A 110,708-nucleotide genomic window follows, 5' to 3' on the forward strand; every position below is an offset into this window, starting at 1 on the left:
TCAGGTGGTAGGCCGGCATCTGGAAGCGATGCCACTCGACGCTGGCGACAATGGCGTTGGCCTCGCCGGCATCGAGGCCGCGCTCGATGATCACGTTGCCCGGCAGCACCATGCGCACGAAGCGCGGGTCATCGCGCAGGCGCTCCAGGCCCAGGTGGATGAACTGGTCGACGTAGCGGTGGTAGTTGGTCAGCAGGATCCACGGCTGCACATGGCGCCAGTCGCTGCCGGTGTAGTGCACCATGCGACGCAGGGAAAAGTCGGTGCGCGCGGCGTCGAACAGCGCCAGCGGCATCGGGTCGGCGTTCTCCCATTCGTAGAGACCATCCGCAACGCCGTCGGACGTCGCCGACAGATCAGTGCTGGGGAACACCCGCGCCAGCTCGGCGGCGGTCACCCCGGAGCCACCCAGCTCGTCACCGCTTTCCACCACGTAGGGGTAAGGAATGTTCTGCTGGCTGACACCGACTTCCACGCGCACGGTGAAGTCTTCCATCAACGGGCGCAGTTGCTCGAGCAGGTATTTGCGGAAGGCCTTGGGTTGGGTGATGGTCACCGCGTAGGTGCCAGGCACCTGGACCTTGGCGTAGGCGCGGGTGGTGGAGGGCACTTCGCCCTGGCACAGGTAGGTCACCCGCAGCAGCGGGTAGCGGAATTGTTCGCGCTGCTGCGCGTCGGGGACTTCGCGGTCCTTCAGGTACCGCTTGAGCGCCTGGTTCAGGGCGCCGGTGGCGCGCTCGTGGAGCACGGCCAGTCGATCGACGGCCTCTTCGGCGGTCTGCGCGACGAAGAACTCGTCGCCAGTCGTAAGACTCATGGTGGGCATCCTGTCTGAACGATCAGCTCCATCTTGCCTGCTTCCGTCACAGAAAGGGATGACAGATTCCGAACCGGCAGGACGAGCGGAAGGGTTGAAGAAAGCCTATGACAGAATCCGCGACCGCGAGTGCGGATGACAGCCGAAAGGAATCGACGGCATTCCATTTTCGTATATCGCTTGTCAGGTCGTCCCAAGCTGCTGGAAGCGTCTTGTTTATCAAGGTGCCGCCGCTAGATTGGCCGCGCTGCGGTCAATCCCGCAGCCGGGTTTGACGGCCTGATGGTTTGGGCACTTATGCGTCTAGCAATGCACGTGAAGATGATGCCCATCTTTGCAAGCCGTTCTGCGTCTGCAACTCAAGCAGTCACGCTCAATGGCAGATCGCGCAGGGAGATTCATTCATTGAATGGGTCTGCCGGTTCGTCCAAACGCCGGTCCGTCAACCCCGCGCGGTCTGCCACCCTTCGATTGACGGCGGAGGGCAGCAGGTACCTTCACTTTGTTTGGGCTGCTACCTCTATGAATCAAGAAGCTCGCAATGCAACTGTATTTATCCGCCACCAGCGCCCGCTCCGGGCCCTGATGCTGGAAAACCAACCCTGGTTCGCCGCCAGCGATCTGGGCGGCCTGATGGGCTGCCCGGCGGAGCACTTCACCGTACATCGCCTCGACGCCGACCTGAAGCGCCGGGAGCGGCTGCAGACCCACAATGGCGAGCAGGACACCTGGCTGGTCTGCGAAGCCGGCTTCTTCAATCTCCTGTCCCGCTACCGCCACCCGGAAAACCGCAGCCTGCGGCAGTGGATCACCGGCGAAGTCATCCCCGCCCTGCGCGGCCCCACCCTCCCCGTCCAGCACCCACGCCGCTCCCTGCTGCGCTGGGAAAGCCGCGACATCGCGCTGCTGGAATGGAACGACCAGCTCTGGGTGCGCTACAGCGACGTGCCGCAGCTCCTGCAGCCCAAAACCGCTACCGCACCACGCTCCGGCTGGTGGCGCTCCTTGCGCTGGCGCCTGACGCCCCCGTAGGGCGCATAACCTGGAACAGGTTATCCGCCGGAATCTCCACGGCGGATAACGCTGGCGCGTTATTCGCCCTACAAAACTCCTTGCGCTGGCGCCTGACGCCCCCGTAGGGCGCATAACCTGGAACAGGTTATCCGCCGGAGTCTCCACGGCGGATAACGCTGGCGCGTTATTCGCCCTACAAAACTCCTGCGCTGGCGCCTGACGCCCCCGTAGGGCGCATAACCTGGAACAGGTTATCCGCCGGAGTCTCCGCGGCGGATAACGCTGGCGCGCTATTCGCCCTACAAAACTCCTTGCGCTGGCGCCTGGCGCCCCCGTAGGGCACATAACCTGGAACAGGTTATCCGCCGGAATCTCCGCGGCGGATAACGCTGGCGCGTTATTCGCCCTACAAAACTCCTTGCGCTGGCGCCTGACGCCCCGTAGGGCGCATAACCTGGAACAGGTTATCCGCCGGAATCTCCACGGCGGATAACGCTGGCGCGTTATTCGCCCTACAAAACTCCTTGCGCTGGCGCCTGACGCCCCCGTAGGGCGCATAACCTGGAACAGGTTATCCGCCGGAATCTCCGCGGCGGATAACGCTGGCGCGTTATTCGCCCTACGAAGCTTCTGACACAAAAGGCAGACAGACTTCGCCCTTGATCTTCCGTCTGACCAGCGACATCATGGACAATCCAGACCTTATAAAGTCTTTATTCAGACCTATCTACAGGTACACACCGTGCGCTACTCCAGCCAGGTCAAACCTATCAGCTACTTGAAAGCCAACGCCGCCGAAGTGCTCAAGCAACTCGGCGAGCAGCAGGAACCCATGATCATCACGCAGAACGGCGAGGCCAAAGCGGTGATCCAGGACGTGCACTCCTATGAGCAAACCCAGGAAACGCTGGCCCTGTTGAAGGTGCTCGCACTGGGCAACCAGGAAATCGCAGCCGGGGAAACCCGTTCGATCGACGAAGTGGCCGCGCGTCTGCGCAAACGTCGCCAGCAGTCGTGAGCCGAGACATCTATCAGGTCCTGATCACTCGCGGCGCAGAGCGGGATCTGGAAGGCATCCACGACTACATCGCCGATTTCGACTGCCCAGAGAACGCCGATTACGTGCTCGACCAGTTGCTGCAGGCCATCGCCGAACTACGTCAGCAGCCCCAGCGCGGCAGCCATCCCAAGGAGCTGATGAGCCTGGGCATTCAGGAATACCGCCAGATTTTCTTCAAGCCATACCGCGTCATCTATCGCATCGCTGGCAACACGGTGCATGTCTATCTGGTGATCGACGGGCGCCGCGACTTCCAGCAATTACTGAGCAAGCGCCTGCTGGGCTGAAAATGTGGGGCGCACCGGCCCCACCCTTTCCACAAATCACGCCAGGTGCGGCGTCGCCCGCGCCACCAGCGCTTCCACATCCACCCCGCGCGGCAGGGTGCCGTAGACGCGGCCGCCGTCGTCCAGGCGGCTGGCGATGAAGGCGTCGGAGACCACCGAGTTGCCCGCTTCCAGCAGCAGCTTGGCCTGCAGGGCAACGGCGACGTTCTCGGTGAGCTGGCGGGCGCGGTACTGGATGTCCTGGGTGTCGGCGAAGGACGCCTTGAGGTTGCCGATGAACGAGGCCAGGCGCGCATCGCCATGGCCGTCGCCGAGTTCGGCGAACAGGGCGTCGAGCACGCCCGGCTCCTTGGACAGGGCGCGCAGCACGTCCAGGCACTGCACGTTGCCCGAGCCTTCCCAAGTGGAGTTGACCGGCGCCTCGCGGTACAGGCGCGGGAGGATGGTGTCCTCGACGTAGCCGGCGCCGCCCAGGCATTCGGCGGCTTCGTTGATCATCGCGGGGGCACGCTTGCAGATCCAGTACTTGCCCACGGCGGTGACCAGGCGGGCGAACTTGTCTTCCTGTTCGTCGTGCAGGTGGTCCAGGGCGCGGCCCATGCGCATGGTCAGGGCCAGCGCGGCTTCGCTTTCCAGGGCGAGGTCGGCCAGCACGTTCTGCATCAGTGGCTGCTCGGCCAGCACGCGGCCGCCGACCTGGCGGTAGGCGCAATGGTGCGCGGCCTGGGTCAGCGCCTGGCGCATCAGCGAGCTGGAACCGATCATGCAGTCGAAGCGGGTCATGGCGACCATCTCGATGATGGTCGGTACGCCGCGGCCTTCCTCGCCGACCATCCAGGCCAGCGCGCCACGGTATTCCACTTCGCTGGAGGCGTTGGACCAGTTGCCCAGCTTGTTCTTCAGGCGCTGGATGTAGAACTCGTTGCGGCTGCCGTCCGGGCGGTGGCGCGGCAGCAGGAAGCAGGTCAGGCCCTTGTCGGTGTAGGCCAGGGTGAGGAAGGCATCGCACATCGGCGCCGAGCAGAACCACTTGTGGCCGACCAGCTCGTAAGCCTGGCCCGGGCCGGGCATGCCCACCGGATAGGCGCGGGTGGTGTTGGCGCGCACGTCGGTGCCGCCCTGCTTCTCGGTCATGGCCATGCCGATGGTGGCGCCAGCCTTCTGCTCGATGGGCAGGTTGCGCGGGTCGTACTCGGTGGAAAGAATCTTCGGCAGCCACTTCTCGGCGATATCCGCTTGCAGGCGGATGGCCGGCACGCTGGCGAAGGTCATGGTCAGCGGGCAGCCGGTGCCAGCTTCGGCCTGGCTGTGCAGGTAGCTGAGGCCGGCGCGGGCCACCTGGGCACCGGCGCGCGGGTCGGTCCAGGGCATGGACGGGATGCCGGCCTCGATGGAGGCGCGCATCAGCTCGTGGTAGGCCGGGTGGAATTCGATCAGGTCGACGCGATGGCCGTAGCGGTCATGGGACTTGAACACCGGTTTGTTCTCGTTGGCCAGGAAGCCCGCTGCCATCAGCGGCCCGCCCGCCAGCGCGCCGTAGGCGTCGAGTTTCTGCTCGGCGAAGCCACCGCCGTAGCGGCGCACCCACTCCTGCAGCGGTACGTCGACGCGATAGAGGTTGGCGCCATCCAGCGGCGGCACCTGGTTGGTCACTTCGTGGGTTTCGGCGTACTGGTGCGGGATCATGGCTGGTCCTCCATCACAGGCGTGGGCCTGGCAGGTTTTGGCAAAGCAGCAGGGAACGCACCGACGGCGCGCAGGCAGAAGTTCACGAGGGCGTCGCTGACGTCCTCCAGGGAAACCTTGGATTCGCCGGCATCCCGCGCGGCGCGGGCTGGCGGCGAGAGCGGGCCGATCAGCGCCTCGGCAATCGCGCCGACCAGGCAGGCGGCGGTCAGTTGCACCGGCTGGGGCTGGAATTCGCCGGCGGCGATGCCCTGCTCCAGCAGGGTGACGAACAGGGCGGCGTAGGCTTCGCGGTAGACCAGGCGCTGCTCGTCCACCTCAGGGTCGACCGGTTCGGCGATCAGCGCAAAGGCCAGCTGACGACTGCCCCAGGCACGGGCGGCGAACTGGTGCAGGCCGCGGCTCAGGCGCTCGGCGGCGCTGCCCGAGTCGTTCAGCAGCGCGCCCAGCGCATCGACCTCGCGCTGGCTGGCGCGGGCGAAGACTTCGGCGGCCAGTTCGCCCTTGCCGCTGAAATGCCGATAGAGGCTGCCAGTGGCGATACCGGCGGCGTCCGCCAGGCTCTGCATGGTCAGCGCGGCGAAGCCGCCGTCGACGACCCGCGCCAACGCCAGCTCGAGAATGCGCTCGCGCAGTTCGCCGTCCTTTTGCAGCCGGGCCTGGGTTTGCCGGTATGCCATGGTCTGAATCCTGATTCACTGCATTGAAAGCAGTGAATCATGGTTCAGACTTTGTCTGAAAGGGACATTCCCGCCACGGGCGGGGCGATTCTGGCCAAACCGCCACCGCCCGTAACGACTATTACCAGAGCGGCATCTGGTAGCTGACGATGACCCGCGTTTCGTCGATGTCGTTGCCGAAATCGCTGCGGAAGGCGCCGTTGCGCACCTTGAAGCCGAGGTTCTTCAGCGGGCCGTTCTGCACCACGTAGCCGATGTCGGTGTCGCGCTCCCACTCCTTGCCGCGCCCCTGGCCGTTCAGCAGGTCGATGTGGTCGCCTTGCAGGTAACGGGTCATGAAGGTCAGGCCGGGCAGGCCGAGGCCGGCGAAGTCGTAGTCGTAGCGCGCCTGCCAGGAGCGCTCGTCCTTGTTGGCGAAGTCGCCGATCTGCACGAAGTTGGTCAGGTACGGGTCGGTGCCGGACAGGTAGGCGAAACCGGTGTCGCCGGACATGCGCTGGTAGCCCACGCCAAAGCCGCTGCCGCCGATGCGGTAGGTGAACAGGGCGTTGAGCGCGCGGTTGTCGACATTGCTGCCGCCGTCGTCGGTGGAGCGCGCCCAGCGGATGTCGGACTTGAGCGACTGGCCCTCGGCGATGGGCAGCGTGTGGACCACGCTCAGGTAGTGCTGGCGGTAGAAGTTTTCCAGGCCGCCGTAGTGGTAGCTGGTGCTGAGATTGTCGGTCCAGCGGTAGGTGCCGCCGGCGAGGTTGAAGCGGTCGCTGCTGGTATGGCTGCCGAGCACGATGTTGCGCTTGTTGCCGCGGGTCATCGACAGGTCTTCGTCGTTGCTCGAGTCGCGCTGCTTCACCTGGCGCAGCTGGCCGAGTTGCGCGGTGAGGCCGTCGATCTCGTTGATCTCCGCGAGGCCACCCTGGAAGGTCTGCGGGTGCAGGCGGGTATCGTTGTATTGCACCACCGGCAGCTTCGGCAGCAGCGTGCCGACCTTCAGGGTGCTTTTCGAGGCGCGCAGCTTGGCGGTCACGCCCAGGTCGCTGTAATCGTCGGCGGCGCGCTTGTCGCGGGCTGAATACGGCAGCAGGCCGGAGCCGGTGCGATCCGGGCTGGAGTCCAGCTTGATGCCCAGCAGGCCGAGCGCATCGACGCCCACGCCGACCGTGCCTTCGGTGTAGCCGGACTCGAAGCGCAGCAGGAAGCCCTGCGCCCACTCCTCGGATTTCGACTGCGCGGCACCGCTCTGGCGATAGTCGCGGTTGAAGTAGAAATTGCGCAGTTCCAGGTTGGCCTTGCTGTCCGCGATGAAGTCCGCGTGGGCGAACAGGGGCAGGCAGGCGAAGCTCGATACGAGCGCCCGTACGGGAAGATTTTTCATTGTTGTTGTCTCTTCGTCAGGTGAGGTGAAGGCGGCGCCGCTCCTGAAGGCGCCGCACTCGGGATCAATCGGCGAGCAAGCCCTCCAGTCGCTTTCGGATCAACTCGCGCGCCTGCTCGACAATGCCGCGCAGCAGTTCCTCGCAGCTTGGTTCGTCATCGATCAGGCCCTGGACCATGCCGGCGGACCAGATGCCCAGGTCGGTGTCGCCCTGCTCGTAGACCGTGCGCCCGCGCAGGCCGCTGACCAGCGTGGCGATGTCGGCGTAGGTGGCATTGCCACGCGCCTCGATGGCCAGCACTTCCTGGCTGATGGCGTTGCGCGCAACCCGCGCGCTGTTGCGCAGCGAACGCATGATCACGTCGGTGGAGCGCTCGTCGGCGGCGCGGATGGCCGCCTTGACCTGCGGGTGGATCGGGCATTCGCGGGTGCTGAGGAAGCGCGTGCCCATGTTGATCGCATCGGCCCCCAGCGCCAGCGCCGCCACCAGCCCTCGGCCGTCGGCGAAACCACCGGAGGCGATGATCGGCACCCGCAGCCGGTTGGCTGCGACGGGCAGCAATACCAGGCCGGGAATGTCGTCCTCGCCCGGATGCCCGGCGCACTCGAAGCCGTCGACGGACACCGCATCGACTCCCAGTTGCTCGGCCTTCAGCGCATGGCGCACGGCCGTGCACTTGTGGATGACCTTGACCCCATGTTGGCGGAACTCGGCGATGTGCTCGCCGGGATTGTTCCCGGCGGTTTCGACCACGCCGATTCCACTCTCGATGATCACCGCGCGGTACTCGGCGTAGGGAATCGGCTTCTGCGTCGGCAGCAGCGTCAGGTTGACGCCGAAGGGCTGGTCGGTGAGCTCGCGGCAGCGCGCGATCTCGTCGGCCAGCGCCTGCGGCGTCGGCTGGGTCAGCGCCGACAGCGTTGCCAGGCCACCGGCGTTGGCCACTGCCGCCGCCATCTCGGCGCGCCCCACCCACTGCATGCCGCCCTGCATGATCGGGTGTTCGACGCCGAAGGTTTCGGTGAATCGGGTCTTGAACATGGGCCTGCCTCCGAAGGGTCAGATCGGGTCCCAGGAGAACACGTCCGGGCTGCGCGCCAGGTCCATGAAGCTGCCGCGCAGCGCCGGCATGCCGTGCTCGGCGATGCTCTGCGGGGTCCAGCCGTTGTCGCTGTGCACGCTGCGCAGCGGGCGGCTCTGGCTCATCAGGAAGATCTCGTGATTACGCGCGGCGAACACCTGGCCGTTGACCGCGCTGGCGGCATCGGAGGCCAGGTACACGGCCAGCGGCGCATTCTTGTCCGGGGTCATGCGCTGCAGGTTTTCCACCCGCGCTTTCTGCTCCGGCGTCTCGGCCGGGATGGAGTCGGTCATGCGGCTCCAGGCGAATGGCGCGATGCAGTTGGAGCGCACGTTGTAGCGCTGCATGTCGAGGGCGATGGATTTGCTCAGGGCGACGATGCCCAGCTTGGCCGCCGAGTAGTTGGCCTGGCCGAAGTTGCCGATCAGCCCCGAAGTGCTGGTCATGTGCACGAAGGCGCCGCTGTTCTGCGCGCGGAAGTGCTCGGCAGCGGCGCGGCTGACGAAGAAGCTGCCGTTGAGGTGCACGTTGATCACCGATAGCCAGTCCTCGGCGCTCATCTTGTGGAAGATGGTGTCGCGCAGGATGCCGGCGTTGTTGACCACGATGTCCACGCGGCCGAAGGCGTCGATGGCGCTGGAGACGATGCGCCGGGCGCTGTCCCAGTCCGACACGCTGTCGGTGCTGATAGCGCCGTCGCCGCCGCGCTGGCGGATCAGCCCGAGGGTTTCCTCGGCCGGGGAAGCCGAGCCGCCCTCGCCCTGCAGGGACACGCCGATATCGTTGATCAGTACCCGCGCGCCGCTGTCGGCCAGGGCCAGGGCGATCTCGCGGCCAATGCCGCCACCGGCGCCGGTGACGATCGCTACCTTGCCTTCGTTGAGTCGTTGGGTCATTGCTCGTTCCTTACTTCAATTCGTGTTTGAGGTTCGTCGTGCGCACGATCAGCTCGGCAGGCCGAGCACGGCCTTGGCCAGGATGTTGCGCTGGATTTCGTTGGTGCCGCCGTAGATGGTGGTCGGCCGCGACTGGATGAAGATGCCCGCCGGGTGCAGCTCGGGATCGTCGCTGAAGGGGTTGAGCAGCGCCGAATCGAGACCGGCGATCTCCAGCCCCAGCTCGCTGATGCGCTGGTACAGCTCGGACTGGTGGATCTTCAGCAGGGAAACGTCCGGGCCCAGTTCCTCGCCGCGCCGCAGGCGTTCGGCGAAGCGCTCGTAGAGCGCCTTGTGGCAGTCCAGGTCCATGCTCAGCGCAGCAAAACGCTGGGCGAACACCGGGTCGTCCCACAGGCCCTGGTGACGTGCCAGGCGGACCAGGCGCTCGAGGGCGAAGGTGGCCTGCTTGGGCGAGCCGAGGAAGATGCGCTCGAAACCCAGCAGCGCCTTGGCCATGCCCCAGCCGTGGTTGACCGCGCCGACGAGGTTTTCCTCCGGCACGCGCACGTCGTTGAAGAACACCTCGCAGAACTCGCCCTGCAGTTCCAGGTTGAGGATCGGCCGCACCTCGACGCCAGGGCTGTCCATCGGCACCAGCAGGAAGCTGATGCCCTGCTGTGCCTTGGCGCTGCGCTCGGTGCGCGCCAGCACGAAGATCCAGTTGGCCTCGGTGCCCATGGTGGTCCAGGTCTTCTGGCCGTTGATCACCCATTCGCCGTCGCGCAACACCGCTTCGGTACGCAGGCTGGCAAGGTCGGAGCCGGCATTGGGCTCGCTGTAGCCCTGGCACCAGATGTCCTCGCCGCTCAAGATGCGCGGCAGGAAGCGCTCGCGCTGGGCGTCGCTGCCGTAGCGGATCAGCAGCGGGCCGAGCATGGTGATGCCGCTGTCGGGCAGGCGCGCGCAGCCGTAGTTTTCCATCTCCTCGATCATGATCAGCTGCTTGCCGGCGGAGAGGCCCATGCCGCCGTGTTGCACCGGCCAGCCGGGGCACAGCCAGCCTTGCTGCGACAGCGCCTGGTACCACTCCCAGGTGTCGTCGCGGCCCAGACGGTGGGCCGGGTTGCGGATGCGCTGCGGGTAATTGGCGGCGACCCACTCGCGCACCAGCCGACGGAATTCGCCATCTTCGAGGGCGTTGTAATCGGTCATGTCACGGTTCTCTTGATTACTGGCCCCGGAAATCCGGGGAACGTTTTTCGAGGAAGGCCGCTTTGCCTTCGGCGTGGTCGGCACTGAGGAACAGCTGGCTCTGGAAATCGCCTTCGCGTTCGAGCAGCAGTTCCAGGCCATCGGCCAGCAGCGCCTTGGTCAGCGACAGCGCCAGCGGCGCCTGCTGCTCGACCTTCGCGGCCAGTGCCAGCGCCGCATCCAGCGCGGCACCCGGTGCACAGAGCTGGTCCACCAGGCCGATGCGCAATGCTTCCTCGGCTTCGATCACCTGGCCGAACATCAGCACCTGCCGCGCCCGCCCGTTGCCGACGCGCGCCGGCAGGGTGTGCAGTTGGCCGAGATCGGCAATCAAACCAACCTTGCCGAAGCCGGCGGCGAAGCGCGCCGTGCCGCCGCATACCAGGCTGTCGCAGGCCAGCGCCACCGACAGCCCGGCGCCCACCGCCCAGCCTTCGATGGCGGCGATGATGGGCTTGCCCATGCGCAGCATCTGGCGGATCAGGTCAGCGTTCTTCTGCATGCGCACGCGGCCGGCGTTGAGGTCGGTGACGTGCATGTCGCTGAGGTCGCCGCCGGCGCTGAAGACTTCCGCCGAACCGGTCAGCACCACGCTGCGCACGGCGGGATCGGCGTCCGCTTCACGCAGCGCGTCGAGCAGCTCGGCCCGCAGTGCGGGGGACAGCGCGTTGCGCCGCGCCGGATTGTTGAAGCGCAGCAGGCGCACAGAACCGTGAGTTTCCTGCAGCAGCATCTCGCTCATCACGCCACCTCCGCATGCAGCAGGGCGATGTAGCGCGCCCGGTGGAAGGCCAGCGAGCCCTGACTGTTGAGCAGCACCATCGCGCGGCGCAGGAACAGGCCGATGTCGGCCTCGTCGGTGTAGCCGATGCCGCCGTGCAGCTGGATCGCCTGGCGGGTGACCAGCATGGCAGCCTCGGCGGCGCGCACCTTGGCGGTGGACACCAGGCGCTGTACCTGGGCAGTCGGCGCACCGTCGTCCAGCGCGGTGGCCGCTTCGCCGACGATGGCGCGGGCCAGTTCGATCTGCAGTTTCAGATCGACCATGCGGTGCTGCAGCGACTGGAAGCTGCCGATCTCGCGGCCGAACTGGCGGCGCACGCCGAGGTAGTCGCGGGTCTGCTGGAAGGCCGCATCCATCAGCCCGACCAGATAGGCCGAGCAGGCCAGTGCCGACTCATCGAGCGCCGCTGGCGCAGCTTCGACAAGCTGTGCCGGCGTGCCATCGAAGCGCAGGCGCGCCAGGTGGCCACCGTCCTGGGTCGGTTCCTGGTGAACGCTCAGTCCTTCGGCGTTGCCTTGCACCAGAGCGAGACCGGCGTCGCAGGCGACCAGCCAGGCATCGGCGGCAGCACCGAGCGCCACATGGGCAATCTCGCCGCGCAACTGGCCATCGTGCAGCACCGGCACGGCGGCGCCGGCTTCGTAACCGATACCGGCGGGCAGGATCAGCCGCTCGCCGGCCAGCAGCGCTTCGCGCTCATCCGCCGGCAGTAGCGGAGCGATCAGGCTCACCTCGATCAGCGGTTCGGGCAGCAGGCCGCGGCCTAGTTCTTCCAGCAGCGCCGCGTACTCGGCCATGCCCAGCCCGCTGCCGCCCAGTTCTTCCGCCAGGCGCAGGCCCGGCCAGCCCATGGCGCAGACTTCGCCCCAGGCGTCGCGGTCGACGCCCGCCTGCTGGAAGCGCAGACGGCGCACCCGGCCCAGGTCGCCGCCGCGCGGGACCAGGGAGGCGGCGCTGTCACGGATCAGCCGCAGGCGCTCTTCGCGCTCCTCGGCCATCGCGGTGTGGTCGGTCATTTCATCATTCCCGTGTCGGTTGAACAGCTCCGGCCGCCGCGGGCCGGTACTTGAAACTGCCGGTGGCGCTGGCGATCAGCTCGCCGGCTGCATCGAAGATTTCCGCCGCGCAGAAGCACAGCGTGCGAGTGCGCTTGAGCACCCGGCCGACGGCGTTGATCTCACCGCGGGTGCTGCCCATGAAGTGGGTGGCCATGTCGATGGTGACCATGGAGCAACCCGGCATCTGCGCGCGGATCGCCCCGGCCATGGCGGCGTCGAGCACGCTCATCAGCACGCCGCCGTGGAAGCTGTCGATGTAGTTCATCAGCTCCGGGCGATGGCGCAGGCGCACCCGCACCACCTCGCCATCGATCCAGCGCTCCAGGCCGAGGAACTCCTGGAAGGTGTATCGATCGCGGGGGAACATGTCCGGGCCGGGCGGATTGGCAGCGCAAGTGAGATCGGTCATCGCAGGCTTTCCTCGGTAACGGGTTGGCCCAGCGGGCGGGCAGCGCTGTGCGTCGACGCACGTGCGGGTGTGCCGGGCTGCGCTGTGCGCGCTTCGCGGTTCGGGTCATACAGGCGGTTGGGGATCAGCAGTGCCGGGATCAGGCCGGTGATCACGTAGGTGATGCCCATCACCAGGAAGCCGGCGCCGATGGACACGTGCGAGGCCAGCAGGCCGATGGCCGCCGGGGCCACCGCCGCGCCGATGCGGCCGAGGTTGTAGGAGGTGCCCACGGCGGCGCCGCGCACCTGGGTGGAGAAGCTCTCGGTCATGTAGGTGGCGAGTACGCCAACCGGTACGCCGTAGATGAAGCCGAACAGCGCGAGGATCCAGACGATGTTGTCCGGGGTGTGCCAGAACACGATCACCGGCATGAAGATGGCGGTGCCGATGGCCCCGGCGGCGAAGGTGGCGCGGCGGCCGAAGCGGTCCGAAGCGATGCCGGCGAGCACCTTGCCGAGGATCATCGCGGTGTAGGTACCGACCATGTAGCCGGTCATGGATTTGAAGTTCATGCCCAGCTCGCTTTCCAGGTACGAGGGCATCCAGTTGTTGGTGCCGTAGTAGCCGAACAGCAGGAAGCACGAAGTGATGCTCCATAGCAGGAACATGCGCCGGGTGGACGGATCGACCAGCAGTTGGCGCATGCCGCCGCTGGGCGCGCTCTGCTGGCGGTTGCTGCCGGCCTGCTGCAGCCGTTGTGCACGGGCTGCCAGCCAGGACGGCGATTCCGGTACCCAGGGCCGCAGCGCCAGGCAGATCAGCGCCGCGCCGATGGCGGTGAAGAACAGCGCGCGCCAGCCGTAGTCGGGGATGATCTGCCCGGCGAGCACGGTCGCCACCAGGTAGCCGACGGTCCAGCCGGCCTGCATGGTCGCCAGGATGGTGGTGCGGTACCTGGCGGTGACGAACTCGGACATCAGGATGTTGCAGGCGACGAACAGCGAGCCCAGGCCCAGCGAGGAAACGAAGCGGATCAGCGCGAAGGCCCAGAAGTTGTGCGCCAGCCCGAGCAGCGCGGTGCCCAGGGAGAACACCAGGATGGTCCAGGTGACCACCCGCACCCGGCCGAAGCGGTCGCACGCCCAGCCACCGTAGATGCCGCCGATGGCCATGCCGGCCAGGGTGATGCTGCCCAGCGAGCCGGCCTCGAAGTTGGAGAGGCCGAACTCCGCCTTGAGGCTGTTCAGGCTGTAGGCGAGGAACATCAGGTCGGCGCCATCGGCAAGCAGACCCAGGAAGCAGAAGAGGAAGGCGATCACCAGGGTCCGCCGCGGGATCGCGGCACGCTGGGCCAAGCTGTCGGGTGCGTTCATTGTTGTTGTTCTCGCAGGTTGGTTGAGGTCGTCGTCGCGCTAGGCCCGCCCGGCGTGTTCTCCCATCTCCGGGGTCAGGCGCACGCGGCCGTTGTCCAGCACCACCACGTCGCGCTCGACGACGCGGGTGCGGAAGGAGCCGTCATTCCAGATTTCGGTACGCAGGGTTTCGCCGGGGAATACCGGTGCGGAGAAGCGCACCTGCAGGTGGGCAAAACGCTCCGCGCGGTAATCGGCGTAACCGCGCAGCAATGCGTGGAAGGCCACGCCGAGGGTGCACAGGCCATGCAGGATCGGCCGTGGGAAACCACCGCGCGCCGCCGCCGCGGGGCTGGCGTGGATCGGGTTGTCGTCGCCGTTCAGGCGGTAGTGCAGCGCCTGCTCGGGGCGGGTCGGCAGGTCGATGACCAGGTCCGGCGCCTGCTCGGGCAGACGGTGCGGTTGGCTCAGCGACTGGCTGTCGCCGCCGAAGCCGCCATCGCCGCGGAGGAAGGTGGTGCCGCGGGCAATCGCCAGCACCTCGCCGCTTTCGGCATCGCTGACGACCTTCTCGCTGTAGAGCAGCGCGCCCTTGCCGGCGCCCTTGTCGACCAGCCCGGTGACGCGGGTGCGGCCGATCACTTCGCCCTCCACCGGCAGCGGCTTGAGCCATTCGATGCTCTGCTCGCCGTGGACCAGGCGCAGGGCATCGACGCCGGTGTCCGGGTTGCCCAGCCAGAAGCCGGGATGGCCGAGCACCACCGCCATGCAAGGCAGCGCCTGGAGGTCGCGGTTGGCGTCGACGAAGGTCAGCTGGTGCTCGTCCATCGGGTCTGCGCCGAGGCCGACCGACAGTGCGTAGAAGGCGCTGTCGTGACGGCTGAAGCGCTGGCGTACTTCCGGGATCGGGTAGTTCAGCAGGTGCTCAGGATTCAGCGCCATGGGCCACCTCCTCCACTTCCAGCACCGCGTCGGCGGCCCAGGCGCCCTGCCCTTCAGGCATGGCGAAGACCGGGTTGAGGTCCACCGAGCGCAGGCGCGGGCCGGCTTCTGCGGCGAATTGCGAGAGCTGCGCAAGCACCCGCGACAGGGCCTTGATATCGGTCACCGGGCGACCACGGGCGCCCAGCAGCAGCGGCGCGCCCTTGATGCTGCGGATCATCTGCTCGGCCTCGTCGACGCCGAACGGGCAGCGACGGAACACCACGTCCTTGAGCACCTCGACGAAGATGCCGCCGAGGCCGAACACCGCCACCGGACCGAACTGCGGGTCGCGCTGGATGCCCATGAAGCACTCGACGCCGCCCTGCAGCTGGCGCGCCACCAGCACGCCGTCGAGGCGAGCGTTCGGCGCGTGTTCGGCAGCGCGTTGCAGCAGCAGGTCATAGCCCTCGCGCACGGCCTGGGCGCTGCCGACGTTGAGCAGCACACCGCCGATTTCCGACTTGTGCAGGATGTCCGCCGAGGCGATTTTCAGTACCACCGGGAAGCCGATCTGTTCGGCGAACGCAGCGGCTTCCGCAGCGTTCTTCAACACACGCTCGGGCGCCGATTCGATGCCGGCGCGCGCCAGCAATTGCTTGGCTTCCGCCTCACCGGGCGTGCTGGCCGGCAGCTCGACCCCGCCGGGCAGCGGAATCCTGCGCAGCGGCCGGGCGAATGCTTCGCCCAACTGGCCCATGGCCTGGATGGCGCGCACGGCACGGGTCGGGTCCTCGAACAGGGCGAAGCCGGCGTTCTGGTACGGCACCAGCTCCTCGCCCTCGCCCATTACCGAGACCACGAACAGGCGGTCCGGGTGATCGGCCTTGATCCGCGCGAACTGCTCGGCCAGGCGCGGGCCGATGGAGGCGGCGGTACCGGCCTGGGTGAAGAAGGCGATCAGCGAGCGATAGCCGCCGTCCACCACCATCGACTCGGTGAAGTCGTGCACCAGGCTCAGGTCGTTGAGCGCCTGGGCGGTGCAGTCCACCGGGTTCAGCGGCGAGGCATAGTGCAGGCGCTGCTTCAGGCGCGCCTGGGCAGCTTCCGGCATCGGCGGCATGGGCAGGCCGAAATCCTCGGCGGCGTCGCTGACGATGATCCCGGCGCCACCGCTGACGGTGATCATCCCCAGGCTGTTGTTCACCGGGTAGATGCGTTGGGTGGCCAGGTAGGCGATGTCCACCAGCTCCTCGGTGGTGCGCGCGCGGACCACGGCGTAGTCGGCCAGCACCGCGTCGAGCACCTTGTCGTCACCGGCCAGGGAGGCGGTGTGCGACATGGCCGCACGACCGCCCAGCTCGCTGCGCCCGACCTTGTGCAGGATCACCGGCTTGCCGGCACGATGGGCCGCTTCGAGGGCGGCGAGGAAGCTGTCGACGTTGCGGATGGATTCGGCGTAGGCCATCACCACATCAATGTCCGGCGACTCCACCAGCCAGCCGATGGCATCGCCCAGGGTGACGTCGGCCTCGTTGCCGGTGGCGACGCAGATCGGCGTACCCAGCCCGCGCTGCCGCGACAGGCCCAGCAGGTGTGCGCCGTAGGCGCCGGACTGGGTGGCGATGCCGACCCGCCCGGCCAGCGGGATGCCGCGCTCCAGGCTGGTGGAGAAGAAGGCGTAGTAGCCCAGGTTGGCGTTGAACACGCCCAGGGCGTTCGGCCCCAGCAGGCGCATGTTGGCCGCGCGGGCAGCTTCGACGATGGCGTCCTGCATGGCCACGCCTTCCTCGCCGACTTCGCTGAAGCCGGAGGAGAACACGATGGCGCTGCGCGCGCCCTTGCGGCCCAGCGCCCGGACGGTCTCCAGCACCTGCGGCGCCGGCACCGCGATGATCGCCACGTCCGGCGCCTCGGGCAGCGCATCGACGCTGGCGTAGGCCGGCAGGCCCTGGATTTCGCTGCGGTTGGGGTTCACCGGCAGGATGCGACCGCTGAAACCGTTACGCAGCATGTAGGCGATGGGGCGACCGCCGATGCGATGCGGGTCGCTGGAGGCGCCGACCACGGCGACCGAGCGCGGCTGCACCAGGGGGGTAAGACTGGAGAAGCCGGTGTGTTGCAAGTGACTCACTGACATGACGTTCCACCTGAAACATTGACGGATGCCGGACGCTGGCGTGCCGGCGCGAGGGCGAACGCGTCCACGGCGGGCCGCCCGCTTGTCGCAGGTGGCCACCGGGAGGGCGTCTTGCCCGGATTTCAGAGCACGTTCTGGGTGCCGAGCAGCGCGGTGACCTGGCTGGACAAGGTGCCGCCGTTGCCGTGCAGCAGGGCGATATCGGCCTTTTTCAACTGGCGCTCTCCGGCCTGTCGGCGTAACTGGGTGACCGCCTCGATGATCAGGAACATGCCGTACATGCCCGGATGCACACAGGACAGCCCGCCGCCGTTGGTGTTCACCGCCAGCTCGCCGCCAGGGGCAATGCGCCCGCCCTGGACGAAGCGACCGCCCTCGCCCTTCGGGCAGAAGCCGAGGTCTTCGAGGAACAGGATCGTATTGATGGTGAAGGCGTCGTAGACCATCACCAGGTCGATGTCCGCGTGCTGCACGCCGGCCATCTGCATGGCGCGCGGGCCACTCTCGGAAGCGGCAGTGACGGTGAGGTCGGGCATCGCCACGATGGAGCGGTGCCACTGCGCGCCGGCGGCGCCGAGGAAGTAGATCGGCGCCTTGGGCAGGTCCCGCGCGCGGTCGGCGCGCACCATCACGCAGGCGCCGCCGCCATCGGTGACCAGGCAGCAGTCGGCCTTGCTCAGCGGGTCGCTGACCATCCGTGCGGCAAGCACCTCATCGATGCTCAGCGGGCCACGGGCGAAGGCCTCGGGATTGAGGTTGGCCCAGCCCCGCGCGGCCACGGCCACTTCGGCCAGGTGCTCGCGGGTGGTGCCGTATTGATGCATGTGGCGGCTGGCCGCCAGCGCGTAGGCGGTGATCGGGTGGCGCGGCTGGTAGGGCGTTTCGTGCCACTGCGGCTCGCTCATCGATACCAGTTTGCCGCCCGCGGTACGCTGGTTGGAGCCGTAACAGATCAGCGCTGCGTCACACAGGCCGGCCTCCAGGGCCAGGGTCGCCTGCAGAAGATGCAGCTCGAAGCTGGAGCCGCCGACGTTGGTGCCATCGACGAACTTCGGCTTGATACCCAGGTACTCGCAGACCGAGAGGGTCGGGAAGGCGTGGGAGCTGGTGGCCGAGAACACCGCGTCGATGTCCGAGAGCGCTAGCCCGGCATCGGCGATGGCTTTCATCGAGGCCTGGCCGAGCAGTTCCATGGCGCTGTAGCCGTGGGCTTCGCCGATACCGGCGCTGCCGATACCGACGATGGCGGTCTTGCCGCGCAGGAGCTGGCTCATGCTGGCACCTCCGCGAGAGGTTCGAAGACCACGACGGCGCCGCTTTCCTGCTGGGCGATGCGCGCCTTGACGCGGGTGCCGATGGGCAGGCTGAGATGCCCTTCGATGCGCGACATCATGCGCACACCTTCATCGAGGTCGATCAGCGCGACGTTGTAGTCACCGCTGCGGGCGCGGTTGACGGTCAGGGCATAAAGAGTGCCGAGGCCACTGGCGGGGACCCATTCCAGGTCGGTTTCGCCGCTGCCGGGCACCTGGGTGCGCGGGTAGAACACGTGCCGGCCGGTGGAGGCGCTGCGCTGCAACATGAAACGACCCTGGGCGAGAAACGCGAGGTACTGCGCCTCGGGCCCTGGCATGCTGTGGTCGGGGAAATCCACCATCGAGGTTTCTCCTTTGTTCTTGTTCTGCCTTTGTTGCAAAGTGCGTTACCGCCCATGCCAAGCCAGCTTCACGGAAGCCGTTGCAGGCGTCGCAGGGTCAGAATACATTCACAATACTGAATGTCAATCAGAATACAGAATATGACCACTGAAAAGACCGTCGAAGAAGCCAGCAGCAAACGCACCGGCAGCGCCAAGGATGTCGGCGCCGTGGTGAACGCCATCCAGATCCTCCGCCACCTGGCCAACGCCGAAGGCCCCGAGGGCGCGACCGCCATCGCCCGCGCCACCGGCATCAGCCCGAGCACGACCTTCAATATCCTGCGCACGCTGAGCAACGAGCAGTTGACCTCGTTCGACAACGAGACCAAGACCTACCGCCTGGGCCTGGGCCTGTCGGAGCTGGCAGTCAGCTTCATCGGCCGCAGCTACGCCGACCTGATCCAGCCGGAACTGGAGCGCCTGAGCACCAACCACCACATCCTGATCGCCCTGTGGCAGGTGACCGACGACGCGCACATCCGCGTGATCGCCGTCTCCGCACCTACCGTGGCGCACGTCAACGTCGCCATCGGCTCGCGCCTGCCCGAACTGGCGGGCGCCGCCGGGCGCTGCATTGCCGGCCTGCGCAACCTTCCCGAGGATGAACTGCGCCGCCGCCTGACCCGTGTGCGCTGGGAGAATCCACCCAGCTTCGAGGAGTACTGCAGCGGCGCCAGCGCCACCCTGGAACGCGGCTGGGCCATCGACCTGGACCACCTCTACCGCGGCGTCAGCATGGTCGCCAGCGCGATCATCGACCACGACCGCCAGCCTCGCTTCATCATTTCCGGCATCGGCATCAGCGCCCAGCACGACCGCGAAAAGCTGGAGCAGATCGGCACCAGCCTGCATGAGACCGCCCGCTTCATCAGCCGCTCGCTGTTCCCACAGAGCGTCGCCACGCCAGCAGACTGAGCAAATGATATTCACCAGGTGAAATGACATTCAGGAAACCTGGTCATTTCACCTGAAACAGTGGAAGCCATGCGATGTCGCCCCGCTCAGCCGATATCGCCTGAACCTCAGCCTTCAAGCGGTCGATGCGACTGATGGCAGCGATATTCGCCAGCAGGGGCCCACAGCCGCGAATATCGCCGGTATCATGGCAAGTCTTGATGGAGTCCTGGCGGTGACCATCCCGCGGAGAACGCCGTTCCCGCCGCACGCCCGAATCCCCGCCGATTCGGGCAGCCCGCCGCCAGAGCCCGCCAAACACTCTGCCCGGATGCTCGCCGGCCTTGCACGGCTCGCGGCAGCCGCAGGTAATCCCATTGAATGAGGCAACCATGGAACAGAAAGACATCGATTGGGGCACGCTCGGATTCGATTACATCAAGACCGACTTCCGCTACATCTCCCACTGGCGCGATGGTCTGTGGGACGACGGCAAGCTGACCGAAGACAACACCCTGCATATCAGTGAAGGCTCCTCGGCCCTGCATTACGGCCAGCAGTGCTTCGAAGGCCTGAAGGCCTACCGCTGCAAGGACGGCTCGATCAACCTGTTCCGCCCGGACCAGAACGCCGCGCGCATGGCGCGCAGCTGCGCTCGCGTGCTGATGCCGCAAGTCTCGGAAGAGCAGTTCATCGACGCCTGCCGCCAGGTCGTCCGCGCCAACGAACGCTTCATTCCTCCGTACGGTTCCGGCGGTGCCCTGTACCTGCGTCCGTTCGTGATCGGCGTGGGCGACAACATCGGCGTGCGCCCGGCTCCGGAGTTCATCTTCTCGGTGTTCTGCATCCCGGTTGGCGCGTACTTCAAGGGCGGCATGAAGCCCCATGACTTCGTGATCTCCACCTACGACCGCGCCGCGCCCAACGGTACCGGCGCCGCCAAGGTCGGTGGCAACTACGCCGCCAGCCTGATGCCGGGCGCGCAGGCCAAGAAAGACGGCTTCGCCGACTGCATCTACCTCGACCCGGCCACCCACAGCCGCATCGAGGAAGTGGGCTCCGCCAACTTCTTCGCCATCACCCACGACAACGAATTCGTCACTCCGCGCTCCAGCTCGGTGCTGCCAGGCATCACCCGCCTGTCGCTGATGCAACTGGCCGAACAGCGCCTGGGCCTGAAAGTGGTCGAAGGCGACGTGCAGATCGACGACCTGGCGCGCTTCAAGGAAGCCGGCGCCTGCGGCACCGCCGCGGTGATCACCCCGATCGGCGGCATCCAGTACAAGGACAACCTGCACGTGTTCTTCAGCCGCGAAGACGTCGGCCCGGTGACCCGTCGCCTCTACGAGGAGCTGACCGGCATCCAGAAGGGTGACGTGGAAGGCCCGGAAGGCTGGGTCGTCAAGGTCTGAACCTGACCGCTCGCTGAAACACAAACGCCGCGATGCCGAAAGGGATCGCGGCGTTTTTCTTTGGCCCGGCAGAGGGATTTGTCATCGCGTAGGAGCGGACTCTGTCCGCGATGCTATCCGGCGCGATGCGAACCTATCGCGGACGAAGTCCGCTCCTACGCATAGTCCAGCCTCAGGCGTGACTGGGCAGCGCCGGCTGGCACAGCAGCCAGTCATGCAGCAGCGCCTGCAGCTCCTCGAACTTCACCGGCTTGGCCATGTAGTCGCTCATCCCGGCCGCCAGGCAACGCTCGCGGTCGCCGCTGTGGCTATGGGCGGTGATGGCCAGCACCGGCAGATCGGCGCAACCCGGCAGCGTGCGGATCGCCCGGCAGGTAGCAAAACCGTCCATCACCGGCATCTGGCAGTCCAGCAGCACGGTGTCGATGGTTTCCCGGCGCAGCAACTCGATGGCTTCGGCGCCGTTATCGGCAGTGCGCACGCGGTAACCGAGCTTGAGCAGCATGCCGCGGATGACCAACTGGTTGATGGCATTGTCTTCCACCACCAGCACCGTGCACTGGTCCGGGCCGCGCAACACCTGGCCGCCCGCGCGGCGCGGCGGCGGGGCAATGTTCTGCACCGGCTGGCCGACCTGCAGTTCCAGGGCAAAGCGACTGCCCTGCCCTGGCACGGATTCGTGGGTCAAGGTGCCGCCCAGCAATGCAACCAGCTTGCGGCACAACGCCAGGCCGATACCCAGGCCGCCGTATTCGCGGGTCAGCGAACCATCGAGCTGGAAGAAGCGCTGGTACAGCGCGCCATCCGGCGGGGTGGAGAAACCGATGCCGCTATCCTGCACCTCGATGCGCAAGGCCAGCCCTTCTTTGCCCGGCACGCCACCCACACGCAGGTTGACACCACCCTGGTGGGTGAACTTGATGGCATTGTCGATCAGGTAACCCAGCGCCTGGGTCAGCTTGCCGGCATCACCCTCGAGGGTATCGGGCAGGCTCTCGTCCAGCTGCAGGACAAAGCGCAGCCCGCGCTCCTCGGCGCGCGGCGCGTACTGCGCACGCAGGCCATCGCACAGGCCGCGCAGGCTGAACGGTTCGCGGCGCGGATAGAGCTTGCCGGCCTGCAGCTCGATCAGCGCGAGGATGTCGTTGACCATGCGCATCATGTCCCGCGCCGAACCGGTGGCAGTCTTGTGGTACTGGCCCAGCTCGACATCCATCGGCACGGTCTGCATCAGCTCCAGCGAGCCGATCACCCCGCTCATGGGAGTGCGCAGCTCGTGGGTGACAGTCGCGAGGAACTCATCCTTCAGGCGGTTGCTGCTGGCCAGTTCCAGGTTCAACTGCTCCAGCTTGCGACTGGTTTCCTGGAGGATCCGCGTGCGCTCTTCCTTCATCGCATTGATACGGTCAGCCAGGGCCAGTGACAGCAGGCCGACTTCCAGCGCCGAACCGATCTGGCTGGCGTACATGGTGAGGAAGACGTTCGGCAGAAAGCCCAGCACCATCAGCGTGTTGATGACCCCACCAAGCAGGAAGGCGCTCCAGGCGAAGATGAAGTAGCGCGCCACGCGCATGCCGCGCAGCCAGGCGAGGATGCCGGCGGCAAAGATCACCACGGTAAAGGCCAGCGCAAGGTAGGTGGCCAGGCGCAGGGCGACGGCGTAGCTGACGGTCAGCGCCAGCACCATCACCAGCGCGCCGACGGCCATCAGCACGCGCAGGATGCGATCGATCCACAGGCTGTGCTCGCGGGTGTGCAGGAAGCTGCGCGCGAACTGGCAACCGAACAGCCCGGCCGAACCGATCAGGAACGGCGTGGAGGCGTTGGCCCACCAGGGGTTGTTCGGCCAGAAGTATTCGATGCCCGCACCGTTGACCGATATCTGGTAGAAACCGAACGAGGCTATATAGAGGATGTAATAGAGGTAGCTGGTGTCACGCACGCTGAGGAAGATGAACAGGTTGTAGATCAGCATCACCAGCAGCACGCCATAGATGATGCCCAGCACATAAATGCGCTGCGGCTGTTCCTCGAGGTAGGCCTTGGGCGACCAGAGCGTCAGCGGCGCCTGGATCGAGCCCTGGCTTTCCAGGCGCAGGTAGACGCGCAGCGGCTTGCCCGGCTCCAGCTTGAGATCGAACAGGTAGTTGTTCTGGCGGATCGGCCGGCTGTCGAACGGCAACGTGTCGCCGGTGCGCTGGGCCAGCTTGAAGCCACCATTGCCATCGGGCAGGTAGAGCTCGAGCTTGTCCAGCGGCGGATAGGCCAGTTCGAGCAGCCAGTTGGCCGGATCTTTCGAGACCTGCGGCTGATAATCCAGGTCCAGGCGCAGCCAGAACACCGAGCGCGAATAACCGGCGTTGAGCACGTCGCGCTCATGCCGGCGGAAACTGGCGGCCAGCGCCGGCGAGCTGATCTCGGCGATATCGGCGGTGCCGCGCACGTCCTCGAAGACGTCCATCGCCCGCCCCAGGGGCAATTGCCCGACGTGCTCATCGAAGCTGATGGCGCTCGCCACTGGCGAGAGGATGAGTAGGATCAGGAAGATCAGCCAGTGCCGCATGGTGCCCCGCAGTGCCACCGACAGCCGCGCCGGAGATCCCCATCTCCCGCTTTGGCGCGCCGTGGAGGCGTTGTGTTGGAATCGGCGAACTCTAGCACAGGCCTTGTGCCCCGTGGCATTCGACCATTCGGCCAGGCAACGGCCGGGCGTTGCGCAATGGACCGTTCGGTCAGCTCAGCGGCGCATTTTGGTGATAAGCTCCCGCGCCATGAAAACACCTGCCTCCCGTCCCGTAGTGCTCTGCCTGTCCGGTCACGATCCCAGTGGCGGCGCCGGCTTGCAGGCCGATATCGAAGCCCTGATCGCCCAAGGCTGCCACGCGGCGCCTACCGTCACCGCACTGACCGTTCAGGATACCGTCAACGTTTCCGACTTCCGCGTGCTCGACCGCGAGTGGGTGCTGGCCCAGGCCAACGCCGTGATCGCCGACCTGCCGGTGGCCGCGGTCAAGCTGGGCATGCTCGGCTCGGTGCAGATGGTCGATACCGTCGTCGAGATCATGCAGTCCCTGCCGGGCATCCCGCTGGTCTGTGACCCGGTGCTGCGCGCCGGTGGCGGCGGTTCGCTGGGCAAGGACGACGTCGGCTACGCCATGCGCGAACGCCTGCTGCCGATCGCCGCCGTGGCCACGCCGAACCTGCCGGAAGCGCGCATCCTCGCCGAACTGCCCGAGGGCACCGCGGACGAGTGCGCCGACAAGCTGCTGCCGTATATCCAGACCCTGCTGATCACCGGCGGCCATGGCGACGAGTCCGAAGTGCACAATCGCCTGTACACCCGTGAAGGCCAGCGCCACACCTTCACCTGCCAGCGCCTGCCCGGCAGCTACCACGGCTCCGGTTGCACCCTGGCGAGTACGCTTGCCGGCCGCCTGGCCCTGGGCGAGGAACTGGTGAGCGCGGTACGCAGCGCCCTGGACTACACCTGGCGCACCCTGCGCGACGCGGAAGCCCCTGGCCACGGCCAGTACGTTCCACGCCGGCTGCCGCTGGACTACTGCCACTGATTCAACCGCACCAATGATCGAGGCACCGATGAAACTGCGCGGACTCTACGCCATCACCGACAGCCAACTGCTCGACGGCGGCCGCCTGCTGCCTTACGTCGAAGCCGCCCTGAAGGGCGGCGCCAAACTGCTGCAGTACCGCGACAAGTCCGACGACGCTTCGCGCCGCCTGCGCGAAGCCGAGGCCCTGCGCGATCTCTGCGCGCGCCATGGCGCCACGCTGCTGATCAACGATGACGCCGAACTGGCCGCGCGCCTGGGCGTCAGCGTGCACCTGGGGCAGACAGACGGCTCGCTGGCCGCGGCTCGCGCCCTGCTTGGCCGCGATGCCGTCATCGGCGGCACCTGCCACGCCAGCCTCGAGCTGGCCGAGAAAGCCATCGCCGAAGGGGCAAGCTACGTCGCCTTCGGCCGCTTCTTCGCCTCCCAGACCAAGCCCGGCGCATCCGCCGCCAGCCTCGAACTGCTGGAGCAGGCCAAGGCCCGCTTCAACGTGCCGCTGGTGGCCATCGGCGGCGTGACCCTGGATAACGCGCCCGAGCTGATCGCCCGCGGCGCCGACATGATCGCCGTGATCCACGCGCTGTTCGCCGCCGACTCCCCGGCCGAAGTCGAACAGCGCGCACGCGCCTTCAGCCAACTCTTCGAAACCCGCTGAGCGCCCACGCGCCCGGCCCTTCACAGCTTCGCGAGGTACACCATGTCCCGTTCCGAAACGCTTTTCGCCAATGCCCAGAAACACATCCCCGGTGGCGTGAACTCGCCGGTGCGCGCGTTCAAGAGCGTCGGCGGCACCCCGCTGTTCTTCAAGCACGCGGAAGGCGCCTACGTGGTGGACGAGGATGACAAGCGCTACGTCGACTACGTCGGTTCCTGGGGCCCGATGATCCTCGGCCACAGCCACCCGGACGTGCTCGATGCCGTGCGCAAGCAGCTCGACCACGGCCTGTCCTACGGCGCGCCGACCGCGCTGGAAGTGGAAATGGCTGATCTGGTCTGCTCGCTGGTGCCGTCCATGGACATGGTGCGCATGGTCAGCTCCGGCACCGAAGCCACCATGAGCGCCATCCGCCTGGCCCGTGGCTACACCGGCCGCGACAGCATCATCAAGTTCGAGGGCTGCTACCACGGCCACTCCGACAGCCTGCTGGTGAAAGCCGGCTCCGGCGCCCTGACCTTCGGCGTGCCGAACTCTCCCGGCGTGCCGGCAGCCTTCGCCAAGCACACCCTGACCCTGCCCTACAACGACATCGCCGCCGTCGAGAAGACCCTGGGCGAAGTCGGCAAGGACGTGGCCTGCATCATCGTCGAACCGGTCGCCGGCAACATGAACTGCGTGCCGCCCGCGCCGGGCTTCCTCGAAGGCCTGCGCAGCCTGTGCGACAAGCACGGCGTGGTGCTGATCTTCGACGAAGTGATGACCGGCTTCCGCGTCGCCCTCGGCGGCGCCCAGGCGCACTACGGCATCACCCCGGACCTGTCGACCTTCGGCAAGATCATCGGCGGCGGCATGCCGGTGGGCGCCTTTGGCGGCAAGCGCGAGATCATGGAGCAGATTTCCCCGCTCGGCCCGGTCTACCAGGCCGGCACCCTGTCGGGCAACCCGCTGGCCATGGCCGCCGGCCTGACCACCCTGCGCCTGATCAGCCGCCCCGGCTTCCACGACGAGCTGACCACCTACACCACCCGCATGCTACAAGGCCTGCAGGAGCGCGCGGACGCTGCCGGCATCCCCTTCGTGACCACCCAGGCGGGCGCCGCGATGTTCGGCCTGTACTTCACCGGCGCCGACGCCATCGTCACCTTCGACGACGTGATGACCAGCGATGCGGAACGCTTCAAGCGCTTCTTCCACCTGATGCTGGATGCCGGCGTCTACCTGGCTCCGAGCGCCTTCGAGGCCGGTTTCACCTCCATCGCCCACGGCGAAACCGAGCTGAAACTGACCCTGGACGCCGCCGAGCGCGCATTCGCCGCCCTCAAGTAAGCCGCTCCACGCAGGGCGCCCATCCGGGCGCCCTGCGCTCTGCCCCGAGGCTTTCGGGGCTTTATCCTGGCGTTACACCGCCCCCGCCGCCGTAGCCGTTTCCAGCAAAAAAACAGAAAAGAAGGTAAAGACTTTGTAAGGAGGCGCCGGCTTATTTCATAATGTGAAGGCTGGCGCATTTCGCTGGCCGGGTTTTACCCGCCCCGATCCTGGAGGCCGTTTCTCCCCATGTACCGTTCTGGTCGCACGCTGCTGGGCTGCCTGTTGCTCGCACTGCCCCTGTTCACTCAGGCGGGCGGCAACTCGCTGCTGATTCCAGCCACCGGGCGCTGCACCCTGAACACCGTGCCCGAACAGCTGCAGCAGGCCCTGGCCAGCTGCCAGCAGGCCGCCAATGCCGGCGACGCACAGGCACAGTTCGAACTGGGGGAATTCTTCTATACCGGCGAACGCGCCCCGCGCGACTTCCAGGCCGCCCTGCACTGGTACGAGAAGGCTTCGCTGCAGGGCCACGCCGATGCACAGCTGCGCCTGGGCACCATGTTCTTCCGTGGTGAAGGTGTGAAAGCCAACAATGTGCAGGCCTACATCGTGCTGAAGATGGCCGCGGTCAACGGCGCCGAAGACGCCATGGACAGTGCCGACCTGGTCGCCGAGCAGATGAACAAGGACGAGCTGGACATCGCCACCAAGGTGCTCGGGCAGATCTTCCGCAACTACCTGATCGAACTGCAGACCGCCGGCAACTCGCCGTTCTCGCCGCTGCCCTGAGCCACACGCCAAACACCACTCCCTGTAGGAGCGAGCTTGCTCGCGAACAGGGCTATTCGGCTGATGTCGGCGTCGGGCGGTTCGCGAGCACGCTCGCTCCTACGAAGTGATGAATCAGCTGTCCTTGCTCGGCATCGGCATGGGGAACGGCATCACGTTGCCGGTGATCTTGGCATCGCTGATCTTCGCGGTACCCAGGCGCTCCACCTCGTCGATGCGGATGATCGAGTGCAACGGCACGAAGCTGCGGATGACGCCATCGAACTGCGCCTTGAGCTTCTCCTCGCTGGGGTCGACCACTACCTGGGTGCGCTCGCCGAAGACGAACTCCTCGATCTCCAGGAAGCCCCACAGATCGCTCTGGTAGATCTGTTTGGCGTACATCTCGTACACCTGGCCCTGGTTGAGGAAGACCACCTTGTAGATCGGGTTCTCGCGCTTGCTCATGAACGAAGGATGACAGCTTTGCAAAAAGGGCACGCAGCATAGCACAGCCGCGCGACCTCCAGGCCGGCCCCTGCCCCAGCCGGTGGCAGACGACTCGCCTCGGGCTTATAATGCGCGGTCATTTTTTAACCAGACCAAGAAAGACTCCATGGCCAAGAAGCTTTTCATCCAGACCCACGGTTGCCAGATGAACGAGTACGACAGCTCGCGCATGGCCGATCTGCTGGGTGAACACCAGGCCCTGGAAATCACCGAAAAGGCTGAAGAAGCCGACGTCATCCTGCTCAATACCTGCTCGATCCGCGAGAAGGCCCAGGAGAAGGTGTTCTCCGAACTGGGCGCCTGGCGCACGCTGAAGCAACAGAACCCGAACCTGGTCATCGGCGTCGGCGGCTGCGTGGCCAGCCAGGAAGGCGCGGCGATTCGCGAGCGAGCGCCCTACGTCGACGTAGTCTTCGGCCCGCAAACGCTGCACCGCCTGCCGGAAATGATCGACGCCGCCCGCACCACACGCAAACCGCAGGTGGACGTGTCCTTCCCGGAGATCGAAAAGTTCGACCGCCTGCCCGAGCCACAGGTGAACGGCCCGACGGCCTTCGTCTCGGTGATGGAAGGCTGCAGCAAGTACTGCACCTTCTGCGTGGTGCCCTACACCCGTGGCGAGGAAGTCAGCCGGCCGTTCGACGACGTGCTGGCCGAAGTGATCCACCTGGCCGAGAACGGCGTGAAGGAAGTGACCCTGCTGGGCCAGAACGTCAACGGCTACCGTGGCCAGACCCACGACGGCCGCATCGCCGATTTTGCCGAACTGATCCGCGTGGTCGCCGAGGTCGATGGCATCGAGCGCATCCGCTACACCACCTCGCACCCGCTGGAGTTCTCCGACTCGCTGATCGCCGCCCACGCCGAGGTGCCGCAGCTGGTGAAGTTCGTCCACCTGCCGGTGCAGGCTGGCTCCGACCGCATCCTCGCGGCAATGAAGCGCAACCACACCGCGCTGGAATACAAGTCGCGCATCCGCAAGCTGAAGGCCGCGGTGCCGGACATCTGCATCAGCTCGGACTTCATCATCGGCTTCCCCGGCGAGACCGAGAAGGATTTCGAGCAGACCATGAAGCTGGTGGAAGACGTCGGTTTCGACTTTTCCTTCTCCTTCATCTACAGCTCGCGCCCGGGCACCCCGGCCGCCGACCTGGTGGACGACACCCCCGACGAAGTGAAGAAGCAGCGCCTGCTAATCCTCAACAGCCGCCTCAACCAGCAGGGTTTCGAGATCAGCCGACGGATGGTCGGCAGCATCCAGCGCATCCTCGTCACCGACTACGCTAAGCGCGACCCCGGCCAGCTCCAGGGCCGTACCGAGAACAACCGCGTGGTCAACTTCCGCTGCGACAATCCGCGCCTGATCGGCCAGTTCGTCGACGTGGAAATCTACGAGGCACTGCCCAATTCCCTGCGCGCGACCCTGGTGGAAGCACGTCACTGAACCTCGACCGTTGAATCCCCCGTTGGCGACTGAACTTTCGTACTCGCTCGCCGGGGGTTATTCTTCGACCATCTCCCTTTGCAGCACGGCGACCTAGACAGCCCTTGAACGCCCCCCTGGATATCCATCGATTCATGCTCGAGCCCTTCGAGGCCCGCAGCTTCGCCAACCTGTGCGGCCAGTTCGACGAACACCTGCACCAGATCGAGAAGCGCCTCGGCATCGAGATCCGCAACCGCGGCAACCAGTTCGAACTGGTCGGCGACCCCGAGCGCACCCAGGCCGCCGAGAACCTCCTGCAGCGCCTCTACCGCGAAGTGCAGAACGGCACCGAGATGACACCCGACCTGGTGCACCTGTTCCTGCAGGAGTCCGGCCTGGAAGAACTCGCCGTCGAGCCCGTCGTCCCGCTGGTGACGCTCAAGACCCGCCAGGCACACATCCGTCCGCGCGGCGCGAACCAGCAGCGCTACGTCAAGGCGATCCTCGACCACGACATCAACTTCGGCATCGGCCCGGCCGGCACCGGCAAGACCTACCTCGCCGTCGCCTGCGCCGTGGACGCCCTGGAGCGTGAGCAGATCCGCCGCATCCTGCTGGTGCGCCCGGCGGTGGAAGCCGGTGAGAAGCTCGGCTTCCTGCCCGGCGACCTGTCGCAGAAGATCGACCCCTATCTGCGCCCGCTCTACGACGCGCTGTACGAGATGCTCGGCTTCGAGACCGTGGCCAAGCTGATCGAACGCCAGGTCATCGAGGTCGCGCCGCTCGCCTACATGCGCGGCCGCACGCTGAGCAACAGCTTCATCATCCTCGACGAAAGCCAGAACACCACGATGGAACAGATGAAGATGTTCCTCACCCGGATCGGCTTCGGCTCCACCGCGGTGATCACCGGCGACGTCACCCAGGTCGACCTGCCCAAGGGCACCCGCTCGGGGCTCAAGCATGTGATGGAAGTGCTGCGCGACGTCCCCGGCATCAGCTTCACCCACTTCAAGTCCAAGGACGTCGTGCGCCACCCGCTGGTGCAGCGCATCGTCGACGCCTACGACGCCTATGAGAACCGTCTGACCGGCATAGAAGGCCAGGGCAACAAGAATGCTTGAACTGGACCTGCAGGTCGCCTCCGAAGCGGCCGGCCTGCCGAGCGAGGCCGAGTTCAGAACCTGGTGCGAACTGGCCCTGCGCCAGCGCCAGAATGATTCTGAACTCACCATCCGCCTGGTGGACGAAGCCGAAGGGCGCGAACTGAACAAGACCTGGCGGCACAAGGACTACGCCACCAACGTACTGTCCTTCCCCGCCGATGTTCCCGATGAGCTGCTGGATATCCCGCTGCTCGGCGACCTGGTGATCTGCGCCCCCGTGGTCACCCGCGAGGCCGCCGAACAGGGCAAGTCCGTGCAGGCCCACTGGGCCCACCTCGTCATCCATGGCTGCCTCCACCTGCTCGGCTACGATCACATCGACGATGTGGAAGCCGAGGATATGGAAGGTCTGGAACGGGAATTGCTGGCCGAACTGGGTCACCCCGACCCGTACGCGGCCGATGAAGAATAAAAGCCACTGAGCAGGAATGATGAGCGAAGACCGATCGAGCAATGGGCACAAGTCGTGGTTGGACAAGATCACCCAGGCTTTTGCCCATGAGCCGAGAAACCGCCAGGAGCTCCTCGAGCTGCTGCGCGAAGCCCACGACAACAAGCTGCTCGACAGCGAAGCGTTGTCCATCGTCGAAGGCGCAATCCAGGTAGCGGACCTCCAGGTCCGCGACATCATGGTGCCGCGCTCGCAGATGATCAGCATCAAGGCCACCCAGACCCCGCGCGAGTTCCTCCCGGCGATCATCGAGGCGGCGCACTCGCGCTACCCCGTGGTCGGCGAGAGCCTGGACGACGTCATGGGGGTGCTGCTGGCCAAGGACCTGTTGCCGCTGATCCTTCACGACAACGCACACGCCTTCAATATCAAGGACCTGCTGCGGCCGGCCACCTTCGTCCCGGAATCCAAGCGACTCAACGTGCTGCTGCGCGAGTTCCGTGCCAACCACAACCACATGGCCATCGTCATCGACGAGTACGGCGGCGTGGCGGGGTTGGTGACCATCGAGGACGTGCTGGAGCAGATCGTCGGCGATATCGAGGACGAGCACGACGTCGAGGAGGACAGCTACATCAAGCCACTGCCCAGCGGCGATTTCATCGTCAAGGCACTGACCCCGGTGGAAGCCTTCAACGACTTCTTCGGCGCGGAGTTCTCCGACGAGGAGTTCGACACCGTCGGCGGCGTGGTGATGAGCGCCTTCGGTCACCTGCCCAAGCGCAACGAAACCACCGAGCTGGGCGGCTTCCGCTTCCGCGTGCTCAACGCGGACAGTCGCCGACTGCACCTGCTGCGCCTCACCCCGCTGCAAGACTAAGGGGTAGGCCAGGCAGGAGCGAGCTTGCGCCCCACAGGGATGTGGGAAATGCCGTTATCCGCAGGGAACGGATTCGGCCTCGCGAACCAACTCCGGCGCGGGGTCGTTCGCGGGCAAGCTCGCTCCTACAATCAGCTCGGACCTTTCCTGCAACACCCTGCCGCAGTCGGCTCATGGCTTTTGGCTTTCATCCCCATAGCCTACCGTTCGTCTCTCCATTACTCTTGCGCATCGCTAAAACGCAACAAGGATTTCCGATGCGCTGGATCACCCGCCCCGGCCTGCCAGGCCATCTGCTCGCCCTGGCCGCCGGCGCGCTCACTCCGCTGTTCCTGGCACCGTTCGGCTACTGGCCGCTGGCGGTGCTGTCGCTGGCCCTGTTCTACCTCGGCCTGCGTGGTACCACCGCTGGCTCGGCACTGTGGCGCGGCTGGTGGTACGGCTTCGGCGCCTTCATCGCCGGCACCAGCTGGATCTACTTCAGCATCCATAACTTCGGCGGCGCCTCCGGGCCGCTGGCCGGCTTCCTGGTGGCCGGTTTCAGTGCCGGTGTAGCCTTCTTCTTCGCCCTGCCGGCCTGGGTCTGGGCGCGCTTCTTGCGCCGCAACAACGCCCCGATCAGCGATGCGCTGGCCTTCGCCGCGCTGTGGGTGGTGCTGGAACTGTTCCGCAGCTGGTTCCTCACCGGTTTCCCCTGGCTCTACGCTGGCTACAGCCAGCTGGAAGGTCCGCTGGCCGGCCTCGCCCCCCTGGGCGGCGTATGGCTGGTGTCGTTCGCCATTGCCCTGAGCGCTGCGCTGATCATCAATATCCCGGCACTGAGCCGACGCCCGGCGCGCCTGGTCGCCGGCCTGATCCTGCTGATCGCGCCCTGGGCCGTGGGGCTGGGCTACAAAGGCCACGCCTGGACCAGCCCCGCCGGAGCAGCGCTGAAGGTCGCCGCGCTGCAGGGCAACATCGCCCAGGAAATGAAGTGGGACCCGAAAGCCATCACTCACCAGCTGGAGCTGTACCGCGACCTGACCGCCGAGCAGAGCGGCGTTGACCTGATCGTCTGGCCGGAAACCGCCGTGCCGGTGCTCAAGGACCAGGCCACCGGCTACCTGGAGATGATCAACGGCGTCGCCAGCGCCAAGAAGGCCGCACTCATCACTGGCGTGCCGGTGCGCGAGAAGACTGCCGAGGGCATCCGCTACTACAACGGCATCACCGTGGTCGGCGAAGGCGGCGGCAACTACCTCAAGCAGAAACTGGTGCCCTTCGGCGAATACGTTCCGCTGCAGGACGTGCTGCGCGGTCTGATCGCCTTCTTCGATCTGCCCATGTCCGACTTCGCCCGCGGTCCGGCCGACCAGCCGCTGCTCAAGGCCAAGGGCTATTCCGTGGCACCGTACATCTGCTACGAAGTGGTCTATCCGGAATTCGCCGCCGAGCTCGCCGCACAGAGCCAACTGCTGCTGACGATCAGCAACGACGCCTGGTTCGGCACCTCCATCGGCCCGTTGCAGCACCTGCAGATGGCGCAGATGCGTGCCCTGGAAGCCGGGCGCTGGATGGTCCGCGGCACCAACAACGGCGTCACCGCGCTGATCGACCCGTTCGGCAAGCTGGCAGTACAGATCCCGCAGTTCCAGCAAGGCGTGCTGCACGGCGAAGTGGTACCGATGCAGGGCCTGACGCCCTACCTGAAGTGGCGCGTCTGGCCGCTGGCGATCCTCAGCGCCGTGTTGCTGGTGTGGGCCCTGGTACGCCGTCGCACGCACCCGGAAGAACGCCGACTGTTCGGCTGACTCCCACGAAAAAGGGCCTCATTGCGAGGCCCTTCTTCTTGGGATAAGGCAAAAACCTGCGTAGGAGCGGACTCCGTCCGCGATCGGTCCGCCTCGCGCCTGAAACCATCGCGGACGAAGTCCGCTCCTACCTAAAGCCAGCTATCGGTAAAACAACCGATACCCCACCAGCCCGATCGCCTCGTTGAGCAATTGCCCGCTCTGCCAGATCGCCCGGCCTTCCGGCAGCCAGCCGCCCATGGGCACCACATCATCCGTACCGATGTAGCCCGCAGGCGCCGGCAGCACTTCCAATCCGGCCTTCTCGAAGCTCCAGATCGAACGCGGCATGTGAATGGCGCTGGTGACCAATACCACTCGCTGGATACCGGCCTCGCGCAGCATCTGCGCGCTGAACAGCGCATTCTCCCAGGTCGTGCGGCTACGCCCCTCCTCCCAGCGCACCGGCACGCCATAGTCGTCCAGCAGGCTCTGCGCCATGATCCGCGCTTCGGAAGGCGGCGTGTAGTAATGCAGACCGCCAGAGACCAGTACCGGCAGGCCGCTGGCCTTGGCCAGGCGGGCCGCGTAGCGAATACGTTCGCGGGCCATCAGGCCGGGCTGGTCCTCGTCCCAGGCACGATCCCCGCGCACTCGGCCGGCACCCAGCACCACGATGGCATCAGCGTGCTGCGCCAACCCCGCCCAGTCCGTCTGCTTCAGCGGCTCCTGCTGTTCCAGCTGTCGCGCGCCCCACTCCACCGTCACCGGCAGGCTCATCAGCAGCAGGCCGAGGAACCCGGAAAAGAAGCAGAAAAGAGAAAAACGCGGATAGCGCCGGCGCAACATGAAGCCCAGCAGCAACAACAGCAGGAGTAGTCCCGGCGGCATGAAAATCTGTTTGAGGATGAAGCGGATAGGCATTGGCGACTCCTTGTCGAGGCGCCAAGCCTAACGGATCGGGAAACGCTCAGCGTGCTTTCGCGTTGCGGAACAGCTGTGAACCGCAGGAGGTGCAGGGCAGCACACCCTGGTGGCGACTCCAGGCCACCGGCGAGCCACACAGCGCGCATTGCAGCGATTGCGGACGAGGCACCAGGCGCGGGCGGCTCGGCGGCACGGGATGACGTACCGGACGCGGGGCGCGGGAAGACGAGCGCTCGAGCAATGCCAACTCTTCAGCCGCAGCATGCCAGCCGCGCAACCAGTTCACATCCTGCTCGAGATAAGCCCGGATCAGCGCCATTTCCGCTTCGCTCAGGCCGCGCAACTCCAGCTCCATGGGGCATTCGTCACGTAGTCGCTCGGCGGTATCGGCTTCATCCAGAGCCAGCGCGAGTCGTTGCAACAACCGTTCATACAGACCGGAACCCGAAGCACTTGCGCGATGCAGCTCAGCCATCAGTCACCTCAAGACAGGCGGAAACCTCCCGCCCTCAGGCAAAGCTTAGCGGGCCACCCCAGCGGGCACCGAGCGTGCGACAAACGGCGCGGGCTACCGACTGAGGGTGGGGTCATGTATGCTACGAGGCTTTCTGTAGCCGCCCGACCCGTGTCTTCTCAGGGGTCGGTGGAGCGGAGAGCCACTCGACCTCCCCGGCCACACAATTCTCTTCCGTACAGGTTCAAATCGCGCCATGCACGAGCAATACCAGCCTCTCGAGATCGAATCCCAGGCCCAGACCTACTGGAATGAACACAACTCCTTCCGCGTCGACGAAGTCGCTGCCAAGGAGAAGTTCTACTGCCTGTCGATGTTCCCGTATCCGAGCGGCAAGCTACACATGGGGCATGTGCGCAACTACACCATCGGTGACGTGATCAGCCGCTACCACCGCATGCAGGGCAAGAACGTCCTGCAGCCGATGGGCTGGGACGCCTTCGGCATGCCGGCGGAAAACGCCGCGATGAAGAACAACGTCGCACCGGCAGCCTGGACCTACGACAACATCGCCTACATGAAGGCCCAGCTCAACAGCCTGGGCCTGGCCATCGACTGGTCCCGCGAAGTCACCACCTGCAAGCCGGATTACTACCGCTGGGAACAGTGGCTGTTCACCCGCCTGTTCGAGAAGGGCGTGATCTACCGCAAGAACGGCACCGTGAACTGGGACCCGGCGGACCAGACCGTACTGGCCAACGAGCAGGTCATCGACGGCCGTGGCTGGCGTTCGGGCGCGCTGATCGAAAAGCGCGAAATCCCGATGTACTACTTCAAGATCACCGCCTACGCCGAAGAGCTGCTGTCCAGCCTCGACGATCTGCCGGGCTGGCCGGAACAGGTCAAGACCATGCAGCGCAACTGGATCGGCAAGTCCCGCGGCATGGAGATCGCCTTCCCCTACGACCAGGCTTCCATCGGTGAAGCCGGCCAGCTGAAGGTCTTCACCACCCGTCCGGACACCCTGATGGGCGCCACCTACGTCGCCGTGGCCGCGGAGCATCCGCTGGCCACCCTGGCCGCCGAGCGTGATCCGTCGCTGCAGGCGTTCATCGACGAATGCAAGCGCGGCGGCGTCGCCGAAGCCGACATCGCCACCCAGGAGAAGAAAGGCGTCGCCACTTCCCTGTTCGTCGAACACCCGCTGACCGGCGACAAACTGCCGGTGTGGATCGCCAACTACGTCCTGATGACCTACGGCGAAGGCGCCGTGATGGCGGTTCCGGGTCACGACGAGCGCGACTTCGAGTTCTCCAGCAAGTACGGCCTGCCGATCGTCCAGGTCATCGCCAAAGTCGAAGGCGACAACGACTTCGAAGCCGGCACCTGGAAAGAGTGGTACGGCCTGAAGGACGACAGCGTCATCACCGTCAACTCCGGCAAATACGATGGCCTGGGCTACCAGGCTGCGTTCGACGCCATCGGCGCCGATCTCGCCGCCAAGAGCCTTGGCCAGCAGCGCACCCAGTTCCGCCTGCGCGACTGGGGCATCAGCCGCCAGCGCTACTGGGGCTGCCCGATCCCGATCATCCACTGCGACAGCTGTGGCGACGTGCCGGTGCCAGCCGACCAACTGCCGGTAGTCCTGCCTGAAGACGTCGTACCGGACGGCGCCGGTTCGCCGCTGGCCAAGCTGCCGTCGTTCTACGAGTGCAGTTGCCCTAAATGCGGCCAGCCGGCCAAGCGCGAAACCGACACCATGGACACCTTCGTCGAGTCGTCCTGGTATTTCGCCCGCTACGCCTGCCCGCAATTCGAAGACGGCATGCTGGACAAGAAGGCCGCCAACTACTGGCTGCCGGTCGACCAGTACATCGGCGGCATCGAGCACGCCATTCTCCACCTGCTCTACGCGCGCTTCTTCCACAAGCTGATGCGTGACGAAGGCCTGGTCGACTCCGACGAGCCGTTCAAGAATCTCCTGACCCAGGGCATGGTGGTCGCCGAGACCTACTACCGCGTTGCCGCCAATGGTGGCAAGGAATGGTTCAACCCGGCGGACGTGGAAGTCGAGCGTGACGCCAAGGCCAAGGTCATCGGCGCACGCCTGAAGACCGATGGCCTGCCGGTGGAAATCGGCGGCACCGAGAAGATGTCCAAGTCCAAGAACAACGGCGTGGACCCGCAGGCCATGATCGACGCCTACGGCGCCGACACCTGCCGCCTGTTCATGATGTTCGCCTCGCCGCCGGACATGAGCTGCGAATGGTCCGACTCCGGCATCGAAGGCGCCAACCGCTTCCTGCGCCGCGTCTGGCGTCTGGCCCAGGCCCACGTCAATGCAGGCCCTGCCGGCGCCGTGGACAAGTCCGCGCTGGACGATGCGCAGAAGGCCATCCACCGCGCCATCCACCTGGCGATCCGTCAGGCCAGCCAGGATGTCGGCCAGCACCACAAGTTCAACACCGCAATCGCCGCCGTGATGACCCTGATGAACGTGCTGGAGAAGGCCCCGGCCGAATCCGCCGCCGACCGCGCCCTGCTGCAGGAAGGCCTGGAAACCGTCACCCTGCTGTTGGCCCCGATCACCCCGCATATCTGCCACGTGGTCTGGGAAGAGCTGGGCAAGGACGGCGCCGTGATCGACGCCAGCTGGCCGCAAGTCGACGAAGCCGCCCTGGTGCAGGACAGCCTGCAACTGGTGGTACAGGTCAACGGCAAGCTGCGTGGCCACATCGAAATGCCCGCCAGCGCCAGCCGCGAGGAAGTCGAGGCAGCCGCCCGTGCCAACGAAAATGTCCTGCGCTTCACCGACGGCCTGACCATTCGCAAGGTCATCGTGGTGCCGGGCAAGCTGGTCAATATCGTCGCCAACTAAAAGCAACGCTGGAAAAGACCCATTCGCCCGTGGCACCTTCGCCACGGGCATATCGGATCAACAGGAGTGAGGAAGCTTGATGAAACGTATCCTGACCAGCCTCGCGCTGATCGGCCTGGCCAGCGTGCTGAGCGCCTGCGGTTTCCAACTGCGCGGCCTGGGCGATACGAACTTTGCGCTCAAGGAAATCGACGTGAGTGCGCGAAACGCCTATGGCGAGACCGTCACGCAGCTCAAGCAGGTGCTTGAAGGCAGCGGCGTGAAAGTCGTCTCCCGCGCGCCCTACCACCTGATCCTGGCCCGCGAAGACGTGACCCAGCGCAGCGTCAGTTACACCAGTTCCGCCCGCAGCGCGGAAAACGAACTGACCAACACCCTGAGCTACGAAATTCGCGGCACCAACAACCTGCTGCTGCTCGCCAACCAGGTCCAGGTCCGCAAGGTCTACGTGCAGGATGAGAACAACCTGATCGGCTCCGACCAGGAAGCCCAGCAGATTCGCGCCGAAATGCGCCGTGATCTGGTCCAGCAGATGGTCACCCGCCTGCAGATGGTCACCCCGGCGCAGCTCGATGACCTGCAGGCCAAGGCAGAAGCCAAGGCCAAGGCCGAAGCAGACGCCATGAAGGCCGCGGACGAGGCTGCCAAGTCTCAACCGCAGCAGTCGCCGATCGAATTCCCGAAAGCACAGTAAGCGACAAGGGGCCGGCCAACCGGCCCCTTTCTCATTATGAAGCTCAATCCCGGACAACTCGCCAAGCACCTGCAAGGCAATCTCGCGCCCGTCTACGTGGTCAGCGGCGACGAACCGTTGCTCTGCCAGGAAGCCTGCGATGCCATCCGTGCCGCCTGCCGTCAGCGTGATTTCTCTGAACGCCAGGTGTTCAACGCCGAGGCCAACTTCGATTGGGGCCAATTGATCGAAGCGGGCGCCAGCCTCTCGCTGTTTGCCGAAAAGCGCCTGATCGAACTGCGCCTGCCCTCCGGAAAACCCGGTGACAAGGGCGCGGCGGTCCTCCAGGAATACCTGCAGCGCCCGCCGGAAGACACCGTCCTGCTGGTCAGCCTGCCCAAGCTCGACGGCAGCACGCAGAAGACCAAATGGGCCAAGGCCCTGATCGACGGCGATGCTGCGCAGTTCATCCAGATCTGGCCGATCGACGCGCACCAGTTGCCACAGTGGATTCGCCAGCGCCTGTCCCAGGCCGGCCTCGCTGCCAGCCAGGAGGCGGTCGACCTGATTGCCGCGCGCGTCGAAGGCAACCTGCTGGCCGCCGCCCAGGAGATCGAAAAGCTCAAGCTGCTCGCCGACGGCCAACAGATTGACGCCGACACCGTGCAGGCGGCCGTGGCCGACAGCGCGCGCTTCGATGTCTTCGGCCTGATCGATGCCGCCCTCAACGGCGAAGCCGCACACTGCCTGCGCATGCTCGAAGGCCTGCGCGGCGAAGGTGTCGAACCGCCGGTGATTCTCTGGGCCCTGGCCCGGGAAATCCGCGTACTCGCCAGCCTCGCCCAGCAATTCAGCCAGGGCGTGCCGCTGGACAAGGCCTTCAGCCAGTGTCGCCCGCCGATCTGGGACAAGCGCCGCCCGCTGATGAGCAAGGCCCTGCAACGGCACACCGCGCAGCGCTGGAACCAGATGCTGCAGGACGCCCAACTGATCGACGCACAGATCAAGGGCCAGGCGCCCGGCAACGTCTGGAACAGCCTCGCCCGCCTCGCCCTGCTGGTCGCCGGCCAGCGCATCAGCCTGCCTTCGGCCTGATTGCAGCGCTTCACGAGCCGGCCTCAGGAGCGCTCGGGCAGAGCCCGCCCCTACATCACGTAGCCCCTCCAAGGCGCCTTGCAGGAGCGAGCTTGCCCGCGACCCGCACAGCGTTTCACTCCCACTCGCGCACCTGGCGAACCTCTACGCAGCCGAGCCGGCCCGGCGGAATCTTCGCGGCGATGCGCTCGGCCTCCTCGATGCTCTGCGCCTCGATCAGGTAGAAGCCACCCAACTGCTCCCGCGTTTCAGCGAAGGGTCCATCGGTGACGGCCAGCTTTTCACCCTGGCCGCGTAACGTGCGCGCGGTCGGCGTCGGCAACAGCGCATTGGCCGCGATGTAATTGCCGCTGCTACGCAGTTGTTCGCTATAGGTCATGCACTCGTCGACGATGCCACGCAGCTCGGCTTCCGGCAGCTCAGCCGCCTTGCGCTCGTCGAAGTAGATCATGCAGAGAAACTTCATCGCCCTTGCCCTCGTTCCTGTTCGCTTTGCCAGAAAGATCTGCCCCCAGCGTAGCCCCGAATGGCCTGCGCTTGCCTTGGCCCGCCCGCCGCTAGACCAGCGGCGTGGACAAGCGTGCCAGATAGGCGGAAGATGCCCGCGCCGGCAACGGCGCCGGCCTCAACGAGGAAAGACAGATGGCGAAGAAATCCAAACGGCCGAACAAGGCCAAGTCCCTGGTGGCACAACCGCTGTTCCGCAGCCGCCAGGAGCAGCCGCTCAAAGGCAAAGGCAGCTACCGCCGCGAAGCCTCCCGAAATTGGGAGGCTTCTTCGCTTCTGGCGGCCTGAAAACGTTAAAAAACCTGAACCACCCCGCCCTTTCGCTTTCAACCGGACAGCCACGCACCTGGAGGTCCAACCATGAAAGCTGCCGTCATCGTCGCCATCCTAGCCCTCCCCTTCAGCCTCTCCGCCCATGCGTTCTGCTCCGACCAGGAAGCCGAAGCCAAGGGCAAGCAGGTCGCTGCCAAGGTCACCGAAGTCACCCGCAGTGATCCCCAGCGCGCGCAGAAGCTCAACGAAAAGCTCGCCGAGCTGAAGAAGTCCCGCTCCAGCGAACAGCGCCCGGACGACTGCGCCGCGTACGACGACATGCTCAAGGAACTCAACCAGAGCGCGCCCAAGGTCGACCAGGAAACCGGCAGCCAGCCCAAGCAATAGCCCCTGCACCGCCCTTTGAGCAGAAGCGGACTGACCCAGGGATCACCGGGCGCCGGCCCGCGAAAAATCGCGTCAGGACCCTGCCCGGCGGCCGCGATCAGCGGAACCGTCCGACGGGAGCCTCGCCACGCTGGGAATTTTCCTCCGGCCGCGCCATCGAACCCTGCGTACCCTGCATTTCTGCTCAACGCAGACGCGTCACAGAGGCCATGCTAAGGTGGCCCCTCCCTGCCAGTTCCCGAGGAGAGCAATGCGCAAGCCTGTTTCACCTGTTGTCGGCCAACGCTGCCTGCTCGTCGCCGTCCTGTCCCTGGCCAGCTTCGGTCTGCTGACCTCCTGCACCGAGCCTCCTGCCAAGGGTGCCACCAGCGAGCACGCGCAACCCACGCAGAGCTTCGCCCAGTGGCGCGGCGGCTTCCGCGCGCAAGCGCTCGCCGCGGGTATCAGCGCGGCAACCTTCGACACTGCGTTCGCAGGCATCGCGCCAGATGACTCGGTCGTCACCGCCGATCGCAGCCAGCCCGAGTTCACCCGCCCTGTCTGGCAGTATCTGGAAAGCGCCGTGTCGCCTGCTCGCGTGCGCAACGGCCAGGATCGCACCCTGGAGAACGCCGAAGCACTGCAACGCATCGAGAGCAGTTACGGCGTCGAGCGTGAAGCCGTGGTCGCGATCTGGGGCATGGAGAGCAACTTCGGCCAGCAGATGGGCAGCAAGAACGTCATCCGTTCCCTCGCAACCCTGGCCTACGAAGGCCGCCGCCCGGACTTCGGCCGCGACCAGTTGATCGCAGCGCTGCAGATCATCCAGCACGGCGACGTCCCGGCCAGCAACATGGTCGGTTCCTGGGCCGGCGCCATGGGCCAGACGCAGTTCATCCCCACCACCTACAACCGCTTTGCAGTGGACTTCGACGGCGACGGCCGGCGCGACATCTGGGGCTCTTCCTCCGATGCCCTGGCCTCCACGGCCAATTACCTGAAGAGCTCAGGCTGGCAGCGCGGCCAGAGCTGGGGGTTCGAAGTACGCCTGCCGCAGGGCTTCGACTACGCCCAGGCGGACATGGACATTCGCAAGCCGATGAGCGAGTGGTTGCGCCAGGGCATCAAGGTGGCCAGCGGCAACCTGCCGAGCGATCCGCAAGCCAGCGTGTCGCTGCTGCTGCCCGCCGGCTATCGCGGCCCGGCATTCCTGGTAACGGAGAACTTCCGCGCCATTCTCAAGTACAACAACTCGACGTCCTATGCCCTCGCCGTAGGCCTGCTCGCAGACAGCTTCAAGGGCGGCGGCCGGCTGGCGGGGAGCTGGCCGCTGGAAGACACACCACTGAGCCGCTCCGAACGCATCGAGTTGCAGCAACTGCTGGCACAGCAGGGTTATCAACCGGGCACCGCGGACGGGATCATCGGCGTCAACACGCGCAAGGCGATCCGGGCCTTCCAGCAGTCGGTCGGCTCGCCGGCGGACGGCTATCCGACGCCAGTGCTACTGGGGCAGTTGCGGCAGAAAAGCTGAAGAAAAAAGGCGCCCCAGGGCGCCTTTTTCATTCCGCGACCGGCTACTCAGCCGATCTTGGTACCGTGCGCCTGTTGGTCGGCGTGGTACGAGGAGCGCACCAGCGGGCCGGAAGCGACGTTCTTGAAGCCCATCTTCTCGCCTTCCTCGGCGAACCAGGCAAAGGTGTCCGGGTGGACGAAGCGCTGCACCGGCAGGTGGTTGCGCGACGGTTGCAGGTACTGGCCGAGGGTCAGCATGTCGATGTCGTGCTCGCGCATGCGCTGCATGACTTCGATGACTTCCTCGTCGGTCTCGCCCAGGCCGAGCATCAGGCCGGACTTGGTCGGTACGTGCGGAACCATCTGCTTGAACTTCTGCAGCAGGTCCAGCGACCACTCGAAGTCCGAGCCCGGGCGGGACGACTTGTACAGGCGCGGCACGGTTTCCAGGTTGTGGTTGAACACGTCCGGCGGCTCGTTGGCGGTGATTTCCAGGGCGATGTCCATGCGGCCGCGATAGTCCGGCACCAGGGTTTCCAGCTGCACGCCAGGCGACAGCTTGCGGATCTCGCGCAGGCAATCGGCGAAGTGCTGGGCACCGCCGTCACGCAGGTCGTCGCGGTCCACCGAGGTGATCACCACGTATTTGAGGCGCAGGTCGGCAATGGCGATGGCGAGGTTGGTCGGCTCGTCGACATCCAGCGGCTTCGGACGGCCATGGCCGACGTCGCAGAACGGGCAACGACGGGTGCAGATGTCGCCCATGATCATGAAGGTGGCGGTACCACCGGAGAAGCACTCGCCCAGGTTCGGGCAGGAGGCTTCTTCACAGACACTGTGCAGCTTGTGCTTGCGCAGCAGTTGCTTGATACGGTCGACCTCGGGGGAAACGGGGATGCGCACACGAATCCAGTCGGGCTTCTTCGGCAGCTCGTCGGTGGGAATGATCTTCACCGGGATGCGCGCGACCTTTTCCGCGCCGCGCAACTTGACGCCAACTTCCACCTTGCCCGGCTTGGCGGCCGGGGCTGCCTGACCTGCGTTCTCCACAACAGTGCTCATCTAGGTTAGATCCCGCCCGTTAGGGTCTTCTGTGCCGCGTAGCCAAGGCGTTCGACGAGTTCGCCACGCAGGCGCTCGCGCACATCGGCCAATGCGATGGGGCCGGCCAGCTGACTCAGCTGGGTCATGGCCATGCCTGCGTAACCGCAGGGATTGATGCGTCGAAAGGGTTCCAGGTCCATGTCCACGTTCAGAGCCAGGCCATGGAAGGAGCGGCCGTTGCGGATGCGCAGGCCGAGGGATGCGATCTTCGCGCCGTCCACATAGACGCCCGGAGCGTCGGGTTTGGACACAGCCGTGACGCCATAGCTGTCCAGCAGGCCGATCAGGCTCTGCTCGATGCGCGAGACCAGGTCGCGCACGCCGATGCCGGAGCGACGCACATCGAGCATCAGGTACGCCACCAGTTGGCCAGGGCCGTGATAGGTCACCTGGCCGCCACGATCGACCTGGACCACCGGGATGTCGCCGGGGAACAGCACATGCTCGGCCTTGCCGGCCTGGCCCTGGGTGAACACGCGCTGGTGTTCGAGCAGCCAGACTTCGTCGGGCGTGCCGGGCTCGCGCTCGGCGGTGAAGCGCTGCATGGCGTGCCAGGTCGGCTCGTAAGGAAGGATTCCCAGCTCACGAAAGCCCAGCGTTTCGCCCATCAGAGCACCATGTGGACGCGGCCGGTGGCGCGCAGGTCTTTATGGATGTTCTGCAGTTGGTCGACGCCGGTAGCGGTGATCAGCACCTGCACGGACAGGAAGCGGCCGTTGCGGCTGTCACGGGTGACCAGGGTGGTGATGTCGAGGTCCGGCGCGTGGCGCTGGATGACTTCGATGACCAGATCGGAGAAACCTTCGCCGGCGTCGCCGATGACCTTGATCGGATAGCGTTCGCAGGGGAACTCGATCTTCGGTGCGGGCTGTTCTGGAGTGTCAGCGGTATCAGGGGTATCAGTCATGGCTGTCGCGGGCGGGTGGCCCGCCTCCGCATGAGCGTCCGGGATCGGGGCGCTCCGGGTGGATCGGACGACGGCCGCCGGGCCACGGGGGGACCCGGCAGTCGCAGGCGGGCATTTTACCCGAGTTTGCGACTGCGCGGGCAGGTCAATCCCAGCCTTGTATACAAAAGTGCAAGGCCGGGACGAGCGGTCAGTTGAACAGACCGTAGAAGAACATGCGCAGGCTGTCCCAGATACGGCGGAAGAAACCACCCTCTTCCACGGCGTTCAGGGCGACCAGGTCGGAGGTGCGGACCACCTTGTCACCCAGCTTGACCTCGACCTTGCCGATCACCTGGCCCTGCTGGATCGGCGCCACCAGGTTGGGCTCGACGACCATGTTGGCCTGCAGCTGCTTGAGCTGGCCGCGCGGCACGGTCATGGTCAGGTCGTCGGACAGGCCGGCCTTCACTTCGTGGTCGGAGCCTTTCCAGACCATGGCCTTGGTCAGCTCGGCGCCCTTCTTGTAGAAGGTCTGGGTTTCGAAGAAGCGGAAGCCGTAGGTCAGCAGCTTCTGGGTCTCGGCAGCGCGGGCCTGCTCGCTGTTGGTGCCGAACACCACGGCGATCATGCGCTGGCCGTCACGCACCGCGGAAGCCACCAGGCAGTAGCCGGCTTCGTCGGTGTGGCCGGTCTTCAGGCCGTCGACGGTCTTGTCGCGCCACAGCAGCAGGTTGCGGTTGGGCTGCTTGATGTTGTTCCAGAAGAACTCTTTCTGCGCGTAGATCGCGTAGTGGGTCGGCTCACCGTAGATGATCGCGCGGGCCAGGACAGCCATGTCCTTGGCGGACGAGTAGTGATCCGGGTTGGGCAGGCCGGTGGCGTCCATGAAGTGGGAGTTGCTCATGCCCAGCTTCTGCGCGGTGGTGTTCATCATGTCGGCGAAGGCGTCTTCGCTGCCGGCGATGTGCTCGGCCAGGGCGACCGAGGCGTCGTTGCCGGACTGGATGATGATGCCGTGCAGCAGGTCGCTTACCGAGACCTGGGAACCGACCTTGATGAACATGCGCGAACCGCCGGTGCGCCAGGCGTGCTCGCTGACGGTGACCAGGTCGGATTCGGCGATGCGGCCGCCTTCGATTTCCTTGGTGGCGATATAGGCGGTCATCAGCTTGGTCAGGCTGGCGGGCGGCAGACGCTCGTCGCCGGCGTTCTCGACCAGGATGTTGCCGCTGGCGCCGTCCATCAGCACCCAGGCCTTGGCCGCGAGCTGCGGGGCGGCGGGAACGACTTCAGCTGCCCAGCTGGCCACGGGGGCGCTGAACAGCACGAGCAAGGACAGGCGTTTGGCGAAGTTGAAGATGTTCATCCGTCTCTCTGGGGTTCACTAATGGTCAAACAATCCCCCGCGGGGGAACTCGTGAGGCGGCCTCTGCGTGCCGCTATTGCGCGTGCGCTGGAATCTCAGTCCAGGCGCACGAGCTTGGGTTGGCCAAGGTTGGCCACGCGGATGCTGTCCTGCATCCGGCTTGCTTCATCCTGCGTTCCGATCGGCCCTAGGCGCACCCGGTACAAGGTCTGCTGATTGACCACGACCGAGCTGATAAAGGATTTCGCCCCCGTCAGGCCGCCGACCTTCTCCTTGAGAAGCTCCGCAGCGTCCGGGTTGGCGAAGGCACCCACCTGGAGATACAGGCCATCGACTGGTAATGAAGCGTTTTTTTTTGAGTCGATCTGGACCGGTGCCACGGGCACGGCGTGCTGCGCCGGCGGCGGGGTGTAGGTTTCGATCGGCTGGGCCATGGCAACTGCCTGCGGCTGCGCGGCGGCAGGCTGCGCGGCCATCTTCGGCAAGGCCATGATCATCGGCGGTTGCTTGCCCTGGGCAGCCCACCAGCGGTCGGGGTCGATGCCCTCTACCTTGACGTGGGCGGTGCCGGTCTCGGCATAGCCGAGCTTCTTGGCGGCAGCGAAGGACAGGTCGATCACCCGGTCGGAATAGAACGGCCCACGGTCGTTGACGCGGACAATGACGCTCTTGCCGTTGTCCAGGTTGGTCACGCGAACATAGCTGGGCAGCGGCAGGGTCTTGTGCGCGGCGGTCATGCCGTACAGGTCGTACTGCTCGCCGTTGGCGGTCGCCTGGCCATGGAACTTGGTGCCGTACCAGGAGGCGGTACCGACCACGCTGTAGGTATTGGAGTTGCTCAGTGGGTAGTAGGTCTTGCCCAGCACGGTGTAGGGGTTGTTCTTGAATGGCCCGTTGTGCGGCATCGGCACGGCATCGGGGATGCGCGAGACATCCACGTCCCACCAGGGTGCGCCGTCGCGGTGCGGGCGGCTGTAGTCATAGGGCCCGGAAATGCCGCTGCTGGCCACCGGCTGCTGCTGCGGCGCACGGTTGCCGGTGCAGCTGGCGAGGAACACGGTGCTCAGGCCAACGCAGGCGGCCAGCGACCAGAGGCCGGGACTTGCGATTCGCTTGCTCAATGGACACCTCGCGCCTTGGCGATCTCGCCGGCCAGCTGGTGGACCGCCATGGCGTACATGGCGCTGCGGTTGTAGCGGGTAATGACGTAGAAGTTCGGCAGGCCAACCCAGTACTCGGTGCCCTGCGCGCCTTCCAGGCGCATGGCGGTGACCATCAGGTCGTCGCGGATCACGTCATGGGTGCGCCAGCCCTGAGAGCGTAGCTGACCGAGGTTCATCTGCGGCTCCAGGCCCTGGGTGAGCGCGTCTTCGGCGGTGGAGGTGCCGATTTCCGCCTGCGACACCACCGGTTCGCCGGTATGCCAGCCGTGCTGCTTGAAGTAGTTGGCGACGCTGCCGATGGCATCGGTGGGGTCGCTCCAGATATTGATGTGGCCGTCGCCGTCGAAGTCCACGGCGTAGGCGCGGAAGCTGCTCGGCATGAACTGCGGCAGGCCCATGGCGCCGGCATAGGAGCCGGTCAGGCTGAGCGGGTCGACCTGCTGCTCGCGGGCCAGCAACAGGAACTGCTTGAGCTCCTTGCGGAAGAATTCGGCGCGCGGCGGATAGTCGAAGCCCAGGGTGGACAGCGCGTCCATCACCTTGAAGTTGCCGGTATTGCGGCCGAAGAAGGTCTCCACGCCAATGATCGAGACGATGTACTGGGCCGGCACGCCGTATTCCTGCTCGGCGCGGGCCAAGGCCTCGGCGTTCTGGTTCCAGAAGTCCACGCCGCGGTTGATACGCGCGTCGGTGACGAAGATCGGCCGGTATTCCTTCCAGGTCTTCACCCGTTCGGCGGGGCGCGAGATGGCGTCGAGGATGGACTGCTTGCGCTCGACGTCGTGGAAGACGCCCATGAGCTGTTCGCCGGCGAAGCCGTAGTCACGGGTCATCTCGCTGACGAACTCGGCAACCTGGGGCGAACCATCGTAGTCGCCCGCGTGGGTTGCGCCGGACATGCCGATCGCCCCCGCGATTCCGACCCAATGCACCCCCCTGGCAGCCCAGGCGCGCAGTACTTGCATTCCTTTCTTCACTCTTGTCATCAAACCTGGGCGATCCACTTCCGGTGGGTGTGGATCGACATCAAAACGCCGAACCCTGACATCAGGGTCACCAGCGAAGTTCCGCCGTAACTAATGAAGGGCAGCGGCACCCCCACCACTGGCAACAATCCGCTGACCATACCAATGTTGACGAACACATACACGAAGAAGGTCATGGTGATACTGCCGGCGAGCAACTTGCCGAACAGTGTCTGGGCCTGCGCGGTGATCACCAGCCCCCGGTAGATCACCAGCAGATACAGCACCAGCAGCAGGCATACCCCGACCAGGCCGAACTCTTCGCCGAGCACGGCAATGATAAAGTCCGTATGGCTTTCGGGCAAAAAATCCAGATGGGACTGCGTCCCCAGCAGCCAGCCCTTGCCGAAGACCCCGCCCGAGCCGATGGCCGCCTTGGACTGGATGATGTTCCAGCCGGTGCCCAGCGGATCGCTTTCCGGGTCGAGGAAGGTCAGCACACGCTGCTTCTGGTAGTCGTGCATGACGAAGTACCACATGCCCACCGCGACCGGCACCGCGGCCGAGATCGCGGTGATGATCCAGCGCCAGCGCAGGCCGCCGACGAACAGCACGAAGGAGCCGGAGGCCAGCACCAGCATGGCGGTGCCCAGGTCCGGCTGCTTGAGGATCAGCACGAAGGGCACCACGATCAGCGCCAGGCCGATCACACTGTGCTTGAATCCGGGCGGCAAGGCGCGCTTGGAGAGATACCAGGCGATGGTCATGGGCATCAGCAGCTTCATGAATTCCGCCGGCTGGAAGCGGATCACCCCGGGAATGTTGATCCAGCGGGTCGCGCCCATGGCGTTGTGGCCCATCACGTCCACTACCACCAGCAGGGCCACGCCGATCAGGTAGCCCAGCGGCACCCAGCGGGCAAGGAAGCGCGGCTCGATCTGCGCCAGCACGAACATCGCGCCCAGCCCCAGGCCGAAGGACGAGGCCTGCTTGATCAGCAGGTCCCAGCTCTTGCCGCTGGCGGAATACAGGACGAACAGGCCCACCGAGCCGAGGGTCACCAGCAGCAGGAGCAGCAGGCCGTCGATATGCAGGCGCTGAAGCAGGCTGGAGCGCCGCTTCATGACGTCTTCGCTGGACAGCGTGCGGTCGAAATTTCCGTTCATGGTCATGGTTTGGGCGCCTCCGCCGTGGCCTGCGGTGCGTATTCGGGCTTGAGCTTGCCGGTCTCGTCGAGCAGCCAGGCGTCGGTAACGGCCTTGAGCACGGGGGCGGCGACACCGGAGCCGGACTCGCCGTTCTCCACCATCACCGCCACGGCGATCTGCGGGTTGTCCGCCGGCGCAAAGCCGACGAACAGGGCATGGTCACGGTGGCGTTCGAGCAGCTTGGAGCGGTTGTACTTCTCGCCCTGCTTGATCGCCACGACCTGGGCGGTACCGGACTTGCCGGCGATGCGGTAGACCGACGTGGCACCGACCTTGTGCGCGGTACCGCGGGCACCGTGGACCACCTGCTGCATGCCGTAGTCCACGAGGTTCCAGTTGTTCGGGTCCTTGAGCTTGATGTCCGGCATCGGGTCCTCGTCGACCGGCGGCTTGCCGTCGATGGTCCTGGCCAGGTGCGGACGAATCCACTTGCCCTTGTTGGCCAGCAGCGCGGTCATCTGCGCCAGCTGCAGCGGCGTGGCCTGCATGTAGCCCTGGCCGATGCCGAGAATCAGGGTTTCGCCGGGGAACCAGGCCTGCCGGCGCAGGGCGCGTTTCCACTGGCGCGATGGCATCAGGCCCTCGGCCTCGCCGTACATATCCAGGGCGACGCGCTGGCCGAAGCCGAATTCGCTCATGTAGTCGTGCAGGCGGTCGATCCCCAGCTTATGGGCGAGGTCGTAGAAGTAGGTGTCGTTGGAGCGCATGATCGCGGTCTCCAGGGTCACCCAGCCGTCGCCCATGCGGTTCCAGTTGCGGTACTTGTGGTCGTAGTTCGGCAGCTGGTAGTAGCCGGGGTCGAACACACGGCTGGCCGGGGTAACGACCCCGGCATCGAGGCCGGCGATGGCCACTGCCGGCTTCACCGTCGAGCCCGGCGGGTACAGGCCGCGCAGCACGCGGTTGTACAGCGGGCGGTCTTCGGAGTCGCGCAGGGCAGCGTAATCCTTGAAGCTGATACCGGTGACGAACAGGTTGGGGTCGTAGGCCGGCTGGCTGACCATGGCCAGCACTTCGCCAGTAGACGGCTGAATCGCCACGATGGCGCCGCGACGACCGGCCAGAGCGGTTTCGGCGGCGGCCTGCAGCTTGCTATCGATGCTCAGCACGATATCGCGGCCGGAGATCGGCTCGGTACGCTTGAGCACGCGCAGGACGCGGCCACGGGCGTTGGTCTCGACTTCCTCGTAACCCACGGTGCCGTGCAGCGCATCCTCGTAGAACTTCTCCACGCCGGTCTTGCCGATGTGGTGGGTGCCCGAATAGGCCACCGGATCGAGTCTCTTCAGTTCGGCCTCGTTGATCCGCCCGACATAGCCGACCGAGTGGGCGAAGTGCTCACCCAGCGGGTAATGACGGACGAACTGCGCGGCCACGTCGACGCCGTTCAGACGGTACTGGTTCACCGCGATGCGGGCGATCTGCTCCTCGGACAGCTCGAACATGATCGGCACCGGCTCGAACGGCCGGCGCCCCTGCTTCATGCGCTTCTCGAAGATGGCCTTGTCTTCCTCGGTGAGGCCGAGGATGTCCACCAGGGTCTTGAGCGTCTCCTGCAGGTTCTCGGTGCGCTCACGGGTGATGGTCAGGCTGAAGCTGGGGCGGTTGTCGGCGATGATCACCCCGTTGCGGTCGAAGATCAGCCCGCGATTGGGCGGAATCGGCTGCACGTGGACGCGGTTGTTCTCCGACAGCGTCGAGTGGTAGTCGTACTGCGTCACCTGCAGGTGATACATGCGCGCCACCAGCACCAGGGCGAGCAGGAAGATCGCCACCCCGCCGACGATGACGCGGGCGCGGACCAGACGGGCGTCCTTCTCGTGGTCCTTGAGCTGTATCGGCTGCGGCATCGAAAACGGCTACGACTACTTGTGGTAAGGGTGCCCGGACAGGACTGTCCAGGCGCGGTAGATCTGCTCGCCGACCAGGATCCGCACCAGCGGGTGCGGCAGGGTCAGCGGCGACAGCGACCAGCGCTGCTCGCTGCGCGCGCAGACCTCCGGCGCCAGGCCTTCCGGCCCGCCGACCATGAGGTTGACGGTGCGCGCGTCCAGGCGCCAGCGGTCGAGCTCCTGCGCCAGCTGGGGGGTGCTCCAGGGCTTGCCTTCGACTTCCAGGGTGACAATGCGTCCCCCAGGCTGGACCTTGCTCAGCATGGCCTCGCCTTCCTGGCGGATCAGCCGCGCCACGTCGGCATTCTTGCCGCGCGTGTTCAGCGGAATCTCCACCAGTTCCAGGGACAGCTCCGAGGGCAGGCGCTTGACGTACTCCGCCCAGCCCTCTTCCACCCAGCGCGGCATGCGCGAGCCGACCGCGATCAGACGCAGACGCACGAGCTTACTCGGCGCTGTGCTGGGCGCGGCTCTGCTCGGCGCCCTGCCACAGGCGCTCCAGGTCGTAGAACTGGCGGGTGGCCGGCTGCATGACATGGACCACGACGTTGGCGAGGTCGATCAGCACCCACTCGCCGCCTTCCTGGCCTTCACTGCCGATCGGGCGCACGCCCTGTTCCTTGACCTTCTCCAGCACGTTGTCGGCCAGCGACTTGACCTGACGGCTGGAGGCACCGGTGGCGATGACCATGACGTCGGTGATGCTGGTCTTCTCACGCACGTCGATGACGGTGATGTCCTGCGCCTTGAGATCTTCCAGGGCGGCGATGGTCAGTTCGACCAGTTGTTCGGTTTGCATGTATGACTCTCTGACTCGTTCAGTGGGGCGCCTGGTACAGGCCGTGCGCCTCGATATAGTTCAATACCGCATCCGGCACCAGGTAGCGCACCGAGCGCCCCTGCGACAGGAGTTGGCGGATCTGCGTGGCGGATACTGCAAGCGGCGTCTGCCAGACGAAGGTGATCTGCCCAGCGGGGCCGGTCATCGCCTTCGGGTCGGCAACACTGCGCGCCGCCAGCAGGTCGCGCAGGTCTTCCGGCGGCTCGCTGTCGGCATCCGGGCGCTGCAGCACGACGATATGACAGTGCTCCAGCAACTCTTCCCAGCGATGCCAGGTCGGCAGGCCGCAGAATGCGTCCCAGCCGACCAGCAGGAACAACTGGTCCTGCTCATCCAGCTCCCCACGCAACGACTCCAGGGTGTCGATGGTGTAGGAGGGTTTGTCACGCTTGAGCTCGCGGTCATCGACCACCAGCGGGTCTACGCCGGCTACCGCCAGCTCGACCATTGCCAGCCGCTGCTCCGGCTTCACCTGGGGGGTGTCGCGGTGCGGCGGGCGGAAATTGGGGATCAGGCGCAATTCGTCGAACTCGAACTGCTCGGCCATCTCCAGCGCACTGCGCAGATGGCCGATGTGCACCGGATCGAAGGTGCCGCCGAACAGACCGACACGACGGGAACGCGCCTTGTCCATCAGGTCCGCACGTGTCCGTCGCCGAACACCACGTACTTCTCGCTGGTCAGGCCTTCCAGGCCGACCGGGCCACGGGCGTGCAGCTTGTCGGTGGAAATGCCGATCTCCGCCCCCAGGCCGTACTCGAAGCCATCGGCGAAGCGGGTCGAAGCGTTGACCATGACCGAGGCCGAGTCCACTTCGGTGAGGAAGCGCCGGGCATCGGTGAAGTTCTCGGTGATGATCGCGTCGGTGTGCTGCGAGCCATAGGTGTTGATGTGCTCGATGGCCTGATCCAGGCCGTCGACAATGCGGATCGACAGGATCGGCGCATTGTATTCGGTACGCCAGTCTTCCTCGGTGGCTTCCAGCACATCGGCGCCCAGCAGCGCGCGGGTGGCAGCGTCGCCGCGCAGCTCCACGCCCTTGTCGCGGTAGATGGCAGCCAGCGGCGGCAGCACGCGGTCGGCGATGCCGGCGTGCACCAGCAGCGTTTCCATGGTGTTGCACGGCGCATAGCGCTGGGTCTTGGCGTTGTCGGCGACGCGGATCGCCTTGTCGATATCGGCGGCGACGTCGATGTAGACGTGGCAGATGCCGTCCAGGTGCTTGATCACCGGGACCTTGGCGTCACGGCTGATGCGCTCGATCAGGCCCTTGCCGCCACGCGGAACGATGACGTCCACGTACTCGGGCATGCTGATCAGCGCGCCGACGGCGGCGCGGTCGGTGGTTTCCACCACCTGCACGACGCTGGCCGGCAGGCCGGCCTTGGCCAGGCCCGTCTGGATGCACGCGGCAATCGCCTGGTTGGAATGGATCGCCTCGGAGCCGCCACGCAGGATGGTGGCGTTGCCGGATTTCAGGCACAGGCTGGCGGCGTCGATGGTCACGTTCGGCCGCGATTCGTAGATGATCCCCACCACGCCCAGCGGCACGCGCATCTTGCCCAGCTGGATACCGGACGGCACGTAGCGCATGTCGCGGATCTCACCGATCGGGTCCGGCAGCGTGGCGACCTGGCGCAGGCCCTCGATCATGTCGTCGATACGCGCCGGGGTCAGGGCCAGGCGGTCGAGCATGGCTGGCTCCAGGCCATTGGCACGGCCATTGGCCAGATCCTTCTCGTTGGCTTCGGTCAACTGGGCGCGCGCGGCGTCCAGGGCATCGGCTGCGGCCAGCAGGGCCTGGTTCTTCTGCGCGGTCGTGGCGCGCGCGACAACGCGCGACGCTTCACGGGCGGCGCGGCCCAGGCGGCTCATATAGTCGAGAACGGACTCGGTCATGATCTAACGCGTCTGCGTGAGGGAAATGCGCAAGTATAGCGGGAGCGCCCCCTCAGCGGCCAGCCGCAGCAGCCGGCCGGTCAGCGGTGCGCTTCGCGTAACGCCAACCACCTCCCACGCCACGCCCCATCGGTGAAACGGTGACATCCCCCGGCTCTCCAGGCCCCTCCGCCGCCCGAAGGTTGGGTAACCAAATTCGTATCGGCTGGTTACTTTGCAAGCATGGCTCATTGCCCCCGTTGCGATCGCATTGCCAGGGAGGCGCGCCAGGGAAGAACAACAAGAGGCGGTCCACCGCCGGAGAACTGCCATGCGCTATCGCACCGATTACAGCGCCCAGGCCCTGACCGCCGCCCCGGCGGTGCTGGAACTGGACGGTTGGCAACTGCACTACCAGGCCTTTTCCCCCAGGGAAGATGACACCCGCCCGCCGGTCCTGCTGCTGGGCGGTGCCTTCCAGAGCTTCCGCTCCTTCGCCAGCGAGGTCTCGGAGCTGCTCGCCGGGCACCCGGTGATCCTGCTCGACCTGCCCAGCCAGGGCGGCAACCTGCAACTGGCTCCCGAGCTGAGCCTGGAAGACCTGGCCGATCTCATCGCCGCTTTCGCCGAAACCCTGAACCTGCCGCCGCTGATGCCCATCGGCCTGTCCTACGGCTCGGCACTGGCCGCCCTGTTTGCCGCCCGCCACCCGGCGCGCTGCGGCCGCCTGCTGCTGGCCGGCATCACCGCCTTCGGCCGCCCCGGCGCCCGCGCGCTGCTGGTGGAAGCCCTGGCACGCCTGGAACTGGGCGAGCAGACGCCGTTTGCCCACGGCGTGCTGACCGGCTTGATCAACCCGCTGCGGCTGGCCGATACCGGTGTGTCGCCGGTATTCCGCAAAGCCCTGCTGCGCCAGCTGCAACGCCTGACCCCAGGGGAAATCGAGCGTTACCGGCAGAACAGCCAGCGCCTGCTCGCCTTCGGCGGTTTCGACTGCCACCCGCAATGCCCGACCCTGGTGCTGGCCGGTGAGTACGACCACTTCACCCAACCCTGGGAGCACGCCGAATTCGCCCACGCCTGTGCCAACGCCGAGTTCGCGCTGATCCACAACGCCGATCACCTGGCCCAGTTCGAGCGCCGCGACGCCTGTGCGCGGCTGTACAACCCCTTCCTGCGCGGCGAAGCGCTACCGCGCAGCGCTGCCGGCAGCACGCGCTTCCAGCGCCAGCAATTGCTGCACCTGGAACGCCGCTTCGAACCGCGCCTGGCACCAGCCGATACCCGCGCCGTGCTGAGCAACAGCGAGGGCGGCGAGTGGCGCTGCGAGCTGGCGGAGCTGGGTTATTTCGGTGGGCTGATCCGCGTCGAGCTGCCGGCGGATCGCCCTGCGCGCGGCTGGAAGCTGGCTGCCGCCGGTCTGCCTGAGCTGGATATCCTGCCGCTGCGCTACAGCGGCGACGGCCTGGCGTTCATCTTTGCCCACGGCGATCCACAGGCCAGCGCCGCGCTGGCGGCAATGGTGGTGCCGCTGCAGCAGGGGGCGTGTGCGGCCTGAAAAGAAACCCTCATGAGCCAAGCCCGGCCCATGCCCTCTCCCAGAGGGAGAGGGGACTGTTCGGCATGAGGCGAAACCACAGCCGGCACAATCGGTCCCCCTCTCCCTCCGGGAGAGGGCTGGGGTGAGGGGGATACCCCGACACAGACCTCAGGCATTGGCACTGTTCGCGAGCAAGCTCGCTCCTACAAAAGAGCCTCGGCAGTGCATCGGGGCCGTTGTAGGAGCGAGCTTGCTCGCGAACCGCCCAACCTCGAACAGTCCCGAACCTAAACCCGCGCCTCGACCACCCGCACCAGACTCGGCATCCGCCCTTTCGGCAAACCCAGCCCCACGCCATCCACCTGTGGATCGAGCACGCCCACCCGGCCGAACCCGCAACCGATGAAGGCCTGCTCGATCTCCGCCGCGCTGCGGTAATGCAGCGGATAGCCGCCGCGCGTCAGCTTGCCGATCAGCCCGACCCCCCAGCGGATCTGCCGATAGCGCGGGTGTTCGCGCAGGTCGGGGTAGAGTTCGGTCAGGTAGGTCGCTTCCGGGAACAGCCGCAGGGCCGCGGCCAGCCGGAGCCAGAAGTCCTCGATCACCGGTCGCTGGAAGTAATTCACCAGCCCTTCGGTGATCACCGCGACCGGGCGATCCGGGTCCAGCTCACCGAGCAGTGCCGCCAGGCTCTGCTCGCCCTGTTCGGCGAGGATATCCACAGCCCGCACGCGGTGCTTGCCGTCCAGCCAGCCCTGTCCCTCCAGCAGTGCGGATTTGCGCGCGGCCATGGGCGGCAGGTCGGCTTCCAGGTAAGTCAGTTGCGGATAGCGCTCGCGGAAGCGCCGCCCGCGTGGCGAGAGCCCGCAGGCGATCTCGACCACCTGGGTAACGCCACGCAACTCGATGGCCTGGGTCAGCCGGGCATCGATCAGCAAATGACGTTGTAACAGGAAGTCTTCGATATTCAGGCCGAAACCGATCCGCGCGCCCCAGTTGATCGGCGCCACGCAGCCGTGCACCCAGCGCCCGAAGGCCGTGGCGAAGGCCGGATCGGCCAACTGGTGGCGATACCAGACGTAGCCGGTGTAGTGCGCGCTGGGGGTGATGTGGGCACTGTCGGCCCGGATTCGTTCAGCCATGCTTAAGAATCTTGTTGTTATGATTCCCCAGCCTAAGACCGGCCCGAGAACCGCGACAATCCAATGCCCGCCGAACCCAACCTAAGTTTGCCCTGGCCCGGGGCCAATCCCCTGCCGGACGCCTTCTTCGACCGCGACGCGCTGACCGTCGCCCGCGAGCTGCTGGGCAAGGTGATCCGCCACCGCGTCGGCGACCTGTGGCTCTCCGCACGGATCATCGAAACCGAGGCCTATTACCTGGCCGAAAAGGGTAGCCACGCCTCGCTCGGCTACACCGAGAAGCGCAAGGCGCTGTTCCTCGATGGTGGCCATATCTACATGTACTACGCGCGCGGCGGCGACTCGCTGAACTTCAGCGCCGGCGGCGCGGGCAATGCCGTGCTGATCAAGTCCGGGCACCCCTGGATGGACCGCATCTCCGGTGACGACGCCCTGGCCTGCATGCGCCAGCTGAACCCGGCCGCCGACGGCAGCGAACGCGCGCTGGGCAAGCTGTGCTCGGGCCAGACCCTGCTCTGCCGCTCCATGGGCCTGAAGGTACCGGACTGGGACGCCCGGCGTTTCGACCCACAGCGCCTGTTCGTCGACGACCTCGCCGAGCAGCCCTCGCTGGTCATCCAGGCCGCACGCCTGGGCATTCCCCACGGCCGCGACGAACACCTGCAATACCGCTTCGTCGATGCCGCCTTCGCGCCCTTCTGCACGCGCAACCCACTGCGCCGCGGCCAGGTCGAAGGCCATGACTACCACCTGCTCGGAACCCAGGACGCCACCTTCCGATGATCGATCTCGCCGCCTTCAACGCCTGGATGGCCACCCATCCGCAATGGCTCGCCCTGGTTCTGTTCCTGGTCGCCTTCCTCGAGTGCGCTGCCGTCATCGGCATCATCCTGCCCGGTGTGGTGATGCTCTTCGCCATCGCCGTGCTGGCCGGCAGCGGCGCCCTGGGGCTGGGCGAAACCCTGGCGCTGGCGTTCTTCGGCGGCCTGCTGGGCGACCTGTCGTCCTACTGGATCGGCCGTCACTTCCACCAGGATATCCGCCGCCTGCCGGTGCTGCGCCACCACCCGGAATGGATGGCAGCCGCCGAAGGCTTCTTCCACCGCTATGGCGTCGCCAGCCTGCTGGTGGGCCGCTTCATCGGCGCGCTGCGGCCCTTCCTGCCGATGATCGCCGGCATGCTCGACATGCCTTTCGGACGCTTCCTGGCGGTATCGATCGTGGCCGCCGCCGGCTGGTCGATCGCCTACCTGGTGCCCGGCTGGGCCACCGGCGCGGCCATGCGCCTGCCGCTGCCCGAAGGCTTCTGGCCGGAGGCCGGGGTGGTGGCCGGGTGCATCGCCGTGGTGTTTGCGCTGGTCATTCATGCCGAGCTGCGCAAGGAGCGCAATGCCGCGCTGATCGGCGCCGTGGGTTGCTTCATTCTGTTGTTCGCCATGCTGATCGGCTGGCCGCACCTCGACGCCCTGGACAAGGGTCTGATGGCACTGGTGCAGGAACACCGCCACGCCTGGCTGGACCACCTGATGGTGGCCGTCACCCGCGTCGGCGACTTCCGTACCCAGTTCATTGCCGGCGCACTGCTGGCGGTGCTGCTGGCCGCGCTACGACTGTGGCGCCACGCCTTCTTCGCCGCCGGCACCATGGTCGGCACGGCGCTGCTCAATACCACCCTCAAGCACTTCTTCGGCCGCGCCCGGCCGGAGGTGATCGCCGACCCGCTGTCCGCCTTCAGCATGCCCAGCGGGCACAGCTCGGCATCCTTCGCGTTCTTCCTGGTGCTCGGTGTGCTCGCCAGCCGGGAGAAATCGCCACGCGTGCGCCTGACCTGGATGCTGCTGGCAGTGATCCCCGCCGCCAGCATCGCGCTGTCGCGCGTGTACCTGGGCGCCCATTGGCCCAGCGACATCATCGCCGGCGCCCTGCTCGGCGCCTCGGTGTGCGCCGCCAGCCTGTGGATAAGCCAACGCCGCGTCGAATTGCCGGCCCTGGCGCCGCGCATCTGGTGGAGCCTGTTGCCGACCGCCATGGTGCTGCTGGCGGTGGCCAGCGCCTGGGGCCTGTCGGCAGCTATTCACCGCTACACGCCGCTCTGACGCGGCTTCAGGCCCAGGGGCGCTCGCCCATCAGTTCGGCGCAGCGCAACTGCACGAACTCCCGCAGCTGGGTTACCGCCCGGCTGAGCTGGGCGCGGTGGGTGCAGAACAGGTTCATCGGCGAGGCCTCGCCCAGGTAGTCCGCCAGCGCAACCTCCAGCCGACCGGCGCGCACGTCGGCGGCGACGTCCAGCCAGGACTTGTACACCAGCCCCTGTCCCGCCACGGCCCAGCGCCGCACTACGTCGGCGTCGTCGCAGAGACGATCGCCACGCACCGTTACCTCGTGTTGCTTGCGACTGTCGCTGAAACGCCAGCGTTCATGGGCGCGGCCGCCCAGCATGTACAGCAGGCAGTTGTGCTTTTGCAGCTCGTCCGGGTGTGTTGGCTTGCCGTGGCGGGCGAAGTACTCGGGCGCGGCGCAGAGCACCCGGCGATTGTCCGGCGCCAGCGGCAGCGCAACGAGGTTCGAGTCGCCCGGCAGGCCCAGGCGGAATGCCACGTCCACCGGCTGCCGGTAGAGATCGGCCTGGCGGTCGCTGATCAGCAGACGCAGATTCATGCGCGGGTGCAGCGCCTGGAATTCGTCCAGCCAGGGCAACAGCACATTGCGACCGAAGTCCGACGGCGCCGAGACCTGGAAGTTGCCGGCAATCTCGCTCTTGCCGCCTGCCAGCAGTTGGCGTCCGTCATCCAGGCTCTGCAGCGCAGCGCGGGCGTGGGCCAGGTACAGCTCGCCCTCGGCGGTCAGGCGCAGGCTGCGCGTGGAACGGGCGAACAGGCGCACATCCAGTTCGCTTTCCAGGCGCTTGAGCGCCGCGCTGGCCACCGCCGGCGACAGCTCCAGCTCACGGGCGGCGGCGGAAAGACTGCCACGCTCGGCGGTGCGAACGAAGATCAGCAGGTCGTCGAAACGCAGCATTTTCAAAAATCCTTTGAAAGAGACTCTCTACTTACGCGGTTTTTCTACACGGCGAAAGAGAGCAGCATGCCCTCACCTTCCCCGCCCCACCTGGAGATTCCCGGATGAGCCTGACCCTGATCGCCATCATTCGCGCCAAGCCCGGTCGCGCCGACAGCCTGCAGGAGCGCCTGCACGGCATGCTCGCGCCGTCTCGCGCCGAAGCCGGCTGCCTGCAGTACGACCTGCATCGCGACATCAAGGACGCCGAGCTGATCTACATGATCGAGCAATGGCACGACGAGGATGCCCTGGCCGAGCACGAGGCCAGCCCGCACTTCCAGGCCTTCGTGAAGGCCGCAGAACCTGACCTGGCGGAACTCGATATCCGCCTGATGAACCGCATCGACTGATCGTTCAAAGCGAATAGGAATTCCCCATGAAAGCCATCGGCTATACCCAGAGCCTGCCCAGCAGCGACAGCAACTCCCTGCTCGACATCCAGTTGCCCGAACCCACGCCCGGCCCGCGCGACCTGCTGGTGGAAGTGCGTGCCATCTCCGTCAACCCGGTGGACACCAAGGTGCGCCAGCGCGCCCAGCCTGCCGAGGGCCAATACAAGGTACTCGGCTGGGACGCTGCCGGCGTGGTCCGCGCAGTGGGCAGCGAAGTCAGCCTGTTCAAGCCGGGCGACAAGGTCTGGTATGCCGGCGACCTGACCCGTCCGGGCAGCAATGCCGAACTGCAACTGGTCGACGAACGCATCGTCGGCGCCATGCCGCAGAGCCTGGACTTCGCCCACGCCGCCGCCCTGCCGCTGACCACCATCACGGCCTGGGAACTGCTGTTCGACCGCCTGCAGGTGGCCGAGGGCAGCGCCAGCAAGGGCCAGACCCTGCTGATCGTCGGCGCGGCCGGCGGTGTCGGTTCGATCCTCACCCAACTGGCGCGCCAGCTCACCGGCATGACCGTGATCGGCACTGCCTCGCGTCCGGAAACCCAGGAATGGGTGCGCAACCTCGGTGCGCACCATGTGATCGATCACCGCAAGCCGCTGAGCGAAGAGCTCAAGCGTATCGGCATCGGCGAAGTCACCCACGTGGCCAGCCTGAACCAGACCGAGCAGCACCTGCCCGAGATCGTCGCCAGCCTGCGCCCGCAAGGCCGACTCGCGTTGATCGACGACCCGGAGAACCTCGACGTGCGCCTGCTCAAGCAGAAGAGCCTGTCACTGCACTGGGAGTTCATGTACACCCGCTCGATGTTCCAGACCGACGACATGATCGAGCAGCACAAGCTGCTGCAGCGCGTGGCCGGGCTGATCGACAGCGGCGTGCTGAAGACCACCCTGGGCGAGCACTTCGGCAGGATCGACGCCGCCAACCTGCGCCGCGCCCATGCACTGCTGGAAAGCAACACGGCGAAGGGCAAGATCGTGCTCGAAGGGTTCTGACCCGGCGCTTCCCCGTAGGGCGCATAACCCTTGCCGGGTTATGCGCCCTACGGAGGTGGCGACAGGGGAAGCACCAGTGTGCTGCTGTTCGCGAGCAAGCTCGCTCCTACGAAAAACCACCCCGGTGTCTCCGGCAACCTGTAGGAGCGAGCTTGCTCGCGAACCCAGGCCGGCTCAGTCCGTGTCCCTGGCTCCGGCCAGCAACCGGCAGAGCTTCTCGGTGGCATCGAGCATCGCGAAGCTCGGCTTTTCCAGGTTGCGGTCCGGCACCACCCAGAGCTGTTTCAGCCGCGTGGCGCTGAGTGGCTGCATGTCGGCCCAGCCGCGCAACTGGTCTTCGCTGGCCGCCAGGATCACTTGCGGATCACGCGCCAGAACGGCCTCCTGGCCAACCTGCGGCGCCGGCAGGTCGAGGTCGGCAAACAGATTGCGGCCACCACAGACCTCCAGCGCTTCACTGATGATCTGCCGGCCACCAACGGTATAGAGCGGGCGATCCCAGACCTGGTAGAACACCCGGAGCGGCTGCTCGCGCCGATAGTGCATGCGCAATTGCGCGATACGCGTATCGAACGCTTCCGCCAGTTCACGCCCCTTCTCGGGGCGCCCCAGGCGCTCGCCCACCTCGCGGAACTGCCGGGAAATATCCGCAAGCTGGTGCGGATCAGCCACATAGAGCGCAATACCCACGGCCTTCAGGCGCTGCAATTGCGCCTCGGGCACAGCACCGGGCCAGACCAGCAGCAGGTCGGGCTGCAACGCGAGGATCTGTTCGAGATTGACCTGGCCGTAGCGGCCGACGGACGGCAGGCCTTTCAGCTGCTCCGGACGCGGCCCGCCATCGAGCACGCCGGCCAGCCGGTCGGCGGCGCCCAGTTCGAGGACCATGTCGGTAAGCGAAGGGGCCAGGCTGACCACCCGCTCCGCCGCTGCCACGGGCAGACCGGCGAGCAGCAGGAGCAGGCAGAGGAAGCCGCGCATCAGGCCAGCTGGCGCGGCAGGCGATACAGCCAGAGGATGACCAGGCTGGCAAAGCCCAGCAACAGGACCGGCACGCCATGCAGGTCGACCAGCACCGCCAGGGCGCTGATCCAGGCCGGCAGGCTGCCCACCAGCGCGCCACGGCGCTGCGCGGCGCCAAGCGCCTGCCATGCCGCGGGCTCGTCGGCGCCATCTCGGGCCTTGCCGGTGGCGATCAGCGCGTGCTTGTAGCGACGGAACAGCGGCAGGGTGAGGAACATCGACAGCAGGCCGATGACAAACACCGGCGTCGCCAGCGACTCCGGCCAGGGCGCATCGCCTACCAGCGCCAGCATCAGTTGCTGCGGCGCCAACGCCAGCGCCAGCAGCAGCCACCAGAGCAGATTCAGCCGGCGCCGGGCAGCGGCGCGATTCACGAAGCGGACGCCTCGACCTCGGCTTCGCCCTGATGCATGTTGCCCAGCATGTGGCCCAGCTTGCCCGCCTTGGTCTGCAGGTAGCGCTTGTTGTGCGGGTTCAGGCCCTTTTGCAGCGGCACGCGCTCGGCCACGGTCAGGCCATAGCCTTCCAGCGCCTTCACCTTGCGCGGGTTGTTGGTCATCAGCTTCAGCGAGCAGACACCCAGGTGCTTGAGCATTGGCAGGCACATGGCGTAGTCACGCTGGTCGGCGCCAAAACCCAGGGCCAGGTTGGCCTCCACGGTATCCGCACCTTCATCCTGCAGGGCGTAGGCGCGGATCTTGTTGAGCAGGCCGATACCACGGCCTTCCTGACGCAGGTACAGCAGCACGCCGCGGCCTTCCTTGGCGATGGCCGACAGCGCGCCTTCGAGCTGGAAACCGCAGTCGCAGCGCAGGCTGAACAGCGCATCGCCGGTCAGGCACTCGGAATGCAGACGTCCCAGCACCGGCTGGCCGTCATCGAGCTTGCCCATGGTCAGGGCGACGTGTTCCTTGCCGGTTTCCTCGTCGAGGAAGCCATGCATGGTGAATTCGCCGAAGGGGGTGGGCAGCTTGGAGGCGGCGACGAAAACGACAGACACCGGAAACTCCTGAAAGATTTATCTAAGGAAGGAGGACCGGCATTGTAGCAGCAGCGCCGGCCGCACCGTCATTGCGAATTCTGCAAGATAAGCATCGATGCTTTTGATAGAAGCCGCGGGATCAGTGCTTGGCCTGGATGTACATCATGCCCTGGTCTTCGCGCCAGCCGACGCGGTTGAGGTAGCTCATGCCCAGGAGAATTTCGGTGGGGAAGTCGCCTTCGAGCACAATGGCCTCGACCCCGAGCACCTCGACGCCGCCCAGCTTTACGCTGTTGAGCGTCACCCGCCAGCCCTTGGCGGTGCCGCTGGCGGTGGAGGCCATCATCGGCGTGCCACTGGCGCGGTAGTCGATGCCCAGGCGCCGCGCCTGGCCCTCGTTCATGGCCACCGTGGTAGCGCCGGTGTCCACCAGGAACTGCGCGTTCTGGTTGTTGATGGTGCCAGCGACCCAGTAGTGACCGCCGGTGCCGCGGGCAATGCCCAGCTCGGCACGGGCCGACGGCGCTGCGTAACCGGCTCCGCTGTATTCGCGGGACAGCTCGTAGGTCTGCTCGACGCCACCGACGCGCAGCACTGCCTTGTGGCTGTCGGCACTGACCACCTGAACGCCTTCCGGCCCGGTCTGTCCGACCTTCACCAGCTTGCGCTGGCCGTCGATGTTGAGCACGGCTGCACCGGGGAACAAGCCCACCACCTGAACCTGGGGCGCCGCCAGGGCGGCGAAGGAGCAGACAGACAGGCAGATCAGGGCGTGCAGACGCATGACGATCACTCCTTGGGCGGCAGCAGGGGTTTCAGCGGGGCGTAGGGCCAGTGCCAGCGAGCGAAGATACGCTCCAGTTCGCCGCTGCGGTAAAGCGTCTGCATGCGTGCATCGTAGAGTTTCGCCAGTGCCCGCCCGCGGTCGTTGTTGGCGAAGCCAAGATACAGCGGAATCGAACCGACATCGGTGATCTGGTAGACGCTGGCGTCGACGCCCTTGGCCTCGATCATCTCTTCCAGCTCGGGCCGTGCGTCGATGAAGTAGTCGATACGGTGGCCGTCGAGCATCGGCAGTGCCGAGCTGCGGCGCTGCAGTTCGTTACGCTGCTGGAGGTGGTCCAGGTAGCGGTCGAAGGCATAGCCGCGCATCCATGCCAGGCGGTAGCGGTCCAGTGTGACCAGGCTCGGCCTGGGCGAGGTCTTCAGGCCCAGGGCGCCGATCGGGTCGACGTCATAGGGCCAGCGCGGATAGATGATGTGATCGATTTCATTGCGGTAGGCGCCGACCCAGGCGTCCGCCTCGCCGCGCTGAACCAGCCCGACCGAACGCACATAGGGCTCGCTGCGCAGGCTCAGGCGCACGCCTTCGGGGTCATAGACGGCTCTTAGCAGGTCCCAGGCCAGGCCCCGGCCGTCGGCCTGGGTGTAGTTGACCCAGACTTCGCTGACCACATGGATTTCCCCGGGCAGGGCGGCCTGCGCTTCGGCGGACTGGTCGGCGGCCGGCGCCGCCGACAGCGAAGTCACCGGCAGCCAGCACAGGCAGAGGAGCAGGCACAGCAGTCGGCGCATCGATCTTCCTCAGATCAGCCAGTGGGCCCAACCCCATGTCAGGCCTTGCATCACCAGCCAGGCAAAGACCCCGGCCAGTACGTCATCGAGCATGATGCCCACGCCGCCGTGGACGTTGCGGTCGATCCAGCTGATCGGCCAGGGCTTGGAAATGTCGACGATGCGGAACACCACGAAACCCACCAGCAGCCACCACCAGCCTTCCGGCACCAGCCAGAGGGTGATCCACATGCCGACCATCTCGTCCCAGACGATCCCTTCGTGGTCATGCACACGCAGGTCGTCGGCGACCTTGCCGCACAGCCAGAAGCCGAACAGCATGGTGACGCCCAGCATCAGCCAGTAACCCCAGTCCGGCAGCATCTGCCAGAGTGGTATGAAGGGTAGCGCAACCAGCGAACCCCAGGTGCCCGGCGCTTTCGGCAGGGTCCCCGAGCCGAAGCCGAAGGCCAGGAAGTGCCAGGGATTGCTCCACACCGAATGGGGGACGGGCTGGGCCGGGGCCTGGTTGGGGTGTTCTGTCACGGTCACTCCATGAAATGCAGGTAGCCGCCCTGACGCGGCGTGATATCGGCACCACTGCCATCGAGCACGCGCACGCCCGAACCGGCTTCCACCCTACCGACCACACGCAGGGCCGGCCAGTTCGCCATAAGTGCCGGCAGGTGCTCGGCAGGCAGGGTGAAGGCGAGCACGTAGTCGTCACCGGCGCCCAGCTTCAGCTGCAGTGCGCGCTCGGCGCCCAGGAGGGCGTCCAGCGCCGGGCTCTGCGGCAGCCTGTCGGCCTCGACGATGAGCGCCACGCCAGAGGCGCGGGCGATGTGCCCGCAGTCGGCGAGCAGCCCGTCGGAAATATCCAGTGCGGCGCTGGCCTTGCCGCGCAGCGCCTGGCCGAAGTCCAGTTGCGGTTGCGGTGACCAGTAGCGCGCCAGCAGTGGCTCTGCAATCGACGGCTCGGCGGTCATCTCGCCCAGCACCAGCGGCAATGCGCCGCCCGCCTCGCCCAACGGACCACCGACACAGAGCAGGTCGCCCGGCCGCGCTCCGGCGCGAGTCAGCGCCTGCCCGGCGGGCACGCCGCCGAACACGGTGACGGTCATCGCCAGCGGGCCGCGGGTGGTATCGCCGCCGATCAACGCCAAACCACACTCCTGCGCCTTCTGGTTCAGCCCACGGGCAAAACCTTCCAGCCAGGCCGGGTCGGCCTCGGGCAGGGTCAGGGCAAGGGTGAAGCCGATGGGCGCTGCGCCCATGGCCGCCAGATCGCTGGCGGACACCGCCAGGGCTCGTTGGCCGAGCAGGAAGGGATCGCAGACGGCGGGGAAATGCACGCCGACAACCAGGGTATCGGTGGAGATCGCCAGCTGTTCGCCGGCTTTGGGGGCGAGGAGCGCGCAGTCGTCGCCGATCCCCAATGCCACTGCCTCGCCGCCGGCCGCACAGGCGGCCGAGGCGAAGTAGCGACGGATCAGCTCGAACTCACCCATGCCTCAGCGCTTGGCGCCACGCAGTTCGGCGGCGCGCAGGCGCGGAGCGAGCTTGTCCAGCACGCCGTTGACGAACTTGTGTCCGTCGGTGGCGCCGAAGGTCTTGGCCAGCTCGATGCCTTCGTTGATGACGACCTTGTACGGCACGTCCAGGCGGTTGCGCAGCTCGTAGGTGGCCAGGCGCAGGATGGCCAGCTCCACCGGGTCGACCTCTTCCAGGGCGCGATCCAGGCAGGGAATGAATTCCTGGTCCAGATCGGTCTTCAGGCGCGGTACGCCGTGCAGAATCTCGTGGAAGTAGGCGCCGTCGACATCGCTGAAGTCGTTGTCGGTACGGAAGGTCGCCTCGATCTCGTTGAGCGGCTGGCCAGCCATCTGCCACGAATACAGGGCCTGCACCGCAAGGCTGCGGGCCTTGCGACGCATGGCGATCTTGTTCGGCTTGGCGGGCTTGGCCGGGGTGTTGCCGTCCTGGGTGCTCACTTGGCCTCCAGCTGCGACAGCAGGCTCACCATTTCCAGGGCGGACAGGGCAGCCTCGGCGCCTTTGTTGCCGGCCTTGGTGCCGGAGCGCTCGATGGCTTGTTCGATGGAGTCGACGGTCAGCACGCCGAAGGCAACCGGTACGCCGAACTGCAGGGAAACCTGCGCCAGGCCCTTGGTGCACTCACCCGCTACGTATTCGAAGTGCGGGGTGCCGCCGCGGATCACCGCACCGAGGGCGATGATGGCGTCGAACTCGCCGCGCTGGGCGACTTTCTGCGCCACCAGCGGGATTTCGAAGGCGCCCGGGGCACGGATCACGGTGATGTCGCTCTGGGCGACGCCGTGGCGCACCAGCGCGTCGATGGCGCCTTCCACCAGGCTTTCCACCACGAAGCTGTTGAAGCGGCCAACCACCAGGGCAAAGCGGCCTTTGGGGGCGATGAAGGTACCTTCGATGGTCTTCAGGGTCATGGGCAAGTCTCACTGTTAAAGAGCCGGAGCGTCAGCGTGACGCTCCGCAAATAGGGTAGAAGAACGGCACCGCCGTGCCAGGGCACGGCGGCGAGGTTCATTCAGCGGGCAGGTATTCTACAACTTCCAGGTCGAAACCGGATATCGCGTTGAAACGCATCGGTGCCGACATCAGGCGCATCTTGCGTACACCCAGGTCGCGCAGGATCTGCGAACCGGCACCCACGGTGCTGTAGGTGGTGGTCGGTTTCTGCGCCGGCGCCGGGGTATTGGTGATCTCGCGGACGTGCGCCAGCAGGTCATCGCCGCCGACCTGGTGGCCCAGCAGCAGGACCACGCCGGTGCCCGCCTCGGCCACCTTGGCCATGGCCGCGCGCAGGCTCCAGCGGCCCGCCTGGTTGACCATCAGCAGGTCGCGCAGCGGGTCGGGGTTGTGCACGCGCACCAGGGTCGGCTCCTCGGCGCAGATGTTGCCCAGGGTCAGCGCCAGGTGCACGTCGCCTTCCACGGAGTCGCGGTAGGTGATCAGCTTGAACTGGCCCAGTTCGGTATCCAGCGGCTGCTCGGCGAGGCGCTCGACGGTGCGTTCGTGGATCAGACGGTAGTGGATCAGGTCGGCGATGGTGCCGATCTTGATGTCATGCTGCTTGGCGAACTCTTCCAGTTCCGGGCGACGGGCCATGGTGCCGTCGTCGTTCATGATCTCGCAGATCACCCCGGACGGTTCGAAGCCGGCCATGCGCGCCAGGTCGCAGGCAGCCTCGGTGTGGCCGGCGCGAGCCAGCACGCCGCCGGGCTGGGACATCAGCGGGAAGATGTGGCCGGGGCTGACGATGTCGGCAGCGACGGCGTTCTTCGCCGCGGCGGCCTGCACGGTGCGCGCGCGGTCAGCGGCGGAGATGCCGGTGGTGACGCCTTCGGCGGCCTCGATGGAGACGGTGAACTTGGTGCCGAAGCCGGAGCCGTTGCGCTGCACCATCAGCGGGATGCCCAGACGCTCGCAGCGCTCGCGGGTCATCGGCATGCAGATCAGGCCGCGGGCAAAGCGCGCCATGAAGTTGATGTCTTCGGTGCGGACACACTCGGAGGCGATGATCAGGTCGCCTTCGTTCTCGCGGTCCTCGTCATCCATGAGGATGACCATCTTGCCCTGACGCATGTCGTCGAGCAGTTCTTCAATGCTGTTGAGTGCCATACGGGGACGAGCCTTTTCAGTGTTTCAGGAAGCCGTTGTCGGCCAGGAATGCTTCGGTGATACCGCCGGCGCCGGCGCTGGGTTCAGCCGCCTTGTCGCCGAGCAGCAGACGCTCCAGGTAGCGCGCCAGCAGGTCCACTTCGAGGTTGACCAGGCGGCCGCCACGGTAGTCGGCCATGATCGTCTCCTGCACGGTGTGCGGGACGATGGTCAGCTCGAACTCGGCGCCGTTGACCGCGTTCACCGTCAGGCTGGTGCCGTCCACGGTGATCGAGCCCTTGAGCGCGATGTACTTGGCCAGCTCGCGCGGTGCGCGCACGGTGAACTGGATGGCGCGGGCGTTTTCCTCGCGCTTGACGATCTCGCCGACGCCGTCGACGTGGCCGCTGACCAGGTGACCGCCCAGGCGGGTGGTCGGGGTCAGGGCTTTCTCCAGGTTCACCCGGCTGCCGATCTTGAGTTGCGCGAAGGCGGTGCGCGCGAGGGTCTCGCGGCTGACGTCGGCCCAGAAGCCGTCGCCGGGCAACTCGACCGCAGTCAGGCAGATGCCGTTGACCGCGATGCTGTCGCCGAGCTTGACGTCGGCAAGGTCGAGCTTGCCGGTCTTCACGTACAGGCGCACGTCACCGCCCTTCGGGGTGATGGATGCAATGGTGCCGATGGATTCGATTATGCCGGTGAACATGAGGCCTCCCGAACGGCAAAGGCCGCTGGCCGGCCAGGCCGCGTAGCCAACTGGGAAAGATGATGCATGTGGCGAACTCCTGTTTTGATTAAAAAACAGGGCGTCTCGATCGAAGGGACTTCTCGGGCGCGCGCAGGCACGCCCCGATGGCTCATCCCGTTCTCTCTTCATCCGGACTATGACCGTCGGCCCCGGAATCACACCGGGTCTGCTGACCCTGGCCATCCGGCGAACCGGTCTGGACAGGCGCTCGCGGGCTAGACGCATTGCGCGTCATTACCGCCGGTGGGGACTTTCACCCCGCCCTGAGAACGTCAATCGCGGTCGTTACAGCGTCGACCGCGTGTGGCGTTTTACCACAGGCCGGCGCAAGTCGGAAGCTTCCTATTGATTGCCGCGCACCCGCCGGCGAGCCGACGAGGGTGGCGCCGGCGCGCCATCACAGCGGTCTGGCAGTGACCAGCCAGTCGTCACCCACGGCGCGGATATCGACGATCTTCAGCTCGCGGGATTCGCTCATGCGCTCCAGCGGCAGCTCCAGCAGCGGTCTCGCGGAGGAGCCGAGCAGCTTGGGCGCCATGAAGATGTTGTACTCGTCCACCAGGCCGAGACGGGCAAAGGCGCCGGCCAGGCGCGGGCCGGCCTCCACCAGCACGTCGTTGACACCACGACGACCGAGTTCGCTCAGCAGCGCCAGCAAATCGACCTGGCCGTCGAGGCCGGCGAGGTTGAGCAATTCGTGGCCGACCACGGCGTAGTTCGGGTCGTCCTGGGTACTCACCACCAGCGCCGGGCCGGCCTGGAAGAAGGTGGCGGTCAGCGGCACCCGCAGGCGCCCGTCGATCAGCACGCGCAACGGCTGGCGCTGCGAGGCCAGCTCGGTCTGTTCGGCATCCAAGCCCAGTTCGTCCGGACGGACTGTAAGCCGGGCGTCGTCGGTCAGCACGGTATCCGCGCCGGAAAGCACCACGCTCGATTGCGCACGCAGGCGCTGCACGGCACGGCGCGCGGCCGGGCCGGTGATCCACTGGCTTTCGCCACTGGCCATCGCGGTGCGGCCATCCAGGCTCATCGCCAGCTTCACACGAACGAAGGGCAGGCCGGTTTCCATGCGTTTGAGGAAACCCTGATTCAGCGCGCGGGCCTCGTTTTCCAACACACCGGAGCGCACCTCGATACCGGCTTCGGCAATGCGCCGCATGCCGCTGCCGGCGACTTGCGGATTAGGGTCCTGCATGGCCGCAACCACGCGGGCGAGGCCGGCGCCGATCAGCGCATCGGCGCACGGCGGGGTGCGGCCGAAGTGACTGCAGGGCTCCAGGGTGACATAGGCGGTGGCGCCACGGGCCTTGTCGCCAGCCTGGCGCAGGGCGTGGACCTCCGCGTGGGGCTCGCCGGCGCGCACATGCCAGCCCTCGCCAACCACCTCGCCATCACGGACGATGATGCAGCCAACACGGGGGTTGGGGTGCGTCGTGTACCAGCCCTTGCGCGCCAGCTCGATGGCGCGGGCCATCCACACCTCATCCATGGCACTCATTCCTTCGAGGGCTCGCGGGCCAGGCGCTCGATTTCCTCGCGAAATTCGTTGAGGTCCTGGAAGCGCCGGTACACCGAGGCGAAGCGAATGTAGGCGACTTCATCGAGCTTCTGCAGCTCGGCCATCACCAGTTCGCCGAGCACCCGCGACTTGATCTCGCGCTCGCCAGTGGCGCGCAGCTTGTGCTTGATGTGCGCCAGCGCCTCCTCCAGCCGCTCGATGCTCACCGGGCGCTTCTCCAGCGCGCGCTGCATGCCGGCGCGCAGCTTGTCCTCGTCGAAGGGCTGGCGGCTACCGTCCTGCTTGATCAGGCGCGGCATGACCAGTTCGGCGGTCTCGAAGGTGGTGAATCGCTCGCCGCAAGCCAGGCACTCGCGGCGCCGGCGGACCTGGTCGCCCTCGGCGACCAGGCGCGAATCGATGACTTTGGTGTCGTGGGCGCCGCAGAAAGGACAGTGCATGGCGAGTCTTGGGCAGTCTTGTCGGAGGAAAAGGTAAGAGGCTCATGGTAGCGCATCGACTGGCCGAATAAACCCCGCTCCCCGCAGACAAGCCGCAGGCATTAGGCTATATAGGCGCCCGCCTGGAATCTGCCGCGATGGAGCCCGCCATGTTCGCCCGCCTGCTGTGTCTGTCCCTTACCGTCCTGCTGGCTGCCTGTGCCAGCGAGAAACCTGCGTCGACTGCCCAGCCAGTCGCCGTATCGAAAAAAACCACGTCCCCGCTGGACGCGCCCTTGCCAGCCAACCTGCGCGCCCTCACCGGCCAGTTGAGCAGTCCCCAGGGCTTCCTGCCGGCGGGTAGCGAAGTGGAGCTGGCGCTGCTGGTGATCGACCAGCGCGACCGCCCGCAACAATTGCTCTCCAGCGAGAAGATCATCGCCACCGGCCAGGCCCTGCCGTTCCGCGTGGTATTCAACCCGCAGTCGTTCCCGGCCGGCGCCCGCGTCGAACTGCACGGCCGTGTCTCGCAATCCGGGCAATTGGCCTGGCGCCTGCCGCCGGTGCGCATCACCCAGGCGGAAACCCGCGCCCTGGGCGAGCTGCGCCTGGTAAGCGCGCCGTGACACCGCCGCTGTCCCTGCAGACAGCGCTCGCTGAGTTGCTCGGCGACGCGCGCCTGTCCGCGGAAATGCTGCCTGGCACCGACATCCGCCTCTGGCTGATCGATGCGCAGAACATGGACCGCGAATTCAGCCCCGACGAAACCCGGCGCATCCTCGACGAGCCGCCCTACTGGTGCTTCTGCTGGGCCAGCGGCCTGGTGCTCGCCCACTGGCTGGCGGAAAAGCCCGAATGGGTGCGCGGCAAGCGCGTGCTGGATTTCGGCGCGGGCTCGGGCATCGCCGCCATTGCCGCGGCCAAGGCCGGTGCCGCCGAAGTGGTGGCCTGCGACCTCGACCCGCTGGCGCTGGACGCCTGCCGTGCCAACGCCGAGCTGAACGGCGTAGAGCTGCTCTATTCGGCAGATTTCTTCCAGGAAGACGATCGCTACGACCTGATCATCGTCGCAGACGTGCTCTACGACCGCGCCAACCTGCCGCTGCTGGACGAATTTCTCAGCCGTGGCCGCGAGGCCCTGGTGGCCGACTCGCGGGTCCGCGACTTCAGCCATCCGCTCTATGAGCGCCTGGGCATCCTCGATGGCTGTACCTGGCCCGACCTGGCCGAGCCAGCCGAATTCCGCCATGTGAGCCTGTATCACGCGCGTCGCGGGTGACATCGGCGCGTTGGGTGAGACGATCGCGGACGAAGTCCGCTCCTACCTAACCGGTTGGCACGGCGCAAGCGCGCGCGTAGGAGCGGACTTCGTCCGCGATCGCACCCCGGCCGCATCATCGGCCCATATTGCTCCTGAAGGGAATTACGCTGCCCGACCAGCCCGGGTTGTTTCCGTCAGGCAGCGCCCCCACTTATAGTGGCAACCACTTTCATCGCCCCACTCGCCCGAGATTCCCCATGAGCGATACGCCCTACATCTTCGACGCCAGCATCGCCAACTTCGATCAGGTCGTCATCGAGAACTCCTTCCACAAGCCGGTCCTGGTGGACTTCTGGGCCGACTGGTGCGCCCCGTGCAAGGCGCTGATGCCGTTGCTGGCGCAGATCACCGAGTCCTACCAGGGCGAGCTGCTGCTGGCCAAGGTCAACTGCGACGTCGAGCAGGACATCGTGATGCGCTTCGGCATCCGCAGCCTGCCCACCGTGGTGCTGTTCAAGGACGGCCAGCCGGTGGACGGCTTCGCCGGCGCGCAGCCCGAATCGGCGATCCGCCAGATGCTCGAGCAGCACGTCCAGCCGCCCGCACCGGCTGCCGGCAATCCTCTGGAACTGGCGCAGACCGCCTTCAACGAAGGCCGCTTCGCCGAAGCCGAAGCGCAGCTCAAGGTCCTGCTGGGCGAAGACAACAGCAACGCCGCTGCGCTGATCCTCTACGCCCGCTGCCTCGCCGAGCGTGGCGAGCTGGGTGAGGCCGAAACCGTGCTCGACGCAGTGAAGAGCGACGAGCACAAGCAGGCACTGGCCGCCGCCAAGGCCCAGCTGACCTTCCTGCGCCAGGCGGCCGACCTGCCCGACGCCGCTACGTTGAAGACCCGCCTGGCCGCCGACGCCAACGACGACGAAGCCACTTACCAGTTGGCCGTGCAGCAACTGGCGCGCCAGCAGTACGAGGCGGCGCTGGACGCCCTGCTCAAGCTGTTCGTGCGCAATCGCAGCTACGGCGAGGACCTGCCGCGCAAGACGCTGGTCCAGGTGTTCGACCTGCTGGGCAACGACCACCCGCTGGTGATCGCCTACCGCCGCAAGCTGGCGAACCTGCTGTACTGACGAAAAGGGCGCCGCGAGGCGCCTTTTTCTTTCTGTAGGAGCGAGCTTTTTGTAGGAGCGAGCTTGCTCGCGAACAGCCCCGCAGCGTGGTTCGCTTCGCGAGCAAGCTCGCTCCTACAAGTCTCCCGGCTACTCCTCGCCCCAGGTGAAGACCTGCACACCGTCGCGCACCTCGATCCTCACCTTCGGGCTATGGCGCAGGCGCACCAGCAATCCCTTCGCCGCTCCCGTGCTGCCCGCCAGTGCTTCCAGTTCATCCATCAGCTCCGGCCCTTCCGTGCTGCCGCTGCGGCGCAGCAGGTCCTGCGCGGCCAGCCACAGCTTGTCCGCCGGGCCGCTGCCGGCTGCCGCAGGAGCGGCGGCCGGAGTGGACGGCAGCACGGCCGCCACAGGCAGGTTCTGCGCCAGCCGAGCCCAGTCGGCGGCGTCCATTTCCACAGTCAGGTCCACCGGCCAGTCGCCGATGGTGCCCTTGATTCTCAGCATCGCCCTTCTCCTCGCGCCGTTTCGCGCATGCTCCCACGGCATCGGCGCCACGCCAAACACACGCTAAGCTAGCCTTAATTTTTCATCTGTTATAACGTAACAAAATCATTCAATGGACCGGAGTTCCCCATGCGCCCCTTGCTCCTCGCTGTCGCCCTGCTGCCCCTCGCCGCCCACGCCCACGACGAACATGAACACGGTAGCCTCGGCAAGCATGAGCATGGCGTTGCCCAGCTCAACGTCGCCCTCGACGGCAAGACCCTGGAACTGCAGATGGACAGCCCGGCAATGAACCTCGTCGGCTTCGAGCATGCCGCCACCAGCGCGGCCGACAAGGCCACCGTCGCCACTGTGCAGGCCCAGCTCAAGCAGCCGCTGCAACTGCTCAGCCTGCCCGCCTCGGCCAAGTGCAGCGTGCAGTCGGTGGAGCTTTCCAGCCCGCTGTTCGGCGATGCGCCCAAGGCAGAAGAGCACGACCATGACGACGGCGACCATGACGAACACGAAGGCCATCACCACGCCGACATCGACGCCCACTACCAGCTGACCTGCGCCCAACCGCAGGACCTCGCCACTCTCGACTTCGCACCGCTGTTCAAACGTTTCCCGGCGACGCAGAAGATTCAGGTACAACTGATCGGCCCGAGCGGCCAGCAAGGTGCAGAATTGACCGCCGCCAACCCGACCCTGAACTTCTGATCACGACGCGCTGAAATGACCGCACTGCTCGAACTCGACAACCTCGGTTTCGCCTGGCCCGGCCAGGCGGAGCTGCTGGACATCCCCGCCTTCGCCCTGGCCCATGGCGAGACCCTGTTCCTCAAGGGCCCGTCCGGCAGCGGCAAGACCACCCTGCTCGGCCTGCTCGGCGGTGTGCAGCGCCCGCAGCGCGGCAGCGTCAAGCTGCTCGGCGAGGACATCGCACAGATGAAGTCGGCACGCCGCGATCATTTTCGCGTCGACCACACCGGCTACATCTTCCAGCAGTTCAACCTGCTACCGTTCCTCTCGGTGCGCGAGAACGTCGAGCTGCCCTGTCATTTCTCCCACAGCCGCGCCGAACGGGCGACCCTGCGCCATGGCAGCGTGGCCAGGGCTGCCGAGGCGCTGCTCAAGCACCTGGGGCTGGGCGACGCCGCACTGATCGAGCGCCGCGCCGACAGCCTGTCCATCGGCCAGCAACAACGCGTCGCCGCCGCCCGCGCACTGATCGGCCAGCCGGAACTGGTGATCGCCGACGAACCGACCTCGGCGCTGGACGCCGATACCCGCGAGGCCTTCCTCCAACTCTTGTTCGCCGAGTGCCGCGAGGCCGGCGCCAGCCTGCTGTTCGTCAGCCATGACCAGAGCCTGGCGCCGCTGTTCGACCGCAGCCTGTCCCTCGCCGACCTCAACCGCGCTGCCCGCGCTCCGGGAATCTGAGCATGTACCTGTTGCGCCTGGCACTCGCCAGCCTGTCCAACCGCCGCTTCACCGCGCTGCTGACGATCTTCGCCATCGCCCTCTCCGCCTGCCTGCTGCTGGCAGTGGAGCGCGTGCGCACCGAGGCCAAGGCCAGCTTCGCCAGCACCATTTCCGGCACCGACCTTATCGTCGGCGCGCGTTCGGGCTCGGTGAACCTGCTGCTCTACTCGGTATTCCGCATCGGCAATGCCACCAACAACATCCGCTGGGAAAGCTACGAGACCGTCACCCACAGCCCGCTGGTGAAGTGGGCGATCCCGATTTCCCTGGGCGACTCGCACCGCGGCTACCGCGTCATGGGCACCGACACCGGCTATTTCGAGCACTACCGCTTCGGCCGTGGGCAGCCCCTGGAACTCGCCGAAGGCCGGCCGTTCGGCCAGGACCTGTTCGACGTGGTACTCGGCGCGGAAGTGGCCGAAGCCCTGCATTACAAGCTCGGTGACAAGATCGTCCTGGCCCACGGCGTCAGCACCATCAGCCTGGTGCAGCACGACGACAAGCCGTTCACCGTGGTCGGTATCCTCAAGCGCACCGGCACTCCGGTGGACCGTACCCTGCACATTTCGCTGCAGGGCATGGAAGCGCTGCATGTGGACTGGCAGAACGGCGTCCCGGCTCGCGGCGCCGCACGCATCAGCGAAGACCAGGCGCGCAGCATGGACCTGCAGCCCAAGGCCATCACCGCCTTCCTGCTGGGGCTCAAGAGCAAGGTGGCGACCTTCACCCTGCAGCGGCAGATCAACGAGTACGACGGCGAGCCACTGATGGCGATCCTCCCCGGTGTCGCGCTGCAGGAACTCTGGGGCCTGATGGGCACGGCGGAGAAGGCGCTGTTCGTGGTCTCGCTGTTCGTGGTGCTGACCGGCCTGATCGGCATGCTCACGGCGATCCTCACCAGCCTCAACGAGCGCCGCCGTGAAATGGCCATCCTGCGCTCGGTGGGTGCGCGGCCCTGGCACATCTTCAGCCTGCTGGTGGCCGAAGCCTTCGCCCTGGCGCTGGCGGGCGTGGCGCTGGGTGTCGGCTTGCTCTACGCCGGCATCGCCGGCAGCCAGGCCTACGTGCAGGCGAACTACGGCATCTTCCTGCCATTGGCGCTGCCCAGCGCCTATGAATGGTCCTTGCTCGGCGGCATACTCCTGGCCGCGCTGCTGATCGGCTGCGTGCCGGCGTGGCGTGCCTATCGGCAATCGCTGGCCGATGGGCTGTCGATCCGCCTCTGAGCCAGTCCCATGCGAGCCATCCCCGTGCAAGCCAACACCGTACAAAGACGTCCCATGCGCCGCCTGTTGTTCCTGCTGCTGCTCGCCACCAGCGCTACCGTCTGGGCGGCGCCGCGCGAGCTGACCTGGCCCGAGCTGATCCCCGAGGGCGCACCGCCGCCCCCGCCGCCGGTGCCGCTGCACGATATGTCCAAGCTCTCCGATGTACTCAATTCGGAGAGTGGCCCGGCGGTGAAGCAGCAGATATCCAACGCCCCGGTGGTGCAGCAGCTGGACGGCCAGGAAGTGAAGATGCCGGGCTACATCGTGCCGCTGGAAGTCGAGGAAGACGGCCAGACCGTCCGCGACTTCCTGCTGGTGCCCTATTACGGCGCCTGCATCCACGTACCAGCGCCACCGTCCAACCAGATCGTCTATGTTCGAGGCGGCAAGGGCGTAAAAGTCGATGAGCTTTACCAACCCTTCTGGATCATCGGCAAACTGAGCGTGAAGGCGGCGGAAAGCGACCTTGCCGAGGCTGGTTACCAGATGCAGGCCAGCAGTATCGAACCCTACGAGTACACCGGGCAGTAAGCGGACGCGGCACTTTGCCGCACCCCTCATTCCTACAAAGCTTGTGGGCTTTATTGAGCCAGGTCAAAAGTGCGCTTTTAGCGCTGTCTACTATTCTGGGCACCAACACTTATACCAAAGAGATATTGGAGCTCATCATGCGTAAGTCCTGGCTCACCGCCTCGCTTCTCTCCCTCGCCGTCGCAACGCCGATCGCAGCCCAGGCCGCCGACATCCGCGGCCACCAGGCTGGCGACTTCCTCGTCCGCGGCGGTATCGCCACCGTTGCGCCGGACGATAGCAGCGGCAGCCTTAAGGCCAACGGCACATCGCTGGGCGGCAAAGCCACTGTCGATAGTGACACCCAGCTGGGCTTGACCTTCAGCTACCTGCTCACTGACAAGATCGGCGTCGAGCTGGTTGCGGCCACTCCGTTCAAGCATGAGGTCGACGTGAAGGGCCTGGGAGGCCTGGACGGCAAGCTGGCCGATATCAAGCAACTGCCGCCGACTGTACTGCTTCAGTACTACCCCATGGGTGGTACCGGCTCCGCCTTCCAGCCGTACGGCGGCCTGGGCGTGAACTACACCACCTTCTTCGACGAAGACCTCACCAGCGCCCGCAAGGACCAGGGCTTCAGCAACCTGAAGCTGCAGGATTCCTGGGGCCTGGCCGCCGAACTGGGTATGGACTACATGCTCAACGAGCACGCCTTCGTCAACGCCGCGGTCTGGTATATGGATATCGACACCAAAGCGACCACCAATCTGGACGGTGTCGGCAAGGTCAAAGTCGATGTTGATGTCGACCCCTGGGTTTACATGGTTGGTTTCGGCTACCGTTTCTAACGGAGCAAACATGAAAAAGGCGCCCAAGGGCGCCTTTTTCACTTTCTGGGAACCGCTATGTACCTCGAACTCAAAGCACTGCACGTCAGCCTGGCGATCATCAGCACCCTGCTCTTCCTCCTGCGCCTGGGCCTGAGCTGGTGGGGCAAGCGTCCCGCTGGCTGGCAGCGCGGGCTACCTCATCTGATCGATACACTGCTGTTGCTGAGCGCCCTGGGCCTGGTGCACCTGGCGATGCCCTGGCCGCTGCCTGTGTGGCTGCAGGTGAAGCTCGGCCTGCTGGTGCTCTACATCGTGCTGGCGGCCTTTGCCCTGCGCTCCGTCTCGAAGCCGAGCAAGGCCGTACTCAGCGTGCTGGCGCTGTCCTCGCTGGCCAGCATCTTCGTGCTGGCGATCAACAAACCCTGGTGGTGATCAACTGGGCCAGGCCCTCGGCCAGCGGGGTTGGCGCGTCGAGGTGGTAGCGCTGCAGCAGGCGGCGGTTGTCGGCGCGGGAATGGCGAATATCGCCATGGCGCGCCGGCTGGTAGGTGATCTGCGGCAGCCCGCCGGTGAGCTTGCCAATCTCGGCCAGCAACTGGTTCAGGCTGGTCGACTGGTCGAGACCGACGTTGATCGCCGACTCGGCCACTTCCTCCGCCAGCAGTGCCTTCACCAGCAGCTTCACCAGGTCGCCGACATAGATGAAATCACGGGTCTGCTCGCCGTCGCCGAATACGCTGATCGGCAGGCCCTGCTCAGCACGCCGGGCGAAGATGCTGATCACCCCGGAATACGGCGAGGACGGATCCTGGCGCGGGCCATAGACGTTGAAGAAGCGGAAGATCGCCGGTTCCAGCCCATGCTCGCGGCGGTAGAAGTCCAGGTAGTACTCGCTGGCCAGCTTGTCCGAGGCGTAGGGCGTCAGCGGAGCCTTGACCACGTCTTCGTCGATGGCAGTGCCTTCGCCATTCTGCCCGTAGACCGCTGCGCTGGAGGCGAACAGTACGCGGTGGATACCTTCCTGGCGCATGGCCTCGCAGAGATTCAGGGTACCGATGAAGTTCGCCCGGTGGGTGCCCACCGGGTCTTCCACCGAGGCCTGCACCGAGGCAATGGCCGCCAGGTGCACGACGCCCTGGCAACCGCTCACTGCGCCACGCAGCGCCGCCTCATCGGCGACATTGCCGACGATCAGCTCGACGCGGCTGTCGAGATTCTCGCGCTTGCCAGTGGACAGGTCGTCCAGCACGCGCACGGAGAAACCCAGTGCCAGCAGCGCGTCCGCCAGATGGGAACCGATGAACCCCGCGCCGCCGGTGATCAGGATGGGCTGCGCAGAGGGAGATAGGCGATCAGACATGGCGGTAATAGCGATCCAGCAGGGCGGGCAGGCCGGCGCGCCAGGCGCGCGGCTTGATACCGAAGGTATGGAGGATTTTCTTGCAGGCAAGCACCGCATGCTGCGGTTCGTCGCCGGCGTCCGGGCGCGCGGCGTGGGCCTGCGGGCTCGGTTCCTGGACGGCCAGGGTATGGAAGGCGCGAGCCTCGCCGAGCACCACCTGGCCCAGGGACAGGGTCGTGGTGGCTTCCAGGCCACCGTAGTGATAGGTGCCCCACAGCGGCGCCTGGCAGTCGAGCTGCTTGAGCACGGAGAGGATCACCCGTGCGGCATCATCGACCGGGGTCGGATTGCCACGCCGGTCGTCGGCGAGGAACAGCACCTGCTCCTTCTCGGCGCGCTCAAGGAAGCGCCCGAGCACACCATCGGCGCTGTCATCGAGCAACCAGCCAAAGCGCAGCAGCACATGGCGCGGGCAGGTCGCCCGCACCCACTGCTCCATGCGCCATAGCGCCTGGCCACGCGGGCCCAGCGGCAGCGGCTCGTCCTTCTCGCTGTAGGCGGTGGCACGGGCGCCATCGAACACGCGATAACTCGACGGCTGGATCAGCAGGATCTCGTGGTGCTGGCAGAGTTCGGACAGACGCTCCACCGCGCGCTCCTGGCTGGCCAGCCTGGCGGCATCGACGGCCTCGGCCTGGAACCAGTCGAAGTAATAGGCGAGGTTGATCACCGCGTCGGGACGGGTCTCGTCCAGCAGGACGGTAAGACTGGCGGCGTCCCAGCCCTGGTCGGGCGGTCGGGGTGCGAGGAAGCCGATATCTTCCTCGGCGCCCAGGCGGATCAGCGCCTGTCCAAGGGCATTACCGCCACCCAACAGCATCAGGCGCATGCGCATATTCTGGGGGTCACTCGAGTACGTGGGTTACCAGCGGCGCACAGCGGCTCCGTGGATGATGCCCGCATTTTTCCTGCCCCCCGGCACACCGTCAAGCTTGGCCGACCCGCTGCAGCCTTGGCCGCGCGCGATTGTCGAGTCCTAGGAGCGACGCCGGAACAGCGGGCGCGGCTCAATCACCGAGCGGCCGTAGAGCACACTCAGCCCCGCCAGGCCCTTCAGGGCGTCCTCCACGGACTTGTCCTCGCGCACGGCGAAGGCGTCGAAACCGCACTGGCGCAGATGCGCCAGCTGGTCACGCAGCACGTCGCCCACCGCACGTAGTTCCCCGCGCCAGCCCAGGCGGCTGCGCAGCAGATAGGCCAGGCTGTAGCCGCGACCATCGCGGAAGCTGGGGAAGTCGATGGCGATCAGTGGGATCTCATCCAGCCATTGGGCAAGCTGTTGCGGATCGTCATCCGGCCCGAGCAATACGCCATGCCCTTGTAGGAGCGAGCTTGCTCGCGAACCTCCCAGCTCAGGCCCCACCGGCCAATCCTGTTCGCGAGCAAGCTCGCTCCTACAGGCGCCCCGGTCCAGCCAGGCCTTGAGCGGCAGGATCAGGTTGCCGTCGGGCAATTCCTCCGGCACTTCGCGCAGCAAGGTCCAGGGATCATCCGGCGCCAGCTCGGCGACACCATCACGCAGGCGAATCAGGTTCTTCATGCCGGCACCTCCGCCTGGCGGTAGACCCGTGCCTTGAACGGCTCCAGGCCGATACGTTCGACCGTCTCGACGAAGCGCTCACCGGCGCCGCGCTGCTCGACATAGGTCTGCACCAGCGCCTCGATCACAGCGGGCACCTCCGCCGCGCTGAACGAGGGGCCGATCACCTTGCCCAGCGCGCTCTTCATGCCCTGGGCGCCGCCCAGGGTGATCTGGTACCACTCGCTACCGTTCTTGTCGACGCCAAGAATGCCGATGTTGCCGATGTGGTGGTGGCCGCAGGCGTTCATGCAGCCGGAGATGTTCAGGCTCAGATCGCCCAGGTCGTGCAGGTAGTCGAGGTCCTCGAAGCGCTGCTGAATGCCCTGGGCAATGGGGATCGACTTGGCATTGGCCAGCGCACAGAAGTCACCGCCCGGGCAGGCGATGATGTCGGTGAGCAGGCCCTGGTTCGGCGTGCCCAGCCCTGCGCTACAGGCTTCCTGCCAGAGCGCATGGAGATCGGCCTTGCGCACGTCCGGCAGCACCAGGTTCTGCTCATGGGCGACGCGGATTTCGCCAAAGCCGAAGCGCTCGGCCCAGTCGGCCACTCGCTCCATCTGCTCGGCCGTCGCATCCCCCGGCGGTGCCTCGGCGCCCGGCTTGGTGGACAGCACCACGCTGGCATACCCCGGCACGCGGTGCGGGCGCACGTTGCGCGAGACCCAGCGGGCGAACGCTGCATCGGCAGCCAGCGCACTGCCGTAGGCAAGATCATCGGCGGCAGCGTAGACCGGCGGTTCGAAGGCGGCAGCCACTCGCTGGTACTCGTCGAGCGTCAGTTGCGCCTCGCCATCGCGCAGGTGTTGCCACTCCTCTTCCACCTCGCGGGAGAACGCCTCGATGCCCAGCGCCTTCACCAGGATCTTGATCCGCGCCTTGTACTTGTTGTCGCGCCGGCCGTAGCGGTTGTACACCCGCAGGATGGCCTCGACATAGGACAGCAGGTGCCACCAGGGCAGGTCGTCGCGGATCACCTGGCCGAGCATCGGCGTGCGCCCCAGCCCGCCGCCCACCAGCACCTTCAGGCGCAGTTCGCCGTCCTCGGCGCGGCGCAGGTAGAGGCCGATGTCGTGCATCATCACCGCCGCGCGGTCTTCCTCGGCGGCACAGAGGGCGATCTTGAACTTGCGCGGCAGGAACAGGAATTCGGGGTTCACCGTCGACCACTGGCGAAGAATTTCCGCCAGCGGGCGCGGGTCGAGGAACTCGTCGGCGGCAACCCCGGCGAAGGCCTCGGTGGTGATATTGCGCACGCAGTTGCCGGAAGTCTGGATGGCGTGCATTTCCACATCGGCGAGACGTTCGAGAATGTCCGGCACACGCGCAAGCTCCACCCAGTTGAACTGGATGTTCTGCCGCGTGGTGAAATGGCCGTAGCCACGGTCGTGCTCGCGGGCAATCCACGCCAGGGTGCGCATCTGCTCGCTGGACAAGGTGCCGTAGGGAATCGCCACCCGCAGCATGTAGGCGTGCTTCTGCAGGTACAGGCCGTTCTGCAGGCGCAGCGGCAGGAATTCCTCTTCGCTCAGCTCATCGCCCAGGCGCCGCTGCACCTGATCGCGGAACTGCGCCACCCGTTCGCGCACCAGGGCGCGGTCGTAATCATCGTATCGGTACATCGCCAGGCCACCTTCGGATCGTTGCGTGGCAGCCTGCTTCTGTCGTCGGGCGCGCCACGTTGCGGTTGACCGAACTATGGCCGGGGCCTGTTGTGCAAAACAGCGGCAGATAACGCGGGAAAAACCGGATCAGATCAGCCAGCCCCCTGCTCCTGCGGGCCTGCGACCGGTTGCCGCAAGAGGCCCGATCAGCCGCCCCATCGCGCAGCGCGCCAGGCCTGTGGCGCCGCGGCACGGAGCGTTTTTCGGCATCTGATATGGTTTTTTCCAGCGAACCTGAATCTGTTTCGAGTGCAGGACGATTCGTACAGTCGCGGCGCCTCTTCTGCCTGATGGGCCACGATAATGAGCGAAAGAATCCCCGCGAAGGTCATCCAGATCGACGCACCGCAACGCTTCACCCCGCCGCCGAAACCGCTGTCGGCGGTCACTCCGACCGTTTACACCAAACGTTTCGCGGGGCGTTTCCGCGACCTCCGCCGGCTTGGCGGTGCGCTGCTGTTCCTGCTGTTCTTCGGCACCCTGTGGCTGCAGTGGAACGGCCGGCAGGCTGTGCTCTGGGACCTGCCCGAGCGCAAGTTCTACATCTTCGGCGCGACCTTCTGGCCGCAGGACTTCATCCTGCTCTCGGCGATCCTGATCATCGCCGCCTTCGGCCTGTTCTTCATCACCGTATTCGCCGGACGCGTCTGGTGCGGCTACACCTGCCCGCAGAGCGTCTGGACATGGATCTTCATGTGGGCCGAGCAGGTCACCGAGGGCGACCGCAACCAGCGCATGAAACTGGACAAGGGCCCGGCCAGCGCCGAGAAGGTTCTGCGCAAGAGCGCCAAGCATGGCCTCTGGCTGCTGATCAGCCTGGCCACGGCGGTCACCTTCATCGGTTACTTCACCCCGGTACGCCCGCTGGTGATGGACCTGCTGACCTTCAGGCTCGACCTGGAAAGCACCTTCTGGGTCGCCTTCTTCGCCGCTGCCACCTACGCCAACGCCGGCTGGCTGCGCGAGCAGGTGTGCATCCACATGTGCCCGTACTCGCGCTTCCAGAGCGTGATGTTCGACAAGGACACCCTGATCATTTCCTACGACGCGGCGCGCGGTGAATCCCGTGGCGCGCGCAAGAAGGACGCCGATCCCAAGGCCCAGGGCCTGGGCGACTGCATCGACTGTTTCCAGTGCGTGCAGGTCTGCCCCACCGGCATCGACATCCGCGACGGCCTGCAGATCGCCTGCATCGGCTGCGCCGCGTGCATCGACGCCTGCGACTCGGTGATGGACAAGATGGGCTACGACCGCGGCCTGGTGCGCTACACCTCCGAAAGCGCGCTGGAGGGCGGCAAGACCCACCTGCTGCGCCCACGCCTGATCGGCTATGCGGCTGTTCTGCTGGTCATGATCGGCGCCTTCGTCTGGGCGCTGGAAGCGCGGCCGCTGATCAACCTCGACGTCGCCCGCGACCGTGGCCTGTTCCGCGAGAACGCTGCCGGCGAGATCGAGAACATCTACAACCTCAAGCTGATCAACAAGACCCAGCAGCCGCAGCATTACCAGCTGAGCCTCGCCGACGGCGCCGGCTACCGCCTGCAGGGCGTGCCGGAGCTGCTGCTGCAGCCGGGCGAGATCCGCGATTTCGCGGTATCGGTGGCCAGCGAAGCGCAGCGCAGTGCCGGTGGTTCGCTGCCGCTGCACTTCAGGGTCAGCGACGGCAACGAGGCCATCGACGCTGCCAGCACCTTCGTCTCACCGAGGCGCTGAACATGGCACGGGAGCTTGGCGTGACCTCGGCGCAGCGCCTAGAGTGGGCGGACTCTTCCGCCCCCCAGGCCGCCCCGCAGGACAAGATGAAGCGCTACGAGAAATTCGCCGACGAGATCGCCGGCCTGATCCGCAGCGGCGTACTCGCCCCCGGCCAGAAAGTCCCTTCGGTGCGGCATGCCAGCCGCACCTATGGGGTCAGCGCTTCGACGGTGTTCCAGGCCTATTACCTGCTGGAAGACCGCGGCCTGATCGTCGCCCGCGCGCGCTCCGGCTACTTCGTCCGCGAGCACGTGCAGCGCGCGCTGGCCGAACCGGAAATCGCCCGCCACGACGCGCAGACCACCGAGGTGGACGTCAGCGAACTGGTGTTCTCAGTACTCAGCTCGATCAAGGACCCGGACACCGTGCCCTTCGGCTCGGCCTTCCCGGCGCCGGAGCTGTTCCCCCTGCCGCGCCTGGCGCGCTCCATGGCCCACGCCGTGCGCGACATGGACCCGCGTTCGGTGGTGGCTGACCTCGCCCCCGGCAGCCACGCCCTGCGCCGGCAGATCGCCCTGCGCTACATGGTCGGTGGCATGCCGCTGCCGGTCGAAGAGCTGGTGGTCACCAACGGTGCGCTGGAAGCACTGAACCTGTGCCTGCAGGTGGTGACGCAACCCGGCGACCTGGTGGCCATCGAGGCGCCGGCGTTCTACGCCAGCCTACAGGTGCTGGAACGACTGAAACTGAAGGCGGTGGAAATCCCCGTACACCCGCGCGAGGGCATCGATCTGGACGTGCTCGCCGACAGCCTGGCACGCCTGCCGATCAAGGCCTGCTGGTTCATGAGCAACTTCCAGAACCCGCTGGGCGCGAGCATGAGCGAGGAAAAGAAACGCGCTCTTGCCGCGCTGCTGACCCAGCACGAAGTGCCGCTGATCGAGGACGACGTCTATGCCGAGCTGTACTTCGCCGCCCAGGCGCCCAAGCCGGTGAAGGCCTTCGACAGCGAGGGCCTGTTCATGCATTGCAGCTCCTTCTCCAAGAGTCTGGCGCCCGGCTACCGGGTCGGCTGGGTGGCGGGCGGGCGCTATGCCGAGCAGATCGAGCGGCTCAAGCTGATGACCAGCCTGTCCGCCTCGGTGCCGGCACAGGCGGCCATCGCCGACTACCTGCAGCACGGCGGCTACGACCGTCACCTGCGCAAGCTGCGCCATGCCCTGGAAAGCCAGCAGCACGCGATGCTCGCTGCCGTGGCCCGGCACTTCCCCGCGGCAACCCGCGTCACCCGGCCCAGCGGCGGCTACTTCCTGTGGCTGGAGCTGCCCGAGCAGATCGACGCGCTCAAGCTGTTCCAGCTCGCCCACGCCCAGGGCATCAGCCTGGCGCCGGGGCCGATATTCTCCGCCACACGGCGCTTCGGCCACTGCCTGCGGCTGAACTATGGGCACCCCTGGACGACGGCCAGCGAACAGGCCATGGAAACCCTCGGGCGGATCATTCATTCGCTGCAGGGCTGACAAGCGCCGCAGGACTGATCCGCACATTCGGAAACGATCTGTACCTGTGCGGCGCTTTGTCGCAGGCATTACCCTGACAGGCAGGAAACCCGGACGAGGGACGCTGCCATGGATGCCGAAGGCCTGATGATCCTGCTCACGGTGTGCGCCGCACTCGGCGTGCACCTGTGGGTGCGCTGGTACCTGCGGCGCGGCATGGCGCCGCGCGGGGAGGCTTGGCTGGCCTGAGCAAGGAGCCCAACCCTGCGTGGGAGCGGACTCCGTCTGCGATGGGTTGCCCGAGCTGCCTGATATACCGAGGCGGCGTTGAGTCGATCGCGGACGGAGTCCGCTCCTACCCGACAGTCCTGTACTCGGATCAGCCCTCACCCTAACCCTCTCCCAAGGGGAGAGGGGATTGTTCGGTACAGGATGAAACCTTGTCGTTCGCCGGCACGGGAGGCTCCCTCTCCCCCTGGGAGAGGGCTGGGGTGAGGGGAAGGCGCTGGCACGGACTTACCTGAAAAAGACAGTTGCTCCTACGCTTGCAGTGGCATCACAAAACAGGCTTACGGCCGATACAGGTGCGCATGCTCCGCGCTGTACAGCGACGAATCGGCAAAACCTTCCGCCCCCAGCACCCTGCCCACCAGGATCAGCGCCGTACGCCGGAAACCCTTGGCTTCGGCCTTGGGCAGGATGTCGCCGAGGGTGCCGGCGACCTGGTCCTGGTCCGGCCAGCTGGCGCGGTGGATCACTGCGATAGGGCAGTCGGCGCCGTAGTGCGGCAGCAGTTCGGCGACGATGTTCGCCAACTGGCCAACCCCCAGATGAATCGCCAGGGTCGCGCGGTGCTGCGCCAGTTCGGCGAGGGATTCGCCGTCAGGCATGCGCGTCTTGTGGGCGTAACGGGTGAGGATCAGCGTCTGCGAGATGTCCGGCAGGGTCAGCTCGCAGCCGAGTATCGCCGCACAGGCAGAAGTGGCCGTGACGCCGGGAACGATCTCGTAGGGAATACCCAGCTCACGCAGGTGGCGAATCTGCTCGCCGATGGCGCCGTACAGCGAGGGATCACCGGAGTGCACCCGTGCCACGTCCTTGCCCTCGGCATGGGCCTGCGCCAGCAGCGCGACGATCTCGTCCAGGTTCAGTTCGGCGGTATTCACCACGCGTTCGGCACTGTGCCCTTCCAGCACCGCTGGCGGCACCAGCGAGCCGGCGTAGAGGATCACCGGGCAGGTGCGGATCAACCGCTGGCCCTTGACCGTAATGAGCTCGGGGTCGCCGGGGCCGGCGCCGATGAAGAAGACCGTCATGGCTGCTCCTGTGCGGATTCGACGGGGATGAAGGCCAACGCGCAGGTGGCTTGATCGCTGCGCCGTTTGCCCACCAGCAGTCGCGCCGGCGCACCGGCCTGGGCTTCGGCCTGCAGCAGCGCTGCGGCTTCGGCAACGCTGGCAGCGCCAGTGCTCGTACGGACCGTTTCGGAAGGTTGCTCGAGGCGCGGCTCGCAAGTGGCCAGCTGCTGCGGCGTGAACAGCGCCAGCGGCAGATCGAGGGCGGCGGCCAGTGCCTTCAGCCCCTCTTCGTCCGCCTTCAACGTGGCACTGGCCAGCGCGGTAAGGTCCGACTCATCGAGCCCGGCTTCCACCAGCGTATCGCGCAGCAGCTCGCGCAGTTCATCGAGCGAGCAGCCGCGACGGCAACCCAGGCCGGCAACCAGCGTCATTGTCTATCTCCACAAAACAAAACCCCGCAGACGGTCAGACCGGCTGCGGGGAGGTCGAGCATAACGCGCGGATCAGGCCGACGGCGCGAAGCGACGGAACAGCCAGGCAGCCACCAGGCCCAGGGCCGCCCAGAACACCGCGTTGGTGATCAGCGAGGCGACGATGAACTCGTGGGCGATGCTTTCCGGCGCGAGGCTGGAATGCACTTCCGGCTGCGGTGCGCCGATTACATGCGGCACCACCAGCAGGGTGATACCGATGCCACGCAGCGCCCAGTTGCGGCCGAACACCAGCAGCGCAAGGCCGCCAGCGGTGGCAGCGGCGGTGCCGATCCACCAGGTCTGCCGTAGGGTCAGGTCGGCGGCGGCGGTGCCGGGCACCTCCGGCGGCAGGCCGAGGGACGGTGCCAGGGTGAACACGGCGAAACCGGCCAGGCCCCAGAGCAGGCCTTCGGAGGTCTTGCCTGGCGCACGCAGGGTGAACAGGCCAGCCAGCATCAGGGCGAAGCCCACCGCGACCACCAGGTTGCCCCCAGTGGTGGAGAGGATGCGCTGCCAGCCGTCTTCCGGCTCCCAGGCTTCCGCGTCGTGCTCGTGGGCGGCCACTGCGCCAGCGGCGTGGTCGTGGGCGTGCTCGTGGTGTTCCTCGACCAGCGCGGCGGCCGGCTCGGCCTTCTCGTAGGTTTCCGCCTTGAGGATCAGCGGGGACACCCACAGCAGCTGAACCACAGTCAGCACCAGCGCCGCGATCAGACCGGCGAAACCGGCGGTCTGGGCGATACGTTTGATCATTTTTTCCTTTCCTTTCCGAACTCTCGAATCGAGCGAGCTAGCGCCAGGCAAGGCGGAGGATCGGCGGGGACGCGGAGCTGACTGAAGTCAATGAGCAGTCCACGGCGATACTCCAACGCAGCCTGGCCGACGCGCAGCCGATTGGGCTCAGAACAGCATTAGTGGCAGGGGAAACCGGCGCTGTGGCGGGTATCGTGCGCGGCGTTGTGCACCGCATCGATGTGCGAGAAGCCGGCGAAATACACCAGCAGCGCACCGAGCAGGCTGGCGCCAACGGCCAGGCTGATGCGCTTGGAAAGGGGGATGGAAGTGCTCGACGCGTGCGTCAGGGTGCTGCTGGACATGAACGTTCCCTCTGGAAATCAAAGTAAGAGAACGCAGAGGTTGAACGCATTCGAACGCGCCGGAACGGTCGCGCCACGGCCTGCGCCCGCCCACCGCGGGTTTGCCAAAAACGAAGAATTCCAGGCCGGTCTCCGGGCTTGCGATGTCGGCCAGTGGCCAAGCGGGTCAACCTTCCCATGCCGGAGCACAGTGGCTACTGATGACCCTACGATCGCTTACCGTTGCGGGGGCAGCGCCGGACTGGTCCTTGCGGACGCACCGGCTTCCCGTTTCACCTCGCGCGCGTGGCGCGAGACACCTGAAACCGCGCTAGCTGACCACGAAGCCCTGCAAGCGTCAACCGATCCCCGGCGATTGACCGCCCCGCCGTCGCTGCGTAGCCTTCCCTGCTTCGAGGTTCTCCGGCGCTGGCCGGAGCTAAGAGGGAACGTGGAAATCTTCGGATGTGCCACGGCTGCCCCCGCAACTGTGAACAGCCTGTTCTTTCACAAGCCACTGCCGGCCACGGCGGGAAGGCGAAAGAACTCAAGAGGGCTGTGAGCCAGGAGACCTGCCTCGACCAGTATCACGACAACCGGGCGGGGTGATCCGGTGGCGACCTTCGTTGCGCGGCGAACCCGCGCGCGCGCCCTTCATCCGCCCTCCAACTCTCTGCTTGCGAGGCGCGCATGAAGACCCTGGCCAAACTCCCCGTCACCATCGTCACCGGCTTCCTCGGCGCCGGGAAGACCACCCTGCTCCGCCACATGCTGGATAACGCCGAAGGCCGCCGCATCGCGGTGATCGTCAACGAATTCGGCGAGCTGGGCATCGACGGCGAAATCCTCAAGCAGTGCTCCATCGGTTGCAGCGAAGAAGAGGCGGTCGGCCGCGTCTTCGAACTGGCCAACGGCTGCCTGTGCTGCACCGTGCAGGAAGAATTCTTCCCGGTGATGCGCGAACTGGTGGCACGCCGTGGCGACCTCGACCAGATTCTCATCGAAACCTCCGGCCTGGCCCTGCCCAAGCCGCTGGTGCAGGCCTTCCAGTGGCCGGAAATCCGCAATGCCTGCACCGTTGACGCGGTGATCACCGTGGTCGACAGCCCGGCCGTGGCCGCCGGCACCTTCGCCGCCCATCCCGAACAGGTGGACGAGCAGCGCAAGCAGGACCCGAACCTGGACCACGAATCGCCGCTGCACGAACTCTTCGAAGACCAGCTCGCCAGCGCCGACCTGGTGGTGCTGAACAAGGCCGACCTGCTGGACGCCGACGCGCTCGCCCGCGTGCGCGCCGAAGTCGCCGAGGAACTGCCGCCGGCGGTGAAGATCGTCGAAGCCAATTCCGGCCAGCTGCCGCTCTCCGTGCTGCTGGGGCTGAACGCCGAGGCCGAGCTGCACATCGACAGCCGCCCCACACACCACGACCATGAAGGCCATGAAGATCACGACCACGACGAGTTCGACTCCTTCCACGTCGACCTCCCGGAAGTGGAAGAGCGCGCCCTGCTCGACGCACTGAACGCACTGGTCGAGCGCCACGCCGTGCTGCGCATCAAGGGCTTCGTCGCCATCCCCGGCAAGCCCATGCGCCTGCTGGTGCAGGGCGTCGGCAAGCGCTTCGACAAGCACTTCGACCGCGCCTGGCGCAGCGACGAAACCCGCAGCACCCGCCTGGTGGTGATCGGCCAGGAACTGGACCAGGCCGCCATCGCCAACGAACTGCGTACCGCCCTGGCATAACACTGCCTTTGTAGGAGCGAGCTTGCTCGCGAACCAACCTCCGCAGCGGGGCATGGTTCGCGAGCAAGCTCGCTCCTACAACAGAGCCCTTTACCGAGCGAGTTCCATGCACCTGCTGCGCACCCAACCCGGCGGCTTCGTTCCCGACGACGGCATCGCCGACCTGGCCCAGACGCCTGCTGAGCTGGTGATCCTCTGCAGCGGCGATTCGCACCTGGCGCTGCTCGCCGAGGCCGCTCGCGAGCTGCCGGCGGACTACCCGAGCCTGCGCCTGGCCAACCCCATGCAGCTGCAGAACCACGCCTCGGTGGACCTCTACGTCGACGAAGTGCTGCAGCACGCCAAGGTCATCCTGATCTCCGTGCACGGCGGCGTCGGCTACTGGCGCTACGGCATGGAGCAACTCGCGGCACTGGCCGAACGCGGCATCACGCTGATCGCCGTACCCGGCGACGACAAGCCCGACCCCGAACTGGCCGCGCTGTGCAATGTGCCCACGCAGGACGCCGAGCGCCTCTGGCAGTACCTGCGCCAGGGCGGCATGGACAACGCCCGGCAATTTTTCGCCTGCCTCGCCACACGCCACCTGCAACGCGACTATCCGTGGAGCGAGCCGCAGACGCTGCCCCGCGTCGCGCTCTATCACCCGCAGACCGGCAGCTGCGACCTCGCCCGCTGGCAGGCCAACTGGCACCCGGAGTGCCCAGTGGCCGCGTTGCTGTTCTATCGCACGCACCTGCAGGCGGCGAACACCGGCTTCATCGATACCTTCTGCGAGCGCCTGCAGGCCCAGGGCATCAATCCGCTCCCCATCGCCGTGGCCAGCCTCAAGGAATCCGCTTGCCTGGAGACGGTGGAAAACCTGCTCGATAGCGCCGATGCCGAGCTGATCATCAACACCACCGGCTTCGCCCAGTCGAACCCGGAATCGCCGCAGGAGCGTCCCTTCCGCCGCGACGTGCCGGTGCTGCAAGCCATCTGCTCGCTGGACAACCACGACCTCTGGCGCGCCAACCCGCAGGGCCTCGGCCCGCGCGACCTGGCCATGCACATCGCGCTGCCGGAGCTGGATGGCCGCCTGATCACCCGGCCGATCAGCTTCAAGGGCCTGGCCTGGCGCAGCGAGCGCAGCCAGAGCGACGTGGTCTGCTACCTGGCGCACCGGCCGGGCATGGATTTCGTCGCCGAACTGGCGCGGCGCTGGATGCTGCTGGCACGCAAGGCCAACGCCGACAAGCGCGTGGCGCTGATCCTGGCGAACTACCCGACCCGCGACGGGCGCATCGGCAATGGCGTCGGCCTCGACACGCCGGCCGCCGCATTGAACATCCTGCGTGCGCTGGAGGCCCAGGGTTATCCGGTCGCCGGCCTGCCCGATTCCGGCACCGCGCTGATCCAGCAACTGCTCGGCGGCGTCAGCAACGACCTCGACAGCCTCGACCTGCGCCCCTGCGCACAGAGCCTGGCGCTGGACGACTACCTCGCCTGCTTCGCGCGCCTGCCCGAAGCCAACCAGCAAGCCGTGCGCGAGCGCTGGGGCGAACCGCAGCAGGACCCGATGTTCCGCAGCGGGCGGATGATGGTCGCCGGCCTGCGCTTCGGCCTCGGCTTCGTCGGCATCCAGCCGGCGCGTGGCTACCAGCTGGACGCGGCGGCGATCTACCACGATCCGTCGCTGGTGCCGCCCCACGGCTACCTCGCCTTCTACTTCTGGCTGCGCGAAGTGTTCGGCGCCGACGCAGTGATCCACGTCGGCAAGCATGGCAACCTGGAATGGCTGCCGGGCAAGGGCATCGGGCTCTCCGAGGAGTGCTGGCCGGATGCGATCCTCGGCCCGCTGCCGAACCTCTACCCGTTCATCGTCAACGACCCCGGCGAAGGCGCACAGGCCAAGCGCCGCGCCCAGGCGGTGATCATCGACCACCTGATGCCGCCGCTGACCCGTGCGGAAAACTACGGCCCGCTGCGCGACCTCGAGCGCCTGGCCGACGAGTACTACGACGCCTCCTTGCTTGACCCGCGCCGCGCCAGCGAACTGCGTGGCGACATCCTCACGCTGGTGCGCGATACCGCGCTGGACCGCGAGCTGGGCTTGCAGTTGAGCGACGACCCGGAAAGCTGGCTGCCGCAGCTGGACGCCTACCTCTGCGACCTCAAGGAATCACAGATTCGCGATGGCCTGCATGTGTTCGGCGAATCACCGGTGGGCGAGTTGCGCCGCGACACACTGCTGTCGCTGGTGCGCATCCCGCGCGGCGATGGACGCGGCGGCAACGCCAGCCTGCTGCGGGCGCTGAGCGAAGACCTGAAGCTCGGTCGTGATCCGCTGGACGAAGCCTTCGCCGAGCCGTGGGAAGGTCCGCGCCCTGATGTGCTGACCGCCGTCAGCGACGAACCCTGGCGCAGCAACGGCGACACCCGCGAGCGCCTGGAGCTGTTCGCCCTGCGCCTGATCGAAGGCTCGGCCAGCGCTCCCGGAGACGCCAGCGCGGCGGTCCTCGCGCAACTGCACCAGCAGATCGCGCCCACCCTCGACGCCTGCGGCGCCAGCGAGATCGGCCACCTGCTCGCCGGCCTCGCCGGCCGCTTCGTCCCGCCCGGCCCCAGCGGCGCGCCCAGTCGCGGACGGGTCGACGTGCTGCCCACCGGGCGCAACTTCTTCACCGTCGACGTGCGCAACCTGCCCACGCCCACCGCCTTCCGCCTCGGCTTCCAATCCGCCAGCCGCCTGCTCGAACGCCACCTGCAGGACCACGGCGACCACCTGCGCCAGCTCGGCCTGTCGGTGTGGGGCACGGCGACCATGCGCACCGGCGGCGACGATATCGCCCAGGCACTCGCGCTGCTCGGCGTGCGCCCGGTGTGGCAGGCCGGCAGCCAGCGCGTGGAGGATTTCGAGATCCTGCCGATCAGCCTGCTCGACCGCCCGCGGGTGGACGTGACGCTGCGGGTGTCCGGCTTCTTCCGCGATGCCTTCGCCAACCTGATCCGCCTGTTCGACGCCGCCGTGCAGGCGGTCGCCGCGCTGGACGAACCGGACGATCTGAACCCGCTGGCGGCCCGGGTGCGCGCCGATCAGGCACGCCTGCTGAGCGAAGGTCTGGAAAGCGCCGAAGCCCGCCGCCAGGCAGGCTGGCGCATCTTCGGTGCACAACCCGGCGCATATGGCGCAGGCGTGCAGGGCGTGATCGAGTCGCGCCAGTGGGACAGCCGCGCCGACCTCGCCGAGGCCTACCTGAACTGGGGCGGCTATGCCTACGGTGCCGGCGATGACGGTACCCCGGCGCGCGAGCGCTTCGCCCAGCGCCTGTCCGGCCTGCAGGCGGTGCTGCACAACCAGGACAACCGCGAGCACGACATCCTCGATTCCAACGACTACTACCAGTTCCAGGGCGGCATGCTCGCCGCCGCCGAGGTCATTCAGGGACAATCACTTTCCAGCTACCACGGCGACCACAGCCAGCCGGACAACCCGCGCATCCGCACGCTCAAGGAAGAACTGGGCCGCGTGGTGCGCGCGCGCGCGGTGAACCCGAAATGGATCGCCGGCATGAAGCGCCACGGCTACAAGGGCGCCTTCGAACTGGCAGCGACGGTGGACTACCTGTTCGCCTTCGACGCCACCAGCGAACTGGTCGACGACCACCAGTACCGCCTGCTGGCCGACGCCTACCTGCTGGACGACGACACCCGCGAGTTCATCCGCCAGCACAACCCCGAAGCCCTGCGCGACATCGCCGAGCGCCTGGTGGAAGCGCAGCAGCGCGGGTTGTGGGAAGAGCCGGGGGAATACCGCGAGACGCTGGAGAATCTGCTGGTGGACAGCGAGGAACAGTGAGGAATTTCCAGTTTTCGTAGGATGGCGTGGAGCGAAGCGATACCCATCAATTCCTGCACCAGCAGCATGGGTATCGCTTAGGCTCCACCCATCCTACAAACTGAAGAAGACTGTTGCCCCCACACAAAACGCACCTCCAGTGCGGCATGGCGCATTAACGTGTAGGAGCGAGCCTCAGCCGCGACGCAGGCGCTCGGCCGCGTTCAGCAACAACGCCTCGGTACCGCTCCAGCCCAGGCAGCCGTCGGTGATCGACACGCCGTAACGCAGCTCGCCGGACAGCGGCTGGCAGCCGTCGAACAGGTGGCTCTCCAGCATCACGCCACGCAGCGATGCGTCGCCAGCCAGGCGTTGGTCGAGCACGCTGTCCAGTACCGCCGGTTGGCGCAGCGGGTCCTTGCCGCTGTTGGCGTGGCTGCAATCGACCATGATGCTCGAGTCGAGACCGAGCTTCTCCAGCCCCTTGCGAATCTGCTGCACGCTGGCCGCGTCGAAGTTCGGCCCGGCGTGCCCACCGCGCAGCACCAGATGGGTGTCCGGGTTGCCCTGGGTCTGTACCAGCGACGGGCGGCCCTGCGCATCGATGCCGAAGTGCTGGTGCGGGTGCGCTGCCGAGCGCATGGCATCGGTGGCGATGCCGATGCTGCCGTCGGTGCCGTTCTTGAAGCCCACCGGCAGGTCGAGGCCGCTGACCATCTCGCGGTGTACCTGCGATTCACTGGTGCGTGCGCCGATGGCGGCCCAGCCCAGCAGGTCGTCGAAGTAGCCGGCCACCAGCGGTTGCAGCAGTTCGGTGGCGACCGGCAGGCCGCGTTCGAGCATGCCCAGCATCAGCCGGCGCGACAGTTCCAGGCCGCCGGCCATGTCGCCGCTGCCATCCAACTGCGGGTCGTAGACCAGGCCTTTCCAGCCGATGGTGGTGCGCGGTTTCTCGACGTAGGCGCGCATGACCAGCAGCAACTGGTCACTCACTTGCGGGGCGAGTTCGGCGAGGCGGTCGGCGTATTCGAGGGCGGAGACAGGGTCGTGCAGCGAGCACGGGCCGATCACTACCAGCAGGCGTGGGTCGCGGCCATCGAGTACGGCGCGGATCGCGTCGCGGCCTTCGCGGACGCGGTGGGCCATGGCGGCGGACAACGGCAGGTGCTGACGCAGTTCGGCGGGGCTCGGCAGCGGCTGTTCGCGGCGGCGAGCGGAAGGCAGCGGCAGGTCGAGGACTTCGGCGGTGGCTGCGTGTGCTTGGCGGATCAGGGTGGAGGTGGAAGCGTTCATCTGACTGGCATCCTTGGCCGGCGCGGTGGTCGTTCCGCGCTCGGCGCTCTATCTAAGTGTTCGTGGCAAGGCTCGTTGGGTGGCACGCAGCGCGCTGCTAAATCGCCAGTCGGAGTTGCGGTAATAGCGGTAGTCGATGGTGTAGGCGGTCATGTGTCGATCCTCTGTCTGAGCGTTTTCGCTCGTTTCAATGCGTTGGGCCTTGTGGGCTTTGAAAAACAAAAACCCCGGTCGGGTTGCCGACCGGGGTTTTGGGAAACTGTCTGGTTGGCGACCCTGCTTGCTAGGGCGCCTGTGGGGTATCAGGCGCGCCTTTGGCTAAACCAATACCCATAGAAGAAATAACCGGCAGCAGCGGCCAGGACCTGCGCGCGAGCGACCACGGAGCCGATGGCACCGAGGCGGGCGAGGGACTGGATGGACAGGCTGGACGGCATGATGTTCTCCGTGGAAGTGGGACCAAGTTACTGCATCGCGGCGTGCCGATCAATGACTTGGCTCTATCGTTCCGATGGACATTGGTCGCACCTCCTGCGCCCGGTTCGCTACCATGCACGGACGAAATCCGCAGGAAATCCCCCATGAGCGCCCTTCCCCACTTCCCCCTGGCCGCCGTCGTCGGCGCCGATGAGCTGAAGCTGGCCCTGTGCCTGGCGGCCATCGACCCCGCCATCGGCGGCGTGCTGATCGAAGGGCCGCGCGGCATGGCCAAGTCCACCCTGGCGCGCGGCGTGGCCGACCTGCTGGACGGCGGGCGCTTCGTCACCCTGCCGCTGGGCGCCAGCGAGGAGCGCATCGTCGGCACCCTCGACCTGGAGGCGGCACTGGGCGAAGGCCGCGCGCAGTTCTCCCCCGGCGTGCTGGCTCACGCCCACGGTGGTGTGCTCTATGTGGATGAAGTGAACCTGCTGCCTGACCACCTCGTCGACCTGCTGCTCGATGTGGCCGCCAGCGGAGTCAACCTGATCGAGCGCGACGGCCTGTCCCACAGCCACCCGGCGCACTTCGTGCTGATCGGCACGATGAACCCCGAGGAAGGCGAGCTGCGCCCGCAGCTACTGGACCGCTTCGGCCTCAAGGTGCAACTGCACGGCACCCCGGCGCCGACCGAGCGCGCCGAGATCGTTCGCCGCCGGCTGGCCTTTGATGCCGATGCGCAGGCGTTTCTTGCGCAATGGCAAGCCGCACAACAGGCCCTGCAACAACGCTGCATCGATGCGCGTCTGCAAGTCGCGGCGATTCCATTGGCTGACGCTGCTCTGGATGCCATCGCCGAGCGCTGCCATGCCGCTGGTGTCGACGGCCTGCGCGCCGACCTGGTCTGGCTACGCGCTGCCCGCGCCCACGCTGCCTGGCGCGGTGCCAACGCCATCGACGCACAGGACATCGATGCGGTGGAGCACTTCGCTCTCGCCCATCGCCGTCGCCATGCACCACCGTCATCGAACACACCGCCGCAGACTGCGTCGAGCGCGTCCCAAGCGCCGTCTAATGAATCCAACGGCGAAGGCCAATGGGGTGAGCTCCCCGCCCAGAACGTCGCCATGGGCGAACGCCGGCAGCTGACGGGCTGGCCAAAAAAGCCCTGAGCATCCGCCCGCGCCAGGCCACAGGCGCGGATGCCAACCCCCGACCTGGCCAGCTCGCCGGCGGCCGCAGCGGCGCCCGCCAGCCGGGCGCGCACGGCCGTGTCGACTGGCCCGCGACCCTGCGCAACGGCCGCCCGCAATGCCGCGCCGAGCTGGTACTGCGCGCCCGCAGCCGCAAGCCCGGTGAACTCTGGCTGGTGATCGTCGACGCCTCCGCCAGTACCCGCCGCCACGGCGCCCTCACCCAGGCCAAGGGGCTGCTTGCCGACACCTTCGAACAGGCCTATCGCCGACGCGCGCGCCTCGCCGTGCTGCATGCCACCGGCGCGCAAGCGCGTTGGCTGTGGCAGGGCCAGAAGGCCTCTGCTCAATTGCAGGAGTGGCTGGAGCAACTCGGCGCTGGCGGCGGCACGCCGCTGATCGAGGCGCTTGAGCAAGCCCGCGAGTGGCTGGACAAGCGCCAGCGACAGAAACCGGGCGAGCGCCAGCGCCTGCTGGTACTCACAGATGGCCGCCTGCGCGACTGGCCGGCATTGCAGCCGCTGGCTTGCCCGGCGCTGGTGGTGGATATCGAGGGTGGCGCGGTGCGGCTTGGCCGTGCGGAAAAACTGGCGCAGGAACTGGGCGCGGAGTATCGGCCTATTGGTGAACTCCCTGCGTGAGTCACCAAGAGTCACCAAGAGCCCCTCACCCTAGCCCTCTCCCAGAGGGAGAGGGAACAGTCCTGCGTGCTCTGTTCGAGCAACGTTCGCCGGCTGACGCCGATACATTGCCCCACTCAAAACGCCCCCTCCTCCCCCAGGGAGAGGGCTGGGGTGAGGGTTATCCCCTGGCACCGAATTTCCGCTCATCTCAAGGTTCCCCATTGCGCCCATGCAACAGGAACCCAGGCCGTTCGCTCAGCCGCTCGTAGTAGGCGGCGACTGCGGGCAGTTCCGGGCGCTGCATGGGCGTCAGGTACCAGCGGTTCACCGACAGGCCGAGCACGACATCGGCAAGGCTGAAACAGGCCCCGGTGACATAGCTGCCAGTACGCTGCAGCTGCCGGTCCAGCAGGGCCATGCAGTGGTTCCACTGCGCCTCGCTCAGGGCGATGGCGGATTCGTCGGTATGGCTGGGGCTGTTGCGTACGCGGGCCATGAACACATAGCGCCAGGCGCTGTTCAGTTCGGTGGCCTGCCAGCCCATCCATTGCTCCACCAGCGCCCGCTCGCGCGGCGAGGTCGGCAGCAATTCGCCCCGCGGGTACTGGGTGGCGAGGTAGCTGCAGATGGCGTTGGATTCCCAGAGCACGAAGTCGCCGTCGACGAGGACCGGCACCATGGCGTTGGGGTTGAGCGCGATGAATTCCGCCGAGGCAGTAGAGCGGAAGCCCGTGCCCCAGTCTTCCCGCTCGTAGGGCAGGTTCAGTTCGGCGCAGGCCCAGAGCACCTTGCGCACGTTGATCGATGAAGCGCGTCCGAGGATACGCAGCATGGTGTCACTCCCTGTGAAAACCGGGGCCCAGCATAGAGCCAGGTGCGCCGGCGGAGAAGAGACGCTACAGCTGTAGGAGCGAGCTTGCTCGCGAACCACTACGAAGCGGTGAACTCCCCGGAACAGGTCGCCCCACAGAGCCATCCTCGTGGCTCAGTGGCAGAAGCACTGGCGGCTCGGAGAAGGCCGATGGGTTCGCGAGCAAGCTCGCTCCTACAAAAGGCGACCCTCCAAGGCAGCCCACAGCGAGTCGATGCTGTCGAACTCGCAATCCACCGCGGGCAACAATGGCCGCGCCAGGATCAGCACTGGCACGCCGCGCTCGCGGGCGACCTGCAGCTTCGGCTCGGTGGCCTGGCTACCGCTGTTCTTGCTGACCAGCACGTCGGTGCCCAGACGATTGAACAACTCGCGCTCGCCCTCCAGGGTGAACGGGCCGCGCGCGCCGAGCACCTCAGCCCGCGCGGTGCCAGGCTGGCTTTGCAGACAGCGCACGGTCCAGTGCTGGTGTGCGGGAATCTCGTCCAGGTGCTCCAGCGGCTCGCGCCCCATCGTGAACAGCGGACGGCGGAAATCCTTGAGTGCCTCGATCAACGCAGGCCAGTCGGCGACCTCACGCCAGTCGTCTCTTGCCCCAGCCTGCCAGCCGGGGCGACGCAGCGCCCAACAGGGCACGCCAGCCAGTTGCGCGGCGCGGGCAGCGTTGGCGCTGATCTGCGCGGCATAGGGATGGGTGGCGTCGAGCAGCAGGTCGAAGCCCTGCTCGTGGATAAACTGGCCAAGACCTTCGGCACCGCCGTATCCACCGACGCGCACCTCGCAGGCCAGATCATCCGGCACCTTGCCCAGACCGGCGAGGCTGTACAGGTGTTGTGGCCCCAGACGGCGCGCAATGCTCAGCGCCTCTCCGATTCCGCCCAGCAGCAATATGCGCTTCATCGCGCCTCCAACGCCTCGCCCACCAGGTTGCCCTGGCGGTCGATGGCGAAGACTTCCAGTTGTACGTCGGCCGGCACGATGCGCCGGGCAAAGGCCAGTGCACGGGCACAGACTGCATCGCCCAGGGCGACGCCCTCCGCGCGGCACAACGCCAGCGCCTGCTGGCTGGTGTTGGCCTCACGCATGCGCTGCTGCAGGTCCGCCGAAGCGCCGACTTCCGCGGCCCACTCGGCCAGCTGTGGCAGGTCGATGCTGGAGTGACGGCTGTGCAGGTCCATGTGGCCTGCGGCGAGCTTGCTGATCTTGCCGAAGCCACCGCAGACACTGAAGCGCGCCACCGGGACCTTGCGCAGGTGCTTGAGCGCGGCGCCGGCGAAGTCGCCCATCTCGATCAGCGCGGTGTCGTCGAAACCGTAGCGACGGCGCATGGCGTCCTCGCTGGCGTTACCGGTGCAGGCGGCGAGATGACGGAAGCCGTTGGCACGGGCGACATCGATGCCCTGCTGGATCGAGGCGATGTAGGCCGAGCAGGAGAACGGCCGGACGATGCCGGTGGTGCCGAGGATCGACAGGCCGCCAAGGATGCCCAGGCGCGGGTTCATGGTCTTCAGCGCCAGCTCGGCGCCGCCCTCTACGTTGATGGTGACCTCGAAGCCACCGGCATAGCCGCACTCGGCCGCCAATGCCGCGAGGTTGTCGCGCATCATCTGGCGCGGCACCGGGTTGATCGCCGGCTCGCCCACTGGCAGGACCAACCCCGGTTTGGTGACCGTGCCGACGCCAACGCCGGCATGGAAGCGCACGCCGGGCTCGACGCCCAGCGTCACGCGAGCGAAGACCAGCGCACCGTGGGTCACGTCAGGGTCATCACCGGCATCCTTCAGCGTACCGGCCTCAGCCCCCTCGGCGGTGCGCCGGCAGAACTCCAGGCGCAGCGTCGCGTTGCGCTCTTTCGGCAGGACGATCTGCGCGGCATCCAGCGCTTCACCGGTGAGCAACAGGCGCGCGGCGGCGAGGCTGGTCGCGGTAGCGCAACTGCCGGTGGTGTAGCCGCTGCGCAGCGGGCGGGGTTCTTCGGGCGTCTCGTCACGCATAACGAGCAGCATCGTAGGATGGGTGGAGCGAAGCGATACCCATGCAGTCGCGGTACGAAAAACGCTTCATTCCTTCCAGACTTCCAGCAGGGTGATCGGCAACGCCGCGCGCCAGGTATCGAAGCCGCCGAGCGGTTGCGCCTGTGATACCGACAGACGGGTCAGCTCGCCACCCACGCGCTCGCGCCAGCTCACCAGCGCCGCCTCGCTCTGCAGGGTCACGGCATTGGCGACCAGCCGGCCGCCGGGCTTCAGTTGCTCCCAGCAGTGCTCGAAGATGCCGGGCAGCGTGACACCGCCACCAATGAAAATCGCGTCGGGTCGCTCCAGCCCCTGCAGCGCCTCCGGAGCAGCCCCGCAAACCAATTGCAGCGCCGGTACGCCGAGGGCATCGCGATTGAAGCGGATATGCTCCTGGCGCCCTTCGTCGGCTTCGATGGCCAGCGTGCGGCAGCTCGGATGCGCACGCATCCATTCGATGCCGATGGAGCCGCAGCCGGCGCCGACGTCCCAGAGCAGCTCGCCGGGCTTCGGCGCCAGCCGCGCCAGGGTCACGGCGCGCACATCGCGTTTGGTCAGTTGGCCGTCATGGCGGTAAGCGTCGTCAGGCAGGCCGGTGGTCAGTGGCAGACGAACCGCGCCCATGCCGGCGACGCACTGCACAGCCACCAGGTTCAGCGCAGCGGTCTCGCTCTGCGACCAGTCGCTGGCGAGCCCATCGATGCGGCGCTCCGCCTCGCCACCCAGGTGCTCCAGCACGCTGAGGCGACTTGCACCGAAGCCCCGCTCGCGCAGCAGCGCAGCGATGGCCGCCGGGCTGTCGCCATCATTGCTGAGGATCAGCAGCTTCGTACCGTCGTGGATCTGCGCGTTGAGTGCGGCCAACGGCCGCGCCACCAGCGACAGCAGCGTGCAGTCCTGCAACGCCCAGCCCATTCGCGCGGCGGCGAGCGAGGCAGAGGACGGCGCGCTAAGCACGAGCATTTCCGCGGGCGGAATCTGACGGGCAAGGCTCGCGCCAACGCCAAACAGCATTGGATCACCGCTGGCCAGGACGCAGGTCGGCTCGCCGCGCCGGCGCAGCACCGGTTCCAGGCTGAACGGGCTCGGCCAGGCCTGGCGGCGGGCGCCCAGGCAGTGCGGCAGCAGCTCCAGCTGGCGCGGTGCGCCAATCACTTCGCTGGCGGCAAGCAGGGCTCGGCGTGCGGCCTTGCCGAGGCCGGCATAACCGTCCTCGCCGATGCCGACGATGGTCAGCCAGGGCGTCATGAAATGTCCTCAAGGGTGCGACGATCGATCCGACGGGCAGGCTTTTCCTGACATCGGGCAAAGCAGGCATAATACCCGCTTCGTCGGTGCTCGTAGGACGCTTCGCCTTGATGGCGAGGTTTCTCAGAGCCGAAGAGGGAACACGGTTAAGCCGTGGCTGCCCCCGCAACTGTAAGCAGCGAGTCCGCGCAATGCGGCGACACGAGGACGAGGTTCCGTGCCGCCGGCCAGGCCACTGGGCAACCGGGAAGGCCGCGCTGGATGAGGACCTGCCAGCCAGGAGACCTGCCGACGAAACCAGTCGCGCGTGCAGACATCGAGCGGGGTGTATCGGTGTCGTGAAATCCCCCCTGGGGGATTCGCAGGTCACCGCGACCCAGCCCTGGTGACCTCAGTGCAAGACTCCTCAGCCCTGCCCGTCCGCCCGCATGCCTGCCCCGGCCTGCTGCGCATCGTGGCCTCCCGCGATGGCGGCATCTGCCGTATCAAGCTGCCCTGTGGGCAACTCGACGCCCGCGCCGCGCGCGCCATCGCCCAGGCCGCCGAGCGCCATGCCGACGGCGTACTGGAAGCGACCAACCGCGCCAACCTGCAGATTCGCGGTGTGCGGTCTGGCGCCGAAAACGCGCTGAGCCATGAACTGTTGGCCGCCGGCCTCGGCCCGCGTGAACTGGCCTCGGACGATGTGCGCAACCTGCTGGTCAGCCCGGCGCTGGGCCTGGATGCCTCGGCGATTGTCGACCCTGCGCCACTGGCCTGGCAGTTGCTCGACCTGCTGGAGCGCACCCCGCGCTTCCACGGTCTGTCTCCCAAGTTCGGCATTCAGCTGGACGCCGGCGAAGCGCTGGCGATGCTGGAGCACCCCAATGATCTCTGGCTGTCGGCCATGTCCGACGACGCGGCACCGCTGTTCGCCTTCGGCCTCGCCGGTTGCCCGCCGCAGCGCGAGACGGATCGCCCCGCCCTCGCCGCCGTGTCTGTCGAGCAAGTACCACTGCTGGTGGAAAGCCTGCTGCACCTGTTCCTCGATCTCGCCGGCGACGGCCAGACGCGCATGCGCCACCTGCGCGAGATGCTCCGCGACGAAGTGCTGCTGGAACGCCTGCAGCAACGCCTGCCCTTCCCGCTGCACCTCGGGCCGGCCGTGGATGAGTGGCGACGTCCTGTACCGAAGGCTTTCGGCCATCTCGGGATTCAGCCGCAGCGCCAGCCGGACCGCGCCATGGTCGGTGCGGGATTCATCCTCGGACGCCTGGATAGCGCCATGCTGTTCGGCCTGGCCGATCTCGCCGAGCGCTTCAGCGGCGGACAGCTGCGTCTGACGCCCTGGCAAAGTCTGATCCTCCCTGACGTAGCGCAAACCGATGCCGCCGTCGTCCTCGGTGCGCTGGCCAACCTCGGCCTGGTGATCGACGCCGCTCAACCGCTCTCGCGCATCGTCGCGTGCAGCGGCTCCACGGGTTGCGCACGCGGGCTGGCCGACACCAAGGCCGATGCCCTGCGCCTGGCCGCACGCCTGCGTCACACGGCGCCGGCCGGCGTACACCTGTGCGGCTGCCCGCGCTCCTGCGCCGCCGCCCACGTTGCCCCCTACACCCTGCTGGCCGTCGCCGACGGCCGCTATGACCTGTTCCGTCGCACCGATGGCGTAGCCGGATTCGGCCTGCCGCTGGCGCGCAACCTTTCCCTCGATGCCGCGGGCGACCTGCTCGCCGCACCCGGAGTTTCCACCGATGCTTGATTACATCCGCGACGGCCAGGCGATCTACCGCCAATCCTTCGCCACCATCCGCGCCGAGGCCGATCTCACTGGCATCCCCACCGACCTGGAAAAACTCGCCGTGCGGGTGATCCACGCCTGCGGCATGGTCGACGTCGTGCAGGACCTGCGATTCTCCGCTGGCGCCGGAGCCATCGGCCGCGCGGCGCTGGCCGCTGGCGCGCCGATTCTCTGCGACGCGCGGATGGTCGCCGAGGGCATCACCCGCGCCCGCCTGCCGGCACACAACGAGGTGATCTGTACCCTCAACGATCCGGACGTCCCGGAACTCGCCCGCGAGCTGGGCAACACCCGCTCGGCGGTGGCGCTGGAGCACTGGCGTGAGCACCTCGAAGGCAGCGTGGTGGTGATCGGCAATGCGCCGACCGCACTCTTCTACCTGCTGGAAATGCTCGACGCCGGCGCACCGAAACCGGCGCTGATCCTCGGCTTCCCGGTGGGATTCGTCGGTGCCATGGAGTCCAAGGACGCCCTCGCCGCCGACAGCCGTGGCGTGCCCTACGTGATCGTGCGTGGTCGTCGTGGCGGCAGCGCGATGGCGGCCGCAGCGGTGAACGCCCTGGCCACGGAGGTGGAGTGATGACCGGCCGCCTCATCGGCCTGGGCGTCGGCCCGGGTGATCCGGAACTGCTGACCCTCAAGGCCCTGCGCCTGCTGCGTGCATCGCCGGTGATCGCGTACTTCGTGGCCAAGGCCAAGCACCACGCCGGCCAGGGCGGCAACGCCTTCGCCATCATCGAGCAACACCTGCTCGATGAGCAGCAACGCCTGCCGCTGGTCTACCCGGTGACCACCGAAAAGCTGGAGCCGCCGCTGACCTATGAAGGGGTGATCAGCGACTTCTACGACACCGCAGCCGCTCAGGTGGCCGAGCATCTGGATGCCGGCCGCGACGTGGCGGTGATCTGCGAGGGCGACCCGTTCTTCTACGGCTCCTACATGTACCTGCACGACCGCCTTGCGGATCGCTATGACACCGAAGTCGTGCCCGGCGTCTGCTCGATGCTCGGCAGCGCGGCGGTGCTCGGCGTGCCGCTGGTGTACCGCAACCAGAGCCTGTCGGTACTTTCCGGCGTGCTGCCGGAGGACGAACTCAAGCACCGCCTGGCCGACGCCGATGCGGCCGTGGTGATGAAGCTCGGCCGCAACTTCGACAAGGTCCGCCGTGTACTGCGCGAGCTGGGCCGTGACAGCGGCGCCCACTACGTCGAGCGCGCGACCATGCGCGAGCAGCGCATCGTTGCGCTGGATGACGTTGACCCGATGGCCTCGCCCTACTTCTCGATGATCGTCATCCCCGGCCAGCGGTGGAACGGTTGATGCGCGCCGCTATCGTCATTCTCGGCCAGGGCGCGTTGGCCACGGCCCGGCGCCTGCAGGGCGTTTATCCACAGGCGCGGGTGATGGGTCTGAAAGACCGCGTCGAAGGTGCCGATGAGTCCTACGCGAACTTCGGCGATACCCTGCGCCAGCTTTACCGCGACGACACCCCGATCATCGCCCTGTGCGCTGCCGGCATCGTCATCCGCACGCTCGCCCCGCTGCTCGCCGAAAAGGTTGCGGAGCCACCGGTACTGGCGGTCGCCGAAGATGGCAGCGCCGTGGTGCCGCTGATCGGCGGGCTCGGCGGGGTGAACCGCATGGCCCGCGAGATCGCCGCCACGCTGGAAGTAGCGCCAGCGATCACCACCAGCGGCGAGCTGCGTTTCGGCGCCTGCCTGCTCGACCCGCCGGAAGGTTACGCCCTGGCTGATATCGAACAGGGCAAGCGCTTCGTCGCCGACCTGCTGGGCGGCGACACCCTGCGCATCGAGGGCGATGCGCCCTGGCTGGACGTACTGGACCTGCCGCTGGCCGAAGACGCCGCGCACACCCTGCGCATCGACGCCCGCGCCGAAGGCATCGCGCAAAACGAGCTGCGCATCCATCCGCGCGTCGTGCTCGCCCATGTCACGCTGGTGGATTCCCAGCTACCTGAGCGCATTCGCCAGGGCCTTGCCCAGACGGGCCTGGCGGAAGGTGCGTTGGCAGCGGTAATTGCGCCGCGCTGCCGCATGGCCGACCCGGCGCTGGCCAGCGCCGCCGCCGAGATGGGTTTACCGTTGCGCTTCATCGCTCCGGATGAAACGCTGCCGCCGGAGGTGCTGCATGGCGACTCCTTCCACCTCCACCGCGCCGCTACACCCGCTGAAGCCGAAGGCATTGGCCAGCCACGCGGGCGGCTCAGCGTGATCGGCCTCGGCCCCGGCGCCAGCGACTTCATGATCCCCGCCGTACGCCGCGCACTGGACGAAGCCCAGGACCTGCTCGGCTACGAGACCTACGTGAAGATGGCCGAGCCCCTGCGTGACGACCAGGTGCGCCACTGCACGGATAATCGCGAGGAAATGCAGCGCGCCCGCCACGCCTTCGAACTGGCCGCCAGCGGGCGGCGCGTCGTGGTGATTTCCTCCGGAGACCCCGGGGTATTCGCCATGGCCGCCGCGGTAATGGAAGCCCTGCACGAGAGCGAAGACCCGCACTGGCATGGTGTGGAGCTTGAGGTGCTGCCGGGCGTATCCGCCGCACTGGCCGCTGCCGCCAAGGCCGGTGCACCGCTGGGGCACGACTTCTGCCTGATCTCCCTGTCAGACAACCTCAAGCCTTGGGAAACCATCGAGAAACGCCTGGACCATGCCGGTGCCGCCGACCTGGCCATGGCCTTCTACAACCCGATCTCCAGGGCGCGACCGTGGCAGTTGGGGCGCGCGCTGGAAATCGTCCGCCGCCACCGCACGCCGGAAACCCTGGTGGTGCTCGGCCGCGACATCGGCCGCCCGGCGGAGGCGCTGCGCGTCGTCACCCTCGGCGAGCTGACGCCGGAGATGGTGGATATGCGCACCCTGGTGATCATCGGCTCGTCGCTGACCCGGCGCTTCCCCCGTGCCGGCGGTGGCGACTGGGTGTACACCCCGCGCTGGTATCGCTGACGGTCAGTTCCTCGAGCCGCAATCGTCTGCGACAGCCGCCGCAGGATGGCGCGGGGCGAAGCGGTACCCATCAATTGTCCTGCCAATCAGGCGATGGGTATCGCAAGCTCCACCCATCCTACGAACTGCGCAGATCTGTAGGAGCGAGCTTGCTCGCGAACGGATTTCCCGGCAGCTCCGGTGCCAAGCAGTTCGCGAGCAAGCTCGCTCCTGCAAGAACGGTCCGGTTTCAGACACATCTTGCAAATGGCCATCGCCTTGTTGAAAATGCGATAAATTATCATTTGCAACCTTTGCGCGCCCATGTCCTCGACCTTCGACGTCCAGTCGCTCTACAGCGACCATCACGGCTGGCTGCACAACTGGCTTCGCGGCCGGCTGGGCAATGCCGCCGATGCCGCGGACCTGGCCCAAGACACCTTCCTGCGCGTATTGCTCAGACCCGAGCGCGTCGAGCTGCACACCCCGCGCGCGTTCCTGCGCACCGTCGCCCGCGGCCTGGTGATCGACCACTGGCGTCGCCAGGAGCTGGAGCGCGCCTACCTCGACGCCCTTGCCCATCTTCCGGAGGCGCAGGTGCCGTCGGCAGAAGAGCAGCACAGCATCCTGCAGTTGCTGGAGAACATCGCCCGCCTGCTCGACGGCCTCAAGCCGAAGGTGCGCAACGCTTTCCTGCTGGCCCAGTGCGAAGGCATGCCCCACGCGCGGATCGCCGAGGAGCTGGGCGTCTCGATTCGCTCCGTGGAGCGCTACATCGCCGAGGCGCTGTTCCACTGCTACCAGCTGCGGTACGCCGAGTGAGCGGCGCCAGCGCCACGCCCGATCCACGGGTGGTGAAGCAGGCCATCCAGTGGACCCTGCGGCTCAACGGCAATGCCGATCCCGAGCTCCTCAGCGCCTGCGAGCACTGGCGCCAGGCCAACCCCGAGCACGAAATCGCCTGGCTGCGGGTGCAAGCGCTGAACAGCGAGCTGGCGGCCGGCTACCAGGCCGTACCGGGCGCACGGGTGGTGCTGGAGACCCTGGAAAACTCCACTCAGCGTCTGCAGCGACGCCAGGCGCTCAAGCTGCTCTCGACCTTCGCCGTCGGCGCCTCTGCGCTATGGCTGGCCCGCGAAGTCGCACCCTGGCAACGCTGGATGGCGGACTTCAGCACAGCGGTGGGCGAGCGCCAGCGCTTCACCCTGGCCGATGGCAGCGTGCTGCAACTGAACACCGACAGCGCGGTGAATGTGCGCTTCGACTCGAGCCAGCGTCTGCTGACCCTGGAACGCGGCGAAATCCTCCTGAGCACGGCGAAGGACACTTCACGCCCACTGCGGGTGAGCAACCGGGATGGTCTGTTCGAGGCGCTGGGTACGCGGTTTGTCCTGCGCCAGGACGAGCGCAGCACACGCCTGAGCGTCGAGGAAGGCTCGGTGGCCATCGCTCCGCGCGTGCGCGGCCGGACCACTGCCATCGCCGAGTCCGGACAGACTTTCGAGATCAACGGCGACAGCGCCCTTCTGGCCGAACGCAGCAACATGGACAGCGCCGCCTGGGCCGACGGCCTGATCGTCACCCGTGACATGCGCCTGGCCGACTTCCTCGCCGAAATCGCTCGCTATCGACACGGGCACCTGCACTGCGATGCCAGCGTGGCCGACCTGCGCCTGTCCGGCGTGTTCCGTCTGGATGACACCAACCAACTGCTCGCCCTGCTGCCGCAGACCCTGCCAGTGCGGGTGGAGAAGCGGACGGACTGGTGGGTGACGGTGAATGCCCGCGGCTGAGAATTCCGCTCCTACACACGGCCCTCAAATAATATTTCTTCGCAATCGAGAACTATTTTTGTCGGGTTTCACCGCCTCGGCCGGCAAGGAGGAATACCCCGATCATTTCCCTTGTCCCCGGAATCCCCAAACATGCGAGCCGTTCACGTCCCGATGCCCTCCCCCGCCCTGCCCCGCGCCAGCCGGCTGGCCCATGCCGTGCGCGGCGCGCTGCTCTGCGCCAGCCTGGGAGCCAGCCTGCCGCTGAGCGCCATCGCCGCCGATGCCGCGACTGTCACCAGTAGCCGCGCCTACGCGATTCCGGCCGGGCCCCTGGGCGAGGTACTGAACAGTTTTGCCCGTGAGGCGGGAATTACCCTGTCGGCTACTCCCGAGCAAACCCGTGGCCTGAACTCGTCCGGGCTGAACGGCACCTACTCGGTGGATCAGGGCCTCGGACGCCTCCTGGCGGACACCCCGCTGGAAGCCGTGGACCAGGGCAACGGCAACTTCGTACTGCGCCCGGCTGCCCCCACCGATGTGCTGGCCATGCCCTCCAGCGACGTGTTCGCCCTGGGCAACGCGCTGGGCGAGGCAGACGGCTACCTGGCGACCCACAGCCAGATCGCCACCAAGACCTCCAAGTCCCTGCTGGAAACCAGCCAGAGCGTCTCGGTGATCACCCGCGAGCAGATCGACGACACCGCGTCGAAGACCGTGCAGCAGGCGATCCGCTACACCCCGGGCATCTTCACCGGCCAGGTCGGCGCCTCGAACCGCTACGACTACATCGTCATGCGCGGCTTCGCCGACAACAGCGTGGACAACATCTACCTCGACGGTCTGAAGGCCATGGGCGACAGCGGCACCTTCAGTTCGATGCAGATCGATCCGTACTTCCTCGAACGCATCGACGTGCTCAAGGGCCCGTCTTCGGTGCTCTACGGCCGCAGCCTGCCCGGCGGCCTGGTGGCGCTGACCAGCAAGAAGCCGCTGTACGAGGACTACCACCAGATTACCGGCACCGTGGGCAACATGGGCCAGAAGGAGATGGGCTTCGACTTCAGCGGCCCGCTGGATGAGGAAAAGCGCATCGCCTACCGCCTGGTCGGCCTGGGCAAGGGTTCGGACACGCAGTTCGACCACGTCAAGGAAGAGCGCTACGCCATCGCCCCGACCCTGGCCATCGACTTCAGCGACGACACCACGCTGACCCTGCAGGGCTACCTGCAGCACGATCCGAACGGCGGCTACCACGGGGGCGTGCCGGCGGATGGCGCGCTGTTCCACCACAACGGCCAGAAGATCTCCCGCGAACTCTTCGATGGCGAACCGAGCAAGGACGACTTCGACCGTACGCAGCGCATGTTCGGCTACCAGCTGGAGCACCGCTTCGACGACGTCTGGACCGCGCGGCAGAACTTCCGCTACCTGGACTCCGACGTCGACCTCTCCCAGGTCTATGCCTACGGCTGGACCGCGCCTGGCGAGAACACCCTGAACCGCTACTTCTCCGGCGCGAGCGAACACCTGCAGGCGTACATCATCGATAACATGGCCCAGGCCGAATTCAACACCGGCGCCGCCAGGCACACCCTGCTGATGGGCCTGGACTACCAGAAGCGTCGCACCACCGTGGACTGGCGCTCGGGCTCGGCGCAACCGCTGGATGCCTTCGACCCGCACTACGGCAACGACGCCATCAGCTACTACCCCGACGACAACCATACCCGCCGCCTGGAGCAGACCGGCGTCTACCTGCAGGACCTCATCGACATCGACAACTGGCGCTTCTCGCTGGGCATGCGCGAGGACTGGGTGACGGTCGAGGACAAGAACCGCAGCAGCGGCAGCAAGGCCGACGACGACTGGAAGAAGTTCACCGGGCGCATCGGTGCGCTGTACCTGTTCGACAACGGCATCGCGCCGTACATCAGCTACTCCGAGTCGTTCAACCCCAACGCCTACTCCGACCAGTCCGGTACGCCGCTGGAGCCGACCGAGGGCAAGCAGTGGGAAGCCGGCCTGAAATTCCAGCCCGAAGGCAGCCGCAGCCTGTACACCGCGTCGCTCTTCCACATCACCCAGGAGAACGTCGCCTCGAAGGAGCCGCAGGACAACTTCTACACCTCCGTGGGCGAAGTGCGCTCCCAGGGCCTGGAACTGGAAGCCCACACCCAGGTCACCGACAACCTCAAGGTGCTCGGCAGCTACACCTACACCGACATCACCTACACCAGGTCGCTGGACGGCAACCAGGGCCACACGCCGAACCAGGCGCCCAAGCACATGGCCTCGCTGTGGGCAGACTATGGCTTCAACGCCGGCCCGCTGGACGGCCTGACTCTTGGCGGCGGCGCCCGCTACGTCGGCGAGACCTGGGCGGACAAGGAAAATACCCTGCGCGTACCGGACTACACCCTGGTGGATGCGCGTATCGGCTACGACCTGTCCCGCATCGGCCTGAAAGGTCTGGACGTCAGCCTCAACGCCAACAACCTGCTGGACAAGGACTACGTGGCGTCCTGCTACAGCCTGGACTTCTGCTACTTCGGCGAAAAGCGCAATGTCACCGCGACGGTGAACTACCAGTTCTGACCGCTCGCCGCCCAACTCGCCGGGTTGCGCTTTTTGTAGGAGCGAGCTTGCTCGCGAACGCGTCACACCGCGCCAACCCGGTTCGCGAGCAAGCTCGCTCCTACAGGCAAACCTCGCACTCATTAGCCCCGTGGCGCGGCCGGCGCCACGGTCTTTTACCCTTTAGAACTCCGCCGCGTGGCGGTAGCGCGCTTCCAGTTCCAGGGATACTCGATAGGCTTGCGCCTCACCTTCGGTGTGGAAGATACCGACCAGCTGGCCTTCCTGGTGCACATCCCAGCAACGCCCGCCAAGGGCGCGGAACTCGCGGGATTTATGGTCGTCGTCACGCTCGGTCACTGTAATGCTCATGTCTTTTCTTCTCCGGTGTTGCCGTACATCAAGGCAGCTCCAGAATCATTCAGTTAGCCAGCTAATTAAATAGTCGATTTCGAGAAAGACTTTTACAAGACTTCGCCGAAACGAGCGTACCAAGTTTCGCCACTGCACTCGCGCGAAGAGAGAGTCCAATCAACTTTAAAACACG

General features: G+C 66.4%; 110 protein-coding genes and 4 riboswitches (1 of these 114 running past the window's edge). Of the genes, 47 read left to right on the forward strand and 63 right to left on the reverse strand.

From position 1 onward, the window contains the following. Nucleotides 1-817, reverse strand: partial view of an AMP nucleosidase gene (amn, locus tag N5C91_RS11960; RefSeq protein WP_236172466.1) — the 5' portion only. It extends 659 nt beyond the left edge of the window; 817 of the gene's 1,476 nt are visible here — the first part of the coding sequence; the start codon lies at nt 815-817; the stop codon falls past the left edge of the window. Between the two features lie 585 nt (nt 818-1,402). On the opposite strand from amn, the gene N5C91_RS11965 reads away from it, so the two are divergent. From N5C91_RS11965 to N5C91_RS11975, 3 genes are all read left to right on the forward strand, one after another. After that, on the forward strand, nt 1,403-1,849 hold the full coding sequence (locus N5C91_RS11965) for a Bro-N domain-containing protein (protein ID WP_279829823.1): 447 nt from the start codon (nt 1,403-1,405) through the stop codon (nt 1,847-1,849). A 724-nt stretch (nt 1,850-2,573) separates the two neighbouring features. Further along, nucleotides 2,574-2,849 carry a type II toxin-antitoxin system Phd/YefM family antitoxin gene (locus tag N5C91_RS11970; protein ID WP_236172464.1) on the forward strand — a complete coding sequence of 92 codons (276 nt, stop codon included), beginning with the start codon at nt 2,574-2,576 and terminating at the stop codon, nt 2,847-2,849. Beyond that, nucleotides 2,846-3,178 (forward strand): type II toxin-antitoxin system RelE/ParE family toxin, encoded by a 333-nt coding sequence (locus N5C91_RS11975; protein ID WP_236172463.1) that lies wholly within the window; start codon nt 2,846-2,848, stop codon nt 3,176-3,178. Before N5C91_RS11970 ends, N5C91_RS11975 begins: the two co-directional genes overlap by 4 nt. Before the next feature lie 36 nt (nt 3,179-3,214). Here N5C91_RS11975 and N5C91_RS11980 read toward each other — a convergent pair whose 3' ends face one another. From N5C91_RS11980 to N5C91_RS12045, 14 genes are all read right to left on the reverse strand, one after another. Further along, nucleotides 3,215-4,864 carry an acyl-CoA dehydrogenase family protein gene (locus tag N5C91_RS11980; protein WP_236200563.1) on the reverse strand — a complete coding sequence of 550 codons (1,650 nt, stop codon included), beginning with the start codon at nt 4,862-4,864 and terminating at the stop codon, nt 3,215-3,217. Continuing rightward, on the reverse strand, nt 4,861-5,544 hold the full coding sequence (locus N5C91_RS11985) for a TetR family transcriptional regulator (protein ID WP_279829828.1): 684 nt from the start codon (nt 5,542-5,544) through the stop codon (nt 4,861-4,863). The genes N5C91_RS11980 and N5C91_RS11985 overlap by 4 nt, the downstream gene beginning before the upstream one ends. A 121-nt stretch (nt 5,545-5,665) precedes the next feature. Further along, nucleotides 5,666-6,916: an OprD family porin gene (locus N5C91_RS11990; RefSeq protein WP_279829829.1), complete on the reverse strand. Its 1,251-nt coding sequence runs from the start codon at nt 6,914-6,916 to the stop codon at nt 5,666-5,668. 64 nt (nt 6,917-6,980) lie between these two features. Next, complete coding sequence (locus N5C91_RS11995; RefSeq protein WP_279829831.1) at nt 6,981-7,958, reverse strand: NADH:ubiquinone reductase; 978 nt, start codon at nt 7,956-7,958, stop codon at nt 6,981-6,983. Nucleotides 7,959-7,976: 18 nt separating this feature from the next. Further along, nucleotides 7,977-8,894, reverse strand: coding sequence for an SDR family NAD(P)-dependent oxidoreductase (locus N5C91_RS12000; protein ID WP_279829833.1), 918 nt, complete (start codon nt 8,892-8,894; stop codon nt 7,977-7,979). Nucleotides 8,895-8,942: 48 nt separating this feature from the next. Continuing rightward, nucleotides 8,943-10,088, reverse strand: coding sequence for an acyl-CoA dehydrogenase family protein (locus tag N5C91_RS12005; RefSeq protein ID WP_279829835.1), 1,146 nt, complete (start codon nt 10,086-10,088; stop codon nt 8,943-8,945). A 16-nt stretch (nt 10,089-10,104) separates the two neighbouring features. Beyond that, complete coding sequence (locus N5C91_RS12010; protein WP_279830029.1) at nt 10,105-10,860, reverse strand: enoyl-CoA hydratase/isomerase family protein; 756 nt, start codon at nt 10,858-10,860, stop codon at nt 10,105-10,107. An 8-nt stretch (nt 10,861-10,868) separates the two neighbouring features. Beyond that, complete coding sequence (locus N5C91_RS12015; RefSeq protein ID WP_279829837.1) at nt 10,869-11,927, reverse strand: acyl-CoA dehydrogenase family protein; 1,059 nt, start codon at nt 11,925-11,927, stop codon at nt 10,869-10,871. Nucleotides 11,928-11,931: 4 nt separating this feature from the next. Beyond that, nucleotides 11,932-12,336, reverse strand: coding sequence for a PaaI family thioesterase (locus N5C91_RS12020; protein WP_236172575.1), 405 nt, complete (start codon nt 12,334-12,336; stop codon nt 11,932-11,934). Between the two features lie 38 nt (nt 12,337-12,374). Continuing rightward, nucleotides 12,375-13,733: an MFS transporter gene (locus tag N5C91_RS12025; protein WP_279829838.1), complete on the reverse strand. Its 1,359-nt coding sequence runs from the start codon at nt 13,731-13,733 to the stop codon at nt 12,375-12,377. Nucleotides 13,734-13,772: 39 nt separating this feature from the next. Continuing rightward, nucleotides 13,773-14,654: a MaoC/PaaZ C-terminal domain-containing protein gene (locus N5C91_RS12030; RefSeq protein WP_279829840.1), complete on the reverse strand. Its 882-nt coding sequence runs from the start codon at nt 14,652-14,654 to the stop codon at nt 13,773-13,775. Beyond that, a complete protein-coding gene (locus N5C91_RS12035; RefSeq protein ID WP_279829842.1) occupies nt 14,638-16,773 on the reverse strand; it encodes an acetate--CoA ligase family protein in 2,136 nt (711 codons plus the stop codon). Before N5C91_RS12035 ends, N5C91_RS12030 begins: the two co-directional genes overlap by 17 nt. Nucleotides 16,774-16,895: 122 nt before the next feature. After that, complete coding sequence (locus N5C91_RS12040; RefSeq protein ID WP_279829844.1) at nt 16,896-18,047, reverse strand: thiolase; 1,152 nt, start codon at nt 18,045-18,047, stop codon at nt 16,896-16,898. Further along, on the reverse strand, nt 18,044-18,430 hold the full coding sequence (locus N5C91_RS12045) for an OB-fold domain-containing protein (protein WP_279829846.1): 387 nt from the start codon (nt 18,428-18,430) through the stop codon (nt 18,044-18,046). The genes N5C91_RS12040 and N5C91_RS12045 overlap by 4 nt, the downstream gene beginning before the upstream one ends. 141 nt (nt 18,431-18,571) lie before the next feature. Here N5C91_RS12045 and N5C91_RS12050 point away from each other — a divergent pair, with 141 nt between their 5' ends. Beyond that, nucleotides 18,572-19,387, forward strand: a complete 816-nt coding sequence (locus tag N5C91_RS12050; RefSeq protein WP_236200573.1) for an IclR family transcriptional regulator — start codon at nt 18,572-18,574, stop codon at nt 19,385-19,387. Nucleotides 19,388-19,758: 371 nt separating this feature from the next. Beyond that, entirely contained in the window at nt 19,759-20,778 is a 1,020-nt protein-coding gene (locus N5C91_RS12055) for a branched-chain amino acid aminotransferase (RefSeq protein ID WP_279829848.1), read from the forward strand. 172 nt (nt 20,779-20,950) lie between these two features. Here the strand turns inward: N5C91_RS12055 and N5C91_RS12060 are convergent, their stop codons facing one another. Further along, the gene (locus N5C91_RS12060) at nt 20,951-23,341 is read right to left on the reverse strand and encodes a hybrid sensor histidine kinase/response regulator (protein WP_279830030.1); all 2,391 of its coding nucleotides are present in this window, start codon (nt 23,339-23,341) and stop codon (nt 20,951-20,953) included. Between the two features lie 208 nt (nt 23,342-23,549). Between N5C91_RS12060 and N5C91_RS12065 the strand changes: the two genes are divergently transcribed. The 4 genes from N5C91_RS12065 to N5C91_RS12080 all read left to right on the forward strand — a co-directional run bounded on the left by N5C91_RS12065 (nt 23,550) and on the right by N5C91_RS12080 (nt 27,105). Then, nucleotides 23,550-24,347 (forward strand): hydroxymethylpyrimidine/phosphomethylpyrimidine kinase, encoded by a 798-nt coding sequence (locus N5C91_RS12065; RefSeq protein WP_279829850.1) that lies wholly within the window; start codon nt 23,550-23,552, stop codon nt 24,345-24,347. Between the two features lie 28 nt (nt 24,348-24,375). Continuing rightward, nucleotides 24,376-25,005: a thiamine phosphate synthase gene (gene thiE / locus N5C91_RS12070; protein ID WP_279829852.1), complete on the forward strand. Its 630-nt coding sequence runs from the start codon at nt 24,376-24,378 to the stop codon at nt 25,003-25,005. A gap of 42 nt (nt 25,006-25,047) precedes the next feature. Further along, nucleotides 25,048-26,334, forward strand: a complete 1,287-nt coding sequence (gene hemL, locus N5C91_RS12075; protein WP_279829854.1) for a glutamate-1-semialdehyde 2,1-aminomutase — start codon at nt 25,048-25,050, stop codon at nt 26,332-26,334. A 228-nt stretch (nt 26,335-26,562) separates the two neighbouring features. Next, nucleotides 26,563-27,105 (forward strand): tetratricopeptide repeat protein, encoded by a 543-nt coding sequence (locus N5C91_RS12080; RefSeq protein WP_017521798.1) that lies wholly within the window; start codon nt 26,563-26,565, stop codon nt 27,103-27,105. A 114-nt stretch (nt 27,106-27,219) separates the two neighbouring features. Here N5C91_RS12080 and N5C91_RS12085 read toward each other — a convergent pair whose 3' ends face one another. After that, nucleotides 27,220-27,552, reverse strand: a complete 333-nt coding sequence (locus N5C91_RS12085) for a DUF1820 family protein (RefSeq protein ID WP_054906781.1) — start codon at nt 27,550-27,552, stop codon at nt 27,220-27,222. A 148-nt stretch (nt 27,553-27,700) separates the two neighbouring features. On the opposite strand from N5C91_RS12085, the gene miaB reads away from it, so the two are divergent. The 5 genes from miaB (at nt 27,701) to lnt (ending at nt 33,247) form a co-directional block, all read left to right on the forward strand. Next, nucleotides 27,701-29,038 (forward strand): tRNA (N6-isopentenyl adenosine(37)-C2)-methylthiotransferase MiaB, encoded by a 1,338-nt coding sequence (miaB, locus tag N5C91_RS12090; RefSeq protein ID WP_236172445.1) that lies wholly within the window; start codon nt 27,701-27,703, stop codon nt 29,036-29,038. Nucleotides 29,039-29,142: 104 nt separating this feature from the next. Then, on the forward strand, nt 29,143-30,144 hold the full coding sequence (locus N5C91_RS12095) for a PhoH family protein (RefSeq protein ID WP_279829859.1): 1,002 nt from the start codon (nt 29,143-29,145) through the stop codon (nt 30,142-30,144). Further along, nucleotides 30,137-30,598: an rRNA maturation RNase YbeY gene (ybeY, locus tag N5C91_RS12100; protein ID WP_279829861.1), complete on the forward strand. Its 462-nt coding sequence runs from the start codon at nt 30,137-30,139 to the stop codon at nt 30,596-30,598. Before N5C91_RS12095 ends, ybeY begins: the two co-directional genes overlap by 8 nt. 19 nt (nt 30,599-30,617) lie before the next feature. After that, nucleotides 30,618-31,457 carry an HlyC/CorC family transporter gene (locus N5C91_RS12105; protein ID WP_169942182.1) on the forward strand — a complete coding sequence of 280 codons (840 nt, stop codon included), beginning with the start codon at nt 30,618-30,620 and terminating at the stop codon, nt 31,455-31,457. A 257-nt stretch (nt 31,458-31,714) separates the two neighbouring features. Continuing rightward, nucleotides 31,715-33,247, forward strand: coding sequence for an apolipoprotein N-acyltransferase (gene lnt, locus N5C91_RS12110; protein ID WP_236172442.1), 1,533 nt, complete (start codon nt 31,715-31,717; stop codon nt 33,245-33,247). A 141-nt stretch (nt 33,248-33,388) separates the two neighbouring features. Here the strand turns inward: lnt and N5C91_RS12115 are convergent, their stop codons facing one another. Together N5C91_RS12115 and N5C91_RS12120 are read right to left on the reverse strand one after the other, a co-directional pair. Continuing rightward, a complete protein-coding gene (locus N5C91_RS12115) occupies nt 33,389-34,150 on the reverse strand; it encodes a YdcF family protein (protein ID WP_279829866.1) in 762 nt (253 codons plus the stop codon). Nucleotides 34,151-34,196: 46 nt separating this feature from the next. Continuing rightward, on the reverse strand, nt 34,197-34,628 hold the full coding sequence (locus tag N5C91_RS12120; protein ID WP_236172440.1) for a hypothetical protein: 432 nt from the start codon (nt 34,626-34,628) through the stop codon (nt 34,197-34,199). Between the two features lie 235 nt (nt 34,629-34,863). Here N5C91_RS12120 and leuS point away from each other — a divergent pair, with 235 nt between their 5' ends. The 3 genes from leuS (at nt 34,864) to holA (ending at nt 39,253) form a co-directional block, all read left to right on the forward strand. Then, a complete protein-coding gene (leuS, locus tag N5C91_RS12125) occupies nt 34,864-37,485 on the forward strand; it encodes a leucine--tRNA ligase (RefSeq protein WP_279829869.1) in 2,622 nt (873 codons plus the stop codon). Nucleotides 37,486-37,564: 79 nt separating this feature from the next. Beyond that, a complete protein-coding gene (lptE, locus tag N5C91_RS12130; RefSeq protein ID WP_236200581.1) occupies nt 37,565-38,179 on the forward strand; it encodes an LPS assembly lipoprotein LptE in 615 nt (204 codons plus the stop codon). 36 nt (nt 38,180-38,215) lie between these two features. Further along, nucleotides 38,216-39,253, forward strand: coding sequence for a DNA polymerase III subunit delta (gene holA / locus N5C91_RS12135; RefSeq protein WP_279829870.1), 1,038 nt, complete (start codon nt 38,216-38,218; stop codon nt 39,251-39,253). A gap of 115 nt (nt 39,254-39,368) precedes the next feature. On the opposite strand, the gene N5C91_RS12140 is transcribed toward holA, so the two are convergent. Continuing rightward, nucleotides 39,369-39,719, reverse strand: coding sequence for a YciI family protein (locus N5C91_RS12140; protein WP_236200582.1), 351 nt, complete (start codon nt 39,717-39,719; stop codon nt 39,369-39,371). A 176-nt stretch (nt 39,720-39,895) separates the two neighbouring features. Here N5C91_RS12140 and arfA point away from each other — a divergent pair, with 176 nt between their 5' ends. The 3 genes from arfA (at nt 39,896) to N5C91_RS12155 (ending at nt 41,933) form a co-directional block, all read left to right on the forward strand. Beyond that, the gene (arfA, locus tag N5C91_RS12145; RefSeq protein ID WP_045215115.1) at nt 39,896-40,048 is read left to right on the forward strand and encodes an alternative ribosome rescue factor ArfA; all 153 of its coding nucleotides are present in this window, start codon (nt 39,896-39,898) and stop codon (nt 40,046-40,048) included. A 72-nt stretch (nt 40,049-40,120) separates the two neighbouring features. Further along, complete coding sequence (locus N5C91_RS12150; protein WP_236200583.1) at nt 40,121-40,420, forward strand: hypothetical protein; 300 nt, start codon at nt 40,121-40,123, stop codon at nt 40,418-40,420. Nucleotides 40,421-40,670: 250 nt separating this feature from the next. Continuing rightward, complete coding sequence (locus N5C91_RS12155; RefSeq protein WP_279829876.1) at nt 40,671-41,933, forward strand: lytic murein transglycosylase; 1,263 nt, start codon at nt 40,671-40,673, stop codon at nt 41,931-41,933. A gap of 47 nt (nt 41,934-41,980) precedes the next feature. Here the strand turns inward: N5C91_RS12155 and lipA are convergent, their stop codons facing one another. From lipA to N5C91_RS12215, 12 genes are all read right to left on the reverse strand, one after another. Beyond that, entirely contained in the window at nt 41,981-42,976 is a 996-nt protein-coding gene (gene lipA, locus N5C91_RS12160; RefSeq protein WP_236172433.1) for a lipoyl synthase, read from the reverse strand. A 5-nt stretch (nt 42,977-42,981) separates the two neighbouring features. Beyond that, nucleotides 42,982-43,626, reverse strand: a complete 645-nt coding sequence (gene lipB / locus N5C91_RS12165) for a lipoyl(octanoyl) transferase LipB (RefSeq protein ID WP_279829879.1) — start codon at nt 43,624-43,626, stop codon at nt 42,982-42,984. Continuing rightward, the gene (locus N5C91_RS12170; RefSeq protein WP_279829881.1) at nt 43,626-43,925 is read right to left on the reverse strand and encodes a DUF493 domain-containing protein; all 300 of its coding nucleotides are present in this window, start codon (nt 43,923-43,925) and stop codon (nt 43,626-43,628) included. Before N5C91_RS12170 ends, lipB begins: the two co-directional genes overlap by 1 nt. Nucleotides 43,926-44,115: 190 nt before the next feature. Next, nucleotides 44,116-45,273, reverse strand: a complete 1,158-nt coding sequence (locus N5C91_RS12175; protein WP_236172430.1) for a D-alanyl-D-alanine carboxypeptidase family protein — start codon at nt 45,271-45,273, stop codon at nt 44,116-44,118. 95 nt (nt 45,274-45,368) lie between these two features. Next, complete coding sequence (locus N5C91_RS12180) at nt 45,369-46,394, reverse strand: septal ring lytic transglycosylase RlpA family protein (protein WP_236172429.1); 1,026 nt, start codon at nt 46,392-46,394, stop codon at nt 45,369-45,371. Beyond that, on the reverse strand, nt 46,391-47,413 hold the full coding sequence (gene mltB / locus N5C91_RS12185; RefSeq protein WP_236172428.1) for a lytic murein transglycosylase B: 1,023 nt from the start codon (nt 47,411-47,413) through the stop codon (nt 46,391-46,393). The genes N5C91_RS12180 and mltB overlap by 4 nt, the downstream gene beginning before the upstream one ends. Nucleotides 47,414-47,421: 8 nt before the next feature. After that, a complete protein-coding gene (gene rodA, locus N5C91_RS12190; RefSeq protein WP_236172574.1) occupies nt 47,422-48,525 on the reverse strand; it encodes a rod shape-determining protein RodA in 1,104 nt (367 codons plus the stop codon). Between the two features lie 44 nt (nt 48,526-48,569). Then, nucleotides 48,570-50,459, reverse strand: a complete 1,890-nt coding sequence (gene mrdA, locus N5C91_RS12195) for a penicillin-binding protein 2 (protein WP_236172427.1) — start codon at nt 50,457-50,459, stop codon at nt 48,570-48,572. A 15-nt stretch (nt 50,460-50,474) separates the two neighbouring features. Beyond that, nucleotides 50,475-50,942: a 23S rRNA (pseudouridine(1915)-N(3))-methyltransferase RlmH gene (gene rlmH / locus N5C91_RS12200; RefSeq protein WP_279829886.1), complete on the reverse strand. Its 468-nt coding sequence runs from the start codon at nt 50,940-50,942 to the stop codon at nt 50,475-50,477. Nucleotides 50,943-50,946: 4 nt separating this feature from the next. After that, nucleotides 50,947-51,300: a ribosome silencing factor gene (rsfS, locus tag N5C91_RS12205; RefSeq protein ID WP_236172426.1), complete on the reverse strand. Its 354-nt coding sequence runs from the start codon at nt 51,298-51,300 to the stop codon at nt 50,947-50,949. A gap of 19 nt (nt 51,301-51,319) precedes the next feature. Next, nucleotides 51,320-51,976: a nicotinate-nucleotide adenylyltransferase gene (nadD, locus tag N5C91_RS12210; RefSeq protein WP_236172425.1), complete on the reverse strand. Its 657-nt coding sequence runs from the start codon at nt 51,974-51,976 to the stop codon at nt 51,320-51,322. Beyond that, complete coding sequence (locus N5C91_RS12215) at nt 51,976-53,241, reverse strand: glutamate-5-semialdehyde dehydrogenase (RefSeq protein WP_236200588.1); 1,266 nt, start codon at nt 53,239-53,241, stop codon at nt 51,976-51,978. Before N5C91_RS12215 ends, nadD begins: the two co-directional genes overlap by 1 nt. A gap of 310 nt (nt 53,242-53,551) precedes the next feature. Between N5C91_RS12215 and N5C91_RS12220 the strand changes: the two genes are divergently transcribed. Continuing rightward, nucleotides 53,552-54,778 carry an alpha/beta hydrolase gene (locus tag N5C91_RS12220; RefSeq protein WP_279829890.1) on the forward strand — a complete coding sequence of 409 codons (1,227 nt, stop codon included), beginning with the start codon at nt 53,552-53,554 and terminating at the stop codon, nt 54,776-54,778. A 269-nt stretch (nt 54,779-55,047) separates the two neighbouring features. On the opposite strand, the gene N5C91_RS12225 is transcribed toward N5C91_RS12220, so the two are convergent. Then, the gene (locus N5C91_RS12225) at nt 55,048-55,902 is read right to left on the reverse strand and encodes a class I SAM-dependent methyltransferase (protein ID WP_279829892.1); all 855 of its coding nucleotides are present in this window, start codon (nt 55,900-55,902) and stop codon (nt 55,048-55,050) included. A 63-nt stretch (nt 55,903-55,965) separates the two neighbouring features. Between N5C91_RS12225 and N5C91_RS12230 the strand changes: the two genes are divergently transcribed. Further along, nucleotides 55,966-56,685 (forward strand): DNA-3-methyladenine glycosylase, encoded by a 720-nt coding sequence (locus tag N5C91_RS12230; RefSeq protein WP_279829893.1) that lies wholly within the window; start codon nt 55,966-55,968, stop codon nt 56,683-56,685. Next, on the forward strand, nt 56,682-57,998 hold the full coding sequence (locus N5C91_RS12235) for a bifunctional DedA family/phosphatase PAP2 family protein (RefSeq protein ID WP_279829894.1): 1,317 nt from the start codon (nt 56,682-56,684) through the stop codon (nt 57,996-57,998). The genes N5C91_RS12230 and N5C91_RS12235 overlap by 4 nt, the downstream gene beginning before the upstream one ends. Before the next feature lie 7 nt (nt 57,999-58,005). Here the strand turns inward: N5C91_RS12235 and N5C91_RS12240 are convergent, their stop codons facing one another. Continuing rightward, nucleotides 58,006-58,920 (reverse strand): LysR family transcriptional regulator, encoded by a 915-nt coding sequence (locus N5C91_RS12240; protein WP_279829896.1) that lies wholly within the window; start codon nt 58,918-58,920, stop codon nt 58,006-58,008. A gap of 104 nt (nt 58,921-59,024) precedes the next feature. On the opposite strand from N5C91_RS12240, the gene N5C91_RS12245 reads away from it, so the two are divergent. Further along, nucleotides 59,025-59,312 (forward strand): putative quinol monooxygenase, encoded by a 288-nt coding sequence (locus tag N5C91_RS12245; RefSeq protein ID WP_279829898.1) that lies wholly within the window; start codon nt 59,025-59,027, stop codon nt 59,310-59,312. Between the two features lie 26 nt (nt 59,313-59,338). Then, entirely contained in the window at nt 59,339-60,352 is a 1,014-nt protein-coding gene (locus tag N5C91_RS12250; protein WP_279829899.1) for a zinc-binding alcohol dehydrogenase family protein, read from the forward strand. Nucleotides 60,353-60,526: 174 nt separating this feature from the next. Here N5C91_RS12250 and N5C91_RS12255 read toward each other — a convergent pair whose 3' ends face one another. The 13 genes from N5C91_RS12255 to nrdR form a co-directional block, all read right to left on the reverse strand. Further along, a complete protein-coding gene (locus N5C91_RS12255) occupies nt 60,527-61,333 on the reverse strand; it encodes a cobalamin-binding protein (RefSeq protein ID WP_279829901.1) in 807 nt (268 codons plus the stop codon). After that, nucleotides 61,333-61,749 carry an MFS transporter gene (locus tag N5C91_RS12260; RefSeq protein ID WP_279829903.1) on the reverse strand — a complete coding sequence of 139 codons (417 nt, stop codon included), beginning with the start codon at nt 61,747-61,749 and terminating at the stop codon, nt 61,333-61,335. The genes N5C91_RS12255 and N5C91_RS12260 overlap by 1 nt, the downstream gene beginning before the upstream one ends. Then, nucleotides 61,746-62,375: a GTP cyclohydrolase II gene (ribA, locus tag N5C91_RS12265; RefSeq protein ID WP_279829905.1), complete on the reverse strand. Its 630-nt coding sequence runs from the start codon at nt 62,373-62,375 to the stop codon at nt 61,746-61,748. The genes N5C91_RS12260 and ribA overlap by 4 nt, the downstream gene beginning before the upstream one ends. A gap of 121 nt (nt 62,376-62,496) precedes the next feature. Further along, complete coding sequence (locus N5C91_RS12270; RefSeq protein WP_236172414.1) at nt 62,497-63,141, reverse strand: TIGR02281 family clan AA aspartic protease; 645 nt, start codon at nt 63,139-63,141, stop codon at nt 62,497-62,499. 5 nt (nt 63,142-63,146) lie between these two features. Next, nucleotides 63,147-63,932 carry a transporter substrate-binding domain-containing protein gene (locus tag N5C91_RS12275; protein ID WP_236172413.1) on the reverse strand — a complete coding sequence of 262 codons (786 nt, stop codon included), beginning with the start codon at nt 63,930-63,932 and terminating at the stop codon, nt 63,147-63,149. A gap of 9 nt (nt 63,933-63,941) precedes the next feature. Then, a complete protein-coding gene (locus tag N5C91_RS12280; protein WP_081517128.1) occupies nt 63,942-64,457 on the reverse strand; it encodes a phosphatidylglycerophosphatase A in 516 nt (171 codons plus the stop codon). Between the two features lie 2 nt (nt 64,458-64,459). Continuing rightward, the gene (gene thiL, locus N5C91_RS12285) at nt 64,460-65,419 is read right to left on the reverse strand and encodes a thiamine-phosphate kinase (RefSeq protein ID WP_236172412.1); all 960 of its coding nucleotides are present in this window, start codon (nt 65,417-65,419) and stop codon (nt 64,460-64,462) included. A gap of 3 nt (nt 65,420-65,422) precedes the next feature. Next, on the reverse strand, nt 65,423-65,902 hold the full coding sequence (nusB, locus tag N5C91_RS12290; protein ID WP_169942244.1) for a transcription antitermination factor NusB: 480 nt from the start codon (nt 65,900-65,902) through the stop codon (nt 65,423-65,425). After that, the gene (gene ribE, locus N5C91_RS12295) at nt 65,899-66,375 is read right to left on the reverse strand and encodes a 6,7-dimethyl-8-ribityllumazine synthase (RefSeq protein ID WP_015475395.1); all 477 of its coding nucleotides are present in this window, start codon (nt 66,373-66,375) and stop codon (nt 65,899-65,901) included. Before ribE ends, nusB begins: the two co-directional genes overlap by 4 nt. 97 nt (nt 66,376-66,472) lie before the next feature. Beyond that, nucleotides 66,473-67,570: a bifunctional 3,4-dihydroxy-2-butanone-4-phosphate synthase/GTP cyclohydrolase II gene (ribBA, locus tag N5C91_RS12300; protein WP_236172411.1), complete on the reverse strand. Its 1,098-nt coding sequence runs from the start codon at nt 67,568-67,570 to the stop codon at nt 66,473-66,475. A 16-nt stretch (nt 67,571-67,586) separates the two neighbouring features. Further along, nucleotides 67,587-68,255, reverse strand: a complete 669-nt coding sequence (locus tag N5C91_RS12305) for a riboflavin synthase (protein WP_236172410.1) — start codon at nt 68,253-68,255, stop codon at nt 67,587-67,589. Between the two features lie 154 nt (nt 68,256-68,409). Continuing rightward, a riboswitch (FMN riboswitch) is annotated at nt 68,410-68,572 on the reverse strand. 122 nt (nt 68,573-68,694) lie between these two features. Continuing rightward, nucleotides 68,695-69,795 carry a bifunctional diaminohydroxyphosphoribosylaminopyrimidine deaminase/5-amino-6-(5-phosphoribosylamino)uracil reductase RibD gene (gene ribD, locus N5C91_RS12310; RefSeq protein ID WP_279829914.1) on the reverse strand — a complete coding sequence of 367 codons (1,101 nt, stop codon included), beginning with the start codon at nt 69,793-69,795 and terminating at the stop codon, nt 68,695-68,697. Further along, entirely contained in the window at nt 69,792-70,256 is a 465-nt protein-coding gene (gene nrdR / locus N5C91_RS12315) for a transcriptional regulator NrdR (protein ID WP_259759078.1), read from the reverse strand. The genes ribD and nrdR overlap by 4 nt, the downstream gene beginning before the upstream one ends. Nucleotides 70,257-70,393: 137 nt before the next feature. Between nrdR and N5C91_RS12320 the strand changes: the two genes are divergently transcribed. The 3 genes from N5C91_RS12320 (at nt 70,394) to trxA (ending at nt 72,623) form a co-directional block, all read left to right on the forward strand. Then, nucleotides 70,394-70,861, forward strand: coding sequence for a YbaY family lipoprotein (locus tag N5C91_RS12320; RefSeq protein ID WP_279829919.1), 468 nt, complete (start codon nt 70,394-70,396; stop codon nt 70,859-70,861). Next, nucleotides 70,858-71,514 carry a 50S ribosomal protein L11 methyltransferase gene (locus N5C91_RS12325; protein WP_236200600.1) on the forward strand — a complete coding sequence of 219 codons (657 nt, stop codon included), beginning with the start codon at nt 70,858-70,860 and terminating at the stop codon, nt 71,512-71,514. Before N5C91_RS12320 ends, N5C91_RS12325 begins: the two co-directional genes overlap by 4 nt. A gap of 239 nt (nt 71,515-71,753) precedes the next feature. Further along, entirely contained in the window at nt 71,754-72,623 is an 870-nt protein-coding gene (trxA, locus tag N5C91_RS12330; RefSeq protein WP_236172406.1) for a thioredoxin, read from the forward strand. Nucleotides 72,624-72,752: 129 nt separating this feature from the next. Here the strand turns inward: trxA and N5C91_RS12335 are convergent, their stop codons facing one another. Then, entirely contained in the window at nt 72,753-73,109 is a 357-nt protein-coding gene (locus N5C91_RS12335; RefSeq protein ID WP_279829923.1) for a hypothetical protein, read from the reverse strand. Between the two features lie 129 nt (nt 73,110-73,238). On the opposite strand from N5C91_RS12335, the gene N5C91_RS12340 reads away from it, so the two are divergent. The 6 genes from N5C91_RS12340 (at nt 73,239) to N5C91_RS12365 (ending at nt 77,613) form a co-directional block, all read left to right on the forward strand. After that, entirely contained in the window at nt 73,239-73,808 is a 570-nt protein-coding gene (locus tag N5C91_RS12340) for a DUF2796 domain-containing protein (RefSeq protein WP_279829925.1), read from the forward strand. A gap of 15 nt (nt 73,809-73,823) precedes the next feature. Continuing rightward, the gene (locus N5C91_RS12345) at nt 73,824-74,531 is read left to right on the forward strand and encodes an ABC transporter ATP-binding protein (RefSeq protein ID WP_236172403.1); all 708 of its coding nucleotides are present in this window, start codon (nt 73,824-73,826) and stop codon (nt 74,529-74,531) included. Between the two features lie 2 nt (nt 74,532-74,533). Further along, nucleotides 74,534-75,799: an ABC transporter permease gene (locus N5C91_RS12350; protein ID WP_279829927.1), complete on the forward strand. Its 1,266-nt coding sequence runs from the start codon at nt 74,534-74,536 to the stop codon at nt 75,797-75,799. A gap of 54 nt (nt 75,800-75,853) precedes the next feature. Further along, entirely contained in the window at nt 75,854-76,372 is a 519-nt protein-coding gene (locus tag N5C91_RS12355; protein WP_236200605.1) for a DUF3299 domain-containing protein, read from the forward strand. 137 nt (nt 76,373-76,509) lie between these two features. Further along, the gene (locus N5C91_RS12360; RefSeq protein WP_279829929.1) at nt 76,510-77,199 is read left to right on the forward strand and encodes an OmpW family outer membrane protein; all 690 of its coding nucleotides are present in this window, start codon (nt 76,510-76,512) and stop codon (nt 77,197-77,199) included. Between the two features lie 57 nt (nt 77,200-77,256). After that, a complete protein-coding gene (locus N5C91_RS12365; protein WP_236200606.1) occupies nt 77,257-77,613 on the forward strand; it encodes a SirB2 family protein in 357 nt (118 codons plus the stop codon). On the opposite strand, the gene N5C91_RS12370 is transcribed toward N5C91_RS12365, so the two are convergent. From N5C91_RS12370 to N5C91_RS12385, 4 genes are all read right to left on the reverse strand, one after another. Continuing rightward, entirely contained in the window at nt 77,594-78,541 is a 948-nt protein-coding gene (locus tag N5C91_RS12370) for an NAD-dependent epimerase/dehydratase family protein (protein ID WP_236172398.1), read from the reverse strand. The two genes, N5C91_RS12365 and N5C91_RS12370, sit on opposite strands and share 20 nt — an antisense overlap. Beyond that, nucleotides 78,534-79,418: a sugar nucleotide-binding protein gene (locus tag N5C91_RS12375; protein WP_236200607.1), complete on the reverse strand. Its 885-nt coding sequence runs from the start codon at nt 79,416-79,418 to the stop codon at nt 78,534-78,536. The genes N5C91_RS12370 and N5C91_RS12375 overlap by 8 nt, the downstream gene beginning before the upstream one ends. A 141-nt stretch (nt 79,419-79,559) precedes the next feature. Beyond that, entirely contained in the window at nt 79,560-80,123 is a 564-nt protein-coding gene (locus N5C91_RS12380) for a DUF934 domain-containing protein (protein ID WP_279829931.1), read from the reverse strand. Continuing rightward, nucleotides 80,120-81,784, reverse strand: a complete 1,665-nt coding sequence (locus N5C91_RS12385; protein WP_279829932.1) for a nitrite/sulfite reductase — start codon at nt 81,782-81,784, stop codon at nt 80,120-80,122. Before N5C91_RS12385 ends, N5C91_RS12380 begins: the two co-directional genes overlap by 4 nt. A gap of 345 nt (nt 81,785-82,129) precedes the next feature. On the opposite strand from N5C91_RS12385, the gene ccoG reads away from it, so the two are divergent. Continuing rightward, complete coding sequence (gene ccoG / locus N5C91_RS12390) at nt 82,130-83,539, forward strand: cytochrome c oxidase accessory protein CcoG (RefSeq protein WP_279829934.1); 1,410 nt, start codon at nt 82,130-82,132, stop codon at nt 83,537-83,539. An 86-nt stretch (nt 83,540-83,625) separates the two neighbouring features. Further along, a complete protein-coding gene (gene mapR, locus N5C91_RS12395; RefSeq protein WP_279830031.1) occupies nt 83,626-85,041 on the forward strand; it encodes a GntR family transcriptional regulator MpaR in 1,416 nt (471 codons plus the stop codon). 548 nt (nt 85,042-85,589) lie between these two features. Here mapR and cobM read toward each other — a convergent pair. The 4 genes from cobM to N5C91_RS12415 all read right to left on the reverse strand — a co-directional run bounded on the left by cobM (nt 85,590) and on the right by N5C91_RS12415 (nt 87,885). Continuing rightward, on the reverse strand, nt 85,590-86,336 hold the full coding sequence (gene cobM, locus N5C91_RS12400) for a precorrin-4 C(11)-methyltransferase (RefSeq protein ID WP_279829936.1): 747 nt from the start codon (nt 86,334-86,336) through the stop codon (nt 85,590-85,592). Beyond that, nucleotides 86,333-86,749, reverse strand: a complete 417-nt coding sequence (locus N5C91_RS12405) for a cobalamin biosynthesis protein (RefSeq protein ID WP_279829938.1) — start codon at nt 86,747-86,749, stop codon at nt 86,333-86,335. The genes cobM and N5C91_RS12405 overlap by 4 nt, the downstream gene beginning before the upstream one ends. 72 nt (nt 86,750-86,821) lie before the next feature. Then, nucleotides 86,822-87,541, reverse strand: a complete 720-nt coding sequence (locus N5C91_RS12410; protein ID WP_279829940.1) for a CbtA family protein — start codon at nt 87,539-87,541, stop codon at nt 86,822-86,824. A 158-nt stretch (nt 87,542-87,699) separates the two neighbouring features. Continuing rightward, nucleotides 87,700-87,885, reverse strand: a complete 186-nt coding sequence (locus tag N5C91_RS12415; protein ID WP_024764032.1) for a CbtB-domain containing protein — start codon at nt 87,883-87,885, stop codon at nt 87,700-87,702. A gap of 105 nt (nt 87,886-87,990) precedes the next feature. Then, a riboswitch (cobalamin riboswitch) is annotated at nt 87,991-88,203 on the reverse strand. 60 nt (nt 88,204-88,263) lie between these two features. After that, a riboswitch (cobalamin riboswitch) is annotated at nt 88,264-88,459 on the forward strand. Nucleotides 88,460-88,554: 95 nt separating this feature from the next. Between N5C91_RS12415 and cobW the strand changes: the two genes are divergently transcribed. Together cobW and cobN are read left to right on the forward strand one after the other, a co-directional pair. Beyond that, entirely contained in the window at nt 88,555-89,607 is a 1,053-nt protein-coding gene (gene cobW, locus N5C91_RS12420) for a cobalamin biosynthesis protein CobW (protein ID WP_279829944.1), read from the forward strand. A 106-nt stretch (nt 89,608-89,713) separates the two neighbouring features. Continuing rightward, on the forward strand, nt 89,714-93,445 hold the full coding sequence (gene cobN, locus N5C91_RS12425) for a cobaltochelatase subunit CobN (RefSeq protein WP_279829946.1): 3,732 nt from the start codon (nt 89,714-89,716) through the stop codon (nt 93,443-93,445). Nucleotides 93,446-93,619: 174 nt separating this feature from the next. On the opposite strand, the gene N5C91_RS12430 is transcribed toward cobN, so the two are convergent. Beyond that, the gene (locus tag N5C91_RS12430) at nt 93,620-94,717 is read right to left on the reverse strand and encodes a 3-deoxy-7-phosphoheptulonate synthase (RefSeq protein WP_279829947.1); all 1,098 of its coding nucleotides are present in this window, start codon (nt 94,715-94,717) and stop codon (nt 93,620-93,622) included. Nucleotides 94,718-95,019: 302 nt separating this feature from the next. Further along, the gene (locus N5C91_RS12435) at nt 95,020-95,154 is read right to left on the reverse strand and encodes a hypothetical protein (RefSeq protein ID WP_256205205.1); all 135 of its coding nucleotides are present in this window, start codon (nt 95,152-95,154) and stop codon (nt 95,020-95,022) included. Between the two features lie 144 nt (nt 95,155-95,298). Here N5C91_RS12435 and N5C91_RS12440 point away from each other — a divergent pair, with 144 nt between their 5' ends. Together N5C91_RS12440 and N5C91_RS12445 are read left to right on the forward strand one after the other, a co-directional pair. Further along, nucleotides 95,299-96,306 (forward strand): AAA family ATPase, encoded by a 1,008-nt coding sequence (locus tag N5C91_RS12440; RefSeq protein WP_279829950.1) that lies wholly within the window; start codon nt 95,299-95,301, stop codon nt 96,304-96,306. Between the two features lie 2 nt (nt 96,307-96,308). Next, nucleotides 96,309-96,968 carry a VWA domain-containing protein gene (locus N5C91_RS12445; RefSeq protein WP_279830032.1) on the forward strand — a complete coding sequence of 220 codons (660 nt, stop codon included), beginning with the start codon at nt 96,309-96,311 and terminating at the stop codon, nt 96,966-96,968. A gap of 190 nt (nt 96,969-97,158) precedes the next feature. On the opposite strand, the gene N5C91_RS12450 is transcribed toward N5C91_RS12445, so the two are convergent. The 4 genes from N5C91_RS12450 to cbiE form a co-directional block, all read right to left on the reverse strand. Further along, on the reverse strand, nt 97,159-97,782 hold the full coding sequence (locus tag N5C91_RS12450) for a glutathione S-transferase (RefSeq protein ID WP_279829952.1): 624 nt from the start codon (nt 97,780-97,782) through the stop codon (nt 97,159-97,161). 213 nt (nt 97,783-97,995) lie between these two features. Beyond that, entirely contained in the window at nt 97,996-98,721 is a 726-nt protein-coding gene (locus N5C91_RS12455; RefSeq protein ID WP_236172384.1) for a cobalt-precorrin-6A reductase, read from the reverse strand. After that, nucleotides 98,718-99,815, reverse strand: a complete 1,098-nt coding sequence (locus N5C91_RS12460) for a cobalt-precorrin-5B (C(1))-methyltransferase (protein WP_236172383.1) — start codon at nt 99,813-99,815, stop codon at nt 98,718-98,720. Before N5C91_RS12460 ends, N5C91_RS12455 begins: the two co-directional genes overlap by 4 nt. 66 nt (nt 99,816-99,881) lie before the next feature. Continuing rightward, nucleotides 99,882-101,084: a precorrin-6y C5,15-methyltransferase (decarboxylating) subunit CbiE gene (gene cbiE, locus N5C91_RS12465; protein WP_279829955.1), complete on the reverse strand. Its 1,203-nt coding sequence runs from the start codon at nt 101,082-101,084 to the stop codon at nt 99,882-99,884. Between the two features lie 67 nt (nt 101,085-101,151). Next, nucleotides 101,152-101,392: riboswitch (cobalamin riboswitch) on the forward strand. Between the two features lie 86 nt (nt 101,393-101,478). Here cbiE and cobG point away from each other — a divergent pair. From cobG to N5C91_RS12500, 7 genes are all read left to right on the forward strand, one after another. Further along, nucleotides 101,479-102,825, forward strand: coding sequence for a precorrin-3B synthase (cobG, locus tag N5C91_RS12470; RefSeq protein WP_279829957.1), 1,347 nt, complete (start codon nt 101,479-101,481; stop codon nt 102,823-102,825). Next, the gene (locus tag N5C91_RS12475) at nt 102,818-103,444 is read left to right on the forward strand and encodes a precorrin-8X methylmutase (RefSeq protein ID WP_279829959.1); all 627 of its coding nucleotides are present in this window, start codon (nt 102,818-102,820) and stop codon (nt 103,442-103,444) included. The genes cobG and N5C91_RS12475 overlap by 8 nt, the downstream gene beginning before the upstream one ends. After that, complete coding sequence (locus N5C91_RS12480) at nt 103,444-104,184, forward strand: precorrin-2 C(20)-methyltransferase (protein ID WP_279829961.1); 741 nt, start codon at nt 103,444-103,446, stop codon at nt 104,182-104,184. The genes N5C91_RS12475 and N5C91_RS12480 overlap by 1 nt, the downstream gene beginning before the upstream one ends. Further along, nucleotides 104,184-105,833, forward strand: coding sequence for a precorrin-3B C(17)-methyltransferase (gene cobJ, locus N5C91_RS12485; RefSeq protein WP_279829963.1), 1,650 nt, complete (start codon nt 104,184-104,186; stop codon nt 105,831-105,833). Before N5C91_RS12480 ends, cobJ begins: the two co-directional genes overlap by 1 nt. 303 nt (nt 105,834-106,136) lie before the next feature. Then, nucleotides 106,137-106,634, forward strand: a complete 498-nt coding sequence (locus tag N5C91_RS12490; protein WP_279829965.1) for a sigma-70 family RNA polymerase sigma factor — start codon at nt 106,137-106,139, stop codon at nt 106,632-106,634. Beyond that, nucleotides 106,631-107,605, forward strand: coding sequence for a FecR family protein (locus N5C91_RS12495; RefSeq protein ID WP_279829967.1), 975 nt, complete (start codon nt 106,631-106,633; stop codon nt 107,603-107,605). Before N5C91_RS12490 ends, N5C91_RS12495 begins: the two co-directional genes overlap by 4 nt. 132 nt (nt 107,606-107,737) lie before the next feature. Next, the gene (locus N5C91_RS12500; protein WP_279829969.1) at nt 107,738-110,182 is read left to right on the forward strand and encodes a TonB-dependent siderophore receptor; all 2,445 of its coding nucleotides are present in this window, start codon (nt 107,738-107,740) and stop codon (nt 110,180-110,182) included. A 162-nt stretch (nt 110,183-110,344) separates the two neighbouring features. Here the strand turns inward: N5C91_RS12500 and N5C91_RS12505 are convergent, their stop codons facing one another. Further along, on the reverse strand, nt 110,345-110,533 hold the full coding sequence (locus tag N5C91_RS12505; protein WP_236172374.1) for a hypothetical protein: 189 nt from the start codon (nt 110,531-110,533) through the stop codon (nt 110,345-110,347). Between the last annotated feature and the right edge of the window lie 175 nt (nt 110,534-110,708).

The sequence above is a fragment of the Pseudomonas sp. GD03903 genome (assembly GCF_029840045.1).
GTDB classification, from domain to species: domain Bacteria; phylum Pseudomonadota; class Gammaproteobacteria; order Pseudomonadales; family Pseudomonadaceae; genus Pseudomonas; species Pseudomonas pseudonitroreducens.

What these genes read in the sequence shown, in the direction of transcription:
- holA (WP_279829870.1), top strand. Translation starts at nt 38,216, where the DNA reads ATGAAGCTCAATCCCGGACAACTCGCCAAGCACCTGCAAGGCAATCTC.
- N5C91_RS12305 (WP_236172410.1), bottom strand. Translation starts at nt 68,255, where the DNA reads ATGTTCACCGGCATAATCGAATCCATCGGCACCATTGCATCCATCACC.
- lnt (WP_236172442.1), top strand. Translation starts at nt 31,715, where the DNA reads ATGCGCTGGATCACCCGCCCCGGCCTGCCAGGCCATCTGCTCGCCCTG.
- N5C91_RS12320 (WP_279829919.1), top strand. Translation starts at nt 70,394, where the DNA reads ATGGAGCCCGCCATGTTCGCCCGCCTGCTGTGTCTGTCCCTTACCGTC.
- thiE (WP_279829852.1), top strand. Translation starts at nt 24,376, where the DNA reads ATGAAACTGCGCGGACTCTACGCCATCACCGACAGCCAACTGCTCGAC.
- ribE (WP_015475395.1), bottom strand. Translation starts at nt 66,375, where the DNA reads ATGACCCTGAAGACCATCGAAGGTACCTTCATCGCCCCCAAAGGCCGC.
- rsfS (WP_236172426.1), bottom strand. Translation starts at nt 51,300, where the DNA reads ATGCAAACCGAACAACTGGTCGAACTGACCATCGCCGCCCTGGAAGAT.
- N5C91_RS12255 (WP_279829901.1), bottom strand. Translation starts at nt 61,333, where the DNA reads ATGCGCGGCTTCCTCTGCCTGCTCCTGCTGCTCGCCGGTCTGCCCGTG.
- N5C91_RS12365 (WP_236200606.1), top strand. Translation starts at nt 77,257, where the DNA reads ATGTACCTCGAACTCAAAGCACTGCACGTCAGCCTGGCGATCATCAGC.
- cobM (WP_279829936.1), bottom strand. Translation starts at nt 86,336, where the DNA reads ATGACGGTCTTCTTCATCGGCGCCGGCCCCGGCGACCCCGAGCTCATT.
- N5C91_RS12475 (WP_279829959.1), top strand. Translation starts at nt 102,818, where the DNA reads ATGCTTGATTACATCCGCGACGGCCAGGCGATCTACCGCCAATCCTTC.
- N5C91_RS12000 (WP_279829833.1), bottom strand. Translation starts at nt 8,894, where the DNA reads ATGACCCAACGACTCAACGAAGGCAAGGTAGCGATCGTCACCGGCGCC.
- N5C91_RS12060 (WP_279830030.1), bottom strand. Translation starts at nt 23,341, where the DNA reads ATGCGGCACTGGCTGATCTTCCTGATCCTACTCATCCTCTCGCCAGTG.
- N5C91_RS12335 (WP_279829923.1), bottom strand. Translation starts at nt 73,109, where the DNA reads ATGCTGAGAATCAAGGGCACCATCGGCGACTGGCCGGTGGACCTGACT.
- N5C91_RS12085 (WP_054906781.1), bottom strand. Translation starts at nt 27,552, where the DNA reads ATGAGCAAGCGCGAGAACCCGATCTACAAGGTGGTCTTCCTCAACCAG.
- hemL (WP_279829854.1), top strand. Translation starts at nt 25,048, where the DNA reads ATGTCCCGTTCCGAAACGCTTTTCGCCAATGCCCAGAAACACATCCCC.
- N5C91_RS12240 (WP_279829896.1), bottom strand. Translation starts at nt 58,920, where the DNA reads ATGCTGCGTTTCGACGACCTGCTGATCTTCGTTCGCACCGCCGAGCGT.
- N5C91_RS12440 (WP_279829950.1), top strand. Translation starts at nt 95,299, where the DNA reads ATGAGCGCCCTTCCCCACTTCCCCCTGGCCGCCGTCGTCGGCGCCGAT.
- N5C91_RS12055 (WP_279829848.1), top strand. Translation starts at nt 19,759, where the DNA reads ATGGAACAGAAAGACATCGATTGGGGCACGCTCGGATTCGATTACATC.
- N5C91_RS11980 (WP_236200563.1), bottom strand. Translation starts at nt 4,864, where the DNA reads ATGATCCCGCACCAGTACGCCGAAACCCACGAAGTGACCAACCAGGTG.
- N5C91_RS12105 (WP_169942182.1), top strand. Translation starts at nt 30,618, where the DNA reads ATGAGCGAAGACCGATCGAGCAATGGGCACAAGTCGTGGTTGGACAAG.
- N5C91_RS12015 (WP_279829837.1), bottom strand. Translation starts at nt 11,927, where the DNA reads ATGACCGACCACACCGCGATGGCCGAGGAGCGCGAAGAGCGCCTGCGG.
- mrdA (WP_236172427.1), bottom strand. Translation starts at nt 50,459, where the DNA reads ATGCCGCAGCCGATACAGCTCAAGGACCACGAGAAGGACGCCCGTCTG.
- leuS (WP_279829869.1), top strand. Translation starts at nt 34,864, where the DNA reads ATGCACGAGCAATACCAGCCTCTCGAGATCGAATCCCAGGCCCAGACC.
- ccoG (WP_279829934.1), top strand. Translation starts at nt 82,130, where the DNA reads ATGAGCGAAAGAATCCCCGCGAAGGTCATCCAGATCGACGCACCGCAA.
- N5C91_RS12250 (WP_279829899.1), top strand. Translation starts at nt 59,339, where the DNA reads ATGAAAGCCATCGGCTATACCCAGAGCCTGCCCAGCAGCGACAGCAAC.
- cobN (WP_279829946.1), top strand. Translation starts at nt 89,714, where the DNA reads ATGCACCTGCTGCGCACCCAACCCGGCGGCTTCGTTCCCGACGACGGC.
- arfA (WP_045215115.1), top strand. Translation starts at nt 39,896, where the DNA reads ATGGCGAAGAAATCCAAACGGCCGAACAAGGCCAAGTCCCTGGTGGCA.
- N5C91_RS12005 (WP_279829835.1), bottom strand. Translation starts at nt 10,088, where the DNA reads ATGACCGATTACAACGCCCTCGAAGATGGCGAATTCCGTCGGCTGGTG.
- ribD (WP_279829914.1), bottom strand. Translation starts at nt 69,795, where the DNA reads ATGAGTGCCATGGATGAGGTGTGGATGGCCCGCGCCATCGAGCTGGCG.
- N5C91_RS12010 (WP_279830029.1), bottom strand. Translation starts at nt 10,860, where the DNA reads ATGCTGCTGCAGGAAACTCACGGTTCTGTGCGCCTGCTGCGCTTCAAC.
- N5C91_RS12450 (WP_279829952.1), bottom strand. Translation starts at nt 97,782, where the DNA reads ATGCTGCGTATCCTCGGACGCGCTTCATCGATCAACGTGCGCAAGGTG.
- miaB (WP_236172445.1), top strand. Translation starts at nt 27,701, where the DNA reads ATGGCCAAGAAGCTTTTCATCCAGACCCACGGTTGCCAGATGAACGAG.
- N5C91_RS12150 (WP_236200583.1), top strand. Translation starts at nt 40,121, where the DNA reads ATGAAAGCTGCCGTCATCGTCGCCATCCTAGCCCTCCCCTTCAGCCTC.
- N5C91_RS12410 (WP_279829940.1), bottom strand. Translation starts at nt 87,541, where the DNA reads ATGATCAAACGTATCGCCCAGACCGCCGGTTTCGCCGGTCTGATCGCG.
- ybeY (WP_279829861.1), top strand. Translation starts at nt 30,137, where the DNA reads ATGCTTGAACTGGACCTGCAGGTCGCCTCCGAAGCGGCCGGCCTGCCG.
- N5C91_RS11995 (WP_279829831.1), bottom strand. Translation starts at nt 7,958, where the DNA reads ATGTTCAAGACCCGATTCACCGAAACCTTCGGCGTCGAACACCCGATC.
- N5C91_RS12385 (WP_279829932.1), bottom strand. Translation starts at nt 81,784, where the DNA reads ATGTACCGATACGATGATTACGACCGCGCCCTGGTGCGCGAACGGGTG.
- N5C91_RS12170 (WP_279829881.1), bottom strand. Translation starts at nt 43,925, where the DNA reads ATGACTGATACCCCTGATACCGCTGACACTCCAGAACAGCCCGCACCG.
- nrdR (WP_259759078.1), bottom strand. Translation starts at nt 70,256, where the DNA reads ATGCACTGTCCTTTCTGCGGCGCCCACGACACCAAAGTCATCGATTCG.
- N5C91_RS12035 (WP_279829842.1), bottom strand. Translation starts at nt 16,773, where the DNA reads ATGTCAGTGAGTCACTTGCAACACACCGGCTTCTCCAGTCTTACCCCC.
- N5C91_RS12480 (WP_279829961.1), top strand. Translation starts at nt 103,444, where the DNA reads ATGACCGGCCGCCTCATCGGCCTGGGCGTCGGCCCGGGTGATCCGGAA.
- N5C91_RS12065 (WP_279829850.1), top strand. Translation starts at nt 23,550, where the DNA reads ATGAAAACACCTGCCTCCCGTCCCGTAGTGCTCTGCCTGTCCGGTCAC.
- N5C91_RS12430 (WP_279829947.1), bottom strand. Translation starts at nt 94,717, where the DNA reads ATGAACGCTTCCACCTCCACCCTGATCCGCCAAGCACACGCAGCCACC.
- N5C91_RS12120 (WP_236172440.1), bottom strand. Translation starts at nt 34,628, where the DNA reads ATGGCTGAGCTGCATCGCGCAAGTGCTTCGGGTTCCGGTCTGTATGAA.
- N5C91_RS12460 (WP_236172383.1), bottom strand. Translation starts at nt 99,815, where the DNA reads ATGCGTGACGAGACGCCCGAAGAACCCCGCCCGCTGCGCAGCGGCTAC.
- N5C91_RS11990 (WP_279829829.1), bottom strand. Translation starts at nt 6,916, where the DNA reads ATGAAAAATCTTCCCGTACGGGCGCTCGTATCGAGCTTCGCCTGCCTG.
- lipA (WP_236172433.1), bottom strand. Translation starts at nt 42,976, where the DNA reads ATGAGCACTGTTGTGGAGAACGCAGGTCAGGCAGCCCCGGCCGCCAAG.
- N5C91_RS12025 (WP_279829838.1), bottom strand. Translation starts at nt 13,733, where the DNA reads ATGAACGCACCCGACAGCTTGGCCCAGCGTGCCGCGATCCCGCGGCGG.
- mapR (WP_279830031.1), top strand. Translation starts at nt 83,626, where the DNA reads ATGAAGCGCTACGAGAAATTCGCCGACGAGATCGCCGGCCTGATCCGC.
- N5C91_RS12115 (WP_279829866.1), bottom strand. Translation starts at nt 34,150, where the DNA reads ATGCCTATCCGCTTCATCCTCAAACAGATTTTCATGCCGCCGGGACTA.
- N5C91_RS12360 (WP_279829929.1), top strand. Translation starts at nt 76,510, where the DNA reads ATGCGTAAGTCCTGGCTCACCGCCTCGCTTCTCTCCCTCGCCGTCGCA.
- N5C91_RS12235 (WP_279829894.1), top strand. Translation starts at nt 56,682, where the DNA reads ATGATCGATCTCGCCGCCTTCAACGCCTGGATGGCCACCCATCCGCAA.
- N5C91_RS12345 (WP_236172403.1), top strand. Translation starts at nt 73,824, where the DNA reads ATGACCGCACTGCTCGAACTCGACAACCTCGGTTTCGCCTGGCCCGGC.
- N5C91_RS12405 (WP_279829938.1), bottom strand. Translation starts at nt 86,749, where the DNA reads ATGACGCTGGTTGCCGGCCTGGGTTGCCGTCGCGGCTGCTCGCTCGAT.
- N5C91_RS12140 (WP_236200582.1), bottom strand. Translation starts at nt 39,719, where the DNA reads ATGAAGTTTCTCTGCATGATCTACTTCGACGAGCGCAAGGCGGCTGAG.
- N5C91_RS12350 (WP_279829927.1), top strand. Translation starts at nt 74,534, where the DNA reads ATGTACCTGTTGCGCCTGGCACTCGCCAGCCTGTCCAACCGCCGCTTC.
- N5C91_RS12220 (WP_279829890.1), top strand. Translation starts at nt 53,552, where the DNA reads ATGCGCTATCGCACCGATTACAGCGCCCAGGCCCTGACCGCCGCCCCG.
- N5C91_RS11965 (WP_279829823.1), top strand. Translation starts at nt 1,403, where the DNA reads ATGCTGGAAAACCAACCCTGGTTCGCCGCCAGCGATCTGGGCGGCCTG.
- N5C91_RS12370 (WP_236172398.1), bottom strand. Translation starts at nt 78,541, where the DNA reads ATGTCTGATCGCCTATCTCCCTCTGCGCAGCCCATCCTGATCACCGGC.
- N5C91_RS12355 (WP_236200605.1), top strand. Translation starts at nt 75,854, where the DNA reads ATGCGCCGCCTGTTGTTCCTGCTGCTGCTCGCCACCAGCGCTACCGTC.
- nadD (WP_236172425.1), bottom strand. Translation starts at nt 51,976, where the DNA reads ATGGACAAGGCGCGTTCCCGTCGTGTCGGTCTGTTCGGCGGCACCTTC.
- N5C91_RS12380 (WP_279829931.1), bottom strand. Translation starts at nt 80,123, where the DNA reads ATGAAGAACCTGATTCGCCTGCGTGATGGTGTCGCCGAGCTGGCGCCG.
- N5C91_RS12230 (WP_279829893.1), top strand. Translation starts at nt 55,966, where the DNA reads ATGCCCGCCGAACCCAACCTAAGTTTGCCCTGGCCCGGGGCCAATCCC.
- N5C91_RS12455 (WP_236172384.1), bottom strand. Translation starts at nt 98,721, where the DNA reads ATGAAGCGCATATTGCTGCTGGGCGGAATCGGAGAGGCGCTGAGCATT.
- N5C91_RS12050 (WP_236200573.1), top strand. Translation starts at nt 18,572, where the DNA reads ATGACCACTGAAAAGACCGTCGAAGAAGCCAGCAGCAAACGCACCGGC.
- N5C91_RS12225 (WP_279829892.1), bottom strand. Translation starts at nt 55,902, where the DNA reads ATGGCTGAACGAATCCGGGCCGACAGTGCCCACATCACCCCCAGCGCG.
- N5C91_RS12340 (WP_279829925.1), top strand. Translation starts at nt 73,239, where the DNA reads ATGCGCCCCTTGCTCCTCGCTGTCGCCCTGCTGCCCCTCGCCGCCCAC.
- N5C91_RS12020 (WP_236172575.1), bottom strand. Translation starts at nt 12,336, where the DNA reads ATGTTCCCCCGCGATCGATACACCTTCCAGGAGTTCCTCGGCCTGGAG.
- trxA (WP_236172406.1), top strand. Translation starts at nt 71,754, where the DNA reads ATGAGCGATACGCCCTACATCTTCGACGCCAGCATCGCCAACTTCGAT.
- N5C91_RS12490 (WP_279829965.1), top strand. Translation starts at nt 106,137, where the DNA reads ATGTCCTCGACCTTCGACGTCCAGTCGCTCTACAGCGACCATCACGGC.
- N5C91_RS12215 (WP_236200588.1), bottom strand. Translation starts at nt 53,241, where the DNA reads ATGACCGAGTCCGTTCTCGACTATATGAGCCGCCTGGGCCGCGCCGCC.
- lipB (WP_279829879.1), bottom strand. Translation starts at nt 43,626, where the DNA reads ATGGGCGAAACGCTGGGCTTTCGTGAGCTGGGAATCCTTCCTTACGAG.
- thiL (WP_236172412.1), bottom strand. Translation starts at nt 65,419, where the DNA reads ATGGGTGAGTTCGAGCTGATCCGTCGCTACTTCGCCTCGGCCGCCTGT.
- N5C91_RS12175 (WP_236172430.1), bottom strand. Translation starts at nt 45,273, where the DNA reads ATGAACATCTTCAACTTCGCCAAACGCCTGTCCTTGCTCGTGCTGTTC.
- N5C91_RS12435 (WP_256205205.1), bottom strand. Translation starts at nt 95,154, where the DNA reads ATGCCGTCCAGCCTGTCCATCCAGTCCCTCGCCCGCCTCGGTGCCATC.
- N5C91_RS12505 (WP_236172374.1), bottom strand. Translation starts at nt 110,533, where the DNA reads ATGAGCATTACAGTGACCGAGCGTGACGACGACCATAAATCCCGCGAG.
- cbiE (WP_279829955.1), bottom strand. Translation starts at nt 101,084, where the DNA reads ATGACGCCCTGGCTGACCATCGTCGGCATCGGCGAGGACGGTTATGCC.
- cobW (WP_279829944.1), top strand. Translation starts at nt 88,555, where the DNA reads ATGAAGACCCTGGCCAAACTCCCCGTCACCATCGTCACCGGCTTCCTC.
- N5C91_RS12155 (WP_279829876.1), top strand. Translation starts at nt 40,671, where the DNA reads ATGCGCAAGCCTGTTTCACCTGTTGTCGGCCAACGCTGCCTGCTCGTC.
- N5C91_RS12245 (WP_279829898.1), top strand. Translation starts at nt 59,025, where the DNA reads ATGAGCCTGACCCTGATCGCCATCATTCGCGCCAAGCCCGGTCGCGCC.
- lptE (WP_236200581.1), top strand. Translation starts at nt 37,565, where the DNA reads ATGAAACGTATCCTGACCAGCCTCGCGCTGATCGGCCTGGCCAGCGTG.
- N5C91_RS11985 (WP_279829828.1), bottom strand. Translation starts at nt 5,544, where the DNA reads ATGGCATACCGGCAAACCCAGGCCCGGCTGCAAAAGGACGGCGAACTG.
- rodA (WP_236172574.1), bottom strand. Translation starts at nt 48,525, where the DNA reads ATGAAGCGGCGCTCCAGCCTGCTTCAGCGCCTGCATATCGACGGCCTG.
- N5C91_RS12030 (WP_279829840.1), bottom strand. Translation starts at nt 14,654, where the DNA reads ATGGCGCTGAATCCTGAGCACCTGCTGAACTACCCGATCCCGGAAGTA.
- cobJ (WP_279829963.1), top strand. Translation starts at nt 104,184, where the DNA reads ATGCGCGCCGCTATCGTCATTCTCGGCCAGGGCGCGTTGGCCACGGCC.
- N5C91_RS12045 (WP_279829846.1), bottom strand. Translation starts at nt 18,430, where the DNA reads ATGGTGGATTTCCCCGACCACAGCATGCCAGGGCCCGAGGCGCAGTAC.
- ribBA (WP_236172411.1), bottom strand. Translation starts at nt 67,570, where the DNA reads ATGGCACTCAACAGCATTGAAGAACTGCTCGACGACATGCGTCAGGGC.
- N5C91_RS12270 (WP_236172414.1), bottom strand. Translation starts at nt 63,141, where the DNA reads ATGCGTCTGCACGCCCTGATCTGCCTGTCTGTCTGCTCCTTCGCCGCC.
- N5C91_RS12040 (WP_279829844.1), bottom strand. Translation starts at nt 18,047, where the DNA reads ATGAGCCAGCTCCTGCGCGGCAAGACCGCCATCGTCGGTATCGGCAGC.
- N5C91_RS12375 (WP_236200607.1), bottom strand. Translation starts at nt 79,418, where the DNA reads ATGCGCATGCGCCTGATGCTGTTGGGTGGCGGTAATGCCCTTGGACAG.
- N5C91_RS12500 (WP_279829969.1), top strand. Translation starts at nt 107,738, where the DNA reads ATGCGAGCCGTTCACGTCCCGATGCCCTCCCCCGCCCTGCCCCGCGCC.
- N5C91_RS12080 (WP_017521798.1), top strand. Translation starts at nt 26,563, where the DNA reads ATGTACCGTTCTGGTCGCACGCTGCTGGGCTGCCTGTTGCTCGCACTG.
- N5C91_RS12415 (WP_024764032.1), bottom strand. Translation starts at nt 87,885, where the DNA reads ATGTCCAGCAGCACCCTGACGCACGCGTCGAGCACTTCCATCCCCCTT.
- N5C91_RS12275 (WP_236172413.1), bottom strand. Translation starts at nt 63,932, where the DNA reads ATGCGCCGACTGCTGTGCCTGCTCCTCTGCCTGTGCTGGCTGCCGGTG.